Origin of the sequence: Jongsikchunia kroppenstedtii DSM 45133 (assembly GCF_000380485.1) — a bacterium.
Lineage (GTDB): Bacteria > Actinomycetota > Actinomycetes > Mycobacteriales > Mycobacteriaceae > Jongsikchunia > Jongsikchunia kroppenstedtii.
Window position 1 is genome coordinate 1 of sequence record NZ_AQYG01000044.1, and the last position, 113,482, is coordinate 113,482.

The 113,482-nt window shown below is 67.5% G+C and carries 110 protein-coding genes, 4 tRNA genes, 1 pseudogene and 1 riboswitch (1 of these 116 cut by a window edge); of the genes and pseudogenes, 77 read left to right on the forward strand and 38 right to left on the reverse strand.

Annotated elements, in window-relative coordinates; translation table 11 throughout:
• Positions 1-90: 90 nt before the first annotated feature.
• From G341_RS21415 to G341_RS0107780, 14 genes are all read left to right on the forward strand, one after another.
• Positions 91-1,428 carry a glutamyl-tRNA reductase gene (locus G341_RS21415; RefSeq protein WP_018178544.1) on the forward strand — a complete coding sequence of 446 codons (1,338 nt, stop codon included), beginning with the start codon at positions 91-93 and terminating at the stop codon, positions 1,426-1,428.
• Complete coding sequence (hemC, locus tag G341_RS0107715; protein ID WP_043450953.1) at positions 1,425-2,351, forward strand: hydroxymethylbilane synthase; 927 nt, start codon at positions 1,425-1,427, stop codon at positions 2,349-2,351. The genes G341_RS21415 and hemC overlap by 4 nt, the downstream gene beginning before the upstream one ends.
• 48 nt (positions 2,352-2,399) lie before the next feature.
• The gene (locus tag G341_RS0107720; protein WP_018178546.1) at positions 2,400-4,043 is read left to right on the forward strand and encodes a bifunctional uroporphyrinogen-III C-methyltransferase/uroporphyrinogen-III synthase; all 1,644 of its coding nucleotides are present in this window, start codon (positions 2,400-2,402) and stop codon (positions 4,041-4,043) included.
• Between the two features lie 40 nt (positions 4,044-4,083).
• Positions 4,084-5,058, forward strand: a complete 975-nt coding sequence (hemB, locus tag G341_RS0107725) for a porphobilinogen synthase (protein WP_026303389.1) — start codon at positions 4,084-4,086, stop codon at positions 5,056-5,058.
• Between the two features lie 231 nt (positions 5,059-5,289).
• A complete protein-coding gene (locus G341_RS0107730; RefSeq protein ID WP_155826842.1) occupies positions 5,290-5,970 on the forward strand; it encodes a hypothetical protein in 681 nt (226 codons plus the stop codon).
• A complete protein-coding gene (locus tag G341_RS0107735; RefSeq protein ID WP_018178549.1) occupies positions 5,963-6,355 on the forward strand; it encodes a hypothetical protein in 393 nt (130 codons plus the stop codon). Before G341_RS0107730 ends, G341_RS0107735 begins: the two co-directional genes overlap by 8 nt.
• Positions 6,348-6,890: a hypothetical protein gene (locus G341_RS0107740; RefSeq protein ID WP_018178550.1), complete on the forward strand. Its 543-nt coding sequence runs from the start codon at positions 6,348-6,350 to the stop codon at positions 6,888-6,890. The genes G341_RS0107735 and G341_RS0107740 overlap by 8 nt, the downstream gene beginning before the upstream one ends.
• Complete coding sequence (locus G341_RS21420; RefSeq protein ID WP_018178551.1) at positions 6,887-7,165, forward strand: hypothetical protein; 279 nt, start codon at positions 6,887-6,889, stop codon at positions 7,163-7,165. The genes G341_RS0107740 and G341_RS21420 overlap by 4 nt, the downstream gene beginning before the upstream one ends.
• 251 nt (positions 7,166-7,416) lie before the next feature.
• On the forward strand, positions 7,417-8,010 hold the full coding sequence (locus G341_RS23005; RefSeq protein WP_018178553.1) for a TetR/AcrR family transcriptional regulator: 594 nt from the start codon (positions 7,417-7,419) through the stop codon (positions 8,008-8,010).
• On the forward strand, positions 8,003-9,097 hold the full coding sequence (locus G341_RS0107760) for a glycosyltransferase (RefSeq protein WP_026303391.1): 1,095 nt from the start codon (positions 8,003-8,005) through the stop codon (positions 9,095-9,097). The genes G341_RS23005 and G341_RS0107760 overlap by 8 nt, the downstream gene beginning before the upstream one ends.
• Before the next feature lie 144 nt (positions 9,098-9,241).
• On the forward strand, positions 9,242-10,762 hold the full coding sequence (locus G341_RS0107765; RefSeq protein ID WP_026303392.1) for an aldehyde dehydrogenase family protein: 1,521 nt from the start codon (positions 9,242-9,244) through the stop codon (positions 10,760-10,762).
• Positions 10,763-10,812: 50 nt separating this feature from the next.
• Positions 10,813-12,381: an APC family permease gene (locus G341_RS0107770; RefSeq protein WP_018178556.1), complete on the forward strand. Its 1,569-nt coding sequence runs from the start codon at positions 10,813-10,815 to the stop codon at positions 12,379-12,381.
• A gap of 6 nt (positions 12,382-12,387) precedes the next feature.
• A complete protein-coding gene (locus G341_RS0107775) occupies positions 12,388-13,950 on the forward strand; it encodes a GMC family oxidoreductase (RefSeq protein WP_018178557.1) in 1,563 nt (520 codons plus the stop codon).
• Between the two features lie 115 nt (positions 13,951-14,065).
• A complete protein-coding gene (locus G341_RS0107780; protein WP_155826858.1) occupies positions 14,066-15,850 on the forward strand; it encodes a putative nucleotidyltransferase substrate binding domain-containing protein in 1,785 nt (594 codons plus the stop codon).
• Between the two features lie 7 nt (positions 15,851-15,857).
• Here G341_RS0107780 and G341_RS24410 read toward each other — a convergent pair.
• Positions 15,858-17,151 (reverse strand): annotated as a pseudogene (locus G341_RS24410) (acetyl-CoA C-acyltransferase).
• Between the two features lie 166 nt (positions 17,152-17,317).
• On the opposite strand from G341_RS24410, the gene hemL reads away from it, so the two are divergent.
• The 6 genes from hemL (at position 17,318) to ccsB (ending at position 23,551) form a co-directional block, all read left to right on the forward strand.
• Entirely contained in the window at positions 17,318-18,661 is a 1,344-nt protein-coding gene (gene hemL, locus G341_RS0107790) for a glutamate-1-semialdehyde 2,1-aminomutase (RefSeq protein ID WP_018178561.1), read from the forward strand.
• 89 nt (positions 18,662-18,750) lie between these two features.
• Positions 18,751-19,356, forward strand: a complete 606-nt coding sequence (locus G341_RS0107795; protein WP_043450984.1) for a histidine phosphatase family protein — start codon at positions 18,751-18,753, stop codon at positions 19,354-19,356.
• Entirely contained in the window at positions 19,356-20,048 is a 693-nt protein-coding gene (locus G341_RS21440; RefSeq protein ID WP_018178563.1) for a TlpA family protein disulfide reductase, read from the forward strand. Before G341_RS0107795 ends, G341_RS21440 begins: the two co-directional genes overlap by 1 nt.
• On the forward strand, positions 20,045-20,848 hold the full coding sequence (locus G341_RS0107805; RefSeq protein WP_018178564.1) for a cytochrome c biogenesis CcdA family protein: 804 nt from the start codon (positions 20,045-20,047) through the stop codon (positions 20,846-20,848). Before G341_RS21440 ends, G341_RS0107805 begins: the two co-directional genes overlap by 4 nt.
• A gap of 14 nt (positions 20,849-20,862) precedes the next feature.
• On the forward strand, positions 20,863-22,524 hold the full coding sequence (gene resB / locus G341_RS0107810; protein ID WP_026303395.1) for a cytochrome c biogenesis protein ResB: 1,662 nt from the start codon (positions 20,863-20,865) through the stop codon (positions 22,522-22,524).
• Positions 22,525-22,552: 28 nt separating this feature from the next.
• Positions 22,553-23,551 carry a c-type cytochrome biogenesis protein CcsB gene (ccsB, locus tag G341_RS0107815; RefSeq protein ID WP_018178566.1) on the forward strand — a complete coding sequence of 333 codons (999 nt, stop codon included), beginning with the start codon at positions 22,553-22,555 and terminating at the stop codon, positions 23,549-23,551.
• Positions 23,552-23,632: 81 nt separating this feature from the next.
• Here the strand turns inward: ccsB and G341_RS0107820 are convergent, their stop codons facing one another.
• Together G341_RS0107820 and G341_RS0107825 are read right to left on the reverse strand one after the other, a co-directional pair.
• Entirely contained in the window at positions 23,633-24,073 is a 441-nt protein-coding gene (locus G341_RS0107820) for a helix-turn-helix domain-containing protein (RefSeq protein ID WP_018178567.1), read from the reverse strand.
• Positions 24,074-24,194: 121 nt separating this feature from the next.
• Positions 24,195-24,419, reverse strand: a complete 225-nt coding sequence (locus tag G341_RS0107825) for a BldC family transcriptional regulator (protein WP_018178568.1) — start codon at positions 24,417-24,419, stop codon at positions 24,195-24,197.
• 251 nt (positions 24,420-24,670) lie between these two features.
• On the opposite strand from G341_RS0107825, the gene G341_RS21445 reads away from it, so the two are divergent.
• The 4 genes from G341_RS21445 (at position 24,671) to G341_RS0107845 (ending at position 27,487) form a co-directional block, all read left to right on the forward strand.
• Complete coding sequence (locus G341_RS21445; RefSeq protein ID WP_245556936.1) at positions 24,671-25,093, forward strand: DUF4229 domain-containing protein; 423 nt, start codon at positions 24,671-24,673, stop codon at positions 25,091-25,093.
• Entirely contained in the window at positions 25,090-26,205 is a 1,116-nt protein-coding gene (cds1, locus tag G341_RS0107835) for an L-cysteine desulfhydrase Cds1 (protein WP_018178570.1), read from the forward strand. The genes G341_RS21445 and cds1 overlap by 4 nt, the downstream gene beginning before the upstream one ends.
• An 85-nt stretch (positions 26,206-26,290) precedes the next feature.
• Complete coding sequence (locus G341_RS0107840; protein WP_018178571.1) at positions 26,291-26,545, forward strand: hypothetical protein; 255 nt, start codon at positions 26,291-26,293, stop codon at positions 26,543-26,545.
• Between the two features lie 39 nt (positions 26,546-26,584).
• Entirely contained in the window at positions 26,585-27,487 is a 903-nt protein-coding gene (locus tag G341_RS0107845) for a Clp protease N-terminal domain-containing protein (RefSeq protein WP_018178572.1), read from the forward strand.
• A gap of 102 nt (positions 27,488-27,589) precedes the next feature.
• On the opposite strand, the gene G341_RS0107850 is transcribed toward G341_RS0107845, so the two are convergent.
• Positions 27,590-28,462 carry a 1,4-dihydroxy-2-naphthoate polyprenyltransferase gene (locus G341_RS0107850; protein WP_018178573.1) on the reverse strand — a complete coding sequence of 291 codons (873 nt, stop codon included), beginning with the start codon at positions 28,460-28,462 and terminating at the stop codon, positions 27,590-27,592.
• A gap of 98 nt (positions 28,463-28,560) precedes the next feature.
• Between G341_RS0107850 and G341_RS0107855 the strand changes: the two genes are divergently transcribed.
• On the forward strand, positions 28,561-31,806 hold the full coding sequence (locus G341_RS0107855) for an AfsR/SARP family transcriptional regulator (protein ID WP_018178574.1): 3,246 nt from the start codon (positions 28,561-28,563) through the stop codon (positions 31,804-31,806).
• 10 nt (positions 31,807-31,816) lie between these two features.
• On the opposite strand, the gene G341_RS0107860 is transcribed toward G341_RS0107855, so the two are convergent.
• From G341_RS0107860 to G341_RS0107890, 7 genes are all read right to left on the reverse strand, one after another.
• Positions 31,817-32,656, reverse strand: coding sequence for an ABC transporter permease (locus G341_RS0107860; protein ID WP_018178575.1), 840 nt, complete (start codon positions 32,654-32,656; stop codon positions 31,817-31,819).
• On the reverse strand, positions 32,653-33,690 hold the full coding sequence (locus tag G341_RS0107865) for a daunorubicin resistance protein DrrA family ABC transporter ATP-binding protein (protein ID WP_018178576.1): 1,038 nt from the start codon (positions 33,688-33,690) through the stop codon (positions 32,653-32,655). Before G341_RS0107865 ends, G341_RS0107860 begins: the two co-directional genes overlap by 4 nt.
• 87 nt (positions 33,691-33,777) lie before the next feature.
• Positions 33,778-34,944: an o-succinylbenzoate--CoA ligase gene (gene menE / locus G341_RS0107870; protein ID WP_051092699.1), complete on the reverse strand. Its 1,167-nt coding sequence runs from the start codon at positions 34,942-34,944 to the stop codon at positions 33,778-33,780.
• The gene (locus tag G341_RS0107875) at positions 34,941-35,348 is read right to left on the reverse strand and encodes a DUF3349 domain-containing protein (RefSeq protein WP_018178578.1); all 408 of its coding nucleotides are present in this window, start codon (positions 35,346-35,348) and stop codon (positions 34,941-34,943) included. The genes menE and G341_RS0107875 overlap by 4 nt, the downstream gene beginning before the upstream one ends.
• Before the next feature lie 189 nt (positions 35,349-35,537).
• Positions 35,538-35,843 (reverse strand): DUF3349 domain-containing protein, encoded by a 306-nt coding sequence (locus tag G341_RS0107880; protein ID WP_018178579.1) that lies wholly within the window; start codon positions 35,841-35,843, stop codon positions 35,538-35,540.
• 20 nt (positions 35,844-35,863) lie between these two features.
• Positions 35,864-36,145: a hypothetical protein gene (locus tag G341_RS0107885; protein ID WP_018178580.1), complete on the reverse strand. Its 282-nt coding sequence runs from the start codon at positions 36,143-36,145 to the stop codon at positions 35,864-35,866.
• Between the two features lie 33 nt (positions 36,146-36,178).
• Positions 36,179-37,372, reverse strand: coding sequence for an inorganic phosphate transporter (locus tag G341_RS0107890; protein ID WP_018178581.1), 1,194 nt, complete (start codon positions 37,370-37,372; stop codon positions 36,179-36,181).
• Positions 37,373-37,643: 271 nt separating this feature from the next.
• On the opposite strand from G341_RS0107890, the gene G341_RS0107895 reads away from it, so the two are divergent.
• Entirely contained in the window at positions 37,644-38,708 is a 1,065-nt protein-coding gene (locus G341_RS0107895) for an LLM class F420-dependent oxidoreductase (RefSeq protein WP_018178582.1), read from the forward strand.
• 42 nt (positions 38,709-38,750) lie between these two features.
• Here the strand turns inward: G341_RS0107895 and G341_RS0107900 are convergent, their stop codons facing one another.
• From G341_RS0107900 to G341_RS0107910, 3 genes are all read right to left on the reverse strand, one after another.
• The gene (locus G341_RS0107900) at positions 38,751-39,698 is read right to left on the reverse strand and encodes a 1,4-dihydroxy-2-naphthoyl-CoA synthase (RefSeq protein ID WP_018178583.1); all 948 of its coding nucleotides are present in this window, start codon (positions 39,696-39,698) and stop codon (positions 38,751-38,753) included.
• 112 nt (positions 39,699-39,810) lie between these two features.
• A complete protein-coding gene (locus G341_RS0107905) occupies positions 39,811-40,425 on the reverse strand; it encodes a class I SAM-dependent methyltransferase (RefSeq protein WP_018178584.1) in 615 nt (204 codons plus the stop codon).
• Between the two features lie 9 nt (positions 40,426-40,434).
• On the reverse strand, positions 40,435-41,427 hold the full coding sequence (locus tag G341_RS0107910) for a helix-turn-helix transcriptional regulator (protein ID WP_018178585.1): 993 nt from the start codon (positions 41,425-41,427) through the stop codon (positions 40,435-40,437).
• 140 nt (positions 41,428-41,567) lie between these two features.
• Here G341_RS0107910 and G341_RS21450 point away from each other — a divergent pair, with 140 nt between their 5' ends.
• The 3 genes from G341_RS21450 (at position 41,568) to G341_RS21455 (ending at position 44,524) form a co-directional block, all read left to right on the forward strand.
• A complete protein-coding gene (locus G341_RS21450; protein WP_018178586.1) occupies positions 41,568-43,031 on the forward strand; it encodes an MFS transporter in 1,464 nt (487 codons plus the stop codon).
• A gap of 131 nt (positions 43,032-43,162) precedes the next feature.
• On the forward strand, positions 43,163-43,849 hold the full coding sequence (locus G341_RS0107920; protein ID WP_026303397.1) for a PaaI family thioesterase: 687 nt from the start codon (positions 43,163-43,165) through the stop codon (positions 43,847-43,849).
• Positions 43,850-43,852: 3 nt separating this feature from the next.
• Positions 43,853-44,524, forward strand: a complete 672-nt coding sequence (locus G341_RS21455) for a PaaI family thioesterase (RefSeq protein ID WP_018178588.1) — start codon at positions 43,853-43,855, stop codon at positions 44,522-44,524.
• 63 nt (positions 44,525-44,587) lie between these two features.
• On the opposite strand, the gene G341_RS0107930 is transcribed toward G341_RS21455, so the two are convergent.
• Positions 44,588-45,832, reverse strand: a complete 1,245-nt coding sequence (locus G341_RS0107930; RefSeq protein WP_018178589.1) for a saccharopine dehydrogenase family protein — start codon at positions 45,830-45,832, stop codon at positions 44,588-44,590.
• Between the two features lie 100 nt (positions 45,833-45,932).
• Between G341_RS0107930 and menD the strand changes: the two genes are divergently transcribed.
• From menD to G341_RS0107950, 4 genes are all read left to right on the forward strand, one after another.
• Positions 45,933-47,573, forward strand: coding sequence for a 2-succinyl-5-enolpyruvyl-6-hydroxy-3-cyclohexene-1-carboxylic-acid synthase (menD, locus tag G341_RS0107935; RefSeq protein WP_026303398.1), 1,641 nt, complete (start codon positions 45,933-45,935; stop codon positions 47,571-47,573).
• Positions 47,574-48,545, forward strand: a complete 972-nt coding sequence (locus G341_RS0107940) for an o-succinylbenzoate synthase (RefSeq protein ID WP_018178591.1) — start codon at positions 47,574-47,576, stop codon at positions 48,543-48,545. It abuts the gene before it with no gap.
• Between the two features lie 39 nt (positions 48,546-48,584).
• Positions 48,585-49,067, forward strand: coding sequence for a DUF3592 domain-containing protein (locus G341_RS0107945; RefSeq protein ID WP_043450994.1), 483 nt, complete (start codon positions 48,585-48,587; stop codon positions 49,065-49,067).
• Positions 49,068-49,134: 67 nt separating this feature from the next.
• Complete coding sequence (locus G341_RS0107950) at positions 49,135-50,286, forward strand: glycosyltransferase family 4 protein (protein WP_018178593.1); 1,152 nt, start codon at positions 49,135-49,137, stop codon at positions 50,284-50,286.
• Between the two features lie 7 nt (positions 50,287-50,293).
• Here the strand turns inward: G341_RS0107950 and G341_RS0107955 are convergent, their stop codons facing one another.
• Positions 50,294-51,130, reverse strand: a complete 837-nt coding sequence (locus G341_RS0107955; RefSeq protein ID WP_018178594.1) for a shikimate 5-dehydrogenase — start codon at positions 51,128-51,130, stop codon at positions 50,294-50,296.
• A 64-nt stretch (positions 51,131-51,194) separates the two neighbouring features.
• Here G341_RS0107955 and G341_RS0107960 point away from each other — a divergent pair, with 64 nt between their 5' ends.
• A complete protein-coding gene (locus tag G341_RS0107960; RefSeq protein ID WP_018178595.1) occupies positions 51,195-51,896 on the forward strand; it encodes a demethylmenaquinone methyltransferase in 702 nt (233 codons plus the stop codon).
• A gap of 25 nt (positions 51,897-51,921) precedes the next feature.
• Here G341_RS0107960 and G341_RS0107965 read toward each other — a convergent pair whose 3' ends face one another.
• On the reverse strand, positions 51,922-53,208 hold the full coding sequence (locus G341_RS0107965) for a geranylgeranyl reductase family protein (RefSeq protein WP_018178596.1): 1,287 nt from the start codon (positions 53,206-53,208) through the stop codon (positions 51,922-51,924).
• 98 nt (positions 53,209-53,306) lie between these two features.
• On the opposite strand from G341_RS0107965, the gene G341_RS0107970 reads away from it, so the two are divergent.
• Entirely contained in the window at positions 53,307-54,326 is a 1,020-nt protein-coding gene (locus G341_RS0107970; protein ID WP_018178597.1) for a polyprenyl synthetase family protein, read from the forward strand.
• A 130-nt stretch (positions 54,327-54,456) separates the two neighbouring features.
• Positions 54,457-55,323, forward strand: coding sequence for a zinc metalloprotease HtpX (gene htpX, locus G341_RS0107975; protein ID WP_018178598.1), 867 nt, complete (start codon positions 54,457-54,459; stop codon positions 55,321-55,323).
• A gap of 128 nt (positions 55,324-55,451) precedes the next feature.
• On the opposite strand, the gene G341_RS0107980 is transcribed toward htpX, so the two are convergent.
• Entirely contained in the window at positions 55,452-55,943 is a 492-nt protein-coding gene (locus tag G341_RS0107980; RefSeq protein WP_018178599.1) for a YajQ family cyclic di-GMP-binding protein, read from the reverse strand.
• 105 nt (positions 55,944-56,048) lie between these two features.
• On the opposite strand from G341_RS0107980, the gene G341_RS0107985 reads away from it, so the two are divergent.
• From G341_RS0107985 to rplA, 10 genes are all read left to right on the forward strand, one after another.
• Positions 56,049-56,132: transfer RNA gene (locus G341_RS0107985), tRNA-Tyr, on the forward strand.
• A 155-nt stretch (positions 56,133-56,287) separates the two neighbouring features.
• Positions 56,288-56,360: transfer RNA gene (locus tag G341_RS0107990), tRNA-Thr, on the forward strand.
• 71 nt (positions 56,361-56,431) lie between these two features.
• A tRNA-Met gene (locus G341_RS0107995) sits at positions 56,432-56,505 on the forward strand.
• 133 nt (positions 56,506-56,638) lie between these two features.
• Positions 56,639-56,806 carry a 50S ribosomal protein L33 gene (gene rpmG, locus G341_RS0108000; RefSeq protein ID WP_026303399.1) on the forward strand — a complete coding sequence of 56 codons (168 nt, stop codon included), beginning with the start codon at positions 56,639-56,641 and terminating at the stop codon, positions 56,804-56,806.
• A gap of 11 nt (positions 56,807-56,817) precedes the next feature.
• The gene (locus tag G341_RS0108005; protein ID WP_018178601.1) at positions 56,818-57,918 is read left to right on the forward strand and encodes a fused (3R)-hydroxyacyl-ACP dehydratase subunits HadA/HadB; all 1,101 of its coding nucleotides are present in this window, start codon (positions 56,818-56,820) and stop codon (positions 57,916-57,918) included.
• Positions 57,919-58,060: 142 nt separating this feature from the next.
• A tRNA-Trp gene (locus tag G341_RS0108010) sits at positions 58,061-58,136 on the forward strand.
• Between the two features lie 60 nt (positions 58,137-58,196).
• Positions 58,197-58,646: a preprotein translocase subunit SecE gene (secE, locus tag G341_RS0108015; protein WP_026303400.1), complete on the forward strand. Its 450-nt coding sequence runs from the start codon at positions 58,197-58,199 to the stop codon at positions 58,644-58,646.
• A 53-nt stretch (positions 58,647-58,699) separates the two neighbouring features.
• Positions 58,700-59,476: a transcription termination/antitermination protein NusG gene (gene nusG / locus G341_RS0108020; RefSeq protein WP_018178602.1), complete on the forward strand. Its 777-nt coding sequence runs from the start codon at positions 58,700-58,702 to the stop codon at positions 59,474-59,476.
• Positions 59,477-59,567: 91 nt separating this feature from the next.
• Entirely contained in the window at positions 59,568-59,999 is a 432-nt protein-coding gene (rplK, locus tag G341_RS0108025; protein ID WP_018178603.1) for a 50S ribosomal protein L11, read from the forward strand.
• A gap of 102 nt (positions 60,000-60,101) precedes the next feature.
• Positions 60,102-60,818 (forward strand): 50S ribosomal protein L1, encoded by a 717-nt coding sequence (gene rplA / locus G341_RS0108030; protein ID WP_018178604.1) that lies wholly within the window; start codon positions 60,102-60,104, stop codon positions 60,816-60,818.
• A 93-nt stretch (positions 60,819-60,911) separates the two neighbouring features.
• On the opposite strand, the gene G341_RS0108035 is transcribed toward rplA, so the two are convergent.
• Together G341_RS0108035 and G341_RS0108040 are read right to left on the reverse strand one after the other, a co-directional pair.
• Entirely contained in the window at positions 60,912-61,250 is a 339-nt protein-coding gene (locus G341_RS0108035; protein ID WP_155826843.1) for a transcriptional regulator, read from the reverse strand.
• Complete coding sequence (locus G341_RS0108040) at positions 61,235-61,699, reverse strand: hypothetical protein (protein WP_018178606.1); 465 nt, start codon at positions 61,697-61,699, stop codon at positions 61,235-61,237. The genes G341_RS0108035 and G341_RS0108040 overlap by 16 nt, the downstream gene beginning before the upstream one ends.
• A gap of 187 nt (positions 61,700-61,886) precedes the next feature.
• On the opposite strand from G341_RS0108040, the gene G341_RS0108045 reads away from it, so the two are divergent.
• Together G341_RS0108045 and G341_RS0108050 are read left to right on the forward strand one after the other, a co-directional pair.
• A complete protein-coding gene (locus tag G341_RS0108045) occupies positions 61,887-62,705 on the forward strand; it encodes a DUF2786 domain-containing protein (RefSeq protein WP_018178607.1) in 819 nt (272 codons plus the stop codon).
• Between the two features lie 12 nt (positions 62,706-62,717).
• On the forward strand, positions 62,718-63,215 hold the full coding sequence (locus G341_RS0108050) for a TIGR04338 family metallohydrolase (RefSeq protein WP_018178608.1): 498 nt from the start codon (positions 62,718-62,720) through the stop codon (positions 63,213-63,215).
• 3 nt (positions 63,216-63,218) lie between these two features.
• Here the strand turns inward: G341_RS0108050 and G341_RS21460 are convergent, their stop codons facing one another.
• Positions 63,219-64,016: an AraC family transcriptional regulator gene (locus G341_RS21460; protein WP_018178609.1), complete on the reverse strand. Its 798-nt coding sequence runs from the start codon at positions 64,014-64,016 to the stop codon at positions 63,219-63,221.
• Between the two features lie 50 nt (positions 64,017-64,066).
• Between G341_RS21460 and G341_RS0108060 the strand changes: the two genes are divergently transcribed.
• Positions 64,067-64,585 (forward strand): VOC family protein, encoded by a 519-nt coding sequence (locus G341_RS0108060; RefSeq protein WP_018178610.1) that lies wholly within the window; start codon positions 64,067-64,069, stop codon positions 64,583-64,585.
• 105 nt (positions 64,586-64,690) lie between these two features.
• On the opposite strand, the gene G341_RS0108065 is transcribed toward G341_RS0108060, so the two are convergent.
• Positions 64,691-66,709, reverse strand: coding sequence for a CocE/NonD family hydrolase (locus G341_RS0108065; RefSeq protein WP_018178611.1), 2,019 nt, complete (start codon positions 66,707-66,709; stop codon positions 64,691-64,693).
• 485 nt (positions 66,710-67,194) lie between these two features.
• Here G341_RS0108065 and rplJ point away from each other — a divergent pair, with 485 nt between their 5' ends.
• Together rplJ and rplL are read left to right on the forward strand one after the other, a co-directional pair.
• A complete protein-coding gene (gene rplJ, locus G341_RS0108070; RefSeq protein ID WP_018178612.1) occupies positions 67,195-67,722 on the forward strand; it encodes a 50S ribosomal protein L10 in 528 nt (175 codons plus the stop codon).
• Between the two features lie 38 nt (positions 67,723-67,760).
• Entirely contained in the window at positions 67,761-68,153 is a 393-nt protein-coding gene (rplL, locus tag G341_RS0108075) for a 50S ribosomal protein L7/L12 (RefSeq protein WP_018178613.1), read from the forward strand.
• 179 nt (positions 68,154-68,332) lie between these two features.
• On the opposite strand, the gene G341_RS21465 is transcribed toward rplL, so the two are convergent.
• Positions 68,333-69,082, reverse strand: a complete 750-nt coding sequence (locus G341_RS21465) for a class I SAM-dependent methyltransferase (RefSeq protein ID WP_018178614.1) — start codon at positions 69,080-69,082, stop codon at positions 68,333-68,335.
• A gap of 123 nt (positions 69,083-69,205) precedes the next feature.
• Here G341_RS21465 and G341_RS0108085 point away from each other — a divergent pair, with 123 nt between their 5' ends.
• The 8 genes from G341_RS0108085 (at position 69,206) to G341_RS0108120 (ending at position 83,167) form a co-directional block, all read left to right on the forward strand.
• Positions 69,206-70,333: an ABC transporter ATP-binding protein gene (locus G341_RS0108085; protein ID WP_018178615.1), complete on the forward strand. Its 1,128-nt coding sequence runs from the start codon at positions 69,206-69,208 to the stop codon at positions 70,331-70,333.
• A 189-nt stretch (positions 70,334-70,522) separates the two neighbouring features.
• Positions 70,523-71,467 (forward strand): ABC transporter ATP-binding protein, encoded by a 945-nt coding sequence (locus G341_RS0108090; RefSeq protein ID WP_043451001.1) that lies wholly within the window; start codon positions 70,523-70,525, stop codon positions 71,465-71,467.
• Positions 71,464-72,201, forward strand: a complete 738-nt coding sequence (locus G341_RS0108095; RefSeq protein ID WP_026303401.1) for an ABC transporter permease — start codon at positions 71,464-71,466, stop codon at positions 72,199-72,201. Before G341_RS0108090 ends, G341_RS0108095 begins: the two co-directional genes overlap by 4 nt.
• Positions 72,192-73,535: a sensor histidine kinase gene (locus G341_RS0108100; RefSeq protein ID WP_018178618.1), complete on the forward strand. Its 1,344-nt coding sequence runs from the start codon at positions 72,192-72,194 to the stop codon at positions 73,533-73,535. The genes G341_RS0108095 and G341_RS0108100 overlap by 10 nt, the downstream gene beginning before the upstream one ends.
• Positions 73,532-74,167 carry a response regulator gene (locus tag G341_RS0108105; protein ID WP_018178619.1) on the forward strand — a complete coding sequence of 212 codons (636 nt, stop codon included), beginning with the start codon at positions 73,532-73,534 and terminating at the stop codon, positions 74,165-74,167. The genes G341_RS0108100 and G341_RS0108105 overlap by 4 nt, the downstream gene beginning before the upstream one ends.
• A gap of 378 nt (positions 74,168-74,545) precedes the next feature.
• The gene (gene rpoB, locus G341_RS0108110; protein WP_187329168.1) at positions 74,546-78,073 is read left to right on the forward strand and encodes a DNA-directed RNA polymerase subunit beta; all 3,528 of its coding nucleotides are present in this window, start codon (positions 74,546-74,548) and stop codon (positions 78,071-78,073) included.
• Between the two features lie 50 nt (positions 78,074-78,123).
• Positions 78,124-82,080, forward strand: a complete 3,957-nt coding sequence (locus G341_RS0108115; RefSeq protein WP_018178621.1) for a DNA-directed RNA polymerase subunit beta' — start codon at positions 78,124-78,126, stop codon at positions 82,078-82,080.
• A gap of 130 nt (positions 82,081-82,210) precedes the next feature.
• Positions 82,211-83,167 (forward strand): type IV toxin-antitoxin system AbiEi family antitoxin domain-containing protein, encoded by a 957-nt coding sequence (locus G341_RS0108120; RefSeq protein ID WP_018178622.1) that lies wholly within the window; start codon positions 82,211-82,213, stop codon positions 83,165-83,167.
• Positions 83,168-83,254: 87 nt separating this feature from the next.
• Here G341_RS0108120 and G341_RS0108125 read toward each other — a convergent pair whose 3' ends face one another.
• The 3 genes from G341_RS0108125 to G341_RS0108135 are packed head-to-tail and all read right to left on the reverse strand — an operon-like array spanning position 83,255 to position 87,277.
• Positions 83,255-84,415, reverse strand: a complete 1,161-nt coding sequence (locus tag G341_RS0108125) for an acyl-CoA dehydrogenase family protein (RefSeq protein WP_018178623.1) — start codon at positions 84,413-84,415, stop codon at positions 83,255-83,257.
• Complete coding sequence (locus G341_RS0108130) at positions 84,412-86,076, reverse strand: long-chain-fatty-acid--CoA ligase (RefSeq protein WP_018178624.1); 1,665 nt, start codon at positions 86,074-86,076, stop codon at positions 84,412-84,414. Before G341_RS0108130 ends, G341_RS0108125 begins: the two co-directional genes overlap by 4 nt.
• 10 nt (positions 86,077-86,086) lie before the next feature.
• Positions 86,087-87,277: a thiolase family protein gene (locus tag G341_RS0108135; protein WP_018178625.1), complete on the reverse strand. Its 1,191-nt coding sequence runs from the start codon at positions 87,275-87,277 to the stop codon at positions 86,087-86,089.
• Positions 87,278-87,392: 115 nt separating this feature from the next.
• Between G341_RS0108135 and G341_RS0108140 the strand changes: the two genes are divergently transcribed.
• The 4 genes from G341_RS0108140 to G341_RS0108155 all read left to right on the forward strand — a co-directional run bounded on the left by G341_RS0108140 (position 87,393) and on the right by G341_RS0108155 (position 89,666).
• The gene (locus G341_RS0108140) at positions 87,393-87,986 is read left to right on the forward strand and encodes a TetR/AcrR family transcriptional regulator (RefSeq protein WP_018178626.1); all 594 of its coding nucleotides are present in this window, start codon (positions 87,393-87,395) and stop codon (positions 87,984-87,986) included.
• Positions 87,983-88,510: a nitroreductase family deazaflavin-dependent oxidoreductase gene (locus G341_RS0108145; protein WP_018178627.1), complete on the forward strand. Its 528-nt coding sequence runs from the start codon at positions 87,983-87,985 to the stop codon at positions 88,508-88,510. Before G341_RS0108140 ends, G341_RS0108145 begins: the two co-directional genes overlap by 4 nt.
• Positions 88,511-88,524: 14 nt before the next feature.
• Positions 88,525-89,043 (forward strand): mycothiol transferase, encoded by a 519-nt coding sequence (locus G341_RS0108150; protein WP_018178628.1) that lies wholly within the window; start codon positions 88,525-88,527, stop codon positions 89,041-89,043.
• Positions 89,044-89,204: 161 nt separating this feature from the next.
• The gene (locus G341_RS0108155; protein ID WP_018178629.1) at positions 89,205-89,666 is read left to right on the forward strand and encodes a DUF4442 domain-containing protein; all 462 of its coding nucleotides are present in this window, start codon (positions 89,205-89,207) and stop codon (positions 89,664-89,666) included.
• A 54-nt stretch (positions 89,667-89,720) separates the two neighbouring features.
• Here G341_RS0108155 and G341_RS21470 read toward each other — a convergent pair whose 3' ends face one another.
• From G341_RS21470 to G341_RS0108185, 7 genes are all read right to left on the reverse strand, one after another.
• Complete coding sequence (locus G341_RS21470; protein ID WP_245556937.1) at positions 89,721-90,407, reverse strand: alpha/beta fold hydrolase; 687 nt, start codon at positions 90,405-90,407, stop codon at positions 89,721-89,723.
• On the reverse strand, positions 90,329-90,691 hold the full coding sequence (locus tag G341_RS24145) for an alpha/beta fold hydrolase (protein WP_245556938.1): 363 nt from the start codon (positions 90,689-90,691) through the stop codon (positions 90,329-90,331). Before G341_RS24145 ends, G341_RS21470 begins: the two co-directional genes overlap by 79 nt.
• A gap of 152 nt (positions 90,692-90,843) precedes the next feature.
• Positions 90,844-91,530 (reverse strand): vitamin K epoxide reductase family protein, encoded by a 687-nt coding sequence (locus G341_RS0108165; RefSeq protein WP_018178630.1) that lies wholly within the window; start codon positions 91,528-91,530, stop codon positions 90,844-90,846.
• Positions 91,523-92,329, reverse strand: coding sequence for a DsbA family protein (locus G341_RS0108170; RefSeq protein ID WP_018178631.1), 807 nt, complete (start codon positions 92,327-92,329; stop codon positions 91,523-91,525). The genes G341_RS0108165 and G341_RS0108170 overlap by 8 nt, the downstream gene beginning before the upstream one ends.
• Positions 92,330-92,440: 111 nt before the next feature.
• Positions 92,441-92,995 carry a GNAT family N-acetyltransferase gene (locus G341_RS21475; RefSeq protein WP_018178632.1) on the reverse strand — a complete coding sequence of 185 codons (555 nt, stop codon included), beginning with the start codon at positions 92,993-92,995 and terminating at the stop codon, positions 92,441-92,443.
• Between the two features lie 6 nt (positions 92,996-93,001).
• Entirely contained in the window at positions 93,002-93,970 is a 969-nt protein-coding gene (locus G341_RS0108180) for an Acg family FMN-binding oxidoreductase (protein ID WP_018178633.1), read from the reverse strand.
• Between the two features lie 4 nt (positions 93,971-93,974).
• Positions 93,975-94,583: an Rv1733c family protein gene (locus tag G341_RS0108185; RefSeq protein ID WP_155826844.1), complete on the reverse strand. Its 609-nt coding sequence runs from the start codon at positions 94,581-94,583 to the stop codon at positions 93,975-93,977.
• Between the two features lie 240 nt (positions 94,584-94,823).
• Between G341_RS0108185 and G341_RS0108190 the strand changes: the two genes are divergently transcribed.
• The 3 genes from G341_RS0108190 (at position 94,824) to G341_RS0108200 (ending at position 98,088) form a co-directional block, all read left to right on the forward strand.
• Positions 94,824-95,462, forward strand: a complete 639-nt coding sequence (locus tag G341_RS0108190) for a response regulator (RefSeq protein ID WP_018178635.1) — start codon at positions 94,824-94,826, stop codon at positions 95,460-95,462.
• Positions 95,459-97,087, forward strand: coding sequence for a GAF domain-containing sensor histidine kinase (locus tag G341_RS0108195; protein WP_018178636.1), 1,629 nt, complete (start codon positions 95,459-95,461; stop codon positions 97,085-97,087). The genes G341_RS0108190 and G341_RS0108195 overlap by 4 nt, the downstream gene beginning before the upstream one ends.
• Before the next feature lie 113 nt (positions 97,088-97,200).
• Positions 97,201-98,088, forward strand: coding sequence for a universal stress protein (locus G341_RS0108200; protein ID WP_018178637.1), 888 nt, complete (start codon positions 97,201-97,203; stop codon positions 98,086-98,088).
• 33 nt (positions 98,089-98,121) lie between these two features.
• On the opposite strand, the gene G341_RS0108205 is transcribed toward G341_RS0108200, so the two are convergent.
• A complete protein-coding gene (locus G341_RS0108205) occupies positions 98,122-98,985 on the reverse strand; it encodes a PPK2 family polyphosphate kinase (protein ID WP_026303405.1) in 864 nt (287 codons plus the stop codon).
• Between the two features lie 216 nt (positions 98,986-99,201).
• On the opposite strand from G341_RS0108205, the gene G341_RS0108210 reads away from it, so the two are divergent.
• The 3 genes from G341_RS0108210 (at position 99,202) to G341_RS0108220 (ending at position 101,551) form a co-directional block, all read left to right on the forward strand.
• Positions 99,202-99,735 (forward strand): hypothetical protein, encoded by a 534-nt coding sequence (locus G341_RS0108210; protein WP_155826846.1) that lies wholly within the window; start codon positions 99,202-99,204, stop codon positions 99,733-99,735.
• 28 nt (positions 99,736-99,763) lie between these two features.
• A complete protein-coding gene (locus tag G341_RS0108215) occupies positions 99,764-100,867 on the forward strand; it encodes a DNA polymerase IV (RefSeq protein ID WP_018178640.1) in 1,104 nt (367 codons plus the stop codon).
• A gap of 129 nt (positions 100,868-100,996) precedes the next feature.
• The gene (locus G341_RS0108220) at positions 100,997-101,551 is read left to right on the forward strand and encodes an isochorismatase family protein (RefSeq protein WP_018178641.1); all 555 of its coding nucleotides are present in this window, start codon (positions 100,997-100,999) and stop codon (positions 101,549-101,551) included.
• 150 nt (positions 101,552-101,701) lie between these two features.
• Here G341_RS0108220 and G341_RS0108225 read toward each other — a convergent pair whose 3' ends face one another.
• From G341_RS0108225 to G341_RS0108235, 3 genes are all read right to left on the reverse strand, one after another.
• Complete coding sequence (locus G341_RS0108225; protein WP_018178642.1) at positions 101,702-102,037, reverse strand: hypothetical protein; 336 nt, start codon at positions 102,035-102,037, stop codon at positions 101,702-101,704.
• A 15-nt stretch (positions 102,038-102,052) separates the two neighbouring features.
• A riboswitch (Fluoride riboswitch) is annotated at positions 102,053-102,110 on the reverse strand.
• 82 nt (positions 102,111-102,192) lie between these two features.
• Entirely contained in the window at positions 102,193-103,119 is a 927-nt protein-coding gene (locus G341_RS0108230; protein ID WP_018178643.1) for a universal stress protein, read from the reverse strand.
• A gap of 25 nt (positions 103,120-103,144) precedes the next feature.
• Positions 103,145-104,029, reverse strand: coding sequence for a universal stress protein (locus tag G341_RS0108235; protein ID WP_026303407.1), 885 nt, complete (start codon positions 104,027-104,029; stop codon positions 103,145-103,147).
• Between the two features lie 173 nt (positions 104,030-104,202).
• Here G341_RS0108235 and G341_RS0108240 point away from each other — a divergent pair, with 173 nt between their 5' ends.
• The 7 genes from G341_RS0108240 to G341_RS0108270 all read left to right on the forward strand — a co-directional run bounded on the left by G341_RS0108240 (position 104,203) and on the right by G341_RS0108270 (position 110,259).
• Positions 104,203-104,508, forward strand: coding sequence for a hypothetical protein (locus G341_RS0108240; RefSeq protein WP_026303408.1), 306 nt, complete (start codon positions 104,203-104,205; stop codon positions 104,506-104,508).
• A 17-nt stretch (positions 104,509-104,525) separates the two neighbouring features.
• Positions 104,526-104,990 carry a SixA phosphatase family protein gene (locus G341_RS0108245; protein WP_051092707.1) on the forward strand — a complete coding sequence of 155 codons (465 nt, stop codon included), beginning with the start codon at positions 104,526-104,528 and terminating at the stop codon, positions 104,988-104,990.
• Between the two features lie 104 nt (positions 104,991-105,094).
• Positions 105,095-106,051 (forward strand): esterase/lipase family protein, encoded by a 957-nt coding sequence (locus G341_RS0108250; RefSeq protein WP_018178647.1) that lies wholly within the window; start codon positions 105,095-105,097, stop codon positions 106,049-106,051.
• Between the two features lie 2 nt (positions 106,052-106,053).
• Positions 106,054-107,010, forward strand: a complete 957-nt coding sequence (locus G341_RS0108255) for an esterase/lipase family protein (RefSeq protein ID WP_026303409.1) — start codon at positions 106,054-106,056, stop codon at positions 107,008-107,010.
• Between the two features lie 72 nt (positions 107,011-107,082).
• Positions 107,083-107,940 carry a DMT family transporter gene (locus tag G341_RS0108260; RefSeq protein ID WP_018178649.1) on the forward strand — a complete coding sequence of 286 codons (858 nt, stop codon included), beginning with the start codon at positions 107,083-107,085 and terminating at the stop codon, positions 107,938-107,940.
• A 53-nt stretch (positions 107,941-107,993) separates the two neighbouring features.
• On the forward strand, positions 107,994-108,833 hold the full coding sequence (locus tag G341_RS0108265) for a DMT family transporter (protein ID WP_026303410.1): 840 nt from the start codon (positions 107,994-107,996) through the stop codon (positions 108,831-108,833).
• A 16-nt stretch (positions 108,834-108,849) separates the two neighbouring features.
• Positions 108,850-110,259, forward strand: a complete 1,410-nt coding sequence (locus tag G341_RS0108270) for a dihydrolipoyl dehydrogenase family protein (RefSeq protein WP_018178651.1) — start codon at positions 108,850-108,852, stop codon at positions 110,257-110,259.
• A gap of 3 nt (positions 110,260-110,262) precedes the next feature.
• On the opposite strand, the gene G341_RS0108275 is transcribed toward G341_RS0108270, so the two are convergent.
• Entirely contained in the window at positions 110,263-111,945 is a 1,683-nt protein-coding gene (locus tag G341_RS0108275; protein WP_043450969.1) for an AMP-binding protein, read from the reverse strand.
• A 100-nt stretch (positions 111,946-112,045) separates the two neighbouring features.
• Here G341_RS0108275 and G341_RS0108280 point away from each other — a divergent pair, with 100 nt between their 5' ends.
• Positions 112,046-113,482, forward strand: the 5' portion of a protein-coding gene (locus G341_RS0108280; RefSeq protein ID WP_018178653.1) for a CoA-acylating methylmalonate-semialdehyde dehydrogenase. Its footprint extends 90 nt past the window's final position; the window shows 1,437 of its 1,527 coding nt (coding positions 1-1,437); its start codon is at positions 112,046-112,048; its stop codon lies off the right edge, out of view.

Sequence of the window (113,482 nt, forward strand, 5' to 3'; positions counted from 1 at the left end):
GAGTACGCGCATGAGTGGGCGTCAGCGAGCGAATCATCGAGCACAGGGTGTTTGTGCCTCATGTGCGCACGGAGCGAAGCGAGTACGCGCATGAGCATTTTTCTGTTCGGGTTCTCGCATCGCAGCGCACCGGTGACCGCGCTGGAGCGGCTGGCGGTGTCGGAGTCGGATCGGCCGAAGCTGATCGACGAGCTGCTGACGTCGTCGCAGATCTCCGAGGCGATGATCGTGTCCACGTGCAACCGCGTCGAGGTGTACGCGGTCGTCGATGCGTTCCACCCTGCGCTGGAAGCGATCGGCAAGGTGGTCGGCGACCATTCGGGCATGACGATCAACGAGATGACCCAGCATGCCTACGTGCGGTACTCCGAGGCCGCGATCGAGCATCTGTACACGGTCGCCGCGGGCCTGGATTCGATGGTGGTCGGCGAGCAGCAGATCCTCGGCCAGATCCGCGACGCCTACGCCAGCGCCGACGCGCACAAGTCGGCCGGCCGCGTGCTGCACGAGCTGGCGCAGCAGGCGTTGCGCGTCGGCAAGCGGGTGCACAGCGAGACCGGTATCGACCGCGCCGGCGCCTCGGTGGTGTCGGTGGCGCTCGACCACGCGCGGGCCGTCTCCGGGGTGACCGACTTCCGCAAGGCGGTCGTGGTCGGGGCGGGCGCGATGGGCGGCCTTGCGGCCGCGAACCTGGCGCGCGCCGGCGCCGAGGAGATCGTCGTCGTCAACCGCACGGTCACCAAGGCGCAGCACCTGGCTGAGAACGTCGCCAAGAACCATCCGCAAATCGCTACCCGCGGCGTCGGGCTCGACGAGCTGGCGGAGGTGCTGGCGCAGGCGGACGTGCTGGTGTCGGCCGCCGGGACCACCGCCCCGGTCGTCGGTATCGCAACGGTGCATTCGGCACTGAAGGCGCGGGTCGTCGACCAGCCGATCGTGTTGTGCGACTTGGGACTTCCGCGCAACGTCGATCCGGCCGCCGCCCGGCTGCCCGATGTCGAGGTGATCGATATCGAGGGTCTGCGCGGCGACGCCGGCACGCAGGCAGCCGAGGCGGATGAAGCGGCGGCTCGACGGATCGTGGCCGACGAACTCGCCGACTATCTGGTCCGCCAGCGCCAGGCCGAGGTGACCCCGACGGTGACCGCCCTGCGGCAGCGGGCCGCCGAGGTGGTGGAGGCCGAGATGCTGCGGCTGGAGACCCGGTTGCCGGAGCTGGACGATCCGGCCCGCGACGAGGTTGCCAAGACGGTGCGCCGCGTCGTCGACAAGCTGCTCCATGCGCCGACCGTGCGCGTCAAGCAATTGGCATCCACGCCGCAGGGCGACAGCTACGCCGAGGCCCTGCGCGAACTGTTCGAACTCAAGCCGGGAGCCGCCGAATCGGTCTCGGCCATCGAATCCCCGGAAGGACGAGGACGCGAGTGAGCGCTACACCCCTGCGGATCGGTACTCGCGGATCACTGTTGGCGACCACCCAGGCAGGCACGGTGCGCGACGCACTCATCGCCGCCGGGCATCCCGCTGAGCTGGTGATTATCAAGACCAAGGGCGATGCGTCCGATCGGCCGGTGGCCGAGATCGGGGTCGGCGTGTTCACGGCCGAGCTACGCCGGGCGCTGCACGATGGCGAGGTCGACGTCGCCGTCCACTCGTATAAGGACCTGCCGACCGCGCCGGAAAAAGGCCTGGTCATCCCGGCTATTCCGGTGCGCGAGGACCCGCGGGACGCGCTGGTCGCGAGCGGTGGCCGGGTGCTGGGCGAATTGCCCCCGGGTGCGACGGTCGGAACCAGCGCGCCGCGACGGGTCGGGCAGCTTAGAGCATTGGGTCTCGGTTTGGAAATCCGCCCCCTACGGGGCAATCTTGATTCCAGGTTGGGCAGAGTCGCTGACGGCGAACTCGATGCAGTGGTAGTGGCGCGTGCCGGATTGGCTCGGATCGGTAGGACCGATGCGGTCACCGAGGCATTCGACCCGGTCCAGATGCTGCCGGCTCCCGCGCAGGGTGCATTGGCAATCGAGTGCCGCGACGATGACGCCGAACTGGTGAGTATCCTCGCCGGACTGGATGACGCCGCGACGCGTGCGTCGGTGGTTGCCGAGCGGGCCGTGCTGGCCGCCCTGGAGGCGGGTTGCACCGCTCCGGTAGGCGCCATCGCCGAAGTGGTGGAGTCCATCGACGAGGACGGGCGCACCTTTGAGGAGCTGTCGCTGCGCGCGGTCGTCGTCGCAGAAGACGGTTCGGACGATGTCCGGTCCTCGATCGTGGGTCCGACTGACCGGGCCGCTGAGCTCGGCCGGGAACTCGCCGCGGAATTGCTGGACCGCGGGGCCGCCGAACTGTATTGACAGTAGCGACTCCCCGGGGACACGGCCCTACAGGGGCAGGGAGTTGGAATGAGCCGCACGAAGAAGGCCAATCCGGGCCGCGTTTTGTTCGTCGGATCGGGCCCGGGCGATCCCGCATTGCTGACGCTTCGCGCCGTGGCGGCGCTGGAGGCCGCAACAGTGGTGTTCGTCGATCCGGATGTGCCCCCCGCCGTCGTCGCGTTGGTGACCGGCGAATCGGACGAGCCCAAGGCCACGAGCAAGGCCGCGGCCGCCAAGTCGGCCGCCGAGCAGGACGAGGCCGCCGGTACCGAGGTCGAGGCCGAGGAGACCGTCGAAGAGCCCAGCCGGGTGCGTCCCGCGTTGGGCGATCCCGTCGAGGTCGCCAAGACCCTCGTGGCCGCTGCCAAGGCGGGTGACGACGTGGTCCGCCTGGTCTCGGGCGACCCGCTGACCTCCGACGCAGTCGTCACCGAGGTGCAGGTCTGCGTCCGCAACCACGTGCAGTTCGAGATTATTCCGGGCCTGCCGTCGGCGTCGACCGTCCCGACCTACGCGGGTATCCCGCTGGGGTCGGCGCACAGCGAGGCCGACGTCCGCGCCGTCACCGACTGGGCCGCGCTGGCCGCCGCGCCCGGCCCGCTGGTACTGCATGCGACCGCGGTGCACCTCACAGAGGTCACGACCGCGCTGGTCGAGCAGGGAATGTCGGCCGACACCCCCGCCGCGGTGACCGTCGCCGGAACCACCTGCCAGCAGCGCACCCTCGACGCGACGCTGGGTTCGCTGAACGATGTCGCCGGCGGCCTGCTGGGTCCGCTGATCATCACGGTCGGCGACGTGGCGGCCGAGCGAAACAAGCTGTCCTGGTGGGAGTCTCGGGCTCTCTACGGCTGGAGCGTGCTGGTGCCCCGCACCAAGGATCAGGCCGCGGACATGAGTCAGCGGCTCATCACCCACGGCGCGATCCCGCGCGAGGTGCCCACGATCGCCGTCGAGCCGCCGCGCAGCCCTGCGCAGATGGAACGCGCCGTCAAGGGCCTGGTCGACGGCCGCTACCAGTGGGTGGTGTTCACCTCGACCAACGCGGTGCGGGCGGTCTGGGAGAAGTTCGCCGAATTCGGTTTGGACGCACGGGCTTTCAGCGGCGTCAAGATCGCCTGCGTCGGTCAGGCGACCGCCGACAAGGTGCGTGCCTTCGGCATCAACCCGGAGCTGGTGCCCAGCGGCGAGCAGTCGTCGCTAGGCCTGCTCGAGGACTTCCCGCCGTACGACGACGTCTTCGACCCGGTGAACCGAGTCCTGTTGCCGCGCGCGGATATCGCGACCGAAACGCTGTCCGAGGGCCTGCGTGAACGCGGCTGGGAGATCGACGACGTGACGGCCTACCGCACGGTGCGTGCGGCTCCGCCGCCGGCCGAGACCCGCGAGATGATCAAGACCGGCGGATTCGACGCCGTCTGCTTCACCTCCAGCTCCACTGTCCGCAACCTGGTCGGAATCGCCGGAAAGCCGCACGCGCGCACCATCGTCGCGTGCATCGGCCCGAAGACCGCCGAGACCGCAACGGAATTCGGCCTGCGCGTCGACGTGCAGCCGGAGACCGCGTCGATCCCGGATCTGGTGGACGCGCTGGCCGCCCACGCCGCCCGGCTGCGGGCCGAGGGCGCACTGCCGCCGCCGCGCAAGAAGGCCCGTCGCTCGCGTTCCTGATCGCCGTCGCACCGGCAACCACACCTGTGAGGAGTCCCGCGTGAGTCCACAGATTCGGCCCCGCCGGTTGCGTTCCACGGCGGCGATGCGCCGGCTGGTCGGCGAGACCTCGCTGGAGCCGCGGCATCTGGTGCTGCCGATGTTCGTCGCCGACGGCATCGATGAGCCCCGGCCGATCGAGTCGATGCCGGGAGTGCAGCAGCACACCGCCGATTCGCTGCGGGCCGCCGCGGCGGACGCGGTGGCCGCCGGTGTCGGGGGGCTGATGCTCTTCGGCGTCCCGGACGCCGCCCACAAGGACGGCCAGGGCAGTGGCGCCGACGATCCCGATGGGGTGCTCAACCGCGCGCTGCGACAGCTCCGATCCGATCTCGGCGACTCGACCGTCCTGATGGCCGATACCTGCCTGGACGAATTCACCGATCACGGGCACTGCGGCGTGCTGGATGCCCAGGGGCGGGTCGACAACGACGCCACACTGGAGCGGTACCGCTCGATGGCGGTCGCCCAGGCCGAGGCCGGGGCGCATCTGCTCGGCCCCAGCGGAATGATGGATGGCCAGGTGGCCGCGATCCGCGATGCGCTGGATCTGGCCGGCTTCGACGACACCGGCATCCTCGCCTACACCGCCAAGTACGCGTCGGCCTTCTACGGCCCGTTCCGGGAGGCCGTCGGTTCGTCGTTGGAGGGCGATCGCCGTACCTACCAGCAGGACGCCGCCAATCGCCGGGAGGCCCTGCGTGAGCTGGCGCTCGATCTCGCCGAGGGCGCCGACATGGTGATGGTCAAGCCCGCCATGAGCTACCTCGACATCCTCGCCGATGTGGCGGCCGAATCGGACGTGCCGGTCGCGGCCTATCAGATCTCGGGCGAGTACTCGATGATCACCGCGGCCGCCGAACGGGGCTGGATCGATCGCGATGCCGCGATCGTCGAGTCCCTGCTGAGCATCCGCCGGGCCGGGGCCGACATAGTGCTGACCTACTGGGCCGCCGAGGTAGCCGGCGCCAGATGAACGACCGGCTGCGTTCTCGGCCGACCCGCATACAAAAGCGGTATAGCGGGCCGACCTCGGCCTTGCCGGATCGTCCACCTGTTCACCGGCTGCCCGGCGCCAGATGAACGACCGGCTGCGTTCTCGGCCGCCCCGCATACAAAAGCGGTATAGCGGGCCGATCTCGGCCTTGCCGGATCGCCCACCTGATCACCGGCTACCCGTGGTGCGGTGACTGACTATCCTGGCACCATGTCATTTTCCGCGGCCGGTCCTCAGCCGCCCCATCAGCCCGGCTCCGGGCAGCCGACGCCGCCGACGGGTCCGCCCGAGCGGCCCACCCTCACCGGGGCGATGGCCATCGCCACCGAGCTGTGGCTGGTCGTCATCGCGATGGAGATCGTGACGTCGATCGGGATGTACCAGAGCGTTCGTGATTCCTACACCAGCGGTGCGTCCAAGTCGGAGGAGATCAGCAACCCGATGTTCCTGACGGCCTATGTCATCGGGAACCTGGTGATCGCCACGATCTCGATACTGGTCTGGTGGTATGCCCGCGAAGGCCGCAAAGTGGCGCGCATGCTGCTGTCCTTCGGCGCCGTCTATGTGGTCGTCCAGACCGTCATGGCGTTCTTCAGTCAGCCCGATCCACGCTGGGTGATGATCCCGACCGTGCTCGCGGGGGTCGCCGGGCTCGGGGTGGCCGCGATGGTCCTCAGTCGCGACACCGAACGGTTCTGCGCCGAGATGGATCAGTACCGCGCCGACGTCGCGCGGTGGCGCTTCTTCACCAGCACCCCGTATCCGCTGCAGGTGCATCCGCACCAGCATCCCGGCCCGTATCCGCCCGTGTCATACCCGCCGGTGTCGAACCCCCATGGACAGCAGCCGCCGGTCCCACCGGCCGACGAACGCAAGGACAGCAATGAGTGATGCCCGACCGGCCCTGGTGACCTGGTCCTACCGGCTCTGGTACCTCGGCGGCGCGTTGTATGCGGTCTGCGCGATCATCTGGTTCGCGCTGTCCGTCGGCGATCATCCGGCGGCCGCGGTGCCGATCGGCCTGCTGCTGCTCGTCATCGGGCTGGGGGTGATCGCGTTGGCCCGCAAGGTGACTCCCGCCGATACCCGCTGGCGGTCGGCGCTGGCGGCCCTGACACTGGTGGTGACGGTGCTGTCGATGGTCGGCGCGCTCGCCGGTCTCGGTCCGCTGTTCGTGATCGCCGCGGTGATCGGCCTGATCGGTTCGATCTGCGCGTACCGGCCGGCGGCGGAGGCGTGGTTCAACCCGCCGCAGACGGGCGCCAACGGTGGCTGAGAAGGATCGCCGACCGAACCCGTTGAAGGACACGCCGCCGGAGCTGGTGCTGTTCAAGGAGATCGGCGGCAGCTATTGGACGGCCGCGATCGGTCCGGTGCTGTGCCTGATCGTCTTCATCGTCGAACTGAGCACCGGCAATCATGAGACGCACTGGCCCGTGCTGCTGATCTTCGCGGTCATCATCGGCGGGTTCTCGTATATGCAGACCGCGGCCGCGCGCCAGCATGTCAGCGTCCTGCTGACCGACGAGTTCCTGACGCAGGGGGCGCAGACCATCGATGTCGCCGACATCGCCGAGGTCTTGCCGGCGAACAGCGGTTCGGAGATCCAGAAGTGGGAGGTGGCGCGTCCGCTCGGCGAGCTGAGCGCGGTTCCCCGGCGGCGCAAGGGAATCGGAGTGGTGCTGAAGGACGGCAGCACTCGGCAGGCCTGGGCGCGGAACGTCGAGGTGCTGCGCTCGGAGTTGACGCAGGCACATCAGGCGATCGCGATGGGCATCCCACCGCGGCGAGCGGACGGCGACGGCGCATGATCGCGCGACTGGGGCGGTCCGGCCTGATCGGCGTGGTGGTGTTCATCATCGGGCTCGCGCTGGCGGTGTGGTGCTGGGCGCAGGCCCGCAGTACCAGCCCGTATCCGCCCATCACCGACGGTCCGCATCCGGCCGCCACGGGCTACGAAGGCATTCGCTACGACGGCAGTTGGATCGGACTGGCGGTGCTCGCCGCGCTCGCTGCCGTGGCCGGGCTGTTCGTCGCGATCGGCCGCCTCCGTTCGCCGAGCTATTCGGCGAACTCGGACAGTTGATCGGAAATCTCTTCCCAGGTCAGCTCATTCGCCGCGATCGAAAGTACGAACTGCTCCGCCCGATCGTTGTCGAGACCGGCGGTCAACTGGACTCCGTTGAGCCCCAGCAAGAGCCAACAACCTGCCCATCCGGTGCGTTTGTTGCCGTAAGTCAATGACCGGGTAGTGACAAATGAATGCAGCGGGGCCGGGGCCGGGTCGACGCTTGTTCGGCTGGACGATCAGACAATTTCGTATTAGTGTTCATTGACATGAAATCTGTCGAACCGCCGCGCCGCGGGTATCGGCAGGACGCACGGGCGCGGTCGGCCGAGGCTACACACCGCGCGATTCTTGAGGCCGCCCGAGCACTGAGTGCTTCGGTACCGCTTGCCGCGATCACCCTGCAGGACATTGCCGCCCACGCCGGCGTCACGGTGCAGACGGTGCTTCGGAGGTTCGGCAGTCGCGACGGTGTGATCGAGGCGGCGATCGAGCGTTTCGCCGCTGAGGTCCGCGCGCAGCGCGCCGTATTGCCGGGCGATATCGGTGCCGCTGTCAATACTGTCGTCGACCACTACGAGGACTATGGCGATGCGATGATGCTGCTGCTCGGCCAGGAGACAGTCGACGCGAATGCCCTGCGAATCACCACAGTCGGTCGCGAACTCCATGACAGCTGGGTGGCCGACGCGTTCGCTCCCACCAGCAAGCGGCAGCACCGATTGTTAGTGGTCGCCACGGACCTGTACACCTGGAAACTGCTGCGTCGCGACCGGGGCCTCGATCCTGGGCAGACCGCGGAGCACATGTATGAGTTGTGCCGAGCCATCATTGGTCGAGCAGGGAACGATGCGGATGGCTGACCTGCTTTTCGTGACTATGGACGCTGGCGGCAACGTGCCGCCGATGCTCGGCATCGCCCGCGCCACCGCCGCGCGCGGACATCGGGTGCGCCTGCTCGGACACGAACGACTCCGTGCGAGGGTCGAGGCAGAGGAGCTCGAACTCACGCCGTTCAAGCAGACGCGACGATGGGACGCCAGCCACGAGCAATCGGTCTTGCGATGGGCGCCGATGCTCACCGACCCGCTTCTCGGCGAGGAGGTGCGTGCGGCCTGTGCGGATCGCCGTCCTGACGTTGCGGTGGTTGACTGCATGCTTGCACCCGTGCATGACGCCGTCGATCGACTGGGCATCCCCCGTGTCGTGCTCACGCACACCCTCAAGTCGTATTACGACGGACCATATCTGTATCTCGCCGGTGCCGCCGCGCGCCTGCGCGGCCACCGCGTAACCGCCCAGTGGAACCGCGCGAGAGCGAACCTGGTGACTACGGTGGCTGAACTCGATCCGGCGGCCCGGCGACGCCAAGCGCCGAACGTGCGCTGGACCGGTGTCGTCGGTCCGACGACTGCACCTACGGCACACCGCGCCGACCCGCCGCTTGTGCTTGTGAGCATGTCGACCAACGGATTCCGGGGACAGCGAAAATCCTTGCAGCGCATCGTCGACGCTCTTGGTGAACTGCCTGTGCGTGCCGTCGTGACGACAGGTGGCGTCTTCGCGCCCGATGTGCTCGCCGCGCCACGCAATGTCACCGTGGTTGGCTATACCGACCACCTCGCGATCATGCCCGAGTGCTCACTGGTGGTCAGTCACGGCGGCCACTCCACGGTATTCCGCGCGTTGGCGCACGACGCTCCGCTCTTGGTGATCCCATCCAGCCGAATGACTGACCAACCGCAGGTCGGACGGGCGATCGCCGATGCGGGCGCGGCCATATGTCTGTCTCGGTCGGCATCGACTCGGGCGATTCGATCCGCCATCGAGACGCTGCTGCGTGAACCGCGGTTCCACGGCGTCGCAAGCGAACTGGGCGCCCGCGTGCGGGCCGTGGACGGAGCGAGCACCGCGGCCGACATCATCGCCGAGGTAGTAGCGGACCCATGATCCGTCAGAGGGCACTTCGGTGCGTCTCGACTCCTGACCTGGCCGAGTCTTCCTGCGGGTACGCCCATTCCGGGCACATCTGCGTCAAGATCACTGTGTACTGAGACGTGCAGATAGAGCTTGTGACGAGTGAGAGGGTGTGCGGTGAGCAGCAGAGAACCCGGCGGACGAGCTTTCGATCCTGACCTATTCGCCCACGTGCTCTACATTGACGGGCAATGGCGCGGTGCCGCCGATGGCGGCACCCGGGACATCATCAATCCCGCGGACGGCAGCGTCGTCGCCGTCATCGATGAGGCCGGCCCGGAGGACGCGAGAGCCGCCGTCGCCGCGGCCCGTCGGGCATTCGACGCGGCGGCGCCGTGGCGCTCGACCACCGCCGCGGATCGGGTGGCCATCTGCGATCGCATCGCCGACCTGCTCGAGCGTGATCGCGACGAGATCGCCCGCATCGAGACGCTCGACACCGGAAAGACCCTGCGGGAGAGTCACATCGACATCGACGACGTGGTGTCGGTGTTCCGCTACTACGCCCGGCTGGGTGCCGTCTCGGCCGACCGGGTGATCGATGTCAACGATCCGTCGATCATCAGCCGGGTCGTGCACGAGCCGGTCGGCGTGTGCGTGCTGATCGCCCCGTGGAACTATCCGCTGCTGCAGATCGTCTGGAAGATCGCGCCCGCGCTGGTCGCCGGCTGCACCATGGTGCTCAAACCCAGTGAGGTCACGCCGCTTTCGACGATCAAGCTGATGCATCTGATGGTGGAGGCGGGGGTGCCGCCGGGGGTGGCGAATCTGGTGCAGGGCGCCGGGTCGGTGATCGGCGATGCCCTCACCGACAACCACGACGTGGATCTGATCTCGTTCACCGGCGGCTATGTGACGGGCACGCATATCGCCGCGGTCGCGGCGCCGCACGTCTCCAAAGTGGCCCTCGAATTGGGCGGCAAGAATCCGCATATCGTCTTCGCGGACGCGAACTTCGAGGCGGCCGTCGATGCGGTGGTGACCGGCGTCTTCCTGCATTCGGGCCAGGTCTGCTCGTCCGGCACCCGGCTGATCGTTGAGGAATCGATCGCCGACCGGTTCGTTGACGCGGCCAGCGAAAGGGCGCAGCGCATCCGCTTCGGCGACGGCATGGACCCGACCAGCGAGACCGGTCCTCTGGTCTCGGAGCAGCATCGCGACAAGGTGGAAGCGTATGTCGCCCTGGGCATTTCCGAGGGTGCGACGTTGGTGACGGGCGGTCAGCGGCCGACGGATCCGAAGTACGCCGCGGGCAGCTTCTACCCGCCGACCATCTTCGACAACTGCACCCGGGACATGCGCATCGTCCAGGAGGAGACGTTCGGCCCGATCCTCACGGTCGAACGATTCACCACCGAGGCGCAGGCCATCGAACTCGGCAACGACACCGACTACGGGCTCGCGGCCGCGGTCCGCACTGGCGACCCGGGACGCGGCGAGCGGGTGGCGCGTGCACTGCGGCACGGGACCGTCTGGGTCAACGATTTCGGCGTCTACACCGCCGCCGCGGAGTGGGGCGGGTTCGGCCGGTCCGGAAACGGTCGCGAACTGGGACCGTCCGGACTTGCGGAATACCAAGAGGCGAAACATATCTGGACCAACACCGAGCCGGCCGAAATGGGGTGGTTCACCACTTGACGGGTCGTCGCCGACCTTCCAAATCAGCTCGACACCAGTAGGAGCCATCCATGAGTGCACCGCAACGATCAGCCTCAGGGCAGGCACGATCATCGTCAGACCAGGGCGGCCTCGAGGACTTCGGATATCGCGAGTCCCTCGATCGCAGCATCGGCAAGTTCGCGAGCTTCGCCGCCGGTGTCAGCTACATATCGATCCTCACCGGCACCTTCCAGCTGTTCTATTTCGGCATCGGTACGGCCGGGCCGGCGTACCTGTGGTCCTGGCCGATCGTCTTCGTCGGCCAGCTGACGGTGGCTCTGTGCTTCATGGAGCTGGCGGCGAAGTATCCGGTGGCCGGGTCGGTGTACAACTGGGCCAAGGTGCTCGGCAGCCGGCTGGTCGGCTGGTCGTCGGGCTGGTTGATGCTCACGGCGTCGATCGTCACCCTGTCGGCGGTCGTGCTAGCGATGCAGGCCAACCTGCCACGGTTGTGGAGCGGCCTGCAGTTCGTCGGAAGCGCGAGCGACCCCACCGATTCCGCCGTGAACGCGGTGATCCTGGGCAGCATCGTCATCCTGTTCACGACGGTGGTGAACGCCTTCGGCGTGAAGCTGATGGCGATGATCAACAGCGCGGGCGTGTTCATCGAGCTGATCGCCGCGGTGCTGATCGCGATCATCCTGGCGGCCAACATCGATCGCACGCCGCACGTCTTCTTTTCCACCGACGGCTACGGTGCCGGCCAATCCGGCGGGTACCTGAGCGCGTTCCTGGTGGCCTCGCTGGCGTCCGGCTATGTGATGTACGGCTTCGACACCGCCAGTTCGCTGGGGGAGGAGACGGTCGAGCCACGGCGCACGGCGCCGAAGGCGATCCTGCGGGCGATTCTCGCCTCGTTCGTGATCGGCGGCGCGATCCTGGTGTTCGCGGTGCTCGCGGCCCCGGATCTGAAGGACCCCAAGATCGGTGAGCGCGACGGCGGCCTGCAGTACATCGTCGAGAAGGTGATGTGGGGACCGCTCGGCACCATCTTCCTGATCTGCATCGTGGTGGCCGTGACCGTGTGCTCGCTGGCGGTGCACACCGCGGCGATCCGGCTGACCTTCGCGATGGCGCGGGACAACGCCCTGCCGTTCGGCGAGAAGCTGGCCCGGGTGCATCCGAAGACGCAGACCCCCGTCATTCCGGCGGTGGTGATCGGCGTGCTCGCGATACTCATCCTGGTGGTCAACATCGGCCAGCCGAAGATCTTCACGGTGCTGACGTCGATCGCGATCATCATGATCTATCTCGCGTACCTGATGGTGACGGGTCCGCTACTGAAGAAGCGTTTCCAGGGACAGTGGCCGCCAAAGGATCTCGCGCAGGGAGGCTATTTCACGATGGGCCGCTGGGGCATCGTGGTCAACCTGGTCGCCGTCGCGTGGGGCGTCGGGATGGCGCTGAATCTCGCCTGGCCGCGCGTCGAGGTGTACGGAACGCCTTGGTACAACACCTGGGGCGCCTTCGTGTATATCGGCATCATTCTCGGACTCGGGGTGCTGTGGTACGCCGTGCGCGGCCGTCATCACATCGGAACGCTGGCATCACATGCAGCCCAACAGGATTCGATGGTTTCCCAACTGGAGAAGGAGTGAGAACCCATGTCCGACAATGACGCCGGTACCTTCGACTACGTGATCGCCGGCGGCGGGACCGCCGGCTGCGTGTTGGCGGCGCGGCTGTCGGAGGACCCGTCGGTCACGGTGTGCCTGATCGAGGCCGGCCCCAGCGATGTCGGCGACGACAACGTCCTGGTGCTGGAACAGTGGATGCATCTGCTCGACTCCGGTTACGACTGGGACTATCCGATCGAGCCGCAGGAGAACGGCAACAGCTTCATGCGGCATGCGCGCGCCAAGGTGCTCGGCGGATGCTCGTCGCACAACTCCTGCATCGCCTTCTGGCCGCCGGCCGAGGGACTCGATGAGTGGGCGGCGACGGGCGCGACCGGCTGGAGCGCGAAAGACGTTCTGCCCTATGTGAAGCGGGTTGAACGCAACGACGCCGAGGGCGATCACGGTCACGACGGTCCGGTGCGGCTGCGCGATGTTCCGCCGCTGGATCCCTGCGGCACCGCGGTGCTCGAATCGGCCGCGCAGGTCGGCATCCCGACGGTGCAGTTCAACCGCGGGTCGACGGTTGTCAACGGGGCCGGCTGGTTCCAGATCAACGCGGACGAGGACGGCACCCGGATGTCGACCTCGCACGCGTACCTGCATCCGATCCTGCAGTCGCGCAAGAATCTCGAGGTGCGGCCGGACTCGTGGGTGTCGGAGATCCTGTTCGACGCCGACAAGAACGCCACGGGAGTCCGCTACCAGCGACCCGACCTCACGGGCTACGACGTGGTGCGGGCCCGTCGCGAGGTTATCGTCACCGCCGGGGCGATCGACACGCCGAAACTGTTGATGCTGTCCGGGATCGGGCCGAGTGCGCATCTGCGTGAGTTCGGGATCGACGTCCGAGTCGATTCGCCGGGGGTCGGCGCCAACCTGGACGATCACGTCGAGGGGCTGGTCTTCTGGGAGGCGTCCCGGCCGATGGTCACCAACTCGACCCAGTGGTGGGAGATCGGGCTGTTCACCACCACGGTCGAGGGTTTGGCGCTGCCGGACCTGATGATGCATTACGGCAGCGTGCCCTTCGACATGAACACGCTGCGCTGGGGTTACCCGACGACCGACAACGGCTTCTGCCTGACCCCCAATGTGACGCAGGGACTTTCGCGGGGATCGGTACGGCTGCGCTCGCGCGACTTCCGCGACCGGGCGCGGGTCGATCCGCGCTACTTCACCGACCCCGAGGGCCATGACGAGCGGGTGATGCTCGCCGGCGTCCGGCTGGCGCGACGCATCGCGGAGCAGGAACCGCTCAAGTCCTGGGCCGCGCGGGAATTGGCGCCGGGGCCGGATGCGGTCAGCGACGACGAGCTGCTGGACTACATCCACAGGACCCACAACACCGTCTACCACCCGGCGGCGACCGCGCGGATGGGGGCGCCGGAAGATCCGATGGCAGTGCTCGATCCGCAGCTGCGGGTCAAGGGCGTGAATCGCCTGCGGGTAGTGGACGCGTCGGCGATGCCGAAGCTGCCGGCGGTGAACCCGAACATCACGGTGATGACGATGGCGGAGAAATGCGCTGATCTGATCCGCGGCACCTGAGGTGGACCGCGACGTGCCCGACGGAGGTGACCGGCCGGCAGCCGGCGACCCGGGGCCGCCGGACCGCGCCGCCGATCTGGCGGCCTACCTGGGCGAGCACGCGCCATTCGGGGCGATGCCGGCGGATTCGCTGCTGGCGCTCGGGGCCGCGGCGACCGAGCACACGTTCCGCACCGGTGAGCTGATCGTCGACTACCTGACGGGAACACCCGACGAGATCTGGGTGGTGCGGTCGGGATCGGTTGCGCTGCTCGGTAATCGAGACACCGCCGGGGAGCCGGTCGACGTCGTCGGTCCCGGCGGGGTGTTCGGCTATCTCGCGTTGCTGTCGGAGGGCGCGGTCGCCTTCCTGGCGCTCGCCGGCGAACGCACCGTGGCGATCCGGCTGCCCGGCGCGATGGTCCGGTCGCTGTTCACCGACCCGTCGGGACTGCAGTACCTGGCGACCACGGCCTGGGACACCATCGCCACCCGCGCGCCTGCCGACCGGGCATCAACGGTCGCGGTCGGTGCGCATGTTCCGCGGTGGCCGGTGTTCACTGCGCCCGACACCTCGATCCGGGATGCGGTGCGGCACATGACCGATGAGCATGTGTCGTACACGCTGGTGCGAGACGGCTCGGGTCGCACAGTGGGCATCTTCACCGACCGCGACCTGCGCACGCGGGTGGTCGCGGCCGATTGTGGTCTCGATCAACCGATTTCGGCAGTGATGAGCGGTCCGGTGCAGACCGTGCCCGCGGACCGGATCGCCGCCACAGTGCTGATGGACATGCTGGAGAGCGGGCTGCGGCATATGCCGGTGGTCGACCGGCGGGGTGCGGTACTCGGCGTGGTCGAGGAGCGAGACCTGGTGGCGACGTCGGCGCGACAGAGCTTCGTGGTGCGACGCGCGATCGCGCTCGCGGCCGACACCGCGGAGCTGCGGGCCGCGTTCGACCGGGTGGACGATCTGGTCGTCAATCTGTTCCGGGGCGGAACCGATGCCTCCGGCACGAGCGCGGTGCTGTCGGTGATGGTCGACGCCACGGTCGCGCGGGCGCTGGAGCTCGAGCTGGCCGAGCGCCCGCAGCCGTGGGTTCGGCAGTTCGCCTGGCTGACGCTCGGCAGCGTCGCCCGCCGCGAGGCGATGCCGTCGTCGGATGTGGACAGCGCGATCAGTTGGGCGGACGATGCGGAGCTCGATCCCGGCCAGGTACGGGCGATGGCGGCCCGGGTGCAGGCCACGCTCGACGAGTGCGGGCTGCCGTCGGACACCAACGGCGCGGTGGCGTCGTCACCGCGGTTCTCCCGGTCGGCGGGCGACTGGCACCGCGCGGCGCAGGACTGGCTCGCCGACCCGATGTCCGACCGCGGGCTGATCATGTCGTCGTTGCTGCTGGATGCGCGGGTGGTGCACGGCAATCCGGCGCTGAACTCGGCGCCGGCGGCATTCAGCCGCATGTCGATCAATCACCCGAATGCCTTGCGGCTGCAGCTGTTGGACGCGTTGTCAGGCAAGCCGCGGGTGCGATCCCTGCGCGACATCGTGGCGCGCCGGGGCGGGACCTTCGATCTGAAGAATCACGCGCTGAGCCCGATCGTGAACCTGTCCCGGTGGGCCGGGCTCACCGCCGGGCTCGGTGTCGCGACCACCCCGGAACGGCTGGATGCGGCGGTCGCGCAGGGGGCCCTGGCCGAGCGGGACGCCCGGATCCTCGCCGAAGTGTTCGCGATGGTCCAGCGACTGCGGCTGTCCCACCAGATCGACCAGCTCTCGGCGGGACAGCCGCCCTCGGACATCGTGACGATGTCGCAGTTGTCGCCGCTGAGCCGCAGCCTGCTGACCGACGGGATGCGCGAGGTCGCTGCGGTGCAGCGGCGTGTCCGTCATCAGGCCACGATGGGGGTGCGGCCGTAGCGGCGTATCAGCCGACGCGCTCCAGGACGGCCGACGCGCCGTGCCCGCCCGCGGCGCAGATGCCCAGCAGCGCAGTCTGTTTGCCGCTGATCGCCAGCTCGTTGGCCATCGTGGCCACCATCCGGGCACCGGTGGCGCCGAACGGGTGGCCGAGCGAGACGCTGCCGCCGTGCACGTTCAGCTTGTCGATGTCGACCTGTCCGACGGCCGCATCCTGACCCAGGCGCTCCTTGGCCCAGGTGTCCGAGGCCAGCGCGTCGAGCACCGAAAGCGTCTGGGCAGCAAAGGCTTCGTGGATGTCGATGTAGTCGATGTCGGCGAGCTTGAGTCCGGCCTTCGCCAAGGCGCGTGGCATCGAGATCGCCGGGCCGATCAGCACCTCGTCGGCCGGGTCGACGCTGACGTAGCTCCACGACTTGATCGCGGCGAGCGGCTGCAGCCCGAGCTCGGCGGCCTTCGCCTCGCTCATGAGAAGCACCGCGGCCGCGCCGTCGGTGAGCGGGCTGGCGTTGCCCGCAGTGACGGTGCCGTCCTGATTGAAGACCGGCTTCAGCTTGGCCAGCTTCTCGATGCTGGTGTCCTCGCGCACCAGGCCGTCGCGGCTGATGCGCTTGCCGTCGGGCGTTCGTCACCGGGACGATCTCGCGGTCGAAGCGGCCCGAGTTGATCGCGTCGGCCGCCCGCTGATGACTGCGTACCGCGAACTCGTCCTGCGCGGCGCGGCCGACGCCGTGGATCTTCGCCATCTTGTCGGCCGATTCGCCCATCACCTCACCGGTGGTGCGCTCCTCGATCTTCGGGCGGCGGGGCAGCAGGTCGGTGAACGGTGCCAGACCCCACGCGGCGCTGAGGTAGTCGCTCGCCTTCGGTTTGCCGAGCGCCAGCGGTGCGGCCGCGTGGATCAGCTTCTGCGGCAGCCCGACCGTCGCGTTCGAGGTCGAGTCGCTGCCGCCCGCGATCATCACGTCGTATTCGCCCCGCTCGATGGCGGCGGCAGCGGTGGTGATCGCCTGGAGTCCGGACGCGCAGGCCCGGGTGACGGTATGACCCTCGACGCCGTGGCCGAGTCCCAGATCGAGTGCGATCTCGCGGGCGATGTTCGGCGCGCCCGGCGGCAGGATCACGCCGCCCCAGACGATCGCGTCGATCGAGCCCTCGGGCAGTTCGGCGCGGTCGAGCAGGCCGCGGACCGCCTGGTCGGCGAGTGCGATCGAGTCGAGGGCGGTGAAGTCGCCGAACGCACGCACGAAGGGGGTGCGGGCGCCGGAGACGATGACGGCGCGGTTCTTGGGTGCGGCCATGGTTGATCGGTCTCTTTTCATCCGGAAACGGGCGGTGTGGACCATTGCACGGGCAACAGTGCCGCTGATTGATGGCAAGGTTAACCGACGTCGGAAGAGGCGCCCGATCGAGCCTCTACGACGCCTCGTAGTTGACCGATCGCCAGCATTTGGAACACTGGTAGCCGTGAGTGCGAAGAGCAGTGCCGTGACCGGGGCGAATATCGACCGATCGGCGGCGCTGTTCGATCGCGCCGCCGGGGTCATCCCGGGCGGGGTCAACTCCCCGGTGCGGGCCTTCTCCGCGGTCGGCGGCACGCCGCGATTCATCAGCGAGGCATCGGGCTACAGGCTGACCGACGCGGACGGGAACACCTACGTCGATCTGGTCTCTTCGTGGGGCCCGATGATCCTCGGCCACGCGCACCCGGCGGTCGTCGAGGCCGTTGGCGCGGCCGCGCAGACGGGCCTGTCGTTCGGCGCGCCGACCGCAGCCGAGATCGAACTGGCCGAGGAGATCATCGGCCGCGTCGATCCGGTGGAGCGGGTGCGGCTGGTGAACTCGGGTACCGAGGCGACGATGAGCGCGGTTCGGCTGGCGCGCGGATTCACCGGGCGCGGCAAGATCATCAAGTTCTCCGGCTGCTACCACGGACATGTCGACGCGCTGCTCGCTGACGCCGGATCGGGTGTCGCCACGCTCGGCCTGCCGACCTCGCCCGGCGTCACCGGCGCGCAGGCGCAGGACACGATCGTGCTGCCGTACAACGACATCGAGGCCGTCCGGGCCGCGTTCGCGGCGCATGAGGACATCGCCGCCGTGATCACCGAGGCCGCCGCCGGCAACATGGGCGCCGTCCCGCCGAAGGACGGCTTCAACGCGGCCCTCAAGCAGCTCACCGCCGCGCATGGCGCGCTGCTGATCATCGACGAGGTGATGACCGGATTCCGGGTCAGTCCATCGGGCTGGCACGGTATCGACGGCGTCTCCGGCGACCTCTATACCTTCGGCAAGGTGATGAGCGGCGGACTGCCGGCCGCGGCGTTCGGCGGTCGGGCCGACGTGATGAACCATCTGGCCCCGCTCGGCCCGGTCTATCAGGCGGGAACGCTGTCCGGGAACCCCGTCGCGGTCGCCGCCGGGCTCGCGACGCTGCGGACCGCGGACGCGGGCGTCTACGCGGCGCTCGACGCGAATGCGCACCGACTCGGCGACCTCATTTCCGAGGCATTGACCACAGCGAGCGTGGCCCATCAGGTGCAGTACGCGGGCAATCTGGTCAGCGTGTTCTTCACCGACGGACCGGCCCCGTCGAACTATCAGCAGGTCAAGGGGACGCAGACGTGGCGTTTTGCACCGTTCTTCCACGCGCTGCTGGATCGGGGCGTATACGCACCGCCGAGCGCCTTCGAAGCCTGGTTTGTTTCTGCCGCGCTGGACGAGGATGCTTTCTCACAGATCGCCGACGCCCTGCCGGCGGCCGCCGCTGCGGCCGCGGCAGCCGTTGATCCGTCCGCGGCCACCAACTGACCGGCGTGACGTACCCGACCGAGACCAATGACTGATGGCATGACGACTGAGGGGAGACCTGCGTGAGCGAGCGCACCGTCGTGCACGTGATGCGGCACGGAGAAGTGCACAACCCCGAGGGCATCCTGTACGGACGCCTACCCGGGTTCCGGCTCTCCGATCAGGGCGCGGCGCAGGCCATCAAGGTCGCGTCGGTGCTCGCCGACCACGACATCACCTATGCCGTCGCCTCGCCGCTGCAGCGGGCCCAGGAGACGATCGCGCCGATCGCCAAGGAGCACGGCCTGACCGTGCGGACCGATGATCGGCTGATCGAGGCCGACAACGTCTTCGAGGGGCTGAAGGTGTCCATCGGCGACGGCGCCCTGCGCAAGCCGCGGCACTGGCCCAAGATGCGTGACCCGTTCACCCCGTCGTGGGGCGAGCCCTACATCCAGATCGCCCACCGGATGCTCGCCGGCGCCACCGCCGCCCGCGACGCGGCCCGGGGCCACGAGGCCATCATCGTCAGCCATCAGCTGCCGGTCTACACCCTGCGCCGCTTCCTCGAGGGCAAGCGGCTCTGGCACGACCCGCGCGGCCGGCAGTGTTCGCTCGCGTCGATCACCAGCCTGATGTACGACGGCGACGCGCTCGTCGACATCGTCTATTCCGAACCGGCCGGCGCCTCCGATCCACTGGCGACCGGCGCCTGATGTTCGGACGGCGCCGCGACACCGGCACCCGGGGTACCCGGGTGCGTGCCGTCGGCTCCGTATTCGCCGTCCTTGTGACCGCCGCCGCGTTGCTGACAGCCTGCGGTACCGGCAAAGACGCGGTCGCGCAGGGCGATACGTTCCAGTTCGTCTCGCCCGGCGGCAAGCTCGAGATCTTCTACAACCCGCCGTCCAGTCGTAAGCCGCTGCGGAACTTCTCCGGGACGGACGTCGCCACCGGAAACCCGCTGGCGCTCAGCGACTTCGCCGGCAAGGTCGTCGTCATCAACATCTGGGCCGAGTGGTGCGGGCCGTGTATCGCCGAATCCGATGAGCTCGAGCAGGTCTACACCAGCACCAAGGACAAGGGCGTGCAGGTCCTCGGTATCAGCTTCCGGTCGGACAAGTCGAAGGCTTCCGACTTCGTCTCCAACCACCACATGACCTACCCGTCGATCTACGACTACTCCGGCCGCACCATGGCCACCTGGCGGGCGCCGATCTCGGTCGTGCCGACCACGCTGGTGGTCGATCGACAGCACCGGGCGGCGGCAGTGTTCGTCCGCGCGGTGACTGCGTCGGACCTGTTGCCGCTGGTGAATCGCCTCGCCGCGGAACCGATTCCGGCGGCTCCCGCCGCGCCTGCCGGCGCCGGCCAGCCGGCCGCGGGACAGCCCGGAGCGCCGCGATGACCACGACCGACCTTGCCTCGGTGGGGAGCGCGTTCTCCAACACCGTCATGACCGGACCGCTGTTCCTGGCGATCGGCGCGTGCATGATCGCCGGTCTGGTGTCGTTCGCGTCGCCCTGCGTGGTGCCGCTGGTCCCCGGGTACCTGTCGTACCTGGCCGGGCTGGTCGGGGCCGAGGCTCCGGCCGTGTCGGTCGGGGAGAAGCCGCGCAGCGGTCGCGTCCGGGTCGCCGGGGCGGCCCTGCTCTTCGTGCTCGGTTTCACCGTCGTGTTCGTCCTCGCCAGCGCGACCGTGTTCGGCGTGGCCAGCTCCGTCAACGTGAATCGTGAACTGCTGCAACGCATCGGTGGGGTCGTGACCATCCTGATGGGCCTGGTGTTCATCGGCCTGGTGCCCGCGTTGCAGCGCGAGGCCCGCTTCCATCCGCGGCTGATCTCGCGGTTGGTCGGCGCGCCGCTGCTGGGTGCGGTCTTCGCCCTCGGCTGGACGCCGTGCCTAGGCCCGACGCTCAGCGCCATCATCACCACCACGTGGGGTACCGGCGGTGCGACCGCCGCCCGCGGCGTCACGCTCACCGTGGCCTACTGCCTCGGCCTGGGCATCCCCTTCATTCTCGTCGCGTTCGGCTCGGCCTGGGCGGTGCGTGCGGTGAGCTGGATGCGCAAGCACACCAGGGCGATTCAGATCTTCGGCGGCATCACCATGATCGTCGTCGGCGTGCTGCTGGTGACCGGCGTCTGGACCGAGTTCATCGACTGGATCCGGGAGCAGTTCGTGACGGGCACGGAGCTGCCGATATGACCGATACCGACGGCATGACGGAGACGGACAGGGCCGAGGCCCGGGCCGCCGAGCCGCGTCCCGTGACCAACCCGCTGATCCGCTACGGCTGGTGGCCGGTGCGCAACCTGTGGCGCGCGCTGACCTCGATGCGTACCGCGCTGGCGCTGCTGTTCCTGCTGGCGCTGGCCGCCGTCCCCGGCGCGCTGCTGCCGCAGCGGGAACTGAACGCGCAGAAGACAGACAAGTACATCGCCGACCATGGCTGGATCGGCCGGACCATGGATCACCTCCAGATGTTCGAGGTGTTCAAGAGCGTCTGGTTCACGGCGATCTACGCGCTGCTGTTCATCTCGCTGGTCGGCTGTCTGACGCCGCGCATGTGGGAGCAGGCGAAGATCTTGCGCGCCAAGCCGGTTCCGGCGCCGCGCAACTTCACCCGGCTGCCGCGCAACATCGACACCACCGCCACCGCCGCGAGCGCCGACGACCTCGCGTCGACCATCAGCGGCCGGCTCCGCGGCTGGCGCAAGACCACCCGCGTCGTCGAGCGCGACGGCGTCCGCTCGGTGGAGATATCGGCCGAGAAGGGATTCCTGCGCGAGGTCGGCAACCTGGTCTTCCACTTCGCATTGCTGTGTCTGCTGCTGTCGATCGCGGTCGGCAAGCTCTGGGGCTACGAGGGCACCCGGATTCTGGTCGGCGGCGAGGGCCAGGGACTGTGCAACACGTCGGTGGCCGTCTACGACTCATTCCGGGCGGGCAGCATGGTCAACGGCACCAACCTGGCGCCGTTCTGTATCAACCTCGACAAGGTCCAGACCACCTACGAGCCCACCGGCGAGGCGAAAGACTTCACCTCGAAGGTCGACTATCAGACCGGCGGAAATGTTGGCAGCGATCAGTGGAAGACCGATACCATCCGGGTCAATCACCCGCTGCGGATCGTCGGCGACCGCATCTACATGCTCGGCCACGGCTACGCGCCAACCTTCACGGTGACATTCCCGAACGGTCAATCGCGTACGCAGACCGTGGCCTTCGAGCCGAGCAACATGCTGACCATGCTGTCCGAGGGTGTGGCGCGGTTCGATACGCCGGCCGGCATGTACACCGACGACGATCAGCGGCGGCAGAATCAGATCGCCATCAACGGGATCTTCGCGCCGACAGCGGTATTCAGTGGCGACCGTGGCGGGCTGCTGCAGTCATCCTTCCCGCGCGCCGACAAACCGGCCGTCGCCATCGACATCTACCAGGGCGACACCGGCCTGGACACCGGTCGACCGCAGAGCGTCTTCATGCTCGACGACCGGATGATCAACGACGGCCGGCTGCGCAAGCAGGCGCGGGTGAACCTTTCCATCGGGCAGAGCACCACCATCCCGAACGGCACCCAGGTGCGGTTCGACGGCTACCAGGAATGGGCGTCGCTGCAGGTGTCGCACGACCCGGCGCAGGACTACGTGCTGATCTCCGCGATCGCACTCCTGCTCGGGTTGGTCACCTCGCTGATGATCAAACGCCGCCGCGTCTTCGTCCGACTCACGCCGGTTGCCGGAAGTGACGGAACCATCCGTGCGGAGGTCGCCGGACTTGCCCGAACCGATCAGGCGGGCTGGGGCGAGCGTTTCAACGAGTTCGCTGCGGATTTGGTCAACGGCCGGGACGCTGCCGGTGGCAATAAGCGAGACTAGAAATGAAATCGAGCGATGAGGTAATGGCGTGAACGTCAACGAGAATCTGGCGAGACTGTCGGACCTGAGCTTCGGCACGGCCATCACGATCTACATCCTGGCCATGGTGCTGCTGCTCGCGGCGCTGGCCGGTCAGCGTCAGCGCAAGCTCGCCGCCGCGGATGCTCGGCAGGCCGAGCTGGTCGGCGCGGCGGTCGGCGGTCCGGCGACCGCGCCGCCCGCGGACGATCGCACGCCCGGCAAGCTCGCGCCCCAGGAGCGCCGTTCGCGCGGTGAGCAGCTGGCCAAGATGGGCTACGCGGTCGTCATGGTCGGCGCCCTCGTCCACATCACCTCGATCGTGCTGCGCGGCCTGGCCACCCACCGCGCGCCGTGGGGCAACATGTACGAGTTCATCTCGATCACCTGTGCCGCAGGCGTGGTCGCGGGCATCGTCGCCCTGCGCAAGCCGCAGCAGCGCCCGTTGTTGTCCTTCCTGCTGGTGCCCGTCACGCTGCTGATGTTCATCGGCGGCGAGTTCCTGTACACGCAGGCGGCCCCGGTGGTGCCGGCACTCAAGTCGTACTGGCTCGCCATCCACGTGTCGATCATCTCGCTGGGCTCGGGCATCTTCATGGTGTCGGGCGTCGCGAGCATCCTCTACCTCGTCAAGATGCGGGTCACCGAGCCGCCGGCCGACAAGTTCTGGGGCCGCATCCTCGACCGGCTGCCCGATGCCGCCGCGCTCGACCGGATCGCCTACAAGACGGTCATCGTGGGGTTCCCGCTCTTCGGCCTCGGCGTCATCTGCGGAGCGATCTGGGCCGAATCGGCGTGGGGCCGCTTCTGGGGATGGGACCCCAAGGAGACCGTGTCGTTCATCGCCTGGGTCGTCTACGCCGCATACCTGCACGCACGTGCGACGGCGGGCTGGCGCAACCAGTCGGCCGCCTGGATCAACGTCGCGGGCTTTGTCGCGATGCTGTTCAACCTCTTCATCATCAACCTGGTGGTCTCGGGCCTGCACAGCTACGCCGGCCTGAACTGAGCCCACCCGCGGATTCGACCGGAACCAACACGAAGGGCCCCGCCGATTGGCGGGGCCCTTCGTGTCGGTCCGGCTACGCGGTCAGATATCCAGCTGATCGCCGCGCGCGGCCTGTTGCTTCTTGACCACCTTGAGCAATTCGATCACCACGTCGATCGTGTCCGCGGAGATCGCCTCGTGCCGGAAAGCGGCCAGATGCGCGCCCGTCTCGGCGGCCATCTGCACGTACTCGCGCTGCTGCTCCACCCGCTGAAGATCCTCATCGGGATCACTCAGGAAGTACGTCACGCTGATTCCGAAGGCCCGCGAAATCGCTTCTACCGTACGGAAAGACGGTGTCTTGGCCTTGCCCGTCCGCAACTGCGAGATGTAGGCGTCGCTCAGCGTGTAACCGAGCTCGTTGGCCTTCGAAGCGATCTTCTTACCGGTGTATGGAACCCCGTTCTCGTCCCGAACGGTGTCGAACAGCTCGTTGAGCCGATCGGCGAACGTTAACGTGTCCGGTAAATCGATGGTCGTCATTTTTCTCCCCAACTAAGGCACGGTGGCCCGACCGCCACCGTGACTATCGACACAAACTTTACAGCTAGCGTTCGCAAAGTTTCCGAAAGCTGTAAAGCCGGCCGACAGAGGGAGTATCGGCCTACTGGCCGGGCGCGCGGCGGTTCAGCAGCTCGACGACGTCGGCCTCGCGGAACCGGCGGTGTCCGCCCGGCGTGCGGATAGCGCCAAGGAGGCCGGAGCTGGCCCAGCGGGCCACGGTCTTGGGATTCACGTTGAACATCGCAGCCACCTGGCCGGGGGTTAGGGTGTGCTGGCTGGCCGCCTGCGGGGTGATGGTCGGCCGGGGCTGGTTCTCAACGCTCATGATTGCGACTCTCCTTCGGATCGGCCGCTGGCTATGGCGGCCTGCAAATCGTTCAAATCGGTGTGTACAGACAGGTCTACACCCAAGAACCCAGGTACTCGAATGGTCAATCAAAGGTAAAGAGTTCCCAAAGCTCGCAAATCCGTCAACACGTCAAGAATGCCCTGATAGTGGTACAGATCGTAGGTTTTCGGCGGATCGCGAAATTCGGGGCGTAGTTGGCGGCGGCCGGCCGACAGTACGCTCTAGCTGTGAGTGGACATGATGAAAGCACGACGCCCGGCCCAGCGATTCCGGGATCGTCGCCGGGTCGTCGGCTGGCTCTTGACGTCGTGTTGTACAGCGCGATGCGGGTTGCCCTGGTGGTGGTGATCGCCGCCATCGTCTACGGCATCGGCCGGGCGGTGGGCGTCGAGATCCCGATCATCATCGCGGCGCTGTTCGCGCTGGTCATCGCGCTGCCCCTGGGGTTCGTGCTGTTTCGTTCGCAACGGGCCAAGGTCAACGAGGGGATCGGCGTCGTCGACGATCAACGACGGACCCGGCGCGAGGACCTGCGTTCGCGGCTGCGCGGCAACGGCGAGAACTACTACGAGGCTGCCGACGACAAGCCGACCGACGAGTCGGCCGGCAAGGACTCGGGGGAGAACGGCGCCGAAGGCAAGGCGCGGTGACCGCCGGGGTGATCGATCGCCGGTCCGGCGCGCAGTGGCGTCGGCGCCGGGAATGGGCCGACGGCGCGGTGCGGCTGATCGAGGCCGACGCCCGCCGCAGCGCCGACACGCATCTGCTGCGATTCGAGCTGCCGCAGTGGGCGCGTGACCGATCGATCTCCCTGTATCTGAAGGACGAGAGCACCCACATCACGGGATCGCTCAAGCATCGGCTGGCTCGGTCGCTGTTCCTCTACGGGCTCTGCAACGGGTGGATCACCGAGGGGGCGCCGGTCATCGAGGCGTCCTCCGGCTCCACCGCCGTCTCCGAGGCCTACTTCGCCCACCTCATCGGCGTCCCGTTCATCGCGGTGGTGCCGCGCAGCACGTCGCCCGCGAAGATCGCACTGATCGAAAGGCAGGGCGGACGCTGTCATTTCGTCGACAGTCCCGGGGAGATGTACACGGCTGCACGCGGCCTGGCCGACGAGACCGGCGGCCACTTCATCGATCAGTTCACGATGGCCGAGCGGGCCACCGACTGGCGGGGCAACAACAACATCGCCGAGTCGATCTTCAGTCAGCTGGCGGCCGAGGAGTATCCGATTCCGGCATGGATCGTGGTCGGCGCGGGTACCGGCGGCACGTCGGCGACGATCGGGCGGTACGTCCGCTACCGCGGCTACGACACCGGCGTCTGCGTCGTGGATCCGGAGAACTCGGTGTTCTACGGCTCCTACGAATCGGGTGAGCCGCAGACCGGGACCGTCGGCTCGCGGATCGAGGGGATCGGCCGGCCGCGGGTGGAGCCGTCGTTCGTGTCGCAGGTGATCGACCGGATGGTCGCGGTGCCGGACGCGGGCAGCATCGCGGCCGCGCGGCGGGCGTCGGATGTGCTGGGCCGCCGGGTCGGCGGATCGACCGGAACTAACCTCTGGGGCGCTTTCGGGCTGATCGCCGAGATGGTGGCGGCCGGCGAGTCGGGCAGCGTCGTCACGCTGCTCTGCGATGGCGGCGACCGGTACTCGGGCACGTACTACAACGATGCCTGGCTTGCTGAACAGGGGATTTCTCTCGACGACCCGAACCGGATCCTCGACGAATTCTTCGCCGACGGCCACTGGGCCGGCTGACTCCGGGCTCCGGTCGAGCGCAGTCAAAAACTCTTTCGTCAATATTTCTTGACAACACCATGACTGTCAACATAACCTGACAGCCATGACGGATACAGCTACACCCGATGAACCCACGACGAGCGACCAACCGGCGAGCGATATCGCCGGCGCCGTCGCGGACCGGGACCCCGCCCGAGGCCTGGCCGCCGTGCGTGCCCTGCGCACGCTGGCCGATCGCCTCGAGGAGGTGCAGGTCGCCAACGCGCGGTCGGCGGGCTGGAGCTGGCAGGCGATCGCAGACGTACTGCAGATCAGCCGCCAGGCCGTCCACCAGAAGCATGCGGCACGCGAACGCTGATGGACGCATGCACCAACATCGAAAGAATTGAGAGACACCATGTTTGAACGATTTACCCATGAGAATCGCACCACGTTGATGTTCGCCATGGAAGAGGCGCATGACCTCGGCCATCGCGAACTGGGCAACGATCATCTGCTGCTGGGCATGCTCTGCAATGCCCGCGGCACCGGCAACGAGATCCTCCAGGAGCTCGGCCTGACATTGCCTGACGCCCGCGAGGCGTCACGGGCATTCCACGAGGCGACCACCGAGGCGGCGACCGACGACACGGACGCCGCCGACGCCACCGTCGACGAAACCGTCCGCGAAGATCGAGAGGCGCTGCGCGCCATCGGAATCGATCTGGACAAGGTTCGCCGGGCCGTGCGCGAGACCTTCGGCGAGGACATCGCCGACGGCTGGGGCAAGCGCCGGGGCGACCGGCGTGGCGATGGCGACCGGGGCCCGCGTGGCCGCGGACGCGGACGCGGCGACGACGAGCAATTCGAGCCGTGGGGCCGTGGTCGGCGCGGTCACGAACATCGTGGCCACGAGCATCGCGGTCATGAGCATCCGGGCGGCCCTCGCCGTGGCGGCCCGCGTGGCCGCGGGTTCGAGGACCCCCGGGGCTTCCCCGGTGGATTCGACCGCGGGTTCGGCGATGGCCCCTTCGACGGGCCGTGGGGCGGGCCCGGCCGTGGCCGACGTGGACCGGCGAGCCGGCGCGGCGGATTCCGTCGACCCCGGTTCAGCTCCGACACGAGGTCAGCTCTGGCCGGTGCGGTCAAGGCCGCCCGGGAGTATGACGATCAGCAGCTGGGGCCCGAACACCTGTTGCTCGGCATCCTTGATACCGGCGACGCTGCTTCGATCGCCGTCATCGAGTCCGCCAGTTCGACCGAGGCGCTGCGGGCCGCCGTTATCAAGCGGCTGACCCCCGACACCTCACAGTCGGCCTGACGCTCCTTGACGAAATCCGCGTCACCTACGTGGATCCGCGCCGGTTATAGCCGGCGCGGATCTGCGAAAGCGGCTCGGATTTTTCGCGACGCGGGGTCGGAGTCAGGCGCCGATGAACAATCCGACCGCGGTGCCGATCGACCACAGCAGCATGGACATGCCGGTGAGGGCCAGGGCGGGAATCAGCGCCGGGCCCTGTTTGCCGGTTCGTACCGGGGCATTCGCCTTCGCAGCGGCCGGAATCGCGATCAGGCCGAGTAGTGCCCACCAGGTCGCCCAACCCAGGAGCACCGAGGCCGCCATCGGAATCGTCAGGAGGGCCACATGCAGGATCCGAGTTCGTTTGTCGCCCAACGCGACCGCCAGAGTCCGCTTGCCGGACTCGGTGTCGGTCGGTATGTCGCGCAGGTTGTTGGCCACCAGCACCGCGCTGGAGAAGCAGCCGACCGCGACCGCGCACACCACGCCCACCCAGTCGATGCGCTCGGCCTGCACGAACTGCGTGCCGAGCACGGCCACCAGGCCGAAGAAGACGAAGACGGCGATCTCACCGAATCCTCGGTAGCCGTACGGATTCTTGCCGCCGGTGTAGAACCAGGCCGCGATGATCGCCACGGCGCCGATCAGGATCAGCCACCACGCGGTGGTCAGGGACAGGATGATGCCGGCGATGCCGGCGGCGGCCAGAGCGGCGAAGGCCGCGGATTTGACCGCCCCCGGCGTCGCGGCACCGGAGCCGACGAGGCGCATCGGCCCGACCCGCTCGTCATCAGTGCCGCGGACGCCGTCGGAGTAGTCGTTGGCGTAGTTGACCCCCACGATCAACAGCACGGATACCGCCAGCGCCAGAATCGCCTTCCACCAGACGAAGTCATGCGACCAGCCGGCCGCGCCGCTGCCGGCGATGACCGGCGCGACGGCATTGGGAAAGGTCCGGGGCCGGGCGCCTTCGATCCACTGAGTCGCCGTCGCCATGGCCGCAATCCTGCCACGGTCCGGGATTACAGTTGACTGCGGCCGTATACCCGGCAGGCATCGGTCTCGAGCCTCGTCACCGACCAGAAGGAGCACAGGTGTCCCAGCAGTCCGTGCTAGTGCGGTTGTTGGGTCCGGTCGGCGTCGTCGATCCGGACGGTGACATCAAGCGGGTGCCCGGTGCCCGGGCGCGGACGCTGCTCGCCGCGTTGGCTGTCGAGCCCGGGCAGTTCCGGTCCGCGGCCCGACTCATCGACACGGTCTGGGGCGACGACCAGCCGCAGTCGCCGCAGGCCGCCCTGCATACCCAGATCTCCCGGCTGCGTCCGCTGCTGCCCGCCGACGCGCTGGAGGCCGGCCCCGGTGGATATCGGCTGGCGGTCGAGCCGACCGCGGTCGATCTCTACGCCGTTCAGTCGCTGATAGCCGACGGCACCGACGACTCGTTGCGCGCGGCCCGAAAACTCTGGCGCGGCGAGCCCGGCGCCGATCTGGGCAATGATGACCTTGCGGGCGAGATCCGCCGCCACGCCGACCAGCTGCTGTCGGACCTGGATGATCGGTTGTCGCGGACAGCCTTGGCGGACGGTGATTTCGAGGCGGCGCGACGGCTCGCCGAGGCCCGCTGCGCCGCCGATCCGCTCGATGAGCCGGCACACGCCACCCTGATGCGGGCGCTGGCCGGCCTCGGCCGCACCTCGGATGCGCTCGCGGTATTCGCCCGCATCCGGCGAGTGCTCTCGGCCGAGCTCGGCACCGACCCGGGCCCGGAGCTGGTGGCACTGAACAACCAGTTGCTGACCGCCGATTCCGGGGAAGCCGCGCCCCCGCCGGCAAAGCCGGTGAGCGCCGTGGGAATCCGCGCCGAACCGAACGAGCTGATCGGCCGGGACAAGGATCTGGCGGACATCACCGAGTTGCTCAAGCGTCATCGAGTGGTGACGGTGCTGGGCCCGGGCGGGGCGGGGAAGACCCGGATCGCCAACAGCGTGGGGCATGCCGCCGCGAGTGCCGGCGATCCGGTGTTCCTCGTCGAGCTCGCCTCCGTGCGCGATGGCGGTGACGTGATGGTCGCTGTCAGTGCGACATTGGGTATCGGCGAATCGGATCTGACGCCGGCCGGCCGGGCACGCATGGTGTTCGGCGATCTGACCCAGCGTCTGGCCGACGCGTTGGGTGGGCGGCCGACGCTGGTGATCCTGGACAACTGCGAGCACCTGGTCGATGCCTGCGCCCAGGCCGCGGCCGACCTCGTCGGCGCCGCGCCGAATATCACCGTTCTCGCGACCAGCCGTTCGCCGTTGCAGATCGCGTCGGAGACGGTGTACGAGCTCCCGCCGTTGCTGGTGGACGAATCAGGCTCGGCCGCAACGGATCTGTTTCTGCAGCGAGCGCGTTCCATTCGCCCCGACGCGAGATTCGACCTGGCCGAGGTGGCGCAGCTGTGTCGCGAGCTCGACGGGCTGCCGCTCGCGATCGAGCTTGCCGCTGCGCGCATTCGCACGATGACCGTCGCCGATATCCGCGCGGGGCTCGCGCAACGATTCGCCCTGCTGCGCAGCGGGGATCGCGCATCGCCGACCCGACACCGGACGCTGCACGCGGTCATCGACTGGAGCTGGGATCTGCTGGACGACCCCGCCCGAGAAGCCCTGCGCCGACTCTGTCGATTCCCGGGCGGTTTCACGCTTGATGCGGCCCGAACCGTCTGCGGAACAACGGGATTCGATCTCGACGACCGGCTCTCGGCACTGGTCAATCAGTCGCTGCTGCAGGTGGCCGAGATCGCCGAGCCGAACGAGCCGCCGACGGTGCGTTACCGGATGTTGGAGATGGTTCGGGAGTACGGGGAAGAGCAGCTCGCCGCCAGCGGGGAAGGCCGAGAGGTCGATTCGGCGATGACCCGATGGGCGGTCGAGCTGACCGCGCGGCTGCGGGCCGACTATGAGCAGCGGCTCCGGCAGCGAGAAGCGGTGCGGGCGGTGGCTCGCGAACTCGACAACCTCGTCTGGGTGCTGCGGCGCTGCACCGACCCGGACCGCAGCAGTCGTCCCGACGATCATCAGTGGGGAATCGTCAGCGCGTACACCGCGATATCGGCGTTCTGGGCGCTGCGCGGGCTCCATCACGAGGTGATCGCCTGGGCGCCGCAGATCCTCGGGGCGCTCGACTCCCGGGATGCCCGGTCGTTGACGGAAGACGAACGCGAGCTCTATCAGGGGGCTTATCTCATCGCGCTGGGGCACCTGTTCTGGCAGGGCGACAAGCGGCAGATCGCGGTCACCCGCACGCGATTGCGTCGGCTGCTGCGGCCGGAGCTGACGCTGCTTCGGCAGGCCGATTTCATCTCGTCGATCCTCCTGTCCCGCAATCCGACTCAGGCGATGCGCACCATTTGCCGGGGAATGCTCTCGGAGGTGGAGGACGTTCGTATGACGGCCGCCATGGTGCGCACGAACGCTCGGGAGAATCTCGGCAACCACGCTGGGGCGATGGCCGATGCCCAGTTGGCCCTGCAGTGGGCCACCGAGCGCGGCGATCTCTGGATGATCGCGATGACCACCACCGGGATCGGTGGGCTGCACGGACAACGTGCGCACTACCGGGACGCCGTCGAGTCCTACCGACGTGGCCTGGCGCTGATGGTGGAGATCGGTGCCGAAGAGGACTCACGGCAGGTACGCGGCTATCTGCTGACGTCGCTGCTCGGGCTGGGCGATGTCGCCGCCGCGCGAGAGATCTACGGTGACGTGACCCGCGGCTGGACTCCGGATCAGCCGGATCCGCAGGGGCATCCCGAAACGGTCGCGACGATTCTGATGTCCAGCGCGGAGCTGGCCCGGGCTGACGGCCGACTGGAGCAAGCCGCCGAGCTCTACCGCCGATGCATCGACAACGTTGTCGCCAATCACGAAGGTATCGGGCGTGATCCGTTCGTCAGTCTCGTCATGAGCAACGCCGTGTGTGCACTCGCGGTGGCCGGCCGCGCCGATGCCGCGGCACCGTATGTCGGCACGCTGGCGGCGATCGTCGGCCGGTTGCACGCTCCCGGCGGGAGCTTCGATATTCCGCAGACCGGCACCATCGCGCTGGCCTGCGGTGCCGTCATCTGCGCCGGCGCGATCGATGCGCCGAACGGGGCTGGGCCGAGGCTGCTGGCGCTGTCGCAACGGTTGCCTGCGCGCCTCGACTATCCGGCCCTGCGGGACTGCGCCGCGGACGCCGGCGAGGCGTCCGGACTCGGTGCCGCGCAATGGGATTCGTTGGCGGGCGAGACGTGCAGAATCTCCCGGACCCATGCGGTCCGGGAGATCCTGACGCTGTTGAAGCCACTCGCCGACTAGCGATCGACCGTCAGCGGTTCTGTCGGCTGTACCTGCTGACCGCAAGCGGGGCGAAGATCGCGACGATCACCGCGGCGCCCACGAGCGACCAGAGCACGTGGATGTCGGCCACCCCGTTGTTGGCCAGCGACCGGACCGCCGACACGAGGTGCGAGATCGGGTTGATCTTGACGAAGGCCTGCAGCCATCCCGGCATCGTGTGCACCTGGACGAAGGCGTTCGACAGGAAGGTCAGTGGGAACAGGATCATCAGCGAGATGCCCTGCACCGACGAGGCGCTGCGGGCGATGACGCCGAGCCAGGCCCAGATCCAGGATAGTGCGAAGGCGCAGACGATCACCAGAAGGGCCGCGGCCAGCGTGCCCCAGAACTCCGGGCGCCAGCCCATTGCGATGCCGGTGACGAAGGTGATCGTGATCGCGATGACGTAGCGGACCGCATCCGACAGCAGGGCGCCGACCAGCGGACTGATCCGGGCTATCGGCAACGATCGGAAGCGGTCGAACACTCCCTTGTCCATGTCTTCGCGCAGCTGCGTACCGGTGACCATCGACGTGGTCAGCACGGTCTGCACGAGGATGCCCGGAATGATCAGCGGCAGATAGGCGCTCACGCTTCCGGAGATCGCGCCGCCGAAGATGTAGGCGAACATGACGGTGAACAGGACCGGTTGCAGCACGACGTCGAAGTACTGCTCGGGGTTGCGGCGGAACTTGAGCAGCCCGCGGTAGGCCATGGTGAGGCTGTGCGCGGCGGTCTTGCGCAGCCCGACGCGATCGGACAGGTCGACCGGCGGAAGCGTCGGCGCGACAGGGGCTTTAGTGGTGGGTTCGGAGACAATGGTGGTCATCGGTTGACCTCCTCGGTCGTGGAGTCGGACTGGTCGTCGGTCGGTTGACCGGTAATCGTGAGGAAGACCTCGTCGAGCGTGGGCTTCTGGACGTTCATCTCCTCGACGGCGATGTTCTCGCTGCGCAATGCCAGCAGGATGTCGGCCATCAGGTCGGCGCGGCGCATCGGCGCGGTCACCCGTCCCGCTTCGGGGCTGAGAGTGGCTGTCTCGGAAAGGATCTGCTCGATCACCTCGGCGGCGCGGGCAGCGTGGTTGCGGTCGGTGGGGGTCAGCTGCAGCGTGCTGGTGCCGATCGACGACTTGAGCTCGTCGGCGGTGCCGTCGGCGATCACCCGGCCGTGGTCGATCACCGCGATGCGGTCGGCGAGCTGGTCGGCCTCGTCCAGGTACTGGGTGGTCAGCAGCACCGTGGTGCCTTCAGAGACCAAGCGACGGATGGTGTCCCACATCTGGGCGCGGGTACGCGGGTCCAGGCCGGTGGTCGGCTCGTCGAGGAACAGCAGCGGCGGCGTGGCGATCAGACTGGCGGCCAGATCGAGTCGCCGGCGCATGCCGCCGGAGAAGTCCTTGAGCGGCCGGTCGGCGGCCTCGGTGAGTGAGAACTCCTCGAGCAGTTCGCCGGTGCGGGCGCGGGCGGCCTTGCGGCTGAGGCCGAGAAGCCGACCGAACACCATCAGGTTCTGGACGGCGGTCAGTTCCTCGTCGACCGACGCGTACTGGCCGGTGAGGCCGACGAGCGAGCGCACGACCTGCGGATGCCGGCCGACGTCATAGCCGAAGACCTCGGCCCGGCCGGCATCGGGACGCAGCAGCGTCGCGAGCATCCGGACGGTGGTGGTCTTGCCGGCGCCGTTGGGGCCGAGGACGCCGTAGACGGTGCCCGGCTGCACGACGAGGTCGACGCCGTCGACGGCCCGGTTCTCACCCGACTTCGTTTTGAACGTCTTCACGAGGCCATGCGCCTCGATCGCGGGTGTGGTGCGGATGTCGCCCGGCGCGGTCGCGGCGGGCTGATTCACGGTTGTGGTCATGGATAGCAGAGTGCCGAGACCCGCTGTCGTCTCGCTTGCGGCCGCTGTCGTCTGCTTGCGCCGCCTACCCGCGGCGATGAAAGGCGGCTAGACCTGGGAGAACCGGTTGACGAGGGCGCGCCGGTCGACCTTGCCGGGTCCGCGCAGGGGCAGCTCGTCGACGGTGAACACCTGCCGGGGAATCGATGTCGTCGGCAGGAGCCCGTCGAGTTCCGCGCGCAGTCGGTCGACGGTCGGCGTGTCGTGGCCGGGTGCCGCGACCACCGCGGCGGCGATCTGCTGGCCGAGCCGCTCGTGCGGCAACCCGAATACGGCGCACTCGGCGATGCCGGGCAGCCGCGTCAGCTGGGCCTCGACGACCTGGGGCAGCACGGTCAGCCCGCCGCTGCTGATGGCCTCGTCGGCGCGTCCGGCGATCGCCAGCACGCCGTCGGTTAGGGTGCCCAGATCATCGGTCCGGAACCAGCCGGGCCGGGCGAAGGCCGGGTGATCGGGCTGGTTGCGATAGCCGAGGGCGACGGTGGCGCCGCCGAGACGGACGCGCCCGACCCCGTCGGGGTTCTCGTCGTCCAGCACGATGTCGACGCCGTCGAGCGGTACGCCGTCGTAGACGCAACCGCCGCAGGTCTCGCTCATCCCGTAGGTGCGCACCACCGGCACGCCGGCCGCAATGGCCTTGGCGCGCAACGCCGGTGGCGTCGCGGCACCGCCGACGAGTACCCCGTCGACAGCGGCCAGCGCCGCGGTGGCGTCGGGGTCGTCGAGCACCTTGACTAGCTGCCCGGGCACCAGCGAGGTGTAGCGCCGCCCGGCGGGCATTGTGTCGATGGCGGCTGTCAGTGACGCCGGCTCGAAACCGGTTGTCACATCGAGGATTACCGGCTCATGCCCCGCGGCGAGCGACCGCAGCAGTACCTGCAGCCCGGCGATGTGCTGCGGCGGCAATGCGAGCAGCCACGACCCGGGTCCGCCCAGCCGGGCGTGCGTGGCATCGGCCGACGCGCGCAGGGCGGCCGCAGTCAGCATGGCGCCCTTGGGAGTTCCGGTCGAACCGGAAGTCGCGACGACGAGGGCGACGGCATCGTCGATCGGTTCGTCCGGACCGAGCGCGTCGCGGAGCAGCGCCGCCGTCACGGCGTCACCGTCCGGAACCGGCAGCAGACTGGCTTCGCCGTCGAGCGCCGCCGTCAGCAGGGGGATGGCCGCACGGATCGAGTCCGGCCCGCCGAGGGCCAGCGGCCGCAGAACGGTCAGGGCCGTCCCGATTCGCCGTCGCGATCATCGAGTTCGCCGAGCGAATCGTGCTCGGCGCTTTCGCCGCCGAACGGCTCGTCGTCGAACGGCCAGCCCTTCCGTTCGAGGCGTTCCCGGATCCGCTTGATGTCGGACTCCGACGGCAGCTCATCGATGGCCTTGATCACCTGGACGCCGGCGTCGATCTTCGAGATGGGGGCGAGGTCGTCCCCGCCGTCGTCGGTGACCTCGGTACCGCTGCGCTGCTGGCTGATCAGGTCGTGGGTGATCTGCTTGACCTCGTCGTCGGTCAGTCGTCGGCGCAGCAGCGCGACCAGCGGGACATAGTCGCCCGAGGGAATGCCGTTGGGGTAGCCCTCACGCAACCAATCCACGATCGTCTTGAGGAAATGCGGCCGATCCATCTGCCGTCTCCTTCCTCGTCATCGGGCGGCTATCCGGGTGGCGGCGCGCGTCGGCGCCGCCATATGCGGTAATCCTAGGTCAGATGCGGCCTTGTGGTCCGGGTGCCGGAACCGCGACCGGTTCGCGCACGCGAGGGACGGCCGACTGCGACGACCGATGGGGTGCCGGCCGCGGCGGGCGGTCGCTGGTCAGTTCGCCGACGCGAGCGGCCAGCCGGCGGCGGCCAGCCGGGAGGCGACCTGGTTGATCTCCTCCGGATTCGGCGACTGCTCGGTGACCGTGGCGATCGCGCCGATGATCTGCTCCTCGGTGAACGGGTGCTCGAGCCCGTGCTCGCGCGCGACGGTCAGAATCACTTTGGTGATCTGCTCCTCGGACAGGTCCCGCTTGAGCAGGGCTAGCAGCGGGAAGTAGTCCGACGTCGGCACGCCCTCGGGATATCCCTTGCGCAGCCAGTCCAGGACGGCATCGAATGACGTACTCGAAGTTGTCACGATCAGTACGACCTCTCCGGCTATTTCTTGGGAGCGAACGGGAAAAGGTTGATGTCGAAGTAGTAGTCGATCGTGGTGCGGGTGATCCACAGGATCGCCACGACGATCACGGCCGCGATCAGGACGAACAGCGCGATGCCCGCGTAGCGGGTGATCGGGTTGCCGGGGGCGGCGGGCTCGCCGTCCTGGCTGGCCGGTTCGGTGAGGAACAGCCGGAGGCCGATCGCGAAGAGGGCCGGCAGCCCGGCGCCCAGAGCCAGCCCGACCAATAGGACCTTGGCGATTGCTTCAACGGTATCCACGAGGATGTGCCTTTCTGGCGGAAGTCGGCGGGATCAGACCGATGCCGGGGTCTGCGGCTGCTCGGCGATGGCGGGGTCGTTGCCGTCCCAGTCGTCGTTGACGTTGTTCGCGTCGATCTTCTGCTGCTGGGCGCGCCAGTACATGTAGCCGGACAGCGCGACCAGGATCGCGAAGATGACGATCGCTCCAGCGGCGCCGCCGATCAGGTGTGCGATGTAGTAGGTGCCCGCGCCGACCAGGCCCGCCATCGGCAGTGTGGTGACCCAGGCGACAACCATGCGCCCGGCGACCGCCCAGCGCACCTTGGCGCCCGGCTTGCCGACGCCGCTGCCGAGGATCGAGCCCGTCGCCACGTGGGTGGTCGACAGCGCCATGCCGGATGCGCTCGAGGTGAGAATGATTGCCGCGGACGATGCTTCGGCCGCCATGCCCTGCGGCGCCGAGATCTCCACCAGGCCCTTGCCCAGGGTGCGGATGATGCGCCAGCCGCCGAGGTAGGTGCCGAGCGCGATGGCGCCGGCGCACAGGAACACCACCCAGAACGGCAGGCCGTGCTTGACCGACGCCGCGTCGAGGTGGCCGCTGATGATCAGGGCCAGGGCGATGACGCCCATCGTCTTCTGCGCGTCACCGGTGCCATGGGCGAGCGAGACCAGCGAGGCCGTGGTGATCTGGCCCCATCGGAAACCGTCGGTCGTGCGACTGCTGGTGAGGCGTGCGGTGATCCGGAAGACCATCCAGGTGCCGCAGGCGGCGACGATGCAGGCGATGATCGGGGCCGCGACCGCGGGGATCAGCACCTTGCTGGACAGGCCGTGCCAGTTGATCGCGCCGGAGCCGATGGCGGCCAGGCCCGAGCCGATCAACCCGCCGAAGAGCGCGTGCGACGAGCTGGACGGCAGGCCGAACAGCCAGGTGAAGAGGTTCCAGAGGATGCCGCCGATGAGTCCGGCGAAGATGATCAGCATCGCCTTGGTGGGATCGATGCCGTTGAGCAGTTTCGGCTGGTTCAGCACGTCCTTGGCGACGGCGGCGGCGACCTCGACCGAGAGGAAGGCGCCGACCAGGTTCAGCGTCGCCGAGAGCGCGACCGCGACCTTCGGCTTGAGCGCGCCGGTGGCGATCGACGTGGCCATGGCGTTGCCGGTGTCGTGGAAGCCGTTGGTGAAATCGAATCCGATGGCAGTGATCACCAACAGAACGAGGATCAGCATCTCTGCGCTCATGGCAATGATTCTGGCGTGCTGATCGTAAAAATGTCGAAAATGCCCGCGGCCGGGAAGTCGCGTGTGACCTGCAGGTTTTCCCGTTTCTGCGAGCTGTTCATCGAATGTTCACTTCAAATGGCGCTTGAGCGTGGCTAAGCGGGTTTCGCGGGGTCGTTTCCGGGGGTGAACAGCGTCACTTCCCGAGGGCCATTGCGTGATGCAAGATATGAATCACATGCAAACCGGTATGTAAATGCTCGAACAGCACAGATGAAAGAGGTCGGCACCTATGAAGCTCGCGGTCCCCGTGGCGTACGCCAACAATTTCCGAGAGACGATGGACAACCTGACCGACTACGAGCATGCCGGTGTCGATCGTGTCGTGGTCGCCGAGGCGTACAGCTTCGACGCCGTGAGCCAGCTCGGCTACATCGCTGCGCGTACCGAGACGATGGAACTGGCGACCGGCATCCTGCCGCTGTTCTCGCGCACGCCGACCAACATGGCGATGACCGCCGCCGGCCTCGACTACGTCTCGGGGGGCCGTTTCGTTCTGGGCATCGGCGCGTCCGGGCCCCAGGTGATCGAGGGCTTCCACGGCCAGAAGTACAACGCCCCGCTGGGACGCGCGCGTGAGTACGCGGAGATCTGCCGCAAGGTGTGGCGCCGCGAGAAGACCGAGTACGACGGCAAGTACTACAAGCTGCCGCTCACCAAGGAGGACGGCGGCACCGGGCTGGGCAAACCGCTCAAGATCATCAATCATCCTGTGCGTGAGCGGATTCCGATCGGACTGGCGTCGATCGGCCCCAAGAATGTCGAGCTGGCCGCCGAACTGTTCGAGGAGTGGCAGCCGATCTTCTTCTATCCCGAGAAGTTCAAGGACGCGTTCGGCGATGCCCTGGATGCAGGCTTCGCGAAGCGCGACCCGTCGCTCGGCGAGCTCGGCGTCACCGCGATGGCCGCGCTGGCCATCACCGAGGACAAGGACCTGGCGGCCGGTGCGCAGCTGGGTGTGCGTCACAACGCCGCGCTGTACATCGGCGGTATGGGCGCGCGCGGCAAGAACTTCTACAACGACCTCGCGGTGCGCTACGGGTTCGCCGACGAGGCGAAGGTGATCCAGGATCTGTACCTGGACGGCAAGAAGCAGGAGGCCGCCGAGCTGGTGCCGCAGGCCCTGGTCGACGGAATCTCGCTGGTCGGCTCGGAAGGCCATGTGCGCGAACGGATCTCGGCCTTCGCCGAGTCCGGCGTCAACGTGTTGTCGGTGCAGCCGATCGCCGAGGACCACGCCGGCGTCGTGCGTCAGTTCGAGAAGATCAAGCAGATCATCACCGATCTGGGACTCTGACCGAGTCCGGCCACCCACCCGCGTGGCGGGTGGCCGGCGGCGTCAGTAGTAGTACGGGTACGCGTCCCAGTCGGGATCGCGCTTCTGCAGGAACGCATCCCGGCCCTCGACGGCCTCGTCGGTCATGTAGGCCAGCCGCGTCGCCTCGCCGGCGAACACCTGCTGGCCCATCAGTCCGTCGTCGGTGAGATTGAACGCGAACTTCAGCATGCGTTGTGCCGTAGGCGACTTGCCGTTGATCGCGCGCCCATATTCGATGGCCACGTTCTCCAGTTCGGCATGATCGGCGACCTCGTTGACCGCACCCATCCGGTGCATCGTCTCGGCGTCGTAGGCGCGACCGAGAAAGAAGATCTCGCGTGCGAACTTCTGGCCGACCTGCTTGGCGAGGTACGCGCTGCCGTAGCCGGCGTCGAACGACCCCACGTCGGCGTCGGTCTGCTTGAAGCGGGCGTGCTCGCGGGAGGCGATCGTCAAGTCGCACACCACATGCAGCGAATGCCCGCCGCCGGCCGCCCAGCCGTTGACGACCGCGATCACCACCTTCGGCATGGTGCGGATCAGCCGCTGCACCTCCAGGATGTGCAGCCGTCCGCCCTCGGCCTTGACCCGGTTCTCGTCGACCGTGTCGGCGCCGGCCGCGACGACATCGGAGTCGTGCGAGGTCGCGTACTGATAGCCGGACCGGCCGCGAATCCGCTGATCGCCGCCGCTGCAGAACGCCCAGCCGCCGTCCTTCGGAGACGGTCCGTTGCCGGTGAGCAGCACCGTTCCGACATCGGGGGTGCGGCGGGCATGGTCGAGCACCCGGTACAGCTCGTCCACCGTGTGCGGTCGGAAGGCGTTACGCACCTCGGGCCGGTCGAACGCGATGCGCACGATCCCGTCGACCCGGCCTTCACCGACATGCCGGTGGTAAGTGATGTCGGTGAGGTCCTCGAAGCCGGGGACGGGGTTCCACTGGGTCGGGTCGAACGGGTTCTCGGTCACCCGGCGATGCTATCGCCGGGCATGGGTCGCTGAAAGCCTGGCGTATCCGGCGCGTGGAGGGCGATATGTCCTCGAGCGGCCGGATATGTCATGGTTCCAGCTGCCGAACCGGCTAGGGATTGCGGGCGTAGCCCATGGTGAACGCGCCCAATGTCTTGGGGCCCTTGGCATAGAACGAATCCGCGCCGACGATCTCCCAACCGGCCGCCGTCACGACCTCCCGCACATTCCGGGTCAGATGACAGCCGCCGCCGACCCGCTTCTGGATCGGCTCGAGGCGGCGCTGCCAGCGCTGGACCTTCGCGTCGGGGGCGCTGCCGTGTTCGAAGAACGCGAACGTGCCGCCGGGATTGACCACGCGGCGCAGTTCGGCGAGTGCGGCCGGCAGGTCGGGGATGGTGCAGAGGGTGAACGTCGAGAGGGCCGAATCAAAGGTGTTGTCAGGGAAGTCGAGTCGCTGACCGTCGAGGCCGGCGCGGGTGATCGGGGCCGCCGCGGCCGACACGCGTGTCGCGGCCCGCTGCCAGGCGACGTCGCTGGGCTCGATCGCGGTGACCGAGGTGACGCCGTCCGGATAGAGCGGCGCGTTGAAGCCGGAGCCGAAGCCGATCTCGATCACCGAACCTGTCAGCGGCTCGCACGCCGCCACCCGCAGCTTGTTCATCGCCTCCATGCCGCAGGTCTTCTCGATGATCCGCGGCAGCACCTGATCCTCGTACCAGCCCATGTCTCGACGCTAGCCGCTGTGCCCGTCCGCCGGGGCTGATCTGCCGGCGAGGTACAGCGCCCGCGAGTTGCGGGCCTCGCGGGTGCGCAGGGCTACCAGGATCTCCTCGGAGACCTCCAGGAATTCGTAGTCGGCGTCGAGGAACGCCAGCGTGTGAAAGATCCATGCCGGGTCGTCCTGGCGCATGGTCACCACCGCGCCCCCGGGATGCTCGGACACCTCGGCCCATCGCTGGATCTTCTTCTTGACCTCGTCAAAAGGCATGTGCACCAAGGCCGTTGCCTCATAGACCTGACGCACCCGGCGCAGGCTCTGCTGCACGTAGGCGGCCGGGTCGCCGCCGGGGATCTCGCGGGGGCGGAAGGAGCGTCGTCCGGGCTGCGGGTCGGTCAGCCGATCGAGCCGGAAGGTGCGCCAGTCCGCCCGATCGAGATCGAACGCGACCAGATACCACCGGCGCCCCAGCGGGACCAGCCGCAGCGGCTCGACGCGACGACGTTGACCGCCCGCCGTGCCGCCGGAGTAGCCGAAGGTCAGCTCGACCGTGTCGCGGCAAGCCAGCGCGACCGTCGTCAAGTGCTCGGCATCGATTGCGGGAGCGGCCATTCCGGGGACGGTGGCACTCATCGCCTGGACGGCCTCGGCGCGCCTGCGGAGTTTGCCGGGCAGCACCTGGGTCACCTTGGCCAGGGCGCGCACCGAACCGTCGGCCAGGCCGGCCGCGGCGCCGGACGCGGCGCTGCGCAGGGCCGCGACGATGGCCACGGCCTCTTCTTCGTCGACCACCAGCGGAGGCAACGAGCCGCCGGCCGAAAGCTGATAGCCGCCGCCGTTGCCGCGGACCGACTGCACCGGGTACCCCAGCGTGCGCAGCCGTTCGACGTCGCGGCGGACGGTGCGCTCGGTGGTGTCGAGCCGGTCGGCGAGTTCGGTGGCGCTCCACAGCCGATGCGCCTGGAGCAGCGCCAGCAGCTTCAGGGTGCGTTCGGTGGTATCGGCCATAAACACAGAGTCAACCACTATCCGGACAGAAATTGACCGGATAACTGCTTTGAGTAGCGGACAGATTCTGTCCACATGGAGTCATAACTTACTCACGTAGCCGGACCGATCCCCGGTCTGACCAGCGAAAGGGAGTCAGAATGTCTGCCACCGTCCTCGAGGCCGCGCCGCCGTCCTCGGCCGCCACGATCAGCGGGCGCGCCCGCACGATCGCGCTGATCTGCCTGCTCGCCGCGTCGTTCATGGAGTTGATGGACGCCACGGTCGTCAATGTCTCGTTGTCCACCATCCGGCATGACCTCGGCGCCTCGTCGGCGCAGATGCAGTGGGTCGTCGCCGGGTATCCGTTGGCCTTTGCCGTCTGTCTGATCATCGGCGCCCGGCTCGGCGATCGCTTCGGCCGGCGCCGCGTGTTCCTCGCCGGGCTGATCGGTTTCGGCCTGATGTCGCTCGCGTGCGGAATCGCCGCGAATCCGGAACAACTGGTGGCATTCCGGATCTTGCAGGGCGTCGCCGCGGCAGCGATGGTGCCGCAGGTGCTCACGAGCCTCCAGGTGATGTACCGGCCGGAGGAGCGCGGCACCGCGATGGGCGCCTTCACCGCGGTGATCGGGCTGGCTGCGGTCACCGGACCGGTCGTCGGCGCGCTGCTGACCCAGTGGGATCTGGGCGGCCTGCAGTGGCGGCCGATCTTCCTGGTCAACGTGCCGATCGCGGTGATCGCCGTCATCGCCGCCCGGGCTCTGGTCCCGGAGTCGCGCGCCGATCACCCCGCTCCGATCACCGGCGGTTCCGCCGGACTGCTCGGCGCCTCGCTGGGTGCGATCGTGCTACCGATCACCCTCGGGCCCGACAATGACTGGCCGGCTTGGGGTTTCGTGCTTGCGGCCGCCGGTGTCGTCGGGTTGATCGCCTTCGCCTACGCCCAGCTGCGCACCGAGCGCCGCGGCATCGAGGCCCTCGTGCCGCCGTCGCTGTTCGCGACGCCGTCGTTCAGCCGCGGCATCGTCGCCTTTCTCGCGCTGTCGATCCCGACCGGCGGCTTCTTCCTGATCCAGTCGATCCACGTGCAGGCGGCGCTGGGTTGGTCGGTGCTGCGCACCGGGCTCGCGTGGGTGCCGTTCTCGCTGGCGGTGCCGATCGCGGCCGGGCTGGCGGCGACCAAGCTGGCCGAGATCTGGGGCCGAAAGGTGCTGCAGGGCGGCGCGGCGATCTTCATCGCCGGCATCGGCACGATGATCGCCGCCGAGGGCACCGCCCAACCGGCGGTGTGGTTCGTGCCGGCCTATTTCCTCGCCGGACTCGGCTTCGGTGCGATCATCGGTGCGGCCGGGCTGCTGGTGCTCAAGGACGTTCCGGTGCGGTCGGCGGGTGCGGCGTCCGGTGTCTTCAATACGACGCAGGCGCTTTCGGTCGCGGTCGGTGCGGCGGTGTTCGGAACGCTGTACTCGGCGATCGGCAACCTGCATGACGCCTATGCGCTGTCGATGGCCGGGATGGCCGGCCTGGTTGCGCTCGGCGGCGTGCTGGCCGGGCTGATGCCGCGGATCGTGTCGACCGTCGCCCCGGTCGAACAGACCGAGGATGCGCTCGTCGTCGCCTAGTTGGTGACCGCCTTCGCAGCGCGGGGCCGCACCCGATACCGGGTGCGGCCCCGTTTCGCGTAGTTGCCGGATATCCCGGTGGCCGGTAGGCCGTGTGCCCGAACCCGGGCGTCGAACGATAACGTGTTCTCATGTCTGACCAGAGCGCCCAGATGGATCCCACTGCGCCGCCGAGCGCCGAGCACCACGAGGGCGGATTCCGGCCGATGATGGAGATGCTGGCCGAAGAGGAGGCCGCGGCGGGCAAGGGGCTGCGCGGCGGGGTGCACTATCCGGAGTTCATCGCCCAGACCCGGTTGGCGATGGACCGCGTGAAGGCCGCGTCGCCGACCGACGAGCAGGCGCTCGCCGCCATCGAAAAACTGAAGGAACTCAACGACATTCTGGCCGACGCCGAGGTCGATGAGTGGAGCGTGCCGTCCTGGCTCCGCCACGATCTGCCGGCGCGGGGCAACATCACCCTGCCGCCGTACCAGGTGACCGGCTTTTCCAACACCGACGGCGTTCGGGCCGATCTGACCTTTCCGCGCTACACGCTGGGCGGCAACGGTGCGGCGCACGGCGGACAGATCGCGCTGGTCTTCGACGACCTGCTCGGTATGACCGCGGCGCTGTCGACCGGACAGGTCACGCGCACCGCGTACATCACCATCAACTACCGGTCGGTCACCCCGATTCTGAAGCCACTCAAGGTGGCGACCTCGATCGACCGCATCGAGGGCCGCAAGGCCTTCGTGCGCGCGACCATGCATGACGGCGAGACGCTGTGCTGCGAGGCCGACGGCCTGTTCATCGCGCTGCGTCCCGGACAGGCTTAAGTCATGTCGGCGGATCCGGCGAATCACGTTTCCCTGCCCGAAGCCGCCACCCGGCTCGACGACGTCTACGCCCGGATGCTGCCGCATCTGGTGGACGCGCCCGACGGCGGACCGCGATATCCGGAGTTCCTGGATCGTGTCCGGGAGTTCATGGACCGGGCGAAGGCGGCCAACCCCTCTCCGGAGATCACCGACCGGGCGATCGAGATGCTCGAAGAGCTCAACGACCTGCTCGCCGGCGCCGAGGTGGCCGAGTGGGAGGTGCCGTCCTGGTCGCGCCGCGGCCTGGAATCGCGTGGCAGCATCACGGTGCCGCCGATCACGGTGACCGAGGTTGGCGACAACGAGATCACCGCGAGGGTCCGGATGAGTCGCTATCACCTCGGTGGCGGCGCCGCCGCGCATGGCGGTCAGATCGGTGTCGTCTTCGACTACGTACTTGCGGTCGCCGGACTGATCGCTTTCGAAAGCCCCATGCGCACTGCGTATTTGAACATCAACTACCGATCGCTGACGCCGCTGGACACCGATCTGGTGGCCACCGCGCGCATCGACCGGGTCGATGGCCGCAAGATCTACATCAGCGCCGAGCTGCGGGACGGCGATCGGCTGTGCGCCGATGCCGACTCGATGTTCCTCAAGCTGCAGCGGACCTTCGATGGCGAAGCCGGATAACTGTCAGAAATCTGGCGTCAGTCGACAATAAATGTCAGTAGTCGCCCCACAGCCACAGAAAAATCAGCCGCGCTGGTCGACCGTGATCTCGAATCCGGCCGCGCGCAGCCGATCGGCCAGCACGCCACCCATCGCGGCGGCCGGGGTGAGCACGCCGGTCAGCGTCGGTAACTTGTCGCGTTCGAGCGCCAGCGTCAGCGCCGACTCGCCGAGCATCACCGCGGTCGCCTTGTAGCCGGGATCGCCATCGGCCTTCATCCGTGAGCGGTAGCGCTTGCCGGTGCTGGTCCGGGTGTAGGTCTCGGTGATGAAAAAGCCCTTGTTGCGGGCCTTTTCGCTGGGCCCTTCGCCGGGCTTCGGGAGCAGCCGGTCGATCAGCGGCCGCAGCGGCTTGATCGCCATCGCGCCGAAGAACGCGCCCATACCGATCTGGACCCCGGCCGCGGCCAGCGCCGAGGTGATCGGGTTGTTGCCGACCCTCATCGCCTCGCCGTAGCGGAAGTCCTTGCCGTAGGCGTCATTCAGCAGCGCATTGGAGCGGCGCACGATCCGGGTGTTGTAGCTGGCCATGAAGAACGGGGCCAGCCGTCCGCGCAGCGATGGGTCGACGCTGGAGGCGCTGATGGTGGCAATGTCGCTGGGCTGCTTAATCCGCGGCGAGCTGCCCTGCGGCCCGGCGGTGAGAGCATCCGGGTTGATGAGCACCTTGCGTTCGTCCTTGTCGGCGGCCAGGTCGGCGATCACCCGCATGGAGTCGACCGTGCCGCCGGAGATGCCGCCGCTGAACTCGGTGAGGATCATCGTGGTGTCGGTGAGGTCGCCGGAGCCGTCCGCGGCGATCCGCTGATGCAGCACATAGGTGCCCAGATCCGAAGGGATGGAATCGAATCCGCAGGCGTGCACGATGCGGGCGCCGCTGCTGACGGCGGTGTCGTGATGCTTGTCGATGGACCGCCGGACGAACGGCACCTCGCCGGTCAGGTCGACATAGTCGGTGCCGGCGCTCGCGGCCGCGGCGACCAGGGCTTCCCCGTAACGAAGGTATGGGCCGACCGTGGTGCAGATGACCTGAGTGCGTGCCGCGAGCGCATCGAGGGAGGCCGGCGAATCGGCGTCGGCGATGATGAGCGGCCAGTCGTGCGCCGCCGCCGGTAGCTCGGCCCGGGTGGCGGCCAGCTTCGCCTCGTTGCGCCCGGCGAGCGCGATGGTGGTGCCCGTCGGAGCATGCTCGGCCAGATACTGAGCGGTCAGTTTGCCGACGAAACCGGTGGCGCCGAAGACTACGACGTCGAACTCGCGATTACCCATGGGCCGATTTTAGACCGCTAGTCAATAGACGGCCGCGTGCTGATTCCGGCCCGCAGGCGGGCGACCGTGCCCTGGGCGGGCTATGCAATAGCCTGGGCCGGTGAATCCTTCGACTCTGCAGGCGCGCGTGATCGTCGACGAGATGATCCGCTGCGGCGTGCGGGATGCGGTGCTTTGCCCCGGGTCGCGCAACGCGCCGTTGGCGTTCGCCCTGCATGCGGCCGACCGCGCGGGTCGGCTGCGGCTGCACGTGCGGATCGACGAGCGGTCCGCGGGGTTCCTGGCGTTGGGCCTCGCCGTCGGCTCCGGCCAGCCCGTGCCGATCGTCATGACCAGCGGCACGGCGGTCGCGAACATGAGTCCCGCGGTCTTCGAGGCGAATTACGCGCGCGTGCCACTCGTGGTGGTCAGCGCCAACCGCCCGTACGAGCTGCTGGGGTCGGGTGCCAATCAGACCATCGAGCAGTTCGGCATCTTCGGCACGCAGGTGCGGGCGGCGATCAGCCTCGGCCTGGCCGAACAGGATCTGGACACCAACAGTCAGTGGCGGTCGGCGGTCGGGCGTGTACTGGCGGCGGCGCGGGGCGCCCGCACCGGCAATGCCGGTCCGGTGCAGTTCGACATCCCGCTGCGCGAGCCGCTGGTGCCGGATGAAGATCATGCAGCCGACGAGGAGCTGGGCCGGTTCGCCGGTCGTCCCGGCGGATTGCCGTGGACGACGGCGCCAGTCGGCCGGCTGGACGTGCCGATCGATCTCGACCTGACCGAGAACACCGTCGTGGTGTCGGGGCATGGTGCCGGGGTGCGTCCCGAGCTGGCGGTACTGCCGACCGTTGCCGAGCCGACCGCCCCGCGGCCCGAGAACCCGCTGCATCCGCTGGTACTGCCGAAACTTCCTGTCCGTCAGGCGATCATCTGCGGTCGACCGACGCTGCACCGGCAGGTGTCGGCGTTGCTGGCCGACCCCGAGGTTCGCGTCTATGCGCTCACCACGGGCCCGCGCTGGCCCGATGTCTCCGGCAACGTGCTGGCCACCGGCACCCGGGCCGAGGTGTCCGGGGCGCCGGCCGAGGAGTGGTTGAAGGAGTGCGCCGCAGCTCAGCAGGCGGCGATCACGGCCGTCGACGCCGAACTCGACGGCGCCTGGCGGCCGACCGGCCTACATGTGGCGCGCACGGTGAGCGCGGCGATGCGCCCGGGCGAACAGCTGCTGGTGGGGGCGTCGAACCCGATCCGCGATGTGGCGCTGGCCGGACGGATCGGGCCGGACGTGCGCGTGCGGTCGAACCGCGGGGTGGCCGGGATCGACGGCAACGTGTCCACGGCGATCGGAGCGGCGCTCGCGCATACCGCGGGACGTACGGTCGCGCTGATGGGCGACCTGACCTTCGTGCACGACGCGACCGGCCTGCTGATCGGCCCGGCCGAGCCGCGGCCCGCATCGCTGACCATCGTGGTCGCCAATGACGACGGCGGCGGCATCTTCGGGCTGCTCGAACAGGGCGATCGACGATTCCGCGGACCCGAGTACGACGGCGCCTACGAGCGGGTGTTCGGCACACCGCACCGCGCCGACCTGGAGGCCCTGTGCGCCGGATTCGGGGCCACTCATCGCCGGGTCGAGCTCGCGGATCTCCCGGCGGCGCTGGCCGATTCGCCGGACGGCATCGAGGTCATCGAGGTGCCGACCGATCGTGAACGGCTACGCGATCTGCACGCCGCGATCCGGGCGCGGTTGTAGATGCCGCCGGTTCCCGCTGTCGCCGAACTGCTGGAATCAGCGGTCGTGGTCAGCCTGCCGATGCGGGTGCGGTTCCGCGGGCTGACGCGCCGCGAGGTCCTGCTGCTGCACGGGCCCGCCGGCTGGGGCGAGTTCGGCCCGTTCGTCGAATACCACGACGCCGAGGCGGCCTGGTGGCTGGCGTCGGCGATCGAGGCGGCCTACGAGGGCCCCCCGCCCGCTCGTCGCGACAGCGTGGAGATCAACGCGACGGTTCCCGCGGTCCCGGCCGACCAGGTGGCGCAGGTGCTCGGCCGATTCCCGGGCGCCCGCACCGCCAAGGTGAAGGTCGCCGAGCCGGGGCAGACGCTGGCCGACGACGCCGATCGCGTCGCCGCCGTGCGCGAGCTGATCGACGTGGTGCGGGTCGACGCGAACATGAATTGGTCGGTGCCCGAGGCGATTACGGCGATCAATGCGCTTGGCGAACTCGAATACGTCGAGCAGCCCTGTCGCACCATCGACGAACTGGCGCAGGTCCGGCGGGCCGTCGATACCCCGATCGCCGCCGACGAGAGCATCCGCAAGGCGGACGATCCGCTGCGGGTGATCGCCGCGGATGCGGCCGACGTCGCGATCCTCAAGGTGGCCCCGCTGGGCGGGATGCGCCGGGTGCTCGATCTGGCCGAACAGATCAGGCTGCCGGTGGTGGTCTCCAGCGCGCTCGATTCCGTCGTCGGCATCGCCGCCGGGGTGGCGACGGCGGTGGCCCTCCCCATCACGCCGCCCGCCTGCGGCCTGGGCACCGGCGGCTTCTTCGAGCGCGACGTCGCCGATCCGTTCGCGCCGGTCGACGGGCGCCTGGCGCCGCGGACGGTCGAGCTGCACGCCGACCTGCCGCTCGCCGACCCGGAGCGCACCCGCTGGTGGCGGGATCGGCTGGTGCGCTGTCACGCGCTGCTGGCGGCCGGGCACGCAGCTGCCAGCGGCTAGGCTGGTCCGGTTATGTCCTGGTACTCGCCCGTCACGCAGATGAGCCCCGTGACGCTGCGTCGTTGGCAGATCGGCCTGCTGGTGCTCGGCGTCTTCGTGACGCTGATGATGGCGGCGATGGTGGCCGGCTGCTATCGCAACGACGGGAAGATCAACGCGCACAAGGCGACGACCGTGGGCGATGTGGTGTCTGCGGGTACCACCAAGTCGGCGGTCAGTTTCACGACCCCCGACGGGCAGTTCCACAATCCGCGGCTGGGGATTCTCTATCCGGGCGGCCTGTCCGTGGGACAGCGGATCAGTATCGACTACGACGCGACCGATCCCGACCTGGTGCGGGTGACCGGCCGGGACGCGAGCCTCTCGATCATTCCGGCGATCTCGGTGGTCGGCTACACGTGGCTGGTGATCGTCGCGGTGATGGTGCTGTTGGCGCAGGTCACCCTTAAACACCGACGAGCAGGGCCGAACCGGCCGCCGGCCGCAAGCGTTCCGGGCAATTCGAGCACGACGGACAGTTAACCGGCAGTTCGCGGCGTCGATACCGACGGTCGACCGCCGGGACAGCTGCGCCGCAGACACTGAACGCATGCGAGTCGCAATCGTTGCCGAGAGCTTCCTCCCGCATGTCAACGGCGTCGTGAACTCCGTGCTCCGGGTGCTCGAACATTTCGAGCGCACCGGCCACGACGCGATCGTCATTGCCCCCGATACCCCGCGCCGGCAGCCGAGCGCACCGTCACACATCGGTCGCGTGCCGGTGAAGCTGGTGCCGTCGATCAACTTCCCCAAGGTCAGCTCGCTGCCGGTCGGCGTCCCGACGCCGACCATCTACCGTCAGCTCGGCGATTTCGAACCCGACGTGGTGCACCTGGCATCGCCGTTCGTGGTGGGCGGCGCGGGCATGCTGGCTGCCCGGCGACTCGGCATCCCGACGGTGGCGGTGTTCCAGACCGATGTCGCGGGTTTCGCCGCCAGCTACGGCATGAGCCTGGCGACCAAGGCCGCGTGGGCGTGGACGCGCGCCCTGCACACTGGCTGCGACCGCACCTTGGCGCCGTCGAGCGCCTCGGTGAATGCACTGCGGCAGAACGGAATTCCTCGAGTGCATCAGTGGGCACGAGGAGTGGATGCCGAACGCTTTCACCCGGAGCGCCGCGACGAGGGGTTGCGGCGGTCGTGGGATCGGAGCGGCCGCAAGGTGATCGTCGGCTACGTCGGCCGGTTGGCGCCGGAGAAGCATGTGGAGCGGCTGGTGTCGCTGTCCGGGCGTGCGGACGTGCAGCTGGTGATCGTCGGCGACGGGCCGGAACGGCGGGCGCTGGCCAAGGCGATGCCGGATGCGGTGTTCACCGGCGAGCTCGGCGGGCTGGAACTCGCGCGGGCGTACGCGAGCCTCGACGTCTTCGTCCACGCCGGCGAGCACGAGACGTTCTGCCAGGCGGTGCAGGAGGCGCTCGCCAGCGGTGTGCCGGTGATCGGGCCGGACGCCGGCGGGCCGCGCGACCTTATCGCACATTGCCGCACCGGCTATCTGCTTGGCGTCGAGAACTTTTCGGAACGACTTGTTGCCGCCGTCGAAACACTGTCGGATCCGACCGTGCGTGCCGAGTTCGGCGCGGCGGCGCGGCGCGGCGTCGCGCAGCGGACCTGGCCGGCCATCGTCGACCAGCTGATCGGGCATTACGACGCAGTCCTGGAGCGGGCCGACGGCACCGGCCGCTACCGGAGCCCGGCCTGACGCCGACTCAGCTCCGGGAGAATTCGGACGCCCGGCGCACCAGCTCCGGGTCGGGCACGACGCCGGTGTACAGCGCGAACTGTTCGGCCGCCTGCAGTGCGATCACCTCGGCGCCGGTGATGACCGGGACGCCGGCTTCCCGGGCCGCCCGAATGAGCGGGGTCTCGGCCGGCATCGCCACCACATCGAAAACCGTTGCTGCCGAACCGATCAGCTCGTCGGGGAACGGCACGTCGTTCTCGGCCGGCCCGCCTGACATCCCGATCGGCGTCACGTTGATCAGGACGCGGGCGGTCGACGGCGCGGCGGTGGCGTGGGTGAAGCCGTAGGCGGCGGCCAACGCGCCGCCGGTCTTGGCATTGCGGGCCACCACGGTCGCGTCGGCGAATCCATTGTCGCGTAACGCTGCGACGACCGCCTTCGCCATCCCGCCCGACCCGGTCACCGCCACCGGCAGCGCCCGATCGACCGCATGCGAGCGCAGCAGACTCGCGACCGCGGAGTAGTCGGTGTTGTAGGCGTGCAGCACCCCATCCTCGTTGACGATGGTGTTCACCGAATCGATTGCCGCGGCCGACGGCTCCAGCACGTCGATCAGCTCGATGACGTCCTCCTTGAACGGCATCGAGATCGCGCAGCCGCGGATGCCGAGCGCGCGGACACCGCCGATCGCCGCGGGCAGGTCGGTCGTGCTGAACGCTTTGTAGATGTAGTCCAGGCCGAGCTCGCGATAGAGGTAGTTGTGGAAGCGGGTGCCGATATTGCTCGGGCGACCGGACAGGGACATGCACAGCCGGGTCTCGCGGTTGGGCATCGAGATCTGTTCGTCCGGCGCACGAGTCATCGGCCCACCGTAACCGGGGGACAGCGTTCCCGGCGCCGTCAGCGCGCACGGTAGCGTTTGCCCCATGGCCAACGAAAGCGCGGCGTCGCGCGCTGACCTCGGTAAGGACCCTGCCGAGGTCGCGGGGATGTTCGACGGTGTCGCCCGCCGGTATGACATCACCAACACCGTGCTGTCGATGGGTCAGGACCGCCGTTGGCGCCGCCTCACCCGCGAACGCCTCGGCATCGGCCCGGGCGATGTGGTGCTCGACCTCGCCGCCGGCACCGCGGTGTCGACGGTCGAACTGGCACAATCCGGCGCGCGCTGCGTCGCCGCGGATTTCTCGCTCGGCATGCTGCGCGCCGGTGCCCGGCGGCGGGTGCCGAAGGTCGGCGCCGACGCGCTGGCGCTGCCGTTCGCCGATGCCGCCTTCGATGCCGCGACGATCTCGTTCGGGCTGCGCAACGTCAACGACGTCCCGCAAGCTCTGTCGGAGCTGCGTCGGGTGCTCAAACCCGGTGGGCGCCTGGTGATCTGTGAGTTCTCCGACCCGACGTGGCGGCCGTTCCGCACGCTGTACCTGGAGTACCTGATGAAGGCACTGCCCGCGGTGGCGCGCAAGGTCTCCAGCAATCCGGACGCGTACGTCTACCTCGCCGAGTCGATCCGCGCCTGGCCGAACCAGGAGGGGCTCGCGGCGCTGCTCAGTGACGCCGGATTCTCGTCGGTCGACTACCAGAACCTCACGGGCGGGATCGTCGCCCTACATCGAGGCATCGCCTGATCTGGCGCCAGCTGACTACCAGCTTCTACGTGAATGGTGGACGGGACTCGACCACCGTCGCCGCCCGGCCGATGGTCCGCCACGTGCGGGCGACCAGATCCTTGTCGTCCTCGGTCATCAGGTTGCCCATCACCCGCACCGCGACCGCCATCAGGGCATGCACCCGGATTCCCGGGCGGCCCAGTACCGGCACCGCCTTCGGCATCGTCAGGACGGTGGCGAACCGGCGCGCGGCCGCGAACGCGAGCCCGTAATGCTCGGTCAGCGTGGCCGGCCAGGCGCGGCTGAAGTCGCCGCCCTCGAGCGCTTCGATCGCCAGTCGACCGGTCTCGATGGCGTAGTCGATGCCCTCGCCGTTGAGCGGATTGACGCAGGCGGCGGCGTCGCCGATGAGCATCCAGTTGGGTCCGGCGACGCCGGACACCGCGCCGCCCATGGGGAGCAGTGCCGACGTGATTTCGGCTGGGGGAGTGGTCAATTCCCAGTCCTCGCGCCGCGATCGGTAATAGTGGCCGAGCACCGGCCGGAGCGCCAGGTCGGCCGGGCGGCGGGACGTGGCCAGCGTGCCGACGCCGATGTTCAGCCGGCCCACCCCGTCCGGCCCCGTGCCGAGCGGAAACAGCCAGCCGTAGCCCGCCAAGAGCTCCTGCTCGGGTCCGCGCAGCTCCAGATGCGACCCCATCCAGCGGTCGTCGCCGCGGCCGGATTCGCAGTAGGCGCGGGCCGCGACGCCGTAGGGCGTGTCGCGATGCCACGTGCGGCCGAGCGCCTTGCCGAGTGCGCTGCGCACACCGTCGGCCACGATCACCCGCTGTGGACGGATCGACCGGGCCCCGGAATCGGTGCGCAGGGTCACCGATTCGATTCCGGCCGAACCGATCTCGGCATCGACGGCCTTCGCGCCCTGCACCATCGTGACCCCCGATTCGACCGCGAGCCGGCGGATGCGGTCGTCGAGTTCGGTGCGCCGCACCGCGCTGCCGTACGGGGCGAAGCGACCGCGGGGCCAGGGAATCTGTGCGTGGCCGCCCCAGCCGTGCAGCGACAGGCCGTCGAGCCGGGGAGCCTCGTCGAGCCAGTCGCCCAGGCCGAGGCGCGCGAGTTCGGTGACCGCGCGCGGGGTCAGCCCGTCGCCGCAGGTTTTGTCCCGGGGAAACCGCGCGGCGTCGACGAGCACCACATCCAGCCCGGCGCGGGCGGCGTAGGTCGCGGCCGCGGCGCCGCCCGGGCCGGCTCCGACGACCAGCACGTCGGCGGTCGCCGGAATCGGCTCGCTCGGAACTGCGGGATCGGTGGGGGGCTCGGCGGGCACGCCCCGAGTATCGCTTATCGGCGTTTACCGTAGGCTCGGCACCCGAACGTACATGCGTGCTGAAAACGAGCGCAGGGCAGAAACGGAGCGCGTGGGCTGTGAAGACCACTTTCGCGGGGTTGCAGCTGGGTTCGGACGAGTTCGCCGCCGATCTGGCGAATTCGTTGTCCCAGGTCGAGGATCTGCTGCTGGGCGAGTTGTCGTCCGAAGAAGAGGTGTTGACCGAGGCGGCGAGCCATCTCGCGCGCGCCGGCGGTAAACGGTTCCGGCCGATGTTCGCGATCCTCGCGTCGCATTTCGGCCCGAATCCGCATGCCCCCGAGGTGATCACGTCGGCGACCGTGGTCGAGATGATCCACCTGGCCACGCTGTACCACGACGACGTCATGGACGAGGCCGACATGCGGCGCGGCGCCCCGAGCGCCAACTCGCGGTGGACCAACAGCATCGCGATCCTGTCGGGCGACTTCCTGTTCGCGCGGGCGTCGCGGCTGGTGTCGACGCTCGGCCCGGACGCCGTGCGGATCATCGCCGAGACGTTCGCTGAGCTGGTCACCGGCCAGATGCGCGAGACCGTCGGCGCCAAGAGCGGCGTCGACCCGGTCGACCATTACCTCAAGGTGATCTGGGAGAAGACTGCGTCGCTGATCGCGGCCAGCGCCCGTTTCGGCTCGATGGCCGCCGGCGCCGACACCGAGACGATCGAACGGCTCACCCGCATCGGCGACGCCATCGGCACCGCCTTCCAGATCTCCGACGACATCATCGACATCAGCTCGGTGACCGGCGATTCCGGCAAGACGCCCGGCACCGACCTGCGCGAAGGCGTGCACACCCTGCCGGTGCTGCATGCGCTGCGCGATTCAGGGCCGGAGGCGGACCGGCTGCGGGCATTGCTGCTGGAGGCCGACGGCGTCACTCGGCGGCCGCTGCATGAGGACGCCGAGGTGGCCGAGGCGCTGGCGCTGCTGGTGGCGTCCGACGGCATGGTCCGAGCCCGGGCCGACCTGCAGGGCTACGCCGATGCCGCGACCGCCGAGCTGGCTCAGCTGCCGACCGGCCCGGCGCACGACGCGCTGACCTCGCTGGTGGGCTTCACGGTCGACCGCATCGGCTGACGCCGCAGCGCTGTCGCATTTGTCGCATGTCCGGAACCTGCTCCGGCTCCTGTTCGTTGGACGTCTGTTCGTTGTTTCGCCCGATCGTCGTTCTGCGATGTCGGACGCATAAAAGGAGTAGGTAAGAGTCATGCATGGCCACAGCCATTTCAACGGACTGAAGACGGCGTTGCTGCTGGGCTTCATGTCCGCGTTGGTGATCGCGATCGGTGCGGCATTCCGCAGTCCCGTGATCCTGTTCGGCTCGATCGTCGTCGCGTTCGGCATGAACGCCTACTTCTATTTCAACAGCGCCAAGATGGCGCTCAAGGCGATGCATGCGCAGCCGGTCACGGAGGTGCAGGCGCCCGCGATGTACCGCATCGTGCGCGAGCTGGCCACCGCCGCCAAGCAGCCGATGCCGGCGCTCTACATCAGTCCGACCGAGGCGCCCAACGCCTTCGCCACGGGCCGCAATCCGCAGAATGCGGCGGTCTGCTGCACCCAGGGAATCCTGCAGCTGCTCGATGAGCGCGAGCTGAGGGCCGTACTGGGACATGAGCTTTCGCACGTGTACAACCGCGACATCCTGATCAGCTCGATCGCCGGGGCGATGGCGGCTGCGGTGAGCGCGATCGCCAATATCGCGATGTACGCCAGCATGTTCAGCGGCCGCCGTGAGGACGGCCCGAACCCGCTCGTGGCGATCCTGATCATGATGGTCGCCCCGGTGGCGGCCGGCGTCGTCAAGATGGCCGTGTCGCGTTCGCGAGAGTTCCAGGCCGACCAGTCCGGCGCTGAGCTGACCGGCGATCCGCTGGCCCTGGCATCCGCGCTGCGCAAGATCTCGGGCGGCATTCAGGCCGCTCCGCTGCCGCCCAACCCGGATCTGGCCGCGCAGTCGCACCTGATGATCGAGAGCCCGTTCCGGGCCGGCGAGCGCATCGGCCGGATGTTCTCGACCCACCCGCCCACGGAGGAGCGGATCCGTCGCCTCGAGGAGATGGCCCGCGGCTGAGCCATCTTCCGTCACCTACTGCGAAATCCGCGCCAGCTTCGTGGATCCGCGCCGGATGCAGCTGGCGCGGATCCACACAAGTGGCGCGGATTTGTGTTTCGGGGCGGCGGCGTCGGTGGTCGCGTCGACTAGCGGTAGTTGACGAACTGGAGCGCTATATCGAGGTCGCTGCCCTTGAGCAGGGCGATGACCGCCTGCAGGTCGTCGCGCTTCTTGGATGAGACGCGCAGCTCCTCGCCCTGGATCTGCGCCTTCACGCCCTTGGGGCCTTCGTCGCGGATGATCTTGGAGATCTTTTTGGCGTTTTCTGAGGTGATGCCCTGCACCAGGTTGCCGGAGACCTTGTACTCCTTGCCGGAAGCGGCGATCTCGCCCGCGTCGAAGGCCTTCAGCGAGATATCGCGCCGGATCAGCTTCTCCTTGAAGACCTCCAGGCCCGCCTGCGCACGCTCCTCGGCGGAGGACGTGATGACGATCGTCTCCTCGCCGGACCACTTGATGGTGGTGTCGGTGCCGCGGAAGTCGTACCGCTGCGAGAGCTCCTTGGCCGCCTGGTTGAGGGCGTTGTCGACCTCCTGGCGGTCGACCTTGCTCACGATGTCGAACGATGAATCAGCCATGGCCCCAACCCTAATGCGGACGGGGCCGCGGCGGAGGAGCACTCGGTTTGCATTCGCAATGGGGTCTGGTTGTATCCTCAGTCCCGCGCTGTTCACGCAGCACCCGGCAGATTGCCCGAGCGGCCAAAGGGAGCGGACTGTAAATCCGTCGCGCAAGCTACGTAGGTTCGAATCCTACATCTGCCACCACCCCAACAGCCCCTCCGAACCGGAGGGGCTGTTGCGGTTTCAGGAGCTGTTCGCCCGGTTTCGGGTGTGCGTCGATCAGGCGATTTGGTGCGATAGCGACGGCGTGTGTAACCTCTGTAAGGCCTTCGGGCCGCTGGTGACGGCGGTCCGGACCCGCCCCCTTAGCTCAGTCGGCAGAGCGTTTCCATGGTAAGGAAAAGGTCAACGGTTCGATTCCGTTAGGGGGCTCGTTTGGTGCCCTGATCGGGTTGGTGGCGCAGTCGGGTAGGCCGCGTTCGCCCGATTTCGGACCCCAACATGGCGGTGTAGCTCAGCTGGTTAGAGCGCACGACTCATAATCGTGAGGTCGGGGGATCGAGCCCCCCCACCGCTACAGATGGGACGCTCGGCGCCCGGGTAGGCCGGCGGCCGGGTCGGGTGTGGTTGTCCCGACAAAGGGGTCACCCACCGGGCCCGAGAACTGCAAGACGCGCCCCGTCCTGCAAGACACGAAAGTAGGCAACAAAGTGGCTTCTTCAACCGATGTGCGGCCGAAGATCACCCTGGCGTGCGAGGTGTGCAAGCACCGCAACTACATCACCAAGAAGAACCGGCGTAATGACCCGGACCGGCTGGAGCTGAACAAGTTCTGCCCGAACTGCGGCAAGCACACGGCGCACAAAGAGTCGCGCTGACTCCGTCGCCTGTGAACGATCCTGAGGTCGAAGCGCGCCTGGAGGCGTTGCGCAACGGTGAGAAGCTGACGCCCGAGGAGATCTCCAAGCACACCGAAGCGATGGTGGGCTATCACTACACGGTCGACGACTACTACGAGGTCGGTCGCGAGAAGATCCGTGAGTTCTCCCGTGCGGTGCAGAACTATCATCCGGTCCACTGGAACGAGGACGAGGCCCGCAAGGCCGGCCATCCGAGTCTGATCGCTCCGCTGACGTTCGTCGGACTGCTGGGGCTGATCGCCCAGCGCCGCCTGTTCGAGGACGTCGTGCAGGGCTACGACCTGTCCCAGATCCTGCAGTCCGAGCAGCGGCTGGTCTTCCACCGGCCGATCCGTGTCGGTGATCAGCTGGTCTGCGACGTCTCGCTGGACTCCTACCGCCGGATGGGCGGGGTCGACCTGATGGTCACCAAGAACATCATCCGCAACTTCGACGACGGCGAGCTGGTCCAGACCACCTGGACATCGCTGGCCGGTCGCAGCACGGGCGAACTCGATCCCGGGCTGATGGACATGGTCCATCACGTGATGATGGCCGAGGGCGGCCGTCCGACGCCGAATCGCACGGTCGGCGACGGCACCACGGCGACGGCCGGCAACGTGGACGAGCTCGGTGCCCCGGACAGCGCGCAGAACCCGCAGGCGTGGAGCGCCCGCAACTTCGACGAGCTGTCGGTGGGCGACGCTCTCGAGACGCGGACGGTGAAGCTCACCCGCGGAAACCTGGTCAACTACGCCGGAGTCGTCGGCGACCCGAACCCGATCCACTTCAGCTCGGAGTTGGCCAAGCTGGCCAAACTCGATGACGTGGTGGCCCACGGGATGCTCACGATGGGTATCGCGGGCGGGGCCATCGGCGACTTCGTGGGCGACCCGGGCGCCGTCTTCGAGTACAACGTGCGCTTCACCAGTCCGGTCTATGTGCCGGCGACCGAGTACGCCGAGATCGAGGTCTCGGGCAAGATCAAGTCGCTCGATTCGGCGAGTCGTACCGGCGAGATCGCGATCACCGTCAAGCAGGGCGATCGCAAGATATTCGGCCGCGCGACGGCCAGGGTCAAGTTCAACTGACCCGCCCTCGCGGCCGGTTGGTAATTGTTACGGCTCGTGCCGTACACTTGGGACTTGCGCGCCGCCCTTGAGGGTGGCGCGTTGGTTTTGTCACCGGTTTGACGCAGCACTCCCGCCGCGGACGACCACCGACGGAACCCAGAGGGGCGTAGCTCAACTGGCAGAGCAGCGGTCTCCAAAACCGCAGGTTGCAGGTTCAAGTCCTGTCGCCCCTGCCACCGGACCCGGTGGCGTCGGCAGGCTCGGAATTATCCGGGCCGGCAAACGAGAGGATCGAGTTGAGCAAGCGCGACCGTGCGGCGAAGGCGAAGGCCAACGGGTCGTCGGACGCCGACGACTTCAACATCGACGACGAGATCTTGGGCGACGAGGCCGAGCTCGAAGGTGCACTCAGCGATGACAAGGACCTCTCGACCAAGCCGGCGCGGCCGAGCGGAAAGCGTGCAGCGCGTGGGGGACGCAGCACGCTGACCACCGAGCCTGCGGTCGGTGCCGACAAGGCGAAGAAGAACAAGGGCAAGCAGTCGGAGGGCCGCCCGAATCCGTTCATGCGGATCTGGGCCTTCCTGCTCGAGGTGCTCGGTGAGCTGAAGAAGGTCATCTGGCCCACCCGCAAAGAGATGATCCAGTACACCATCGTCGTGTTGGTGTTCATGATCATCGTGACCGCATTAGTCGCGGGCCTGGATGTCGGGTTCGCCAAGCTCGTGCTCTGGCTGTTCGGCTAGCGCGCAATGACACGCGTACCGGACAGGACCGTGAGTAGGACAGGAAGGTTGCAGTGAGCACCCCCGAGAACGAGACGGCCGCCGTCGAGCAGGACGAGACCACCGACGTGGCCGCCGAGGTCGATACCGACACCGCGGCCCAGGACGAGGCTGCGGTCGACGAGGCTGCGGCCGACGCGGCCGACGCCGCGGAGGAGGACGCCGAGGTTGATCCGGCCGAGGAGCTCAAGCGCAAGCTGAAGGGCGCCGCCGGCGACTGGTACGTCATCCACTCGTACGCCGGTTACGAGAACAAGGTGAAGGCCAACCTCGAGACCCGTGTGCAGAACCTCGATGTCGGCGACTACATCTTCCAGGTGGAGGTCCCGACCGAAGAGGTCACCGAGATCAAGAACGGCCAGCCCAAGAAGGTCAACCGCAAGGTGCTGCCGGGCTACATCCTGGTGCGCATGGATCTGAACGACGAGTCGTGGGGCGCCGTGCGAAACACCCCGGGCGTCACCGGATTCGTCGGAGCCACCAGCCGGCCCTCGCCGCTGAGCCTGGACGACGTCCTCAAGTTCCTGCTGCCGCGGACCGAGAAGAAGAAGGCCACCGCCAAGGCTGCGGGCGCCGAGGCCGGCGTCGACGTGGCGGCCTCAGTGGCGCCGATCGTCGAGGTCGACTTCGAGGTCGGCGAGTCGGTCACCGTTATGGACGGCCCGTTCGCCACGCTGCCCGCGTCGATCAGCGAGGTCAACGCCGAGCAGCGCAAGGTCAAGGTGCTCGTGTCGATCTTCGGCCGCGAGACGCCGGTCGAGCTGGCCTTCGACCAGGTCGAGAAGATCTGACAAATACTTTCGCGCCGGCTACAGCGCGATAGGCGAGAAGCCGTGCCTGTCACGGATTCTCGTATGACAGGAATACAACCAAGGAAGCAAGATGCCACCCAAGAAGAAGAAGATCGCCGGCATCATCAAGCTCCAGATCCAGGCCGGGCAGGCCAACCCTGCTCCGCCCGTGGGTCCGGCGCTTGGTCAGCACGGCGTGAACATCATGGAGTTCTGCAAGGCGTACAACGCCGCGACCGAGAGTCAGCGTGGAAACGTGATCCCGGTCGAGATCTTCGTGTACGAAGACCGCTCCTTCGACTTCAAGTTGAAGACCCCGCCCGCCGCGAAGCTGCTGCTGAAGGCCGCCGGCCTGCAGAAGGGCTCGGGCGAGCCGCACAAGAACAAGGTCGGCAAGGTTTCGATGGACCAGGTCCGGGAGATCGCCAAGACCAAGCAGGAAGACCTGAACGCCAACGACATCGAGGCTGCGGCCAAGATCATCGCCGGCACGGCCCGGTCGATGGGCATCACCGTCGAGTGAGCTTGCGACCTCGCAAGATCACCACGGGCAATCAGTAATACGCGTGGGAGGGCCCGCTTGGCCCGCAACCACCAATCTGCGTAAGCAGAGAAGGAAAGAGCAATGAGCAAGAAAAGCAAGGCATACTCGGCAGCCGCCGAGTTGGTCGACAAGTCGAAGCTGTACAGCCCGCTCGAGGCTGCCAAGCTCGCCAAGGAGACCGCTTCCAAGAAATACGACGCCACCGTTGAGGTAGCCATCCGGTTGGGCGTCGACCCCCGTAAGGCGGACCAGATGGTCCGCGGCACGGTCAACCTGCCGCACGGTACGGGTAAGACCGCCCGTGTCATCGTCTTCGCCGCCGGCGACAAGGCCAATGAGGCCCTCGCCGCCGGCGCCGACGAGGTGGGCGCCGAGGATCTGATCGAGAAGATCCAGGGCGGCTGGCTCGAGTTCGACGCCGCGATCGCGACGCCGGACCAGATGGCCAAGGTCGGTCGGATCGCTCGCGTCCTGGGCCCGCGTGGCCTGATGCCGAACCCGAAGACCGGCACTGTCACCACCGATGTCACCAAGGCTGTCAACGACATCAAGGGCGGAAAGATCAACTTCCGCATCGACAAGGCCTCGAACCTGCACTTCGTGATCGGCAAGGCGTCGTTCGAGCCGGCTCAGCTGGCCGAGAACTACGGTGCCGCCCTCGATGAGGTGCTGCGCGCCAAGCCGTCGGCCGCCAAGGGCCGGTACCTGAAGAAGGTCACCGTCTCGACGACGACCGGCCCGGGCATCCCGGTTGACCCCGCGGTCACCCGCAACTTCGCGGAGGAGCCGCAGGCCTGATCGCCCGCGGATACTCGCTTCGAACCGCCCGGTTCGCGCCAGAGATGGTGCGGGCCGGGCGGTTTCGTCTCACTCGGAGACCTTCGCGCTAGTTCAGAGCGCGTCGTCGTGGTCGACCGCGGTGTTGATGATTCCCCGCAGCGCGGCGACATGGCCGGCGAATGCGGCGCGTCCGGCTGTGGTCAGGCTGGCCCGCACGCTGCGGCGACGTCCGGTGCTCGGGCGTCGGGTATCGACGTAGCCGGCCGCCTCCAGCGTGGAGAGGTGTTTGGACAGCGCCGAATCCGACAGCGCCAGCTGCTCTTTGAGGTAGGCGAAGTCGACCCAGTCGGCGGCGGCCAGGATCGCGACGAGCGAGATCCTCGGGCTGGGGTGGATGAGCGGGTCGAACCGTGGCTCGGTGCCCGGGGTATCGGTCATGCGTGCAGCCATCGACGCAGCGTCGCGAAGATCTCCGGTCCGCCGAAGCCCACGATCATCGCGACGATGACCGCCGCCCAGATCGTCGGGTGGTCGGTGCCGTCGGCATTCAGGGCGACCGCGGCCGCGATGGTGATCGCGACCAGCCCGACCAGGATTCCGATGACGATCGCGGGCACCCTGCGGCTCACCGCCGTCCGGCTCAGTTGCAGCCGACGGCTGCCGCGACGACCGTCGAGGTACCGCTGTGCAACCACGGAGTGGCCGACGCCGAATGCCACGGTGGCGACGGTGACCAGCCACGCCGGCCCGAACTGGCCGATGGCGCCGAGTGCCAGCCAGCCTGCGGCCATGCACCACCAGTACATCCGCGGCAGGCCGACATTCGCCAGGGTCTGCTGCTCGGCGTGATCGGCGGCGGACAGCGCATCGCGCGCCTGTGCCGGATCGATGTCGTTCATGGGATCACCTCCGCGTTATTACTTTCCTATCTGGAAAGTAATAGTCTACTTTCCCGACAGGAAAGTCAAGCGGGGTATACGGCGGAGATCGGGTCCGTCGTGAAAAGTCGCGTGTGCGTGAGTAATTCGCGGGTCCGAATGGGCTGCGTGGCCGATTCTGTCGGGTGCCGGGCATACTGTCGGTGGCATGCGAGACGACAAACTCCTCACCAAGATCGGCGGCCTGCTGCGCCAGGCCGAGGGCACCGACAACGAGCACGAGGCGCAGGCCTTTCTGCAGGCCGCGCAGCGGTTGGCGACCGCCGCGTCGGTCGACCTGGCGGTGGCCCGGGCGCATGATCCGGCGGCCCGCAATCGGGCCACACCGGTGCAGCGCAAGATCGAGATCGGACCGGCGGGCAAACGCGGGCTCAAGACCTACGTGGCGCTGTTCCTGGCGATCGCCCATGCCAACGATGTCCGCTGCGACATCGCCAGCAATGCGACCTACGTGCTGGCGTTCGGGTTCGCCGGCGATATCGACGCGATCGAGGCGCTGTACTCCTCGCTGGTGGTGCAGATGGTCGCTGCCAGCGATGCGTATCTCAAGTCCGGCGCCTATCGCGGGCAGACCGCGCAGCGGGTCGTGACCCAGACCCACGGCTGGTACCGGCGCCGCGTCGTCGAGGAGAAGAAGTTGTCGCCGATCACCGCGCGACTGAACTTTCAGCATGCGTTCGCCGAGCGCATCGGTGCCCGGCTCTCGGAGGCTAGGGATGAGGCGCTGGCCACCGCGGCGGTGGCCGAGGCCGCTCCGAAGAGCACGGCGCTGGCGTTGCGCGACAAAGAGCTCGAGGTCCGCGATTTCCATGCCGCCGAGTCGTCGGCGCGCGGCAGCTGGCAGCCGGTGAGCGCGTCTGCCGGTTACTCGTCGGCCGCCCGGCGGGCGGGCGACCGGGCCGGTCGGCGGGCACGCATAGGGGAACAGGCGCAGTTCGGCGCGGCCTCTAAGGCCCTGGACGCGTGAGCAGCTGAAGGGGTGACGGCACCCGATACGGGACGGGCTCGGCTCTACTCGGCGGAGACCGTGGTGCACCGCATCTTCGACAACGCGGCGGCAGGCGCGAATCAGTTGACGGTCGGCGGCACCACGGTGACCGTGCCCGCCGAGGCCAAGTTCGCGACCGTCGAGTCGATGCAGCGCTATGTGGATTCGGTGCTCGCGATGGGGCCGGTGGCAGAGCTGGCCGGCGGGAAGCCCACGAGCGTGCGGGTGCGCGCGCGACGGGGCTCGACCGCGGCGCACTACGAGCGTGAGGCCGCGACCATCGCGGTGCCGATGCAGTCCGATGCCCGGTGGGCGCAGCGCGAGCTGGTCCTACTGCATGAGTTGGCGCATCATCTGGACCGTGGCGACGGGCCGTCGCATGGACGGGATTTCGTGCGCGGCTATGTCGACCTGGCCGAGGCGGTGATGGGCCCGGAGGCGGCATTCATCATGCGGATCACGTTCGCCGAGAACGGTGTTCGCCTCTGACGGTCAGCGATCAGGGGCTGCGGTCGCCGTCTGTTTGGGTGTCTCGCCGATGATGCGACGATAGCTCCGCGAGAAGTGCGGGTAGTCGGCGAAGCCGAGGTCGGCGGCGAGCGCGCTGATGTCGCTGTCGGGCGCCGTGAACAGGGTCGTGGCCGCCTCCTGCATGCGCCGGCATTCGATCAGCCACTTCGGCGTCACGCCGAGCCGATCGCGCACTGCGCGTTCCAGCGTGCGTGGCGTGACGCCGACGGCGTCGGCAAGCTCTCCGGCCCGCAGCAGGTTTCGATCGTTCTCGGCCAGGTCGCAGGCCGCGGACACAAGGCGGGCGGTGTCGTCGAGTCGGCCGATCATCGGGGTGAGCCAGCTGCGCAAGATGGTCACCAGCGTGCCGCGCGAGTCCGCCGACCAATCGGTGAGCACGTCCCGCACCCGCGCGGCCGGCGCATCGGGCAGCGGCATGCCGGCGGTGTCGACCTCATTCGGCTTGGGCGAAAACAGCATTCCGGCCCCGGGCCGCAGCAGCAGCCCGACGCCCCAGGATGCGCCCTCGAGCTCGCGGATCTGCACATGCGGCAGCGGCGGGTAGAGCGCGCAGCCATCGGGTTCGAACACCGCGTTGAAGGCGGGATAGCTGAGCACCCGCTGGCGCTGCGTGATGCCCGCCGGCAGCTGCCACCGCACCAGCCATACGTGCCGAAGTATTTCGCGCAGGTCGTCGCCGAGTTCGAAGCGGTCGAAATGTACGCCGGGGGCGCCGGGGTTCAGATGACCGCGCGACGTCGGCTCGGCGGAATCAGTCACGTCGCAAAAGTACTATCGATCACCGACAGGCCCCAGCGAGCATGGTTGTCATGAATACGAATTCCACTGTCACCGAATCGATTCGTCCCGCGACGGGCGAGCACACCACCAAAGGCACCCCGCACGGCGTCAGCGCGATCACGCCGCATATCGCCGTCAGCCGCGGGATGGAGGCGCTCGACTTCTACCGCGACGTCCTGGGTGCGCGCATCCTTGATGTCGCCGAGATCGGCGGGATCGTGGCGCACGCTGTCCTCGACTTCGGAAACGGACAGCTGACGCTCAGCGAGGCGCAGCCCGCCTACGCCCTCGTCGCGCCCGATCCCGCCGGGGACGATGTCACCTATTCGTTGGCGCTGTACCTGCCCGACGTCGACGCGGCCTTCGAGCGGGCCGTCGCCGCCGGTGCGCGGGTACGGGAACAACCGGCGACCTTCGTCAGCGGGGATCGCTTCGCGTCCGTCATCGACCCGTTCGGGGTGCGGTGGGCGCTGATGACCCGCGTCGAGGACCTGTCGTTCGAGGAGAGCGCGCGGCGCGTCGCCGAGTGGGCGGCGGCGCAGGGCTAGTCCCAGCCACAACACGTTTCCAACCTCTGAGGTCATCCGCGACACCGAAAGGTCGTCGTGGATGACCTCAGCCGTCGGAGACTCCGGATCGATGGTGAACGCGGCTCAGCGCCAGCCGGTCTCGCCGAGCGTCCGCAGCGTCAGGTAGCTCGGTCGCAGCGGGTCCAGGACCAGCCGCTGCGGACGGCGACGGATCCGGCGGATGTCCGGGATGACGCTGAGGAAGCGCGGGAAGCTGCCCGCGTAGATGTCGACCCGCAGCCGATGCCCGGGTTCGAGCACGGCGTCGGTCGGCACCAGGTCGATGTCGAGCTCGATGGCCTCGCCGGGGCGGACCGGCTGCTTGGTCGGCCGGGTCAGCGGATGATGCGCCAGCAGCAACTCGCCGTCCTCGTCGTACTCCGACCGCTCCGGATCCAGGCTGCGGTTGGTGCCCATCAGTGCGCCGTTGGTCAGGACCGTCGACGTGCCGTCGGGCGCGACATCGTTCACCGTCACCGCCCACATCTGTTCGTGGGTCTCACCGATGGCGCGCAGGTGCAGGTTCAGCGCGCCGGAGATCTGCACGGGATCGACGACCGGGGCCGAGGTGAACGACAGGCCGCCGCGCTCCTGGTAGCGGGCGTCGGTGGTGAAGGACTTGCCGAGCACCATGGTCGCGCCGGCCGTCACCTGTGTCATGTCCCGCGAAATCAGCCCGCGCACATTGGGATTCACCGGCAGCTCGGCCGCCTGATCGGGGATCGTGGACTGCAGCGTGCCGTCATGCTTGGCATGCTCGGCCGTGCCCGACCCGAGGGGCGACAGGTAGCAGATGGTGGTCTCGAAGCCGGGGCGCGGGAACGACTGGCCGCACGACCACGAACCGCCCTGCTGCTCCATGGTCACCGGGCCGTAGCGGTCGACGCCGTTGTCGATGCCCTTGAGCCAGCGGTCGAACCACGCCCGCTCCAGCACATCCAGCCGCGGCGGATCGAACTGTCGGCCCAGTCCCGCACCGGCATTCACGTGGTAGCCGTCGAACATCATCAGCTGCTTCTGGCCGGCCGGCAGCTGCAGCCGCGCGAAAGTGCGCGGCGTGCCGCGACCGAAGAGGTCGTGCCACCCACCGAACAGGAAGGTCGGCGCCGTGATGTTCTCGACCTTCGGATCCCGCTCGTCGAAGAACGGATCGTCGAACAGTCGGGGATCGTCCCCGGTGAGGAATCCCTTTGCCAGCGTTCCCAATTCGGTGGCCGGGGACTTGATCCGGTCGATCAGCCAGCGCAGCGCGTGCCCGTCGAGCAGGTCGCGCACCGGGGTGGTCGGGTTGGGCAGCCACTTGACGGCGTTGACCACGGCCAGCCAGAACGGGATGAAGAACGAGGGCGCGCCGCCGGTGATGTAGATGTCACGGACGATGTCCTCGCAACCCTCGACGGCGAAGACTGCCTTGAGACAGTCGGGTCGCTTGTCGGCGGCCTGCAGCGAGTTGATCGCCGAGTACGACCAGCCGGCCATGCCGACCGCGCCGTCGCACCAGGGTTGTGCCGCAATCCAATTCAGGATCTCCACGGAGTCGAGCTGCTCGCGCTCGCCGAGGATCTGCCATTCGCCGGTGGACGCTCCGGTGCCGCGGACGTCGACGATCACCTGGACGTAGCCGCTGCGCACCAGGCTGCGATTGATGCCGAAGACGTCGAAGACGCCGCCGGACACCGTGCGGGTCAGGTCGGTGACGCCACCCAGCGGCGTGCCCGACAGATCCGCCGCGGCCGATGCGCGGCGCAGGGCGTTGCCGACGACCGGGGTGTGCAGCCCGTGATCGATGGCGTCCACCACGAGCCGGTTGTACGGATTGATGTTGACGACAGTCGGCAGGGGCCCGGCGACCGGCACCCCGACCGTGTTCGCGGGACGGATCACGGTCGCGCGCAGCCGGGCCCCGTCGCTCATGTGCACGGTGACGCCGCGATCGATGTGGACACGCGGATGGGCGGCCGGGCCGTCGACGAGTTCGCGCCACAGGAGCGCGTCGGCGCCGCCGGTCGGATCCCCGAGGGGGAGGGTGTGTGTGGTCGCGGTGCCCGGATCGGGGGCGCCGAATGCTTTCGCTCTGCCCCGCGGGTCTACCTGGAATGCCATCACGTCCCCCTAGTCCGGCGCCGACCGTCCGGGCCGCCGGGGAGGCGGCTCGTCCGGCACCTCGTTGTGCCTGCGTGCCCAGGTGCTTCGCCGTGGAGAACCGGCGATTCACTGTGGACCATTATTCGCGACTCTAACCGAGCACTCGCTTGGTTGGTAGTGCAAGCAACTAGTTCAACGCTGATTGATAGCTGATTTATCCCCACTCGCTCCCGATTTGTTTCCTGGGGGAGCGGACCGGTAGCCTTGCTCAGTCGGAGTCCGCTTGCGGGCTCGGCAGTTCAACCAGAGACCGTTGGTCGCCGGGTTAGCCCGGACGAAGGATCGGCAGTGATGTCGACGACCCACGCAGGGAGAACGGAAGCGTCGATCCCCTCGGGATCCGTGTGCGCCCCGTGCCCTGTGGCCGGGGCGTTCGTCATTTCCGCACTTTTCTTCGTCCCGGTCGGCCCACGACCGGATGACATTTGGAAAGGAGGCGAAGTATGGCCAAGCCCGAAAAGGTCGCCGCAGTCGCGGAGATCAGCGAGCAGTTCAAGGGCGCGACGGCAACCGTCGTGACCGAGTACCGCGGGCTGACCGTCACCCAGCTGGGTGATCTGCGTCGGTCGCTCGGTGAAGGTGCAACCTACTCCGTCGCCAAGAACACCCTGGTCAAGCTCGCCGCGAAAGAGGCGGGCGTGGAAGGCCTCGACGAGCTGTTCACGGGTCCGACCGCCATCGCCTTCATTGAGGGCGAGCCGGTGGTTGCGGCCAAGGCAATCAAGAATTTTGCCAAGGACAACAAGGCTCTCGTTATCAAGGGCGGGTACATGGACGGCAAAGCGCTGTCCATTGCCGAGATCGAGCAGATCGCCGACCTTGAGACGCGGGAAGTCTTGCTGGCCAAGCTCGCGGGTGCCATGAAGGGCAACTTGGCGAAGGCCGCGGGTCTGTTCAACCAGCCCGCATCCCAGGTGGCACGTCTTGCCGCCGCCCTGCAGGACAAGAAGTCCGCCGCAGGCGAGGAATAACCCTCACCCCCAACACTTAGAACGAAAGGACGCCAATCATGGCAAAGCTCAGTGCTGACGAGCTCATCGACCAGTTCAAGGAACTGACCCTGCTGGAGCTCAGCGACTTCGTGAAGAAGTTCGAAGAGGTCTTCGAGGTCACCGCGGCCGCTCCGGTCGCCGTCGCCGCTGCCGGTGCTCCGGCCGCCGGTGGTGCCGCTGACGCCGCTGCCGAGCAGGACGAGTTCGACGTCGTCCTCGAGTCGGCCGGCGACAAGAAGATCCAGGTCATCAAGGTCGTCCGCGAGGTCGTCTCGGGTCTGGGCCTGAAGGAAGCCAAGGACCTCGTCGAGGGCGCTCCGAAGGCTCTCCTGGAGAAGGTCGACAAGGACGCCGCCGAGGCTGCCAAGGCCAAGCTCGAAGAGGCCGGCGCGACCGTCTCGGTCAAGTAAGACCAGCTCCTTACGCGCAGATCCGCGTCACCCTCACTGAGGGTGGCGCGGATCTTGCGTTCAGGCCGTTTGTCGAGCGCACGCATCTCGTGTCAGAGTCGCGAGGACCAGCAGGTTCTGATTGTCCTCGGTGCCTTTGTTTGTCGGGTTTGTCTGTCGGAGTACCCGGGCTGGTGTGACTAGGGGCGGTGCGCCCACATGCTGAAGCAGCCGGTGTCGGCGTGGACGTCCTGGCCGCCCAGCAGGTTCTCCAGATCGGTGCGCATCGCCCGCGCAGTGCCGGCCGGCAGGGTCAGCTGCACCGAGTAGGTGAACAGCAGTGCCAGGTAGTCGTCGGCAGAGTATATGGTTGTGCGGTCGTACTGCCTTGTCTCGCAGGTGAATCCGGCGGAGGTTAGGGTGGCGGCGACCTCGTCGGCGGCCTTGCCGCGGCCGCGTGCATGCGGGGCTTTGCCGGAGTGTCGGCCCATGACCTCCTCGAACTGCGCCTGCGAGGGCGTCAACGCCTGGATCCGGTTCCAAGCCAGCACCAGGTTCCCGCCTGGGTTCAACAGGCCGAACACCTTAGGTGCGGCGAGCGCGGGGTTCACCCAGTGCCACGACTGCCCGAAGGTGATCAGGTCGACGGCCCGCCCCCGAGGGTCCCAGTCCTCGAATCTCCCTCCCTCAACGGTGAGTCCGCGCCGGGCGGCCACAGCTGCCATCTCCGGATCCGGGTCGATGCCGGTGACGTCGATCCCGCGGGCGGCGATCGATTGGGCCAGCAGTCCGGTTCCGCAGCCGATGTCGAACGCGGTCTGGGCCCCGGTACCTGCGAGATCGTCGATCAGCGCGGGCGGATAGGTGGGCCGATAGCGGTCATAGTTAGCGGCGACCGACCCGAATGATTCGGCGCGCTGTCGGTTCTCGAATTGCTTCGTCTCGCTCACGGACCCAGTGTGCTCCGCGCAAGTATCAATCGATTGCGACACCACCATTCGTGGCATCGCAGACGTACGCTAAAGTGACGCGAACCACTCTCGTCGTGGCATGTTTCTCGGAAGGGCACAGCTGTGGGTGTAGAAGTACAGACCATCGAACTGACCAAGTCGTTCGGGTCGCAGAATATCTGGCGCGATGTGTCGCTCACGCTGCCCGAGGGTGAGGTCAGCGTCATGCTGGGCCCGTCCGGCACCGGCAAGTCGGTATACCTGAAGACGCTGATCGGTCTGCTGCATCCCGACCACGGCTCGGTCATCGTTGATGGCACGGACATCACCAAATGTTCGTCGAAAGAGCTCTACGAGATCCGCAAGCTGTTCGGCGTGCTGTTCCAGGACGGCGCGCTGTTCGGCTCCATGAACATCTTCGACAACACCGCTTTCCCGCTTCGTGAGCACACGAAGAAGAAGGAGAGCGAGATCAAGAAGATCACCATGGAGAAGCTCGAAATGGTGGGTCTGCTCGGCGCCGAGGACAAGCTCCCCGGCGAGATCTCCGGCGGTATGCGCAAGCGTGCCGGCCTGGCCCGCGCCCTGGTGCTCGACCCGCAGATCATCCTGTGCGACGAGCCCGACTCGGGTCTGGACCCGGTGCGTACCGCATACATCAGCCAGCTGCTGATCGACATCAACGCGCAGATCGATGCCACCGTCCTGATCGTCACGCACAACATCAACATCGCCCGGACCGTGCCGGACAACATCGGCATGCTCTTCCGCAAGGAGCTGGTCATGTTCGGCCCCCGCGAGGTGCTGCTCACCTCGGAGGAGCCGGTGGTCAAGCAGTTCCTGCGCGGCTCGCGTATCGGCCCGATCGGCATGTCGGAGGAGAAGGACGAGGCGCAGATGGCCGAAGAGCAGGCGATGCTCGAGCGCGGCCAGACCGACGGTGGCACCGCCGAAGACGTCTTCGGCATTCAGCCGCAGATGCAACCGACCCCGGGTATGCCGGTCCGCCAGGGTGCTCTGCGCCGCGAGGCCCGCGTGCGCGAGATCCTGCATACGCTGCCGCCGGCCGCTCAGCAGGCGATTTTGGAGAGCTTCGATCAGACTCACGCCGGTGCGGCGGGGCAGCCGACTGCACAGGTCGGAGCTGCCGAGCCGACGCTGCCGGTGAACGCCGACGAGCCGACCGGTCCGGTCGCCGATCTTGATGCGCGCACCGAGCAGTTCCCGGCCTACCGGTCCGACGAGAACTGATCGCACCGGTCTCGTTCTTCGACCATCGACTCGATCCGCACCGGAATCCGGTGCGGATCGAGTCGTTTCCGGCGTCTGCGGTGCCGCCCGTCCCACGCCGCTGCCGGCCCGCGGCGTCCACTGATCGGCTGATCCAGAACCGGTCATCCGGTGGATCCGCCGGCGGCCGCTCCCGACGATCCTGGTCTCATGGCAATGATCGAAGTCCAAGGATTGACCAAGAGCTATGGCGGCACCGACGTGGTGCGCGGTGTCGACTTCGAGGTATCCGAGGGTGAGATCTTCGGCATCCTCGGACCGAACGGCGCCGGAAAGACGACCACCGTCGAATGCATCGGGGGGTTGCGTACCCGCGACGCCGGGCATGTGCGCGTCGCCGGCTTCGACCCGGCCGACGAGGATCGAGGCCTGCGCGAGGCGTTGGGAATCCAGCTGCAGGAGAGCCGGCTGCCGGACAAGCAGACGGTCGGCGAGGCGATGCGGCTGTATTCGAGCTTCTACTCGGCGCCGCGGGATTGGCGGGAACTTCTCGAACGCCTCGACATCCGATCGCAGGAGCGCACCTACTTCGGAAACCTGTCCGGCGGACAGAAGCAGCGACTGTCGGTGGCGCTGGCGCTCGTCGGCAACCCGAAGGTCGCGATACTCGACGAGCTGACGACCGGCCTCGACCCCAGCGCCCGCCGCGAGGTGTGGGGCCTGCTGGAAGACCTCAAGGACACCGGGGTGACATTCCTACTGGTCAGCCACTTCATGGAAGAGGCCGAGCGGTTGTGCGATCGGGTGGCCGTCATCAACGCGGGGCGGATCGTCGCGCTGGATACCCCGGCGGATCTGGCCGCCGCGGTGCACACCGATCAGCGGATGTCCTTCATCCCCACCGCGGGCGTGGATCCGGACGTGCTCACCGCGTTGCCGGACGTCCATCGCATCGACCACATCGGCGACCGCGTCGTCGTCACCGGCACCGACAACGTGTCCTCGGCGGTGATCATCGCACTCCACGAACGCGGGATCGCATGCCAGAAGCTGCGTGTCGACCAGCCGGGTCTCGACGACGCGTTCCTCGCATTGACCCGGAACATCGCCACCCCCGAGCAGCACGGGTCCGAGAACCAAGGAGTTCACCGATGAGTTCAGCAACTGCTTTGATCGGCTCGGAAGCGCGCCTGCTGGCCCGCAATCCCGGCGTCGTGATCTGGACGGTCGTGCTGCCGGTAGCCGCGGCGATCGTCATCGCCTCGATCCCGTCGGCGCGTCGACCGGTCGACTCGTTCGACGGCCTGAGCGTCTTCCAGGTCTACCAACCCATCCTGGCCCTGTTCGTGCTGGCGATGCTCGCCGTGCAGGCGATGCCCGATGTCCTGACCCGGTACCGGGAGATGGGCGTGCTCAAGCGGCTGCGCACCACGCCGGTCTCGCCGGCACTGCTGCTCGCGGCGCAGTTCGTGTTGATCATGGCGGTGTCGTTCGTCTGTCTCGCGCTGATCGTCGTGATTCCGGGAATCATCTCGGGGCAGTGGCCGCACCACCTGGTCGGGTTCGTCGTCAGCTACCTGCTGGCCTGCTGGGCGTTTCTCGGCCTGGGCATGGTGATCGCGTCGTTGTTCCGAAATGCCAAGGTGGCGGCGGGATTCGGCACATTGGGGTTCTTCGTGCTCCAGTTCTTCGCCGGCCTGTGGATTCCGCGGTCGACGATGCCCGGCTGGATGCACACGATCTCGAACCTGACGCCGTCGGGCGCGGGCACGCAGGCGCTCGCCGACACCGCCACCACAGGCTGGCCTCCGATCGGCTTCTTCGGCACACTCATCGTGTGGGCAGCCGTCGCAACCGCGATCGCGATGCGGACCTTCAAATGGGAGTAGCCGCGCCGGATGGTCGCGCGGTCCGCAGCATCATCGTGCATCGGATTCCCGAACGTGAGCCCCGCGGTCGGTGGATGGACTGCCGCACCACGCTGACGTGGCCGGACACCCTGCTGCCGCCGGAATCGGAGCTGTGGGGCCTGCGGTTGCTCAACCTAGCCGGGCTGGTGGTTGCGCAGGTGGTCCCGGCGACCGCGACCCGACATCTCATCAGCGCGATCGCGATGGTTGCGCTGATGATCTTCACCGAATTCTGGATCCGGATCGAGATCGGCCCGGTATGGCGGCGATTCGCGGTGTTCGCGGTGAACACCGCGCTTCTCGCTGCGGCGATCGCCGCCACCCCGATGGCTGGTATCGCCTCCTGGTCGGGCTACATGCTCTACGCCTCGCTGTTCACCGGGGCGCCACTGCTGTTCTGTGTCGCCGGATCCTGCGTGCTGATGACGGCGACCCAGCGCAACGGCTGGCACAACCTGTCGGTGGTGTGGTGGGTGTCGATCCTCAGCTGGCTCTTGAATGTGGTCATCGGGCTGGCGGTGGTGGCCGTCATCGATGCACGGGAGACGACACTGCTGCGCCGCCGCGAACTCACCGACCAACTGCTCGCCGAACGATCGCGCAACGCCGATCTTCAGCAGGAGATCGTCGAGCAGGCCAGGCGGACCGGCGTACAGGACGAGCGGGCACGGTTGGCGCGAGAGCTGCACGACACGGTGGCGCAGGGGTTCGTCGCCGTCGTCACCCAGCTGGAATCGATCGACGAGGACGGCCTGGTGTCGGCGGCGCGTGAACGGGTGGACAACGCCAAGGCGCTGGCGCGAGAGGGGCTGGGCGAAGCCCGGCGAGCGGTCAACGCGCTGCAGCCCGTGCCGTTGGACTCCCGGTCGCTGCCGACAGCCCTGCAGGACCAGCTCACCGCGTTCGCCGGCCGCAACTCAGTGGCTGCCACCCTCCGGGTCGACGGCGAACCGCGCGTCGTCGACGGGGATGACTCGCTGCTGCGCATCGTGCAGGAGTCGCTCGCCAATATCGCCCGGCACGCGGGTGCCTCGCACGTCGTGGTGACCCTCACCTACCTCGACGACACCCTGCTGCTCGACATCCGCGATGACGGTCGCGGCTTCTGCCCACGAGACATCGAGCGCGGTACCGACGGCGGCTTCGGGCTCGTCACTATGACCGAACGCGCCGGGCTCATCGGCGGGGTCTTGGAGATCGAATCGGAACCGGGGGCGGGATGCGTCATCTCCGTGGCGGTCCCGACCGCGGCGCCGGGCCCGACGCAGGCGGCCGACGGTCGCGTGGCGCAAGCAACGGAGGCGGTCCGGTGACCAGCGGAAACTGCGCGCCGATCAGCATCATCGTCGTCGACGACCATCCCGTCGTGCGCGACGGCATTCGCGGCATGCTCGAGCGCGAACCGGGCATGGCGGTGATCGGCGAGGCTGGCGACGGCGCCGAGGCGCTCGAGCAGATCGGCCGGCTGCGGCCCGACGTGGTGCTGATGGACCTGCGCATGCCGGTCGTCGACGGGGTGACCGCGATCCGCCGGATGCGCGCCCTCGACGCTGAGCTGCCGCGCATCCTGGTGCTGACGACCTACGACACCGATACCGACATCCGCGCCGCCGTGGACGCCGGTGCGGACGGATACCTGTTGAAGGCGACCCCGCGTGCCGATCTGATCGCCGCGGTTCGTCGTGCCGCCGCCGGACATCGCGTCCTCGATCCCGGCGCAGCGGCGAGCCTGATGAGCCGTAATCGATTCGATGCCCTCACCGCACGCGAATGCGAGGTGCTGCGGGCGGTCGCCGGCGGCGGCACCAACCGTCAGGTCGCGGCCGACCTCATGATCAGCGAGGCGACGGTCAAAACGCACCTGCTCCGGCTGTATCCGAAGCTCGGCGTCAAGGACCGCGCGGCGGCTGTTCGGGTGGCCTTCGAACGCGGCCTCATCCGCTGACTCGGCGGCGCCGCAAGGCGATCCGGTCCGTGAACGGATCGTCAAAAGCTCAGAAAATACCCGCGTTTGGGCTTGACGTGCGCCGTGGCGAGTTGCACTCTGTTCGGTGAGGCCGCCAGCCTGCCGAATTCGCAGGCAGCCACCCGCGTGCCGGGCTGGCAGCTTCGAACTTTTGACTGCGCGTTGGTCAGCGCAGCTGCTATGGCAGTTCCGCCGTGTCTCTGATACAGTTGGACGTTGCGCTGGCTGCCTCCTGTCCACTTCACGATCCAACGACGTGTGTTCTTCGTCGTGTTCGGTATCGAGCCGTTTTCAGGTCGCATCAGCGACACCCTGAACAGGGAATTAACCGCAAACGGTTTGAACTAGCACACACACGTGTTGGAAGGACGCATCTTGGCAGTCTCCCGCCAGTCCAGCTCAACAGATAGCGCTTCGCGCTCTACGGTCCCCGGCGCACCGCACCGCGCCTCTTTTGCAAAGATCACCGAGCCCTTGCCGGTTCCGGGTCTGCTCGATCTGCAGCTCGAGTCGTTCGAGTGGCTCGTCGGCTCGCCCGAGTGGCGAGAGCGTGCGGCGGCTCGCGGCGAAGCGAACCCGACCGGTGGCCTCGAAGAGATCCTCACCGAGCTCTCGCCGATCGAGGACTTCTCCGGCTCGATGTCGCTGTCGTTCTCCGATCCGCGCTTCGACGAGGTCAAGGCCTCCGTCGAGGAGTGCAAGGACAAGGACATGACGTACGCGGCACCGCTGTTCGTCACGGCCGAGTTCATCAACAACAACACCGGTGAGATCAAGTCGCAGACCGTGTTCATGGGCGACTTCCCGATCATGACCGACAAGGGCAGCTTCATCATCAACGGCACCGAGCGTGTCGTGGTGAGCCAGCTGGTCCGCAGCCCCGGCGTGTACTTCGATGACACCATCGACAAGGCCACCGAGAAGACGCTGCACAGCGTCAAGGTGATCCCGAGCCGTGGCGCATGGCTCGAGTTCGACATCGACAAGCGCGACACCGTCGGCGTGCGTATCGACCGCAAGCGTCGCCAGTCGGTCACCGTGCTGCTCAAGGCCCTCGGTTGGAGCGCTGAGCAGATCACCCAGCGTTTCGGGTTCTCCGAGATCATGATGTCGACCCTGGAGAAGGACAACACGGCGGGCACCGACGAGGCGCTGCTGGAGGTCTACCGCAAGCTGCGTCCCGGCGAGCCGCCGACCAAGGAGTCCGCGCAGTCGCTGCTGGAGAATCTGTTCTTCAAGGAGAAGCGCTACGACCTGGCGCGCGTCGGTCGCTACAAGATCAACAAGAAGCTCGGCCTGACCGACAACCCGATGAGCGGTGACTCGGTCCTGACCGAGGACGACATCGTCGCCACCGTCGAGTACCTGGTGCGCCTGCACGAGGCCGACCCGCACACCGTCACCACGATGACCGTCCCCGGCGGCATCGAGGTCCCGGTCGAGGTCGACGATATCGACCATTTCGGCAACCGTCGTCTGCGTACCGTGGGCGAGCTGATCCAGAACCAGATCCGGGTCGGCCTCTCGCGCATGGAGCGCGTCGTCCGCGAGCGGATGACGACCCAGGACGTCGAGGCGATCACGCCGCAGACCCTGATCAACATCCGTCCCGTCGTGGCCGCGATCAAGGAGTTCTTCGGAACCTCGCAGCTGTCGCAGTTCATGGACCAGAACAACCCGCTGTCGGGTCTGACGCACAAGCGTCGTCTCTCGGCGCTGGGTCCCGGCGGTCTGTCGCGTGAGCGCGCCGGCCTCGAGGTCCGCGACGTCCACCCGTCGCACTACGGCCGCATGTGCCCGATCGAGACCCCTGAGGGCCCGAACATCGGTCTCATCGGGTCGCTGTCGGTGTACGCGCGGGTCAACCCGTTCGGTTTCATCGAGACGCCGTACCGCAAGGTGATCGACGGCAAGGTCTCCGACGTCCTGGAGTACCTGACCGCCGACGAAGAGGATCGGTACCTGATCGCTCAGGCCAACACGAACTTCGACGCCGACGGCACCATCACCGACGAGCGCGTGCTCGTTCGCAAGAAGGGCTCCGAGGTCGAGTTCGTGTCGGCGTCGCAGGTCGAGTACCTGGACGTCTCGCCGCGCCAGATGGTGTCGGTCGCGACCGCGATGATCCCGTTCCTCGAGCACGACGATGCTAACCGTGCCCTGATGGGCGCGAACATGCAGCGTCAGGCCGTGCCGCTGGTGCGCAGCGAGTCGCCCCTGGTCGGCACCGGCATGGAGCTGCGTGCCGCGGTCGACGCCGGTGACGTCATCATCAACTCGAAGTCCGGTGTGGTGGAAGAGGTTTCGGCCGACTACATCACCGTGATGGCTGATGACGGCACCCGGGAGACCTACCGGATGCGCAAGTTCGCGCGTTCGAACCAGGGCACCTGCGCCAACCAGCGTCCGATCGTGGACGAGGGCCAGCGCGTCGAGTCGGGCCAGGTCCTGGCCGACGGGCCGTGCACCGACAACGGTGAGATGGCGCTCGGCAAGAACCTGCTCGTGGCGATCATGCCGTGGGAAGGCCACAACTACGAGGACGCGATCATCCTGAGCCAGCGGCTCGTGGAGGAGGACACCCTCACCTCGATCCACATCGAGGAGCACGAGATCGACGCCCGCGACACCAAGCTGGGCGCCGAGGAGATCACCCGGGACATCCCGAACGTCTCCGACGAGGTGCTGGCCGATCTCGATGAGCGCGGCATCGTCCGCATCGGTGCCGAGGTCCGCGACGGCGACATCCTGGTCGGCAAGGTCACGCCGAAGGGCGAGACCGAGCTGACCCCGGAGGAGCGCCTGCTGCGTGCCATCTTCGGTGAGAAGGCCCGCGAGGTGCGCGACACCTCGCTGAAGGTGCCGCACGGTGAGACCGGAAAGGTGATCGGCGTCCGCGTCTTCAGCCGCGATGACGACGACGACCTGCCCCCGGGCGTCAACGAGCTGGTGCGGGTCTACGTCGCGCAGAAGCGCAAGATCCAGGACGGCGACAAGCTGGCCGGCCGCCACGGCAACAAGGGCGTCATCGGCAAGATCCTCCCGCAGGAGGACATGCCGTTCCTGCCCGACGGCACCCCGGTCGACATCATCCTGAACACCCACGGCGTGCCGCGGCGTATGAACATCGGCCAGATCCTGGAGACCCACCTCGGGTGGATCGCCAAGGCCGGTTGGAACATCGACGTGGCCGGCGGCGTTCCGGACTGGGCGTCGAAGCTGCCCGAGGACATGCTCTCGGCCGAGCCGGACACCAACACCGCGACGCCGGTGTTCGACGGTGCGACCGACGATGAGCTGACGGGTCTGCTGAGCTCGACCCTGCCGAACCGCGATGGTGAGGTCATGGTCAACGGCGACGGCAAGGCGATGTTGTTCGACGGCCGCTCCGGCGAGCCGTTCCCGTACCCGGTCTCGGTCGGCTACATGTACATCATCAAGCTGCACCACCTGGTCGACGACAAGATCCACGCGCGTTCGACCGGTCCGTACTCGATGATCACCCAGCAGCCGCTCGGCGGTAAGGCCCAGTTCGGTGGCCAGCGCTTCGGTGAGATGGAGTGCTGGGCGATGCAGGCCTACGGCGCGGCGTACACGCTGCAGGAGCTGCTCACCATCAAGTCGGACGACGTGGTCGGCCGCGTGAAGGTGTACGAGGCCATCGTCAAGGGCGAGAACATCCCGGAGCCGGGTATCCCCGAGTCGTTCAAGGTCCTCCTCAAGGAACTGCAGTCGCTCTGCCTGAACGTGGAGGTGCTGTCGTCCGACGGCGCGGCCATCACCATGCAGGACAGCGACGACGAGGACCTGGAGCGGGCCGCGGCCAACCTGGGAATCAACCTGTCGCGCAACGAATCCGCGACTGTCGACGATCTCGCGAACTGATCGCCGAACGACCAACTGACTGACTAGAAGAGACACTGGAAAGGCATTAAGTGCTCGACGTCAACTACTTCGATGAACTGAAGATCGGCCTGGCCACGGCCGATGACATCCACAACTGGTCGTACGGCGAGGTCAAGAAGCCGGAGACGATCAACTACCGCACGCTCAAGCCCGAGAAGGACGGCCTGTTCTGCGAGAAGATCTTCGGACCTACTCGCGACTGGGAGTGCTACTGCGGTAAGTACAAGCGCGTCCGCTTCAAGGGCATCATCTGCGAGCGCTGCGGCGTCGAGGTCACTCGCGCCAAGGTGCGTCGTGAGCGGATGGGCCACATCGAGCTGGCCGCGCCGGTCACCCACATCTGGTACTTCAAGGGCGTTCCGTCGCGCTTGGGCTACCTGCTCGATCTGGCGCCGAAGGATCTCGAGAAGATCATCTACTTCGCCGCCTACGTGATCACGGCCGTCGACGACGAGCTGCGGCACAACGAGCTCTCGACCCTCGAGGCCGAGATGGAGGTCGAGAAGAAGGGTGTCGCCGACGAGCGTGACTCCGATCTGGAGGCCCGGGCCAAGAAGCTCGAAGAGGATCTGGCCGAGCTGGAGAAGGAAGGCGCCAAGGCCGACGCCCGGCGCAAGGTCAAAGACTCGGGCGAGCGGGAGATGCGTCGCATCCGCGATGCCGCCCAGCGCAAGCTGGACGAGCTCGATGAGATCTGGAGCACCTTCACCAAGCTTGCGCCGAAGGACATGATCATCGACGAGCGGCTCTACCGTGAGCTGATCGACCGGTACGGCGAGTACTTCACCGGTGCGATGGGTGCCGAGGCGATCAAGAAGCTCCTCGAGACCTTCGACATCGACGCCGAGGCCGAGCTGCTGCGCGAGACCATCCGAAGCGGCAAGGGGCAGAAGAAGCTTCGCGCCCTCAAGCGCCTCAAGGTGGTCGCGGCGTTCCAGCAGTCGGGCAACTCGCCGCTGGGCATGGTGCTCGACGCGGTGCCGGTGATCCCACCGGAGCTGCGTCCGATGGTTCAGCTCGACGGTGGCCGCTTCGCCACGTCCGATCTGAACGATCTGTACCGCCGCGTCATCAACCGCAACAACCGCCTCAAGCGACTGATCGATCTGGGGGCGCCCGAGATCATCGTCAACAACGAGAAGCGGATGCTGCAGGAGTCGGTCGACGCCCTGTTCGACAACGGCCGCCGCGGCCGTCCGGTCACCGGACCGGGCAACCGTCCGCTGAAGTCGCTGTCGGATCTGCTCAAGGGCAAGCAGGGTCGTTTCCGTCAGAACCTGCTCGGCAAGCGCGTCGACTACTCGGGCCGTTCGGTCATCGTCGTCGGCCCGCAGCTGAAGCTGCACCAGTGCGGCCTGCCGAAGCTGATGGCGCTCGAGCTGTTCAAGCCGTTCGTGATGAAGCGACTGGTCGACCTGAACCAGGCGCAGAACATCAAGTCGGCCAAGCGCATGGTCGAGCGGCAGCGCCCCGCGGTGTGGGACGTCCTCGAAGAGGTCATTGCCGAGCATCCGGTGCTGCTGAACCGTGCGCCGACGCTGCACCGCCTGGGCATCCAGGCTTTCGAGCCGCAGCTGGTGGAGGGCAAGGCCATCCAGCTGCACCCGCTGGTGTGTGAGGCCTTCAACGCCGACTTCGACGGTGACCAGATGGCCGTGCACCTCCCGCTGAGTGCGGAGGCGCAGGCCGAGGCGCGCATCCTGATGCTGTCGTCGAACAACATCCTGTCGCCGGCATCGGGCCGACCGCTCGCCATGCCGCGTCTGGACATGGTCACCGGTCTGTACCACCTGACCACCCTCAAAGAGGAGGCGCTGGGTGCCTACACCGAGGCCACCAAGGATGACGTCGAACGCGGCGTGTACTCCAGCCCGGCCGAGGCCATCATGGCCGTCGACCGCGGTCTGCTGAGCGTCCAGGCTCCGATCAAGGTGCGGCTGACCGATCAGCGTCCGCCGGCCGACATCGAGGCCGAGGCGTTCCCGGACGGCTGGCAGCGCGGCGAGGCCTGGGAGCTGCACACGACCCTGGGCCGGGTGCTGTTCAACGAGCTGCTGCCGGCGAACTACCCGTTCGTCAACGAGCAGATGCCGAAGAAGCGTCAGGCGACGATCATCAACGATCTGGCCGAGCGCTACCCGATGATCGTGGTCGCGCAGACTGTCGACAAGCTGAAGGACGCCGGTTTCTACTGGGCGACCCGCAGCGGCGTCACGGTCTCGATGGCGGACGTTCTGGTCCCGCCGCAGAAGAAGGAGATCCTCGACAAGTACGAGGAGCGGGCCGACGGCCTGGAGCGCAAGTTCCAGCGTGGCGCGCTGACTCCGGACGAGCGGCGTGACGCCCTGGTGGAGATCTGGAAGCAGGCCACCGAGGAAGTCGGTAAGGCCATGGAGGACTTCTACCCGGACGACAACCCGATCACGATGATCCCGAAGTCGGGCGCGACCGGAAACATGACCCAGGTTCGTAACCTGTCGGGCATGAAGGGTCTGGTGACAAACCCGAAGGGTGAGTTCATCCCGCGGCCGATCAAGTCGTCCTTCCGTGAGGGCCTCACCGTCGCCGAGTACTTCATCAACACGCACGGCGCTCGAAAGGGTCTGGCGGACACCGCTCTTCGTACCGCTGACTCGGGCTACCTGACTCGTCGTCTCGTCGACGTCAGCCAGGACGTCATCGTGCGCGAGCACGACTGCGGCACCGAGCGCGGCATCATCGTGCCGATCGCCGAGAAGCTCAGCGACGGCACCATGGTCCGCGACGCGCACGTGGAGACCTCCGCGTACGCCCGCACCCTGGCCGCCGACGCACTCGACGCCGACGGCAACGTCGTGGTCGAGCGCGGTCACGACCTGGGCGACCCGGCGATCGACGCGCTGTTCGCAGCCGGCATCACCGAGGTCAAGGTCCGGTCGGTGCTCACCTGTGCCACCGGCACCGGCGTGTGCGCCACCTGCTACGGCCGCTCGATGGCGACCGGCAAGCTCGTCGACATCGGCGAGGCCGTCGGTATCGTCGCCGCGCAGTCGATCGGTGAGCCCGGTACCCAGCTGACCATGCGTACGTTCCACCAGGGTGGCGTCGGTGACGACATCACCGGTGGTCTGCCGCGTGTCCAGGAGCTGTTCGAGGCCCGCGTGCCTAAGGGCAAGGCCCCGATCGCCGAGGTCGCCGGTCGCATCCGGCTCGAGGACGACGACAAGTTCTACAAGATCACGATCATCCCGGATGACGGATCCGAAGAGGTTGTCATCGACAAGATCTCGAAGCGTCAGCGGCTGCGCGTCTTCAAGCACGAGGACGGCACCGAGCGGCTGCTCACCGATGGTGATCACGTCGACGTCGGTCAGCAGCTGATGGAAGGTGCTGCCGACCCGCACGAGGTGCTGCGTGTTCTGGGCCCGCGTCAGGTGCAGGTGCACCTGGTCAACGAGGTCCAGGAGGTCTACCGGAGCCAGGGTGTGTCGATCCACGACAAGCACATCGAGACCATCGTGCGTCAGATGCTGCGTCGCGTGACGATCATCGACTCGGGCTCGACGGAGTTCCTGCCGGGTGCGCTCACAGAGCGTGCCGAGTTCGAGGCGGAGAACCGTCGCGTGGTCGCCGAGGGCGGCGAGCCGGCTGCTGGTCGTCCGGTGCTCATGGGTATCACCAAGGCATCGCTGGCCACCGATTCGTGGCTGTCGGCGGCGTCGTTCCAGGAGACCACCCGCGTGCTCACCGATGCGGCCATCAACAGCCGCAGCGACAAGCTGATCGGTCTCAAGGAGAACGTGATCATCGGCAAGCTGATCCCGGCCGGTACCGGTATCAACCGCTACCGCAACATCCAGGTTCAGCCGACCGAAGAGGCCCGGGCCGCGGCGTACGCGGTGCCGTCGTACGACGACACCTACTACAGCCCGGACGGCACCTTCGGTGCGCCGAGCGGCGCTGCGGTGCCGCTGGACGACTACGGTTTCTCCAGCGATTACCGGTAATAGCCGCGCCTGAAGGCGCAAACCCGGAACGAAACGACGTCCCCCACTCGAATTCGAGTGGGGGACGTCGTCGTAGGTGGGGTTTGTGGCCTGGCGGAGCCGAATCCGTGCGGTGTGCGTCTGAACTGACATGGACGCATTTCCTGTCGACGACGACGGACTCATTCGGCTGGACACCACGCGATCACTCGGATTCAACGATCGCGAACTGCAACGCGCGTGCGAACGGGGAGAACTCGACCGAGTCGGTCCAGGGGTATATGCCGCACCGGCGGACCGCACGCCGGAGGAACGGCACCGCCTGACGGTGCTCGCCGCGTCGACCACGAATGACGTTGTGATCAGCCATAGTTCGGCGGCAGTTGTGCACCGGCTGCCCATGCTCGGTCCGGATCTGTCCCGAGTGCACATCACCTCGGCCACGACTGACCGTGGATATCGGCGTGGGCATCGATACCTGCATCCCGGATGGTTGGCACCTGCCGACGTCGTGCAGATCGACGGTGTTTGGGTGACGGTCATCGAGCGCACCGCGTTCGATGTGGCGCGGAGTAGTCCCCATGGATTCGCAGGTGCCCTGGCTGTGTTCGACGCCGCGCTCCGAGCGGGCGCGGATCGAGACCGCATGGCGGGATACGCACGTCGGCCACAAACCGGCGTGGCGGTGGCGCGTCGCGCGTTGCTGTATGCGGACCCGCTGTCGGAGAACCCCGGCGAGTCTCTGGGACGTGCCCAGATGATCGAGGCCGGGCTGCCGATGCCGCGGCTGCAGTGCGAGATCTACGACATCGATGGCGATTTCGTCGGCCGACCCGACTACGAATGGCGTGACGGATCGGGCAGGCGCGTTGTGGGCGAGTTCGATGGGGTCGGCAAGTATCTGAAGTACCTGAGTGCGGGTGAATCGGCCGAGACGGCGATTCGTCGAGAGAAGGAACGCGAAGGAAGGTTGCAGGATCTCGGAGTCATCGTCGTGCGCTGGACGTGGCGAGAACTGCAGCGGCGACGGATGGTGCCTCGAGTTCGGGCGCAGCTCTTGGCGGTCGGCATGATCGAGTCGTCTGATCCCGCCAACCCGGCAGCGTGACCGTGCCGCAAACCCGCCGCCGAGCGACGTTCCCCACTCGAAATCGAGTGGGGAACGTCGTCGCGAGTGGGGTTTGCCAGTGACGGCTCAGAGTGAGCGGCTGATGAGTTCCTTCATGATCTCGCTCGTGCCGCCGTAGATCTTCTGGACCCGCGCATCGGCGTACATCCGGGCGATCGGGTACTCCATCATGTAGCCGTAGCCGCCGAAGATCTGCAGGCAGCGATCGGTGACCTCGATCTGCTTCTCGGTGCCCCAGAGTTTGGCGATCGACGCGGTCGCCGGGTCCAGCGTGCCGTCGATCGCCCGCGCGATGCAGTGGTCCATCAGGGTCTTGCCGGCGAGCACCTCGGCTTTGCATTCGGCCAGAACGTATTTCGTGTTCTGGAAGGACAGCAGTGGCTTGCCGAACGCCTCCCGCTGTTTGGCATAGGCGACGGCCTCGATCACGGCCGCTTCGGCCGCTGCCACCGCGCCCAGCCCGATCGCCAGCCGCTCGCGATGCAGCTGGCTCATCAGCTGGATGAACCCCTGACCCTCGACGCCGCCGAGGATGTTCGCGGCGGGCACCCGCATGTCGGTGAACGACAGCTCGCGGGTGTCCTGGCCGTGCTGGCCCATCTTCTGCAGCACGCGACCGCGCTCGAAGCCGTCGAGCCCATCGACCTCGGCCACCAGCAGCGAGATGCCCTTGGCGCCCAGCGACGGATCGGTCTTGCAGACGATGACCAGCAGGTCGCAGTGGGTTCCGTTGGAGATGAACGTCTTCGAGCCGTTGACCACGTAGTGGTCGCCGTTCAGCCGCGCGGTGGTCCGCACCGACTGCAGATCCGAGCCGGTCCCGGGCTCGGTCATCGCGATCGCCAGCACGCTCTCGCCGGTCGCGCATTTCGGCAGCCATCGCTGCTTTTGCTCGTCGGTGGCGTAGGAGAGCAGATAGTGCGCCACGATCGTGGAGTGCACGGCGACCGCCAGCGCGGTGTCGTGCGCATAGGCGAGCTCCTGCAGCACGACCGCCTCATGGCCGAAATCGCCGCCGCCACCACCGAATTCCTCGGGTACATCGGTCAGCAGCAGACCGGCGGCCCCGGCCTTGGTCCACACGTCGCGGTCGACCTGGTGCTGCTCCGCGAAGCGCTCCTCATGCGGCGTCAGCTCCTTGGCGAAGAAGTCGCGCGCCAGGTTTCGCAGCGCGGCGTGCTCGTCGGTTTCCCAGGGTGCGCGGTAGTCGGCGAATAGCGTGCTCATTGATCCTGCTTCCGGTAGATATCGGCGTGCGCGGCGCGCATCGCCTTCTTGTCGAGCTTGCCGACGCTGGTGCGCGGCAACGAATCCTGTCGGATGATGACGTCGGGCAGCTGCCACTTGGCGAACTTGCCTGCCAGCAAGGCGTGCACCTCGTCGAGCGGCAGATCGGCACCGTCCTTGGTGGCGACCAGCACGACCGGGCGCTCCTGCCATTTCGGATGGGCGACGCCGATGACCGCGGCCTCGATCACCTTCGGGTGGGCGACGATCGCGTTCTCCATGTCGATCGAGCTGATCCATTCGCCGCCGCTCTTGATCACATCCTTGATCCGGTCGGTGAGCTTGAGGTAGCCGTGCTCGTCGATGGTGCCGACATCGCCGCTGCGCCAATAGCCTTCGAAGAATCGGGAATCGTTGTCCTCGAGGTCGTAGTAGCTCTCGACGATCCACGGCCCGCGTACCAGGATCTCTCCGGCGGAGGCGCCGTCACGCGGTAGGTCGTTGCCGTCCGGGTCGACGATGCGGATGTCGACACCAGTCACCGGAAGCCCTTGGAAGCGCTTGTGGTTCCAGCGCGCATCCTCCGGCAACGACTGCAACAACGGCTTGATGCCGCGGTTGTGGGTGACCGCGGGCGTGGTCTCGGTCGCCCCGTACCCGTGCACGATATCGGCGCCGGTCAGGTCGTGGAAGCCGCGCATCATCGACAACGGCGGCTCGGTCGCGCCGCACAGCAGCCGGGTGTTGTTGAAATCAGGCTTCTCGGCGAGTGTTTCGATGTACCGCAGCATCGGCTCGAAGATCGCGGGTGCGCCGTTGGCGATCGTGACGTTCTCGGCGATCATCGCGTCGACCAGGGCGGAGGTCTCTTCGGCGGTGTAACGCCCGGGCAGCACGAACCGCGTCGCGGCGAACACGCCGGCCTGCGGCAGGCCCCAACAATTGCCATGGAACATCGGCGTGATCAGCATGATCGTGTCGTAGGGGGTCATCGACAGCGTCTGCGCCTGCGACATCGAATGCAGGTAGATCCCGCGATGCGAGTAGTAGATCCCTTTCGGCTTGCCGGTGGTCCCGGTCGTGTAACACGCGCTGTAGGAGGATGTTTCGTCGATCATCGGGAGGTCGATCTCGTCCGATGCGTCATTCATCAGGTCTTCGAACGACCGCACGTTCGGCAGCGTGGTGGTCACCTCGGACAGCGGTTTGTCGGTCATCACCACCCAGCTCTCCACTCCGACCCCGGCGGCGACCAGCCCTTCGGCGACCGGCAACAGCGACTCATCGACGAAGATCGCCTTCGCATGACTGTGATCGGTGACGAAAGCGAGGTCCTCGGCGCCCAAGCGCAGGTTCATCTGCAGCAATACCGATCCCAATGCCGGTATCGCCCAATACAGCTCGAAGTGTCGCTTGCTGTTCCAGTCGAGCACGCCGGCCACGTCGGCGGGGCCGATGTCGAGGCCGCGTAGGACGTTCGCCAGTTGTCGCACCCGTCGGTAGCAGTCGGCGTAGGTGTAGCGATCCCACCCGCCGTCCGTGGTGCGGTAGACGATCTCCTGCTCCGGGTATGTGCGGGCCGCATGCCGGAGCAGCGTGGTGGTGTTGAGCTGGTAGTGATCTCCGTGCGTCGACGGCAGACCCTGGACGATGTCGTACACGCTGCTCCTTTCAGATGCGTTCGATGATGGTGGCGTTGGCGGTTCCGGCGGCCTCGCAGATCGTCTGCAGCCCCAGGGTTTTCGATGACCGTTCCAGTTCAAAGACCAGGTCGGTGAGCATGCGGGCGCCGGTCGAGCCGAGGGGGTGGCCGATGGCGACGGAGCCGCCGTTGACGTTCAGCTTGTCGTCGGGGATGCCGAAATGCTTCTGGAACATCAGCGGCACGCCGGCGAAGGCCTCGTTCACCTCGAAGAGATCGATGTCGTCGACCGCCAATCCGCTGCGCTTCAACGCCTTGTCGGTCGCATCGAGGATCGCGGTGAACTGGATGACCGGATCGGCGGCGGCGACCGACAGTGCGCGGAACCGGGCGCGCGGCACCAGCCCGTGGCGCTCCGCGAAGTCCCGGTCGGCGATCAGCAGCGCCGCGGCGCCGTCGGAGATCTGCGATGAGTTGGCGGCGGTGGTCATCCCGTCCTCGGCGAAGACCGTGCGCAGGGTGGACATCTTCTCGCGATCGATGCTGGGCCGGATGCCCTCGTCGACCGTGATCGGCTCGGACGCCGGGTCGGCAGGATCGACGGTGAGCGGCACCAGCTGCGATGTGAACCGCCCGTCTTGCGTTGCCGCCCAGGCGCGTTCGTGGCTGCGGGCGGAGAAGTCGTCGAGCTCGGCGCGGGTCAGTCCGAACCGCGTGTTCATCAGCTCTGACGATGCACCCTGCGCCATGAGCGCACCGCTGTCCGAGTCGGGTGAGTAGCGGTTCAGTTCGCGCGGACTGTACTGCGGTCCCAACGGCGCGCCCGGTGTCATCGCCGGGGGCATCGGCACCCGTGACATCGACTCGACGCCGCAGGCGATCACCAGATCGGCGCAGTCCGCCATGATCGCCTGGGCGGCGAAACTGACTGCCTGCTGGCCCGAACCGCATTGCCGGTCCACGGTGACCGCGGGAACCGATTCGGGCAGCCCGGCCGCCAGCACCGCGTGCCGGCCGAGATTGCTGCCCTGCTCCTCGTTCTGGAGTACGCAACCGGCGATGACGTCGTCGATCAGCGTCTCGTCGACGCCGGCCCGGTCGACCAGGGTGCGCAGCGTCTGGCCGAGCAGGTCGACCGGGTGCCACTGCCGCAGGATCCCGCCGCGGCGGCCAACCGGGGTGCGCACGGCGCCGACGATGACCGCTTCTCGATATGCCATTGGAGACTCCTCTTGTGACGCTGTTCACCGCACTATACAAATGTACTAGGACATGGGCAAGTGTACTGAAATGCGAATATCTGTATAGTTCTTGCCGAACCGGATCGGAGGTGTTATGTCCAGCGGGGGAGCGATCGAGAGCGACTTGACGACCAAGGCGCGCATTCGCAACGCGGCATTGGAACTCTTTGCCGCCGAGGGTGTTTCGGCGGTATCTATGCGGGCGGTGGCGGCGCGGGCCGGCGTTGCCGTCGGACTGGTGCAGCACCATTTCAAGACCAAAGAGGGCCTGCGATCGGCCGTCGAGCAGTACATCGTGGACCGGCATGCGGCGGCTATCGGGTCGGTCCCGGATGCCGGAAACCCGGCCGAGGTCGCCGCCGATCGAGATGCGGCCGTTCGGCGGATGTTCGACGAGCACCCGGCACTCGTCGATTACATGCGCCGGTCGCTGCTCGACCCGGGAGACGACAATCATCTGCTCGAACGGCTCACCGAGCTGGCGCGTGCGCAGGTCGTCGAACGGCGGAGCGCGGGGACGGCGTCGACGACTGTTCCGGTGCCCGATCAGGTGGTCCGGATGATGGTGCGGCAGTTGGGAAATCTGTTCCTGCAGCCGATGATCGACACGATGTGGGCACAACTCGGCGGCGCCGATGCCGACAAGCCGCTGCTGATCGTCCGCACCGCGGCTACGCTCGATGAGTGACCGAGCAGCGTAACGACCCGACGGCACCGTTCCCCGATATCCGCTGGGGGAGCGATTCCAGCCGCCTCCGCGACACGATGGTCAAGTTCGCCGCGACCGGCGCCGGCTCGGCCTTGATCCGCACGATGGCGCCACTGGACCGCTGGGTGCTCGACAAGTCGAAGGGCCGGCTGACCGCGCTCGGCCCGATCGGCGCACCGACGCTGCTGCTGGTCACCACGGGAGCCAAGTCGGGCGAGCGCCGGGTGCAGCCGCTGCTGTACTACCGCGAGGATCCGGACATCTACGTGATCGGTTCGAACTTCGGCGGCGACAAGCATCCCGCATGGACCCATAACCTGCTGGCGGGAGGCCCGGCGGCGGTCATCATGGGCCGTGAGATTCCGGTGACCGCAACGCTTCTCGCGGCCGCCGAGCGCGATCGCATTCAGCAGGGTTTCATCGACATGGTGGCGGTCTATCAGACCTATCTGGGCCGCACCGATCGCGAGCTGCGCATCTTCCGGCTGAGCGCGGCCGCCTGACCGAGGAGGTTTCGATGTCGGATCTGACGTCCAGCAAGGCGATTCTGATCGACGGGTTCACTCGCGTCGAAGAAACGGTCGAGCAGGTGTGCGCCGGGCTCAGTCCGGCGGCCGCGACGTATCAGCCCGATCCCCAATCGAATTCGATCGCCTGGCTGATCTGGCATGCCGCCCGGCAGCAGGATGTGCAGATCGCGCATCTCGGCGATCACCCGCAGGTGTGGGCTGACTGGTACGACCGGTTCGACCTGCCGTTCGAGATGGCGGAGATGGGCTATGGGCAATCGCCCGACGAGGTGAGCAAGGTGCGGGTGGGCGCGGACCTGCTGGCCGGCTATCACGCGGCGGTGCACCAGCGCACGCTCGACTACCTCGATGCGCTGACGATGACCGACATCGAGCGGGTCATCGATCGCAATTGGACGCCGCCGGTCACCGCCGGGGTGCGCCTCGTCAGCATCATCAACGACGGGGCCCAGCATCTTGGCCAGGCCGCCTACCTACGCGGCGTCACCGATCGCCTCGGGCTCTGACTGGCGCCAGCTGAACGCCTGGCTGCGTTACGGCGAAGGTCCGCAAAAGGGAAAGCGCCTTAACGGACCTCCGCCAACCTTGCCACGCGTCCAGCTGATCGCCAGTCGGTGAGACGCTGGCGACTGGACCCGAAACTGAAACACGTTCTAGTCTGGTCGGCATGACTAACGCTGGAGAACTGGTCGCCGCCGGATTCAACAAGCTGGGGTACATCCAGTACGCGGGCATTGATGAACTCGGCTTCGGTCCCGGCCAGGCCGACCTGGTGGTCACGCCGGAACCGCGGCTGCTCAACCACAACGGAGACATCCACGCGGCCAACCTGTTCGGGCTCGCCGAGACCGCCGCGACGGGAGCGGCGGTCACGGCGATCTTCGATCTGCTGGCCGACGCGTACGTGGTCGTCAAGACCGGCCGGATCGACTATCTGGCGCGGGCGCAGGGCGACGCCGGGCCATTCCGGGTGCGCACCGACCTGACCGAGCAGCTGGTGCAGGGCATGCGCGACGACGTCCAGGCCGGCAACCCGATCGAGATGCCGGTGCCCGTGACGATCTCCGACTCGACCGGGAAAGACGTTGCGGCAGCGGAATTCGCGGTGATCATTCGCCGCAAGCGTTAGGCGGCGTCTGCGCAACCGCCGATCGAGTCAGGGTGCGCTGTGCTCACCCGGCCGTCAACCGGCCAGATCCCTGAGGAACTCGATGAGAACCTCGTTCACCGCGTCCGGATTCTCCATCGCCAGCAGATGGCCGCCGCCCTCCACCGTGCGGACGGCGCGCACGTCCTCGTGGTGTTCTTTGAGCTTGTCGATCGGGTCGTCGCCGTGCCAGTTGAGCAGATCCACATCGCCTGCGCTGCAGAGGAAGTAGAAAGGCACACGAGTCACGGATTCGCCGCGATCGCGCCGGTAGCGCCAGTTCGTGTCGCCCGCGAGATACCAGTTGATCCCGCCGCCGAAGCCGCTGCGCGCATAGTCGGACACGTACGTTTCCAGCTCCCACTCGGTCAGCCACGGCCAGGGGAGTGCAGGCGGGTCCGGGAGCGCCTGCCGATACGTCGCGCCCGGCGGGCTCTGCCATACCTGCATGAAGTCGCCATCGCCCGAGAGGATGTGGAAGATCTTCGTCAGGATCTCGCGCGGGTGCGCATCCATGTCGTCGCGCGCGGTGATCGGATTGTCCAGGTAGTACGACATGTGATTGAAGTGCTCTCGGCCGCGCTCCCGTTCGACCTCGCTGGGCAGGCGGTCGTAGGCGGCATAGAACGGGTTCTGCAGACCGATCAGTCCGCGGACGCGGTCGGGGTGTTCGATCGCGACGTCGTAGGCGATGAACTGCCCGAAGTCGAGACCCGAGAACACCGCCTGCTGTTCGCCGAGATGGTCGAGCAGTCCGCGACGTCCGCGACGACGCGGTCGACGCGATACTCCTCGAGCGCTTCCGGGACGTCTGTCTGGCCCATTCCGCGCAGGTCGGGTGCGACCACCCGGTAGCCGGCGGCCGCCAGCGCGCCGATCTGATGACGCCAGCTGAACCAGGTGTGGGGGAAGCCGTGGAGGAGCACCACCAGCGGTCCCTCGCCCTGGGTGACGTAATGCATCTCGATCCCGTTGATCGACGCCCGGTGATGGGTCCAATCGGCCACGGCCGCTCCTTTGTGAGGTGATGTGGGTCACCTTCAAAGGTAGGATCGCCGATCAGCTCGCCCCAGGCCCGTATCCGTTGAGCGGAACCAGCACCGGACCTCCGCGAACAGGCGCAGCGCTGGCCACGGGAAATGGCCAGGTCAGAGCCCAGCTAGAGCAGGGTCTTCCAGTAGTACCAGAACTCGTGCGTGATCAGCCCGATGATCACGAAGTACCAGACGATCAGCAGCGGCCACAGCCAGCCGGCCCACATCGCCAGCCGCTGCTTGCCGGCCACCGCCTTCTGGATCGCGAGCACCATGATCGCCGGCGTGATGGTCCACACGACCATGCAGTAGGGGCACAGCGCGTGGATCACATAGAGGCTCTCGGTGATCAGATAGTGAATGAACACCATGCCGACCAGGGCGCCGGCGGCCAGCCCGGCCCAGAACCACCGCGGAATCTGGACGCGGGACAGTGCCAGGGCGCCCAGCATGATCGGCACCACGTAGGCGCCGATACCGATGTACGGGTTGGGGAAACCGAAGAACTCGGCCTGCGGCTGCGACATCACCGAACCGCAGGACAGGATCGGGTTGATGCTGCAGCTGGGGCTGTAGCCGGGCTCGGTCAGCTGCTTGAACTTCTCGATCGACAGCGTGGCCGCGGCGACCAGACCGACGATGCCGAGGATGAAGATCGCGGCCGACCGGATCATCTCCCCGCGGCTCGAGACCAGGTCGTCCGCGTCGATCTCGGTCGGCTCCTCGGGAGCCTCGTCGGCGATCGCCTGAGTGGTCACGTCGCTCGGGTCGGTCGACGGCACGGAATCGTCAGCGGTAGTCACGTCAGCCATTGTTCCCCAATGCGGCCTGGACGTCGGACAACAGCTGGTCCGGCGTACTCAATTCCACGGTCTTGCCGTTGAGCTTGACCGTCGGCGTGCCCGTGATCCCGGAATCCAGGACGGCCCGCGTCTGGGTCTGCGCCCACGAGTCGTATTTGCCGCTGGTGATGCAGTCCGTGACCGATGCCGGAGCACCCGACTGCCGCGCATAGCCGATCAGCTGTTCGTCGGTCATCCCGTGGCCGCCCTCGGCGGGCTGGTTGGCGAACAGCGTCTGGTGGAACTTGAGCCAGGCCGCATAACCGTCCGCCTGCGACGCGTCCGCGACGCATCGTGATGCGGCGGCGGCCCGGGTCGAATAACGGTTGCCGTTCGACATCTGATCGAGGAACGCGATCGGGTGGTAGTCGATGGCCACGTCCGGCATGGCGCGGATCTTGGCCAGCGTCGGGCCGAACGTCGATTCGAATCGCTGGCAGACCGGGCACTGGAAGTCCTCGATTGCGGTCAGCACGACCTTCGGCGTGGCGGAGCCGACCCGGATGGCGCCGTCGGGCACCGCGGGCGCATCCGTCGCAGATCTGCCGGCCGCGCTGGTGCCGGTGCCGCCGGCCACCGTCGACTGCTTCTTGTCGTTCTTGTCGTTGTTCGCGACGACGACGATCACGACGGCGAGGACCGCGGCGACGACGATGATGGCCGCGGTGGCCGCGATCTGCAGTCTCCGGGTGCGCCGCTGGGCGGCTCGGGGATCGAACGCCGGCCCGCCGTACGGGGGCGGAGGTGGCGGCGGGGTCGGGCCGGTCATGTCGTCCAATCGGTCGCGGGTTGGGCCCCTTCACGGTACCGGCAGCAGAATTTGCTCATCTGAACCGAACCTGAGAACGCGGCCGGCCGTTCGGCGCGGCGACGTCGGTGGTCAGCCGGCCGCCGTGGATTCGGCGGGCAGGTTCGCCGCTTGCCGCAGGGCGGTCGACGTTCGAGTGGGCCGGAAAGCGGTCGGCCGCGGCAGGTCGACGACAAGGTGGACCTCCGGCCCGTCGCCTATCTGCTGTACCGGCCAGCCGGCGTCGCCGATCATCTCGAACACCGCGTTGTTCGTGGCGAGGACGTCGGCGTGCAGCGTCCGGATTCCGTGCGCGGCCGCGACTGCGGCCAGGCGTTCGAGCAGCCGGGTTCCGATTCCGTGCGTGTGCGATTCGCTCGCGACGACGATCGCGACCTCTGCTCCGCGGCCGTCATCGTCCACCACGTAGTCGGCGACCCCCAGGCATTCGGTGCCGGTGAACGCCCCTATCGCGCAGTGCCGTTCGTCTGCGGTTGTCAGCAGCTCGACCAGGCGGCGCAGGTTGTTGGGCGGGAATTCGAAGAACCTGAGATACCCGTCGCGGTCGGACAGAGTCCGATGCAGACGTTCGATGGCTTCGCCATCGGCAGCCGTCACCCGCCGGTAGGTGATCGTCGAGGCCGGCATCGCAGCTCACCAGATCTCGAAGATCGAGTCGACCGACAACCGCCGTGTGGGGCTCGGCAGTTCGGGCCCGGTCGCCCGGCCGATCCGCACGGCGGCCTGGACCGCCGAATGGTTCGCACCGCGCATCCGCGGCGAGTCCGACTCTCCGGGAACGGGCTCCAGGAAATGGGTCAGCGTGCAGGAGTGCAGCCCGGACGCGGTCGCCGAGAGCAGTACATCCGCGAGTAGCCGACCCGAGTGGACCCAATCGAGCGGCTCATCGACGGGGGACGTGATGAGCCCGAGTTCCGCCTTGTCCTCCACGTCCCCGGTCTTGAGCGTGCCGGCCGGAAAGAAGCGCCCGGTGGGCGGCGCGATATCAGGATCGACCGGACGCCGCTCCGGCGAGATGCCGTCCGAGTAGGCGCGACCTGCTGCCCACCAACGCAATTCGTGCCGGTAGTTGGCGTCGTAGCGGCTGGCGAGATGGTGTTGCGAGCCCATCGCCGCGATCAGTGCGACGGTATCCGGTCCGGCGATCGTGGCGGAGCAGCGCCGATACTGCTTGCTCACCAGCGCCAGCTGATCGGCGACTGCGGCTCGGTCCGGGGCATCGAACGGTCGGCGATCGCTCCAGCGCGCCCCGATGGTCTCCTCGACTCCCGTCGCCGGTGTGGCGGGGCGAACGACCGTGCCGCCGAGTTCGATGGTGGCCAGATGCAGCCGCCGAACCTGGTTCGGGAAGTAGGTCACCTCGACCCGATCGACGTACTGCTCGGCGACCAGTTCCGCGAATCTGATTGCGGCGCCACAGCTGATGAGCATCTCGCGGCCGTCGGGGTCCGATGTGAGCAACCGCCGTGCAGGGTTGGCATACACGTGAAGCAGGTGCCCGTCCAGACTGAAATGCCAGGGCTGCGTGTTGTGCACCGAGGGCGCGCGGCCGGCGAACGTTGCGATATGACGACCGAGAGCATGAACGTCTTGACGATCCATCTCTTCATTCCTTTCCGAGTTGCGTGGCGGGCGTCCACGCAATGAATGCGGATGGTTCGAGAGCGGAGCAGTGCCGCCATTCTGCGTCCCACCGCCGCGACCGGTATCGCGCGAATCCCGCGGTGGTGAACCCCCAGAGCGCCGCGATGGCGCCGAACATGATTGCGAGCGAGGCGATTCCGGTGTTGATGGTCCGGGCCCACACGGTCGACGCGCTGGTCGGCGCCGTCGTCGCGAACCCGGTCGTGCGGTCGACCCAGATCGGGGTGGTCGCGCTATTGAGGCGGTCACTGGGGACTGTGATCGCTCCCGTGATCACCGGATGATCCGGCCCCGGCGATGTCCAGCGCGCCGTCGCTGCACCCGTCGACATCGATGGCGGCGCGAGGAGAGCGGCCGTCACCTGGGTGCGTGATGCGAGTTCTGCCCGTCGGCTGGAGGCCATGCCGGCGTGCACGGCGCTACCTGCAGCCAAGCCGATCGGGATCGCCGCGATGATCAACAGCACCGCGGCGACGTGGATCGCGAACTCGATTCGATCACATGCGCGCACAAGCGAATTGGTGGTCAGCCGGGACAATCCGAACCGCAGGCGTGGCTGTTGGTGGAACATCGTGAACTCCTCCCGCACCCCTCGAACTCCGTGTCGGCTCCGATGAGATCAACGCTATGAGCGCGGTGGGTCGGCGGATAGATGTCTGCAGGCAGCCGCCGCAATGACCAAAGTCCCCGGTTCGTGGGGCGGACGACTTGAGTACGCCAATCTTGCCGGGCGCCGTGGACCGCCAGGCGTACCGTGAGGTCAGTCGGTGAATCGGCGACGATTTGACGGTGGATCGAGGGGGCTGCTCACGTGACGACGGTGTTCCTGGTTGATGACCATGAGGTCGTGCGCTCAGGACTGGCGCTGCTCCTCGAGGGGGCGGGACTGTCGGTGGTCGGCGAGGCCGGTTCGGTCGACGAGGCGATGCGGCGGATCCCGGCCAGCGCGCCGGACGTCGCAGTGATCGACGTGCGGCTGCCGGACGGCAGCGGCATCGACCTGTGCGGGAAGCTCGGGGTGGCCGTTCCGGATACCCGGACGCTGATCCTCACGTCGGTCACCGATGACGAGTCGATGCTGGCCGCGGTCGTCGCCGGCGCGTCCGGATATCTCGTCAAGGACATCAAGGGGATGGCGCTGGCGCAGGCGGTCGAGGACATCGCCGCCGGCCGATCGTTGCTCGATAGCCGGGCCGCCGCCGCCCTGATGAACAAGCTGCGCAACAAGGAGACCGATGCCGGGCCCTGGAGCGGCCTGTCGGAACAGGAGCGGCGGCTGGTCGGTTACGTCGGCGAGGGCCTGTCGAATCGCGAGATCGCGCAACGGATGTTCTTGGCGGAGAAGACCGTCAAGAACTATGTGTCGAGGGTGCTCGCGAAACTGGGGATGCAACGGCGCGCGCAGATCGTGGCACTGGCCGCCACGCACCCGGTGGATCTCGAGAAGTGAGCGCCAAGCCGGAACCCACGCCGGCGGGCGGTGCCGCCGCTGATGATTCGCGGAACGAGCATCTGGTGGGACGGCTCCGTCTCAGCGAACTGCTGCACGAGGTGCAGGATCGGCTGGAACAGGTCGTCGACACCCGGGATCGTCTCGAAACCCTGCTCGAGGCGATGCTCGAGATCGGCACGGGGCTCGACCTGCCCAGCACCCTGCGCCAGGTGGTGGGGCATGCGGTCACGCTGGCCGAGGCGAAGTACGGCGCGATGGGGGTCAGGCGCGCCGATGGCACCCTCTCCGAGTTCATCGTCGTCGGAATCGATGAGGCGACGCAACGCCAGATCGGTGATTTCCCCGAAGGACGCGGCGTCCTGTCGGTGCTGCTCACCGACACGCTCCGGCTCACCGATATCGCCGATCATCCCGCCTCGGTGGGATTCCCCGCCCACCATCCGCCCATGAAATCGCTTCTGGGCGTGCCGATCCGGGTGCGCGACAGCGTGTTCGGGCAGCTGTATCTCACCGAGAAGATCGGTGGCAAGCAGTTCACCGAGGATGACGAGGTCCTGGTTCGAGCGCTGGCGACGGCCGCCGGCATCGCCATCGAGAATGCCGAGCTCTATCGGCGCTCGCAGGCACGGGGAAGGTGGATCGAAGCGGTCGGCACGATCACGTCCGAGCTGCTGTCGGGAGCGGCTCGCTCCGAAGTCGCAGAACTTGTCGTGAACAGCGCGCGGCGGGTATTCGCCGCCGACTCGGCTGCGATCGTGGTCGACCTCGATGGTGTTGCCACGATCTCGGTGGCCACCGATCCGGAACTGCAAGGACGGGACGCCGGTGCCGCGGGCGTGGAGCTGAGCGGCGGACATGTCCTCCGGGCGCCGATCGGGGAGGACGTCGACCTGCCGATGCTCGTCGTGACGCGTTCGGCTGACACGAAGGAATTCATCGATCTGGAGATCGCGGCGTTCCGGAGCTTCGCCGACCAAGTCGCGATCGCGTTGCAGGCCGCGAATGCTCAGCGGGATCGACGCAAACTCGACGTCCTCGGTGAACGCGACCGAATCGCTCGAGATCTGCACGACCATGTCATCCAGCGCATCTTCGCCGCCGGCCTGACCCTGGACGGGGTGGTCGGCAGACTTCCGGAAGGCGATGAACGCGCACGGCTTTCGGATGTCACCGACGACCTGCAAGCGGTGATCGAAGAGATCCGGGCGCGGATCTTCGATCTGCATACGGCGGAACGGGCGGCGCCCGACACCGGGGTACGGCTGGTGGCCGCGTTGAATCGGCTGACCCGTGACCTCCCGGTCAAAGCGGTGCTGCGCACCTCGGGACCGCTGTCGGAAATCTCGCGTGACCTGTCGACGGCGATCGAGGCGGTGGTGGGCGAGCTGGTGACGAATGTCGTCCGGCATGCGTCGGCCGAAAACGTAGTGGTGACAGTGGAAGTCGGGCAGTGGGTGACGGTATCGGTGGAGGACGACGGCGTGGGCCTGGGGTCTCCGCTGCGGCGCAGCGGCTTGCAGAACCTCGCGGATCGAGCCGCCGAGAACCACGGGCGTTTTGATATCGCGGCCCGCCCCGATGGCGGCACGGCTGCCACCTGGTCCGTGCCGTTGCCTGCGTGACCACCTCCAGACCGGTTACCGACGGTATCGGCCGCGAGGACTTTCTACCCTGTCGATGCGTGATGGCCACCGCTGAGAATGGGTGAATCATCCAGCAGGAGAAAGGGAGAGTGATGATTCATCATGATGGCCCCGCGCCGGTGATCGTCGGCATCGATGGTTCAGATGGTGCGGTGGGCGCGGTGCGCTGGGCGACCCGGGAAGCCGGATTGCGTCAGCTGCCCCTCGCAATCGTCTCTGTCACACCGGCATTCGACCCGCGCGCGATCTACGCCGGTGTGCCGCCGTCGTATCTTCATGATCTTGCGGACGCCGCGCGCGCCGATCTCTCGGTGGCTCTCGATGTCGCGAACGCCGAGGCGAAGGAGGCCGATGTTCAGGTGGCGATCTCGACCCGATTGCTCGAGGGCGAGCCGGTCTCGGAGTTGGTCGCGATCTCGGCTGAGGCCGAGATCTTCGCGGTCGGTCTTCACGGCGCGCACCGGACCGGGATCGGCACCGCCGGCTCGCTGGCCTGGTCGCTCGCGGGGCACTCGCGCAGCCCAGTCGCCGTGGTCAGCGACCGCGGCCTCGACCGGCCGGTACACGGGATGATCGTCGTCGGTGTCGACAGTTCGGCGTACAGCCGGCGCGCCCTCGACCTCGCGTTCCGCGAAGCCTCGATACGCGGCGCCGAGCTCCGGGTCGTGCACGCCTGGACCTGGCTGGATATCGATTCGGTTCTCGATCCGATCAATACGGTCCCCTTCGATCGCCCGCGGGGCGAGTCGATCACCCTGGCGGAGATGCTCGCCGGCTACCGCGAAGAGTTCCCGGACGTCGAGGTGCGGCAGCAGGTGATCGAAGGCCGGCCCGGCGCAACCCTGGCCGCGGCCGCCGAGCATGCGGATCTGTTGGTCGTGGGCAATCGCGGTCGCGGCGGATTCGCCAGCATGGTGCTCGGGTCGACCAGTCACCGCCTGCTCGGCACGGTCGAGTGCCCACTGCTCATCGCGCACTGAACCGCCGCCGCCCGATCTCGCGGCACGGTCAGCTCAGGTCGCGGCCAGCCGCCGGCGCTCCACGTCGATGTCGAAGGTGGCGTCCGGCCACTGCGGGTCGATGGACTCGAGTGCGTCCAGCAGTAGGGCCTGCACGGCCAGCCGGGCGTACCACTTGCGATCGGCGGGGATGACGTACCACGGCGCCGCATCGGTGGCGGTGCGGTCGAATACGGTCTGGTAGGCGTCCATGTACTCGGGCCACAGCTGTCGTTCATCGATATCGCCGGGGTTGTACTTCCAGTACTTGTCGGGCCGGTCGAGCCGTTCCTCGAGACGAGCCCGCTGCTCCTTGTACGAGATGTTCAGCATGACCTTCACGACGCGGGTACCGGAGTCGGCGAGGCGTCGTTCGAAGTCGTTGATCGCGCCGTACCGGCGCTCGATCTCGTCATCGGGAGCCAGTCGCCGGACCTTGCCGATCAGCACGTCCTCGTAGTGCGATCGGTCGAACACCCCGATGAAGCCGCGCTCGGGTGCCCGCTTCTCGACGCGCCACAGGAAGTCGTGGGCTAGCTCTTCCGCGGTCGGCTTCTTGAACGCGGCGATCGAAATGCCCTGCGGGTCAACCGAACCGACGACGTGGCGCAGGATCCCGCCCTTGCCTGCGGTGTCCATCGCCTGCAGTACCAGCAGGACCGACGCGTCGGTGGCGTCGGACCGGCTGGCGGCGAAGAGGCGCTCCTGCAGCTGGCTCACCTCGTCGGCGCCCGCGGCGAGATCGTCGTCGGCATGGCGTTTATCGCCGTCGTAGCCGGGCGTGTCCCTGGGATCGACATCGGCGAGCCGGAAACCCGGCCCCACACGGAGCAGCTTCGAGGGGTCGCCGGTCCAGTACTTCTGGCTGTTCGCTGTCATGCCCACATCATGTCCGGGAATCCGGTCGTTATCCGGATTTCGCGGCATCCGCCCGGCGTCCCGGGCGATACTTACCCGGTAATTCCGTTGCGCTGCAGGCGTGAACTCGACCCTCGCGGTGCGGATGGTCAACCGGATGTCACGCGTGCCTACCAACTGTCTGTGCATCCCCTTGAGGATCGTGCATTCCGGTGAATGCGCTGGCACCGTGAGGCGATGCCACCGTTTCGTCGAAATCTTCTGCGAGGTCTGATCGCCGGCGTATGTGCCGCCGTTGCCGTGCCGGCGGCGTGGTCCGCGCCCGCGGGTGCGGATGTCATCTCCGACGTCGCCCACGCGCCCAACGGTGCCGTTGCCATCGCCCGCGGCATGACGATGTTGCACACCAATGATTTCGGCATCTACGGGTGCGAGGACTTCGTCGATGCCGCGTACGGGTTGACCACCGCGACCGGCATCCCGCACGACGGTGCCATCGCCTACTACCAGAACCTGGCCGCCCACGGCCAGGGCCACAGCAGTCTTCCCGCACCGGTCGGAGCCCTGGTGTTCTCGCGGGGACCGGACGGCGGGCACGTCGACATCTCCCTGGGGGAGGGCCACTATCTGAGCGGCGGCGTCCAGGGATTCGCGCCGGGCTGGGGTGACGGCACCGACATCCAGATCCTGCCGTCGGCGAATCTCGGTGCCTGGCAGCTGGTCGGCTGGGCCTACGCGCCGTGGAGCGCGGTCAGTCTCGGCTCCTCCTGAGGACGGCGATTCGGGCTACTGTGACGCTGTGGACGGCCCGTGGTTCCTGCACGTCGACCTGGATCAGTTTCAGGTCTCGGTCGAACGCCTGCGCAATCCCGAACTCGCTCACGAGACGCTGATCGTCGGTGGCGAGGGTGATCCCACCCAGCTGCGCAAGGTCGTCACGTGCGCCTCGTATGAGGCTCGGGCGCACGGTGTTCGAGCGGGTATGCCGCTGCGCACCGCCTACGCCAAACTCCCCGACGCGGTATTCCTGCCGCTGGATGTCGGCGCCTACGACGCCGCGTCCGAACAGGTGATGTCGACGCTGCGCGGTTTCGGTCATCCGGTCGAGGTATGGGGCTGGGACGAGGCGTATCTGGCTGCGTCCGTGGATGATCCGCGGGAGCTTGCGCAGCGGATCCGCGAGCGCGTGTTCGCCGAGTGCGGTCTGCCCTGCGCGGTCGGGATCGGGCAGAACAAGCAGCAGGCCAAGATCGCCACCGGATTCGCCAAGGCGCGGGGGTATCCGACCGGCCTCCGGTCTTCCGGGGGCCGCGACTCGGACGATGATGCCGATAAGGTGTTCGCGCTGAGCTATGCCGAATGGATGCCGCTGATGGGTACCCGACCCGTGCAGGACCTGTGGGGCGTCGGTCCGCGTATCGCCGATCGGCTGAATCGGTTGGGAATCAAGACGATCGCCGAACTCGCCGAGTCCGACGAGGGGCGGATCACGGCCGAGTTCGGTCCGAAGGCAGGTCAATGGTTGCCGCTGCTGGCCCGGGGCGGCGGCGATCGAAGTATCGCGACCGAACCGCCGATCGCCAAGGGGCACAGCAAGAACCGAACGTATCCGAAGGATCTCGAGGGCCGCGACGAGATCGCCGCCGCGCTGGCCGACCTGACCGCCGAACTGTTGCAGCAGATCGTCGCCGAGGGGCGGGTGGCGATGCGCGTCGAGGTCACCGTCCGCACCAAGACGTTCTATACACGCACCAAGTCGCGCAAACTCGCCGCGCCCACGACGGATCTGCAGGTGCTCACCGACGCCGCGCTCGCGGTGCTCGACAAGTTCGAACTCGACCGACCCGTGCGGCTGCTTGCTATTCGGTTCGAGCTGGTCATGCCGGAGGGCGACGCGACCTAGCCGGAGGCCGCCTCGGTTTGACGCGTACTGTGGCCACGTATTCCAGTGGGACGCATTCGGATTGACCGATTCTTTCGTTTCGCCCGAGTTGCACGGCGTGCCACTATCGCAGCCTCAGAAGGGATCATCATGCCTGTTTCCGCACTCGACGATCGGGCGGCACTCGTCGTCATTGACCTGCAGCAGGGGATCGCGGCACTCGCCGCCGGCGCGGGGTTGGATCTCGACGCCGTCGTGGCCAATTCGAAGGCTCTCGCGGATGCCTTTCGCGCGAAGGGCCTGCCGGTGGTCTGGGTGAATGTCAGTGGCGCCGCGCCGGGACGAACTATGGCTGCCGCCCGGCCGGCGCCGCCGGCCGGTTGGGATGTGCTGCTCGAAGAGCTCGGCGTCCAGCCCGGCGACATCAAGGTGACCAAGAAGACCTGGGGTGCCTTCACGAATACCGGGCTGGACGCGATCCTGCGCGAGCAGAAGGTCACGCAGGTCTTTCTGACGGGCGTGTCCACCAGCATCGGCGTCGAGTCGACGGCGCGCTTCGCCGGTGAACTCGGCTACAACGTCGTGCTGGCCATCGATGCGATGCTCGACACCAGCCCGGCGTCGCACGAGCACAGTGTCAACACCATCTTCCCGCGGCTTGGTGAGACCGCGACCACGGCCGAGGTCCTCGCGGTCGTCAACTGATATTCCGGCAACCGCGCCGCGGGATGATCGTGACGCCGCGCGTTGGCCTGAGGCGTCGGGCTCGGAGTGAGGCGTGGTCGTGACCGCAGGAGCTCCGGGCACGTGAGCTGATCCACCCGTCGGGAGACAGGGCGATCGAGCGAAACAGGGTCAACCCCTCGACGCGGGATCATCGGGAGGATGGCGGTTTTCCCGCAGCAGTTCCATCAGCAGGTCTTCTGCGTGGTGGTACTGCAAGGAGTCGACCCACAGGCGATGACAAATCGGCCTGCGCGGGTGGGCGAAGTGGCCGGCGGGGATGGCGACGTAGGCGGCGATGCCGGCACTGGCCAGTAGTCCCAGAACCGGCACCACCTCACGGGCTTCGAGGTCGACGAGTTCGGCCCACGCGGTGGCATCGATGCCGTTGTCGGTGCCGCCCGGTGGCAGCCAGAAGGCTCGGCCCAGGTTGGACGGGTTGGGTAGAGGCTGATGTGGGGAGCTCATCGCGTCTCCTCGGTGCGTCGATCAGGGACCATCAGCGTGTGCGATTCAGGCGAGTCCCATCGCCTCTAGACGTTCATTCTATCTCGTGCGGCACCAGTTCGGACCGCGACGAGTTCCGTTGTGCCTGCATCGAATATCGACCTTCTGGTCGGCGGTCAATGCACCAGCATCAGCGGGCAGTCCACGGACGCGAGCAGGTGCAGGCTGGTCGACCCGAGCGTCAGCGAGCGCAGCGCGCCGCGGCCCCGGCATCCGACCACCAGCAGATCGGCGCCGGCAGACACGATCGCCAATCCATCCGCCGGCCAGCCATCGATGAACCGTTGTTCCACAACGAGACCCGGGTAGGCGGCCTGTCGCGGCGCCACCATTGCGGATATCGCCGCCGAGCTGGGCTCGCCGTCGGCGTCCCGGGCGGGTTCGCGCAGTGGATCCTGAGCGGAATCGTGCCGGTGGCCGGCCCACGCATGCGCGACGACGAGGCGGGCCCCGCGGACCGCGGCTTCCTCGAAGGCCATGTCGAGCGCACGATCGGCGATCGCCGAGCCGTCGACACCCACGACGACCGTCGGGATCAGCTCGGGATGGCTCGTGGGTTCGGACTTCACGACCACCACCGGGCAATGCGCATAGCCCGCCAGTTCCCAGGAGGTCGACCCGACCACGCTGAGTACGTTGCGGTGCTTGAGATGTATTCCGGTGACGATCATTCGGGCCTGCTCCGACGCGTCGATCAGGACGTCCTTCGGGCCGCCGGTCTGCATTGTCGGGCTCGTCGTGAGCGCGATGCCGGCCTCCTGTGCGGTCGACTCGGCGTGCGCGACGGCGCGCGAGACATTCCGACGGGCGCCTGCGATGAACTCCCTGAAATATGAGGGCGGAGCGCCGACGTAGGCGAGTGAACTCGTCCCGGACGGCACAGCCGCGATCATCTGGAGCGTGGTCTGACGCAACAACGCCTCGTTGGCCGCCCACGTGATGGCGGCCAGCGATTCGTCCGTGCCGTCGATGCCGACGGTGATCGGCGGGCGTTCCGGTTCGGTGCGGGGAGTGCGCGCGGATGACACTGCGTGCGTGGACATAAGGGCTCCCGTCGTGTCGTATCGGCTATCGCACGATCATCAGCGGGCACTCCACGGTGCTCAGTAGGCCATGGCTCGTGGAACCGAGCAGCAGGCTGGTGAATCCGCCTCGTCCGCGACTTCCGACCACCAGCAGGTCCGCGTCCAGCGCGGCCGCGGTGATGGCCGGGATCGGTTGGTCATGCGCCAGCACCTGCTCGACCTCCACCTCGGGATGTTGTTCCCGATACGCGGCGAGTTGATCGGACAGCAGGGTGGTCGCGGCCTGCTCGACGTCCGGCAGGCTGAGCCCGTGGAACGGATCGAGCACCGGGCCGGGGATCCGGTAGTCCCAGGCGTGAACGGCCACCAGCTTCGCGCCCATCAGGCCGGCCTCGGTGAAGGCCACATCCACCGCCGAGGCACTGCTCGGGGATCCATCGACACCGACGACGACCACCGGTCGGTCCGGCGCTTGGCGGCCCGGCTGATCGTGAACGATCGTCACCGAGCATTTCGCATGACCGGCCAGTGCCCAGGCCGTCGAACCGATCAGCCCGAACTGGGCATGATCGCTGCCGCGAACTCCCAGCACGAGCGTGCTCGCCTGGCGCGAGACCGCGATCAGGGACTGTCGGACGTTCCCGCAGATGATCCGGCGCTCGATGTGAAGCGCCGCGCGCTCGTCCTTGGCGATCTGCTCGGCGATGTCGGTTGCCAGGCGAAGGTTGTCTTGCGCGGCGTCGCGCATCGGCGTCGTCAGGTCGATCGGGATCGCCATGTAGCCCGCTGACATCGGTGACGGATTGAACACCGATACGAGCAGTAGTCCGCTGCGCCGACGGATCGCTTCCGCTGTGGCCCAACGGACCGCCGCGTCGGATTCGGCGGAACCGTCCACACCCACCGTGATCGGCGCGCTCGTATTCATCATCGTTTCCTTCCGTTCATCGTCCGATTCCTCAATCGTGCTGGTGTTCGCACGAGAATCGCAGGGTCCAAGGTCGTTGCGAACGTCCTGAGATGCAGGGTCCTTCGGCACTCGACGCGGTGGTTCGGCGCGTCGGCGTCGCGGTGTCGGACCCAGGATCTACCGTCGGGGGCATGACGCACGCGCAGGGCATGAAGGACGCGCTCGCTGCTCTGGAGCAGCTGATGACGCTCGACGGCGCCATGGTGCTGCGGGCCGGCGGTGACCCCGAGTTGCTCGCCCGGCTGGCCGGCTACGCCGTCGACGAGGCGATCGAGCTCTGGGACGACGCCGAGGCTCGCTGGGAGCACGGCGACGAGGATGCTGCCCGCTACTGCGAGCAGGAGGCGTCGGCCTGGAGCGCCACCGCACAGATCCTGCGCGAGCTGGCAGCGGCCGAATCGGCGGCGCGATCCCGGATCGCGGAGCGCTCGGCGTGACGCGCACCCTGGTGCTGATGCGTCACGGAAAGTCTGACTATCCACCGGGCGTCGAAGATCATCAGCGTCCGTTGAACAATCGGGGCCGGCGCGAGGCCGCGCTGGCCGGACAGTGGCTCCGGCGGGACGGTATCGCGGTCGACGTCGTCCTCTGTTCGACGGCCAGCCGCACTCGACAGACCTTGCAGCGCACCGGAATCGAGGCGCCGGCGCAGTTCCTGGACGAGCTGTACGACGCCGATGCCGACCAGGTCTGCGAAGCGGTGCGGCTGCATGTGCCGGCCGATGCGGCGACGGCGCTCGTCGTCGCACACTTTCCGGGGATGCCGGAGACGGCGCTGGCGCTGGACCCATCGGGCCGGATCGAGCGGTTCCCGACATCCGCGTACGCGATCCTGGAGATTGCCGGGCCCTGGGACCGGCTGGGCATGTCGCCCGACGACGCGAATCGCCTGGTCGCGATGCAGGTGCCCCGCGCCTGACCGGTCGACGCTGAACTGGTCGTGAGTCAAGTTCTCGAATCCGTCTCACGGCGGTGCTAGCCGGTGCTAGCGTTCGAGCGTTCGATCGTCGAAGGGAACGACAGATGATCCGTGTGATCCGAATCTCCTTGTCCGCGACGGCCGTTGCCATCGTCGCCGCGATGTCGGTGATGGCGGCGGCGCCGGCCTCCGCCGACCCGAAGCTGCCAGAGAACTACAACTTCTTCGCGGGCATCCCGAATGAGCTGACCAATCCCAACGGGTCGCTGCCGGGCGCGAACGATTTCCACTGCACGCCGACCGCGGCCCACCCCGATCCGGTCGTGCTGGTGCACGGCACCGCCGGCGGCGGTCAAACCAATTGGGGCGCATACGTTCCGATGCTCAAGAACGCCGGCTTCTGCGTGTTCTCGCTGACCTACGGCGCGATCCCCGGCGCGCCCTGGCCGATCAATCAGCTGGGCGGGGCGCAGCCGCTGGAGAAGTCGGCGGCCGAACTGAAGGTGTTCATCGACAAGATCCTGGCGAGCACCGGCGCGCACAAGGTCGACATCGTCGGGCATTCGCAGGGCACGATGATGCCCGACTACTACGCGAAGTTCCTGGGCGGCGCCGGAAAGATCGGCAAGTATGTGTCGATCGCGCCGCTGTGGCGCGGCAGCGGCGGCGACTCGAGCAAGGCGATCAGCGCATTCGCGACGCGCCTGGGCATTCCCGAGACGGCCATCCCGTTTTTCAACTCCGTAGCGGAGATGATGCCCGGCTCGGTGTTCCTCACAAAGCTGTGGGCGGGCGGCACGCCGTACGTCCGCGGTATCGACTACACGAACATCTCGACCCGCTACGACGAGGCCGTGATGCCGTACACGAGCGGGCAGGTGCCGGGTCCGGCCGGAACCAGCGTGCGCAACATCGTGGTGCAGGACAGTTGCGCGCAGGACTATTCCGACCACATGGCGATCGCCGGCTCTCGGCGCACGGCGTACATGGTCCACAACGCGCTCGATCCCGCGCACCCGTGGACGGTGCCGTGCCAGTTCGTGCCGCCGTTCACCGGCTGATCATGACCGGCGCAGTTCGGATCCTCCTGTCGGCGACCGTCGTCGCGGTGGTCGCCCTGCTGGCACCGATGACCGCCCCGCCGGCGTCGGCGGATCCGAAGCTGCCGGAGGACTACAGCTTCTTCGCCGGCATCCCGGACGAGCTGGCCCACCCGAACGGCTCGCTGCCCGGCTCGAATGACTTCTCCTGCCGACCGTCTCGTGAGCATCCGAATCCGGTGGTGCTGGTGCACGGCGCGAGCGGGGGAAGGCAGACCAGTTGGGGCGCATACGTTCCGATGTTGAAGAACGCCGGATTCTGTGTGTTTGCACTGACGTACGGCACCCTCCCCGGGACGCCCTGGCCGATCAGCGCGATCGGCGGCGTGCAGCCGATGGACGTCAGCGCCGGTCAACTGGCCGGATTCATCGACCAGGTGCTGCGAGCCACCGGTGCCGAGCAGGTCGACATCGTCGGCCATTCGGAGGGCACGATGGTGCCGGACTACTACGCCAAGTATCTCGGCGGCGCGCCGCGGATCCACCGCTACGTATCGCTGGCGCCGTTGTGGCGCGGTAGCGGTGGCGACATCGGCCGCGCGATGATGACCGTCGCCCGCGCGCTGGGGCTCAACGACACATCCACGCCCGGCTTCAACACCGGCGGCAAGCTGCTGCCGGGGTCGGACTTCCTGCGCCGGATGTGGGCGGGCGGCAGCCCCTACGTCCGCGGGATCGAGTACACGAACATCTCGACCCGCTACGACGAGGCGGTGCTCCCGTACACGAGCGGGCAGGTGCCGGGACCGCCCGGAATCAGTGTGCGCAACATCGTGGTGCAGGACAGTTGCGCGCAGGACTTCTCCGATCATCTCGCGATCGTCGGTTCACGCCGGGCCGCCTACCTGGTGCACAACGCGCTCGATCCGGCGCATCCGTGGCCGGTGCCGCGTCAGTTCGTGCCGCCGTTCACCGGCTGAGTCTCCCAGCCCCCGCAGCGGAGCACCTGACAGCTCTGACAGGGTTCGCCGGACGCGACTACGCTCTAACCGGTGCACCTCGTTCTGCCCGCCGTACTTGCCGTCCTCGCTGCGGCACTGGTGGCTTTGGGCACCCTGGTGCGACAGCGGTCGTCTACGGTTCGCGGCGGTATCACCAAACGCTGGTGGCTCGGTGTCGCAATCGCTGCCCTCGGGTTCGTCTTACAGGCGGTGGCGCTCGGCCTGGGCTCGTTGCTGCTGGTGCAACCGCTGATCGTGTTGTCGGTGCTGTTCGCGTTGCCGCTGGAGGCGCATCTCGATCGACGGCGACTCAACGTCCATGAGTGGAAGTGGGGCGTCATCCTGACGCTGTGCATTGCAGCCTTCGTGCTGATCACGATGCCGACGCCGGGGAAGCACAACGCCCAGGCGGGTGTGCTTGCCGGCGCGATCGTCGTCCTGGTTGTGGTGCTGGGCGGACTGATGGTCGGGGCGCGATTCGTCTCGCTGCACTATCGGGCGCTGCTGTACGGCGCCGCGTCGGGACTGCTCACCGGCGTCCAGTCGTTTCTGGTCAAAGGCGTCATGGGCCAACTCGACAGGAGCGTCGGCGAGATCTTCGTGCACCCCGAGCTGTACCTGATCATCGTGGTCGCGACCGGGTCGGTGCTCACGCAGCAGCTGGCTTTCGCTGCACACGATCTGCAGACCTCCTTCCCTGCCATGACGGTGATGGAGCCGGCGGTCGGTATGGCGCTCGGCGTGGTCTTGCTCGGCGAACGAGCCCATGTGTCGACCTTCGAGGGCTTCGTTGTGGCATTCATCCTCGGCGTGATGATGTTCGCGACCGTGATCCTTGCCAAGCATGCGGCCGAGCGCGAAACCGCGTTCGAAGTGTGCGTGGAGAAACAGCGGTCCCTCACCGCCTGATCGCGGGCGAATCGAGCATCTCGGGCGGGCTGGTCTCCGGCTAGGCTGTGCGCGTGCATCAGCTGCTGCCCGCGCTCTTGGCTGTCGGCGCGGCCTTGCTGATCGCCGGTGGCACCGTCTTGCGTCAGCGCGCGTCTGCCGTGTTCGGGCGGATCACGCCGAGCTGGTGGCTGGGCGCCGCGATCGCCCTGACCGGATTCGGATTGCAGGCGGGTGCGCTGGCGCTGGGCACGATCCTTCTGGTCCAGCCGCTGTTGGTGCTCGCAGTGCTGTTCGCGCTGCCGCTGGAGGCCTGGGCCGACCACCGTCATCCGTCACGGGGCGAATGGATGTGGGGTGTCCTGCTCGCCGCCTGCGTCGCTCTGTTCCTGGTGACGGCCGCGCCGTCGCCGACCGACGAGCGGCCCGATCATGTCGTTCTGGCCGGCACGATCAGCGCGGTGATCGTGGTGCTCGTCGGCTTGGTCGCGCTCGGCGAATGGTCGTCGACGCACTACCGGGCGCTCAGCTACGGGCTGGTGTCGGGGACGTTCTTCGGGATATCGGCGCTGTTGGTGAAGTCGGTGATGTACCAGATGCTGCACTTTCCGGGCGTCGTGCCGACCCGGCCGGAGATATACCTGTTCGTCGTGGCCGCGGCAGGCGGAGTGCTGGCCCAGCAGCGCGCTTTCTCCGCCGGGGAGTTGCAGACATCGTTTCCCGCGATGATCGTGATGGAGCCGACGGTGTCGATGCTGCTCGGCATGGCCCTGCTCGGCGAGCGGGTTCGGGTCACGCCGTGGCAGGCCGTGTGTGTGGTGGCGATCCTGATCGTGTTGGTTCGGTCCGTGATCGAGTTGGCGAAGCTCTCGGCGATCCGCGGCGACCAACAGGCGGGCGAACTCGTCGGCTGACCGGCATGCTGGGGAGATGGTCGCCGATGATGCCTCTCCCGACAATGTCTTCGATGTGATCGTCATCGGCGGTGGACCCGCCGGCGAGAACGCCGCGCAGTATGCGATCGCCGGGTCGGCGCGCACCGCCGCGATCGTCGAGCACGAACTCCTCGGCGGCGAATGCTCGTATTGGGCGTGTATGCCGAGCAAGGCGCTGCTGCGGCCGATCGAGGTCGCTCACACCGCGCGGAACTTGTCCGGAATCGTGAAACCCGTGGCGATCGACGCGGCGGAGCTATTGCGACGCCGCGACTCGTGGGCGGCGCACTACTCGGATGCGGGCCAGGTGCGGTGGGCGGAGAAGGCCGGGATCTCGGTGATCCGCGGGCGTGGAACGGTGTCCGGCGAACGTCAGGTCCGGGTTGCCGGGTCGGACGGGGAGCGGATGCTGGTCGCGCGGGAGGCCGTGGTGATCGCCACCGGTACGACGGCGGCCGTGCCGGCCGCGTTGGCCGATCTGCAGCCGTGGACCTCGCGGGATGCGACGGCCGTCAAGGAGGTCCCGGAGTCGTTGGTGATCGTCGGCGGTGGCGTCGTCGCCTGCGAGGCCGCCACCTGGATGGCCGGATTGGGCTGTGCCGTCACGATGGTGGTGCGCGGCACGGTGCTGTCGAATTTCGATCCGGAGGTCGGCGAGCGGGTGACGGCGGGGCTGCGCGCGGCCGGCGTCGATGTCCGCACCGGGGCCACGGTCGCCGCGAGCCGGCGCGACCCGGTCGGCGCAACCGAGGTCGGCAGGCCCCGCGGGACGCCAGTCGCTATGGAGGTGGACGGCGAAACCATCACGGCCGCAGAGATTCTCGTCGCCACCGGCCGGCGACCGGCGGTGAACGATCTGGGCCTGGAGACGGTCGGTGTCGACGATCCGCACGAACTGTCCGGCGTCGACTGGCTGTACGCGGTCGGCGACGCGTCGTTCGGTCCGGAGCTCACTCATTGGGGCAAGTATCAGGCCAGGCTGGTCGGCGACGAGATCGCCGCCCGGGCCGAGGGACGCGCAGGGCCGTCCGCTCCGCGCGACGTGCCGGTGCCGCAGGTGATCTTCACCGATCCGGAGGTCGCGGCCGTCGGGCTCACGGCCGACCAGGCGCGGGAGCGGGGCATCGGAACCACGGTCGTGGAGGTCGAGTTCTCCTCGGTGGCCGGGGCGATGCTGCTGCGCGACGACGCCGCGGGCTTTGCCCGGCTGGTGATCGACACGGCCCGAAACACGGTGCTGGGTGCGACCTTCGTCGGCCCGTCGGTCGGGGAGTTGATCCATTCGGCGACCGTCGCCATCGTCGGCCGGGTGCCGATCGACGTGCTCTGGCATGCGGTGCCGTCCTATCCGACGGCCGCCGAGGTGTGGCTGCGGCTGCTGGAGAAGCTGCGCGGGATCGGTTGAGGCTCAGCCGAAGAGGATCTCCTCGCGGAATTCCGCGGATACCGTGCCGTCGTTCTCGGCGCGGCGCAGCTCGACCCGGCGGATCTTCCCGCTGATCGTCTTGGGCAGCTCCGCGAACTGCAGCCGGCGCACCCGCTTGTAGCCGGCCAGGTGGTCGCGGCCGTACTGCAGGATCTCCCGCGCGGTCTCGGCGTCCGGTGAGAAGCCCTCGGCCAGAACGACATACGCCTTCGGTACCGATAGTCGCAGCTCGTCCGGCGCCGGCACCACCGCGGCCTCGGCGACGGCCGGATGCTCCAGCAGTACCGATTCCAGCTCGAACGGCGAGATCCGGTAGTCGCTCGACTTGAAGACGTCATCGGTGCGCCCGACGTAGGTGATGTAGCCGTCCGCATCGCGGGATCCGACATCGCCGGTGTGGTAGTAGCCGCCAGCCATCGCGGACGCGGTGCGCTCGGCGTCGCCGTGATAGCCGACCATCAACCCGAGCGGCCGTTTCGACAGGTCGATGCAGATCTCGCCCTCGTCGACTCCGGCCTCGCCGCTCGCGGGGTCGACCAGCTCGATCGCGTAGCCGGGGCATGGCCGGCCCATCGATCCGTCCTTGATCGGCTGCCCCGGCGTGTTGGCGATCTGCACCGTGGTCTCGGTCTGGCCGAATCCGTCGCGGATCGTGACGCCCCACGCGTCGCGCACCCGATTGATCACCTCCGGGTTCAGCGGCTCGCCGGCGCCGACGACCACCCGCGGCGGCATGGTCAGCGCGTCGAGGTCGGCCTGAATCAGCATGCGCCACACCGTCGGTGGGGCGCAGAAGCTGGTGACGCCGCACCGCTGCATCTGCGCCATCAGGGCCGCTGCGTCGAAGCGCTGATAGTTGTAGATGAAGACGCAGGCCTCGGCGATCCACGGCGCGAACACGTTCGACCAGGCATGTTTGGCCCAGCCGGGCGAGGACACGTTGAGGTGTACGTCGCCGGGGCGCAGGCCGATCCAGTACATCGTCGATAGGTGCCCGACCGGGTACGAGGCGTGCGTGTGCTCCACCAGCTTGGGCTTCGACGTGGTGCCGGAGGTGAAGTAGAGCAGCAGGGTGTCGTCGGCGCGCGTGGTGTGGCTCGGCGTGAAATCGGCTGCAGATTCTTGGGATTCGGCATAGTCGGTCCAGCCGTCGGGGGCGCCCGGTCCAACCGCGATCCGGTCCAGCTCGGTAGTCGTCGCGGCATCCACGCGGGCGGCCAGCTCGCCGCGGACGATGATGTGCCGGGCGCCGCCGCGATCGATGCGATCGGCGATGTCGGCCTCGGCCAGCAGCGTGGTCGCGGGGATCACCACCGCGCCCAGCTTCATCGCGGCGAGCATCACCTCCCACAGCTCCACCTGGTTCGCCAGCATCAGGACGATCCGGTCGCCCGGCCCGACGCCGCGGTCGCGCAGCCAGTTGGCCGTCCGGTTGGAGCGCGTCCGCAGGTCGGCGAAGCTGTGGATCTCCTCGGTGCCGTCCTCTTCGACGATCCACAGCGCCGGTTTGTCGTTTCCGTCCGCTATGACGTCGAACCAGTCCAGTGCCCAGTTCCATTCGTCCAGCTCCGGCCACTCGAATGCCGCGCGGGCGGTCTCATAGTCGGTTGCGTGTTGCAGCAACAGGTCTCGAGCGGTTCGGAATCGCTGGGTCGCAGTGGTCACGGGGCCTCCTCTGGACTTACTAGGATATCCAAGTATATCGTGATGGGTGTCCCTGCAGAAGGGGTTCGTGCAGCCAGTGCGTTTTCGACGAAGGTGGGTCATGGCAGCGATCAGGCAGATTCAGCATTATCTCGGCGGCCGACGCGCCGACGGCACCAGCGGTCGCAGCGTCGAGGTGATGAATCCGAGTACGGGCGCGGTGCAGGCGCAGGTCCCGATGGCATCGACCGCCGAGGTCGACGCGGCGGTGGCTACGGCGGCGGTCGCCCAACGAGAGTGGGCGGCGTGGAATCCGCAGCGGCGCGCGCGGGTGATGATGCGATTCGTCGACCTGGTCAACGCCAACATGGACGAGTTGGCTGAGCTGTTGTCGATCGAGCACGGCAAGACGATCGCCGATGCGCGCGGTGACGTGCAGCGCGGTATCGAGGTCATCGAGTTCTCGATCGGCATTCCGCATCTGCTCAAGGGCGAGTTCACCGAGGACGCCGGGGCCGGCATCGACGTGCACTCGGTGCGCCAGCCGCTCGGCGTGGTCGCGGGCATCACGCCGTTCAACTTCCCGGCGATGATTCCGCTGTGGAAGGCGGGTCCCGCGCTGGCGTGCGGCAACGCCTTCATCCTCAAGCCCAGCGAACGCGACCCGTCGGTGCCGGTGCGGCTCGCTGAGCTGTTCACCGAGGCGGGGCTGCCGGACGGGGTCTTCCAGGTGGTTCACGGCGACAAGGAGGCCGTGGATGCGTTGCTGCACAACAGGACGGTGCAGGCCGTGGGATTCGTCGGCAGCTCGGACATCGCGCAGTACATCTACGAGACGGCGGCCGCTAACGGTAAGCGGGCGCAGTGCTTCGGCGGCGCCAAGAACCACATGATCATCCTCCCGGACGCCGACCTGGATCAGGCTGTCGATGCCCTGGTGGGTGCGGGATACGGCAGCGCCGGCGAGCGCTGCATGGCGATCTCGGTCGCGGTCCCGGTCGGGGAGCAGACGGCGCAGCGCCTGCGCGCCAAGCTGATCGACAAGGTCAATGCGCTGCGGGTGGGTCACAGCCACGATCCGAAGGCCGACTACGGACCGCTGGTCACCGCAGCCGCCAAGGACCGGACCATCGACTACATCGGCCAGGGCGTGGCCGCGGGCGCCGAGCTGGTGATTGACGGCCGCGAGCGCGCCAGCGACGACCTGACCTTCGGCGATGAGAATCTGGAGGGCGGATACTTCGTCGGCCCAACGCTTTTCGATCGGGTCACCACGGACATGTCGATCTACACTGACGAGATCTTCGGTCCGGTGCTGTGCATCGTGCGTGCCCACGATTACGAGGAAGCGCTGGCGCTGCCAAGCGAGCACGAGTACGGCAACGGTGTCGCGATCTTCACCCGGGACGGCGACGCCGCCCGCGACTTCTGCGCGCGGGTGCAGGTCGGCATGGTCGGCGTGAATGTGCCGATCCCGGTTCCGGTGGCGTACCACACCTTCGGCGGCTGGAAGCGGTCCGGATTCGGTGATCTCAACCAGCACGGACCGGCCTCGATC

What these genes read in the sequence shown, in the direction of transcription:
- G341_RS0108240 (WP_026303408.1), top strand. Translation starts at nt 104,203, where the DNA reads ATGACGCACGCGCAGGGCATGAAGGACGCGCTCGCTGCTCTGGAGCAG.
- G341_RS0108235 (WP_026303407.1), bottom strand. Translation starts at nt 104,029, where the DNA reads ATGAATACGAGCGCGCCGATCACGGTGGGTGTGGACGGTTCCGCCGAA.
- G341_RS0107760 (WP_026303391.1), top strand. Translation starts at nt 8,003, where the DNA reads ATGGCTGACCTGCTTTTCGTGACTATGGACGCTGGCGGCAACGTGCCG.
- G341_RS0107735 (WP_018178549.1), top strand. Translation starts at nt 5,963, where the DNA reads ATGAGTGATGCCCGACCGGCCCTGGTGACCTGGTCCTACCGGCTCTGG.
- G341_RS0107955 (WP_018178594.1), bottom strand. Translation starts at nt 51,130, where the DNA reads ATGACTCGTGCGCCGGACGAACAGATCTCGATGCCCAACCGCGAGACC.
- G341_RS0107930 (WP_018178589.1), bottom strand. Translation starts at nt 45,832, where the DNA reads ATGGGTAATCGCGAGTTCGACGTCGTAGTCTTCGGCGCCACCGGTTTC.
- G341_RS0108040 (WP_018178606.1), bottom strand. Translation starts at nt 61,699, where the DNA reads ATGAACGACATCGATCCGGCACAGGCGCGCGATGCGCTGTCCGCCGCC.
- G341_RS21475 (WP_018178632.1), bottom strand. Translation starts at nt 92,995, where the DNA reads ATGCCGGCCTCGACGATCACCTACCGGCGGGTGACGGCTGCCGATGGC.
- G341_RS0107865 (WP_018178576.1), bottom strand. Translation starts at nt 33,690, where the DNA reads ATGACCACAACCGTGAATCAGCCCGCCGCGACCGCGCCGGGCGACATC.
- G341_RS0108165 (WP_018178630.1), bottom strand. Translation starts at nt 91,530, where the DNA reads ATGGCTGACGTGACTACCGCTGACGATTCCGTGCCGTCGACCGACCCG.
- G341_RS0108035 (WP_155826843.1), bottom strand. Translation starts at nt 61,250, where the DNA reads ATGGCTGCACGCATGACCGATACCCCGGGCACCGAGCCACGGTTCGAC.
- G341_RS0107945 (WP_043450994.1), top strand. Translation starts at nt 48,585, where the DNA reads ATGAGCCCCGTGACGCTGCGTCGTTGGCAGATCGGCCTGCTGGTGCTC.
- G341_RS0108125 (WP_018178623.1), bottom strand. Translation starts at nt 84,415, where the DNA reads ATGAGCACGCTATTCGCCGACTACCGCGCACCCTGGGAAACCGACGAG.
- G341_RS0107820 (WP_018178567.1), bottom strand. Translation starts at nt 24,073, where the DNA reads ATGACGACCATCGATTTACCGGACACGTTAACGTTCGCCGATCGGCTC.
- G341_RS21440 (WP_018178563.1), top strand. Translation starts at nt 19,356, where the DNA reads ATGTTCGGACGGCGCCGCGACACCGGCACCCGGGGTACCCGGGTGCGT.
- G341_RS0107875 (WP_018178578.1), bottom strand. Translation starts at nt 35,348, where the DNA reads ATGGATCGGCCGCATTTCCTCAAGACGATCGTGGATTGGTTGCGTGAG.
- G341_RS21415 (WP_018178544.1), top strand. Translation starts at nt 91, where the DNA reads ATGAGCATTTTTCTGTTCGGGTTCTCGCATCGCAGCGCACCGGTGACC.
- G341_RS0108120 (WP_018178622.1), top strand. Translation starts at nt 82,211, where the DNA reads ATGGACGCATTTCCTGTCGACGACGACGGACTCATTCGGCTGGACACC.
- resB (WP_026303395.1), top strand. Translation starts at nt 20,863, where the DNA reads ATGACGGAGACGGACAGGGCCGAGGCCCGGGCCGCCGAGCCGCGTCCC.
- G341_RS0107940 (WP_018178591.1), top strand. Translation starts at nt 47,574, where the DNA reads ATGCCGCCGGTTCCCGCTGTCGCCGAACTGCTGGAATCAGCGGTCGTG.
- G341_RS0108095 (WP_026303401.1), top strand. Translation starts at nt 71,464, where the DNA reads ATGAGTTCAGCAACTGCTTTGATCGGCTCGGAAGCGCGCCTGCTGGCC.
- G341_RS0107905 (WP_018178584.1), bottom strand. Translation starts at nt 40,425, where the DNA reads ATGGGCTGGTACGAGGATCAGGTGCTGCCGCGGATCATCGAGAAGACC.
- G341_RS0108255 (WP_026303409.1), top strand. Translation starts at nt 106,054, where the DNA reads ATGACCGGCGCAGTTCGGATCCTCCTGTCGGCGACCGTCGTCGCGGTG.
- htpX (WP_018178598.1), top strand. Translation starts at nt 54,457, where the DNA reads ATGCATGGCCACAGCCATTTCAACGGACTGAAGACGGCGTTGCTGCTG.
- G341_RS0108200 (WP_018178637.1), top strand. Translation starts at nt 97,201, where the DNA reads ATGATTCATCATGATGGCCCCGCGCCGGTGATCGTCGGCATCGATGGT.
- G341_RS0108230 (WP_018178643.1), bottom strand. Translation starts at nt 103,119, where the DNA reads ATGTCCACGCACGCAGTGTCATCCGCGCGCACTCCCCGCACCGAACCG.
- rplA (WP_018178604.1), top strand. Translation starts at nt 60,102, where the DNA reads ATGAGCAAGAAAAGCAAGGCATACTCGGCAGCCGCCGAGTTGGTCGAC.
- G341_RS0107910 (WP_018178585.1), bottom strand. Translation starts at nt 41,427, where the DNA reads ATGGCCGATACCACCGAACGCACCCTGAAGCTGCTGGCGCTGCTCCAG.
- G341_RS0107895 (WP_018178582.1), top strand. Translation starts at nt 37,644, where the DNA reads ATGAAGCTCGCGGTCCCCGTGGCGTACGCCAACAATTTCCGAGAGACG.
- G341_RS21450 (WP_018178586.1), top strand. Translation starts at nt 41,568, where the DNA reads ATGTCTGCCACCGTCCTCGAGGCCGCGCCGCCGTCCTCGGCCGCCACG.
- G341_RS0107805 (WP_018178564.1), top strand. Translation starts at nt 20,045, where the DNA reads ATGACCACGACCGACCTTGCCTCGGTGGGGAGCGCGTTCTCCAACACC.
- G341_RS0108045 (WP_018178607.1), top strand. Translation starts at nt 61,887, where the DNA reads ATGCGAGACGACAAACTCCTCACCAAGATCGGCGGCCTGCTGCGCCAG.
- G341_RS0107795 (WP_043450984.1), top strand. Translation starts at nt 18,751, where the DNA reads ATGCGGCACGGAGAAGTGCACAACCCCGAGGGCATCCTGTACGGACGC.
- G341_RS0107950 (WP_018178593.1), top strand. Translation starts at nt 49,135, where the DNA reads ATGCGAGTCGCAATCGTTGCCGAGAGCTTCCTCCCGCATGTCAACGGC.
- rplL (WP_018178613.1), top strand. Translation starts at nt 67,761, where the DNA reads ATGGCAAAGCTCAGTGCTGACGAGCTCATCGACCAGTTCAAGGAACTG.
- G341_RS0107980 (WP_018178599.1), bottom strand. Translation starts at nt 55,943, where the DNA reads ATGGCTGATTCATCGTTCGACATCGTGAGCAAGGTCGACCGCCAGGAG.
- G341_RS0108250 (WP_018178647.1), top strand. Translation starts at nt 105,095, where the DNA reads ATGATCCGTGTGATCCGAATCTCCTTGTCCGCGACGGCCGTTGCCATC.
- G341_RS0107780 (WP_155826858.1), top strand. Translation starts at nt 14,066, where the DNA reads ATGCCGGCGGATTCGCTGCTGGCGCTCGGGGCCGCGGCGACCGAGCAC.
- G341_RS0107920 (WP_026303397.1), top strand. Translation starts at nt 43,163, where the DNA reads ATGTCTGACCAGAGCGCCCAGATGGATCCCACTGCGCCGCCGAGCGCC.
- G341_RS21455 (WP_018178588.1), top strand. Translation starts at nt 43,853, where the DNA reads ATGTCGGCGGATCCGGCGAATCACGTTTCCCTGCCCGAAGCCGCCACC.
- G341_RS0108100 (WP_018178618.1), top strand. Translation starts at nt 72,192, where the DNA reads ATGGGAGTAGCCGCGCCGGATGGTCGCGCGGTCCGCAGCATCATCGTG.
- G341_RS0108205 (WP_026303405.1), bottom strand. Translation starts at nt 98,985, where the DNA reads ATGACAGCGAACAGCCAGAAGTACTGGACCGGCGACCCCTCGAAGCTG.
- G341_RS0107960 (WP_018178595.1), top strand. Translation starts at nt 51,195, where the DNA reads ATGGCCAACGAAAGCGCGGCGTCGCGCGCTGACCTCGGTAAGGACCCT.
- G341_RS0108060 (WP_018178610.1), top strand. Translation starts at nt 64,067, where the DNA reads ATGAATACGAATTCCACTGTCACCGAATCGATTCGTCCCGCGACGGGC.
- G341_RS0107825 (WP_018178568.1), bottom strand. Translation starts at nt 24,419, where the DNA reads ATGAGCGTTGAGAACCAGCCCCGGCCGACCATCACCCCGCAGGCGGCC.
- G341_RS0108150 (WP_018178628.1), top strand. Translation starts at nt 88,525, where the DNA reads ATGTCGGATCTGACGTCCAGCAAGGCGATTCTGATCGACGGGTTCACT.
- G341_RS0108270 (WP_018178651.1), top strand. Translation starts at nt 108,850, where the DNA reads ATGGTCGCCGATGATGCCTCTCCCGACAATGTCTTCGATGTGATCGTC.
- G341_RS0108140 (WP_018178626.1), top strand. Translation starts at nt 87,393, where the DNA reads ATGTCCAGCGGGGGAGCGATCGAGAGCGACTTGACGACCAAGGCGCGC.
- G341_RS23005 (WP_018178553.1), top strand. Translation starts at nt 7,417, where the DNA reads ATGAAATCTGTCGAACCGCCGCGCCGCGGGTATCGGCAGGACGCACGG.
- G341_RS0107770 (WP_018178556.1), top strand. Translation starts at nt 10,813, where the DNA reads ATGAGTGCACCGCAACGATCAGCCTCAGGGCAGGCACGATCATCGTCA.
- G341_RS0108245 (WP_051092707.1), top strand. Translation starts at nt 104,526, where the DNA reads ATGCGTCACGGAAAGTCTGACTATCCACCGGGCGTCGAAGATCATCAG.
- G341_RS0108180 (WP_018178633.1), bottom strand. Translation starts at nt 93,970, where the DNA reads ATGGATCGTCAAGACGTTCATGCTCTCGGTCGTCATATCGCAACGTTC.
- G341_RS0108185 (WP_155826844.1), bottom strand. Translation starts at nt 94,583, where the DNA reads ATGTTCCACCAACAGCCACGCCTGCGGTTCGGATTGTCCCGGCTGACC.
- G341_RS0107730 (WP_155826842.1), top strand. Translation starts at nt 5,290, where the DNA reads ATGTCATTTTCCGCGGCCGGTCCTCAGCCGCCCCATCAGCCCGGCTCC.
- G341_RS0107840 (WP_018178571.1), top strand. Translation starts at nt 26,291, where the DNA reads ATGACGGATACAGCTACACCCGATGAACCCACGACGAGCGACCAACCG.
- rplJ (WP_018178612.1), top strand. Translation starts at nt 67,195, where the DNA reads ATGGCCAAGCCCGAAAAGGTCGCCGCAGTCGCGGAGATCAGCGAGCAG.
- G341_RS0107860 (WP_018178575.1), bottom strand. Translation starts at nt 32,656, where the DNA reads ATGACCACCATTGTCTCCGAACCCACCACTAAAGCCCCTGTCGCGCCG.
- G341_RS0108135 (WP_018178625.1), bottom strand. Translation starts at nt 87,277, where the DNA reads ATGGCATATCGAGAAGCGGTCATCGTCGGCGCCGTGCGCACCCCGGTT.
- G341_RS0107890 (WP_018178581.1), bottom strand. Translation starts at nt 37,372, where the DNA reads ATGAGCGCAGAGATGCTGATCCTCGTTCTGTTGGTGATCACTGCCATC.
- G341_RS0108225 (WP_018178642.1), bottom strand. Translation starts at nt 102,037, where the DNA reads ATGAGCTCCCCACATCAGCCTCTACCCAACCCGTCCAACCTGGGCCGA.
- G341_RS0107775 (WP_018178557.1), top strand. Translation starts at nt 12,388, where the DNA reads ATGTCCGACAATGACGCCGGTACCTTCGACTACGTGATCGCCGGCGGC.
- rplK (WP_018178603.1), top strand. Translation starts at nt 59,568, where the DNA reads ATGCCACCCAAGAAGAAGAAGATCGCCGGCATCATCAAGCTCCAGATC.
- G341_RS0107720 (WP_018178546.1), top strand. Translation starts at nt 2,400, where the DNA reads ATGAGCCGCACGAAGAAGGCCAATCCGGGCCGCGTTTTGTTCGTCGGA.
- G341_RS0107850 (WP_018178573.1), bottom strand. Translation starts at nt 28,462, where the DNA reads ATGGCGACGGCGACTCAGTGGATCGAAGGCGCCCGGCCCCGGACCTTT.
- G341_RS21420 (WP_018178551.1), top strand. Translation starts at nt 6,887, where the DNA reads ATGATCGCGCGACTGGGGCGGTCCGGCCTGATCGGCGTGGTGGTGTTC.
- G341_RS0108170 (WP_018178631.1), bottom strand. Translation starts at nt 92,329, where the DNA reads ATGACCGGCCCGACCCCGCCGCCACCTCCGCCCCCGTACGGCGGGCCG.
- G341_RS0108155 (WP_018178629.1), top strand. Translation starts at nt 89,205, where the DNA reads ATGACTAACGCTGGAGAACTGGTCGCCGCCGGATTCAACAAGCTGGGG.
- G341_RS0108210 (WP_155826846.1), top strand. Translation starts at nt 99,202, where the DNA reads ATGCCACCGTTTCGTCGAAATCTTCTGCGAGGTCTGATCGCCGGCGTA.
- G341_RS0108065 (WP_018178611.1), bottom strand. Translation starts at nt 66,709, where the DNA reads ATGGCATTCCAGGTAGACCCGCGGGGCAGAGCGAAAGCATTCGGCGCC.
- G341_RS0108090 (WP_043451001.1), top strand. Translation starts at nt 70,523, where the DNA reads ATGGCAATGATCGAAGTCCAAGGATTGACCAAGAGCTATGGCGGCACC.
- G341_RS0108220 (WP_018178641.1), top strand. Translation starts at nt 100,997, where the DNA reads ATGCCTGTTTCCGCACTCGACGATCGGGCGGCACTCGTCGTCATTGAC.
- G341_RS0107845 (WP_018178572.1), top strand. Translation starts at nt 26,585, where the DNA reads ATGTTTGAACGATTTACCCATGAGAATCGCACCACGTTGATGTTCGCC.